118 protein-coding genes and 1 pseudogene are annotated in these 110,215 nt (G+C 71.7%); 66 read left to right on the top strand and 53 right to left on the bottom strand.

Annotation, left to right across the window (positions count from 1 at the left end):
* Nucleotides 1–67: 67 nt before the first annotated feature.
* From ASC99_RS13800 to ASC99_RS13740, 15 genes and pseudogenes are all read right to left on the bottom strand, one after another.
* Nucleotides 68–595 (bottom strand): amino-acid N-acetyltransferase, encoded by a 528-nt coding sequence (locus ASC99_RS13800; protein ID WP_057231722.1) that lies wholly within the window; start codon nt 593–595, stop codon nt 68–70.
* A gap of 18 nt (nt 596–613) precedes the next feature.
* On the bottom strand, nt 614–1,018 hold the full coding sequence (locus ASC99_RS13795) for a BlaI/MecI/CopY family transcriptional regulator (protein ID WP_057231720.1): 405 nt from the start codon (nt 1,016–1,018) through the stop codon (nt 614–616).
* 102 nt (nt 1,019–1,120) lie between these two features.
* On the bottom strand, nt 1,121–1,270 hold the full coding sequence (locus ASC99_RS39705; protein ID WP_184918162.1) for a hypothetical protein: 150 nt from the start codon (nt 1,268–1,270) through the stop codon (nt 1,121–1,123).
* A gap of 4 nt (nt 1,271–1,274) precedes the next feature.
* Nucleotides 1,275–2,834: a bifunctional lysylphosphatidylglycerol synthetase/lysine--tRNA ligase LysX gene (lysX, locus tag ASC99_RS13790; protein WP_082598298.1), complete on the bottom strand. Its 1,560-nt coding sequence runs from the start codon at nt 2,832–2,834 to the stop codon at nt 1,275–1,277.
* Between the two features lie 46 nt (nt 2,835–2,880).
* Entirely contained in the window at nt 2,881–4,608 is a 1,728-nt protein-coding gene (locus ASC99_RS13785) for a hypothetical protein (RefSeq protein ID WP_057231718.1), read from the bottom strand.
* 188 nt (nt 4,609–4,796) lie between these two features.
* Nucleotides 4,797–5,489 carry a hypothetical protein gene (locus ASC99_RS13780; RefSeq protein ID WP_082598297.1) on the bottom strand — a complete coding sequence of 231 codons (693 nt, stop codon included), beginning with the start codon at nt 5,487–5,489 and terminating at the stop codon, nt 4,797–4,799.
* 167 nt (nt 5,490–5,656) lie between these two features.
* Nucleotides 5,657–6,231: pseudogene (locus ASC99_RS13775) on the bottom strand (type III pantothenate kinase); the annotation flags it as partial.
* Between the two features lie 3 nt (nt 6,232–6,234).
* Nucleotides 6,235–6,468: type III pantothenate kinase (locus ASC99_RS40435; RefSeq protein ID WP_235583034.1), on the bottom strand; the 234-nt coding region annotated here is incomplete at its 3' end.
* 25 nt (nt 6,469–6,493) lie between these two features.
* Nucleotides 6,494–7,468: a carboxylating nicotinate-nucleotide diphosphorylase gene (gene nadC / locus ASC99_RS13770; protein WP_057231716.1), complete on the bottom strand. Its 975-nt coding sequence runs from the start codon at nt 7,466–7,468 to the stop codon at nt 6,494–6,496.
* Nucleotides 7,469–7,604: 136 nt separating this feature from the next.
* Nucleotides 7,605–9,266: an L-aspartate oxidase gene (locus ASC99_RS13765; protein WP_057231715.1), complete on the bottom strand. Its 1,662-nt coding sequence runs from the start codon at nt 9,264–9,266 to the stop codon at nt 7,605–7,607.
* A gap of 13 nt (nt 9,267–9,279) precedes the next feature.
* Complete coding sequence (gene panD, locus ASC99_RS13760) at nt 9,280–9,729, bottom strand: aspartate 1-decarboxylase (protein WP_057231713.1); 450 nt, start codon at nt 9,727–9,729, stop codon at nt 9,280–9,282.
* A gap of 42 nt (nt 9,730–9,771) precedes the next feature.
* Nucleotides 9,772–10,671, bottom strand: coding sequence for a pantoate--beta-alanine ligase (gene panC / locus ASC99_RS13755; protein ID WP_082598296.1), 900 nt, complete (start codon nt 10,669–10,671; stop codon nt 9,772–9,774).
* Nucleotides 10,671–11,618 carry a Rossmann-like and DUF2520 domain-containing protein gene (locus tag ASC99_RS13750; protein ID WP_369824188.1) on the bottom strand — a complete coding sequence of 316 codons (948 nt, stop codon included), beginning with the start codon at nt 11,616–11,618 and terminating at the stop codon, nt 10,671–10,673. The genes panC and ASC99_RS13750 overlap by 1 nt, the downstream gene beginning before the upstream one ends.
* An 84-nt stretch (nt 11,619–11,702) precedes the next feature.
* A complete protein-coding gene (locus tag ASC99_RS13745) occupies nt 11,703–12,392 on the bottom strand; it encodes a response regulator transcription factor (RefSeq protein WP_057231711.1) in 690 nt (229 codons plus the stop codon).
* A gap of 10 nt (nt 12,393–12,402) precedes the next feature.
* Nucleotides 12,403–13,602 carry a sensor histidine kinase gene (locus ASC99_RS13740; protein WP_200948328.1) on the bottom strand — a complete coding sequence of 400 codons (1,200 nt, stop codon included), beginning with the start codon at nt 13,600–13,602 and terminating at the stop codon, nt 12,403–12,405.
* A 105-nt stretch (nt 13,603–13,707) separates the two neighbouring features.
* Between ASC99_RS13740 and ASC99_RS13735 the strand changes: the two genes are divergently transcribed.
* The gene (locus ASC99_RS13735; RefSeq protein WP_057231709.1) at nt 13,708–14,709 is read left to right on the top strand and encodes an SAM-dependent methyltransferase; all 1,002 of its coding nucleotides are present in this window, start codon (nt 13,708–13,710) and stop codon (nt 14,707–14,709) included.
* Nucleotides 14,706–15,869, top strand: coding sequence for an NADH-quinone oxidoreductase subunit D (locus ASC99_RS13730; protein ID WP_057231707.1), 1,164 nt, complete (start codon nt 14,706–14,708; stop codon nt 15,867–15,869). The genes ASC99_RS13735 and ASC99_RS13730 overlap by 4 nt, the downstream gene beginning before the upstream one ends.
* A gap of 197 nt (nt 15,870–16,066) precedes the next feature.
* Here ASC99_RS13730 and ASC99_RS13725 read toward each other — a convergent pair whose 3' ends face one another.
* Nucleotides 16,067–16,849, bottom strand: coding sequence for a hypothetical protein (locus tag ASC99_RS13725; RefSeq protein ID WP_369824199.1), 783 nt, complete (start codon nt 16,847–16,849; stop codon nt 16,067–16,069).
* Nucleotides 16,850–17,079: 230 nt separating this feature from the next.
* On the opposite strand from ASC99_RS13725, the gene ASC99_RS13720 reads away from it, so the two are divergent.
* The 3 genes from ASC99_RS13720 (at nt 17,080) to ASC99_RS13710 (ending at nt 21,765) form a co-directional block, all read left to right on the top strand.
* Nucleotides 17,080–17,427 carry a hypothetical protein gene (locus tag ASC99_RS13720; protein ID WP_057231704.1) on the top strand — a complete coding sequence of 116 codons (348 nt, stop codon included), beginning with the start codon at nt 17,080–17,082 and terminating at the stop codon, nt 17,425–17,427.
* 91 nt (nt 17,428–17,518) lie between these two features.
* Nucleotides 17,519–20,488 carry a toxin glutamine deamidase domain-containing protein gene (locus tag ASC99_RS41915; RefSeq protein WP_157531512.1) on the top strand — a complete coding sequence of 990 codons (2,970 nt, stop codon included), beginning with the start codon at nt 17,519–17,521 and terminating at the stop codon, nt 20,486–20,488.
* Nucleotides 20,485–21,765 carry an SUKH-4 family immunity protein gene (locus ASC99_RS13710; RefSeq protein WP_057231700.1) on the top strand — a complete coding sequence of 427 codons (1,281 nt, stop codon included), beginning with the start codon at nt 20,485–20,487 and terminating at the stop codon, nt 21,763–21,765. The genes ASC99_RS41915 and ASC99_RS13710 overlap by 4 nt, the downstream gene beginning before the upstream one ends.
* A 97-nt stretch (nt 21,766–21,862) precedes the next feature.
* Here the strand turns inward: ASC99_RS13710 and ASC99_RS13705 are convergent, their stop codons facing one another.
* Nucleotides 21,863–22,615, bottom strand: coding sequence for an alpha/beta fold hydrolase (locus tag ASC99_RS13705; protein ID WP_057231698.1), 753 nt, complete (start codon nt 22,613–22,615; stop codon nt 21,863–21,865).
* Between the two features lie 129 nt (nt 22,616–22,744).
* On the opposite strand from ASC99_RS13705, the gene ASC99_RS13700 reads away from it, so the two are divergent.
* From ASC99_RS13700 to ASC99_RS13680, 5 genes are all read left to right on the top strand, one after another.
* Nucleotides 22,745–23,701, top strand: a complete 957-nt coding sequence (locus ASC99_RS13700; RefSeq protein WP_057231696.1) for a Ppx/GppA phosphatase family protein — start codon at nt 22,745–22,747, stop codon at nt 23,699–23,701.
* A gap of 497 nt (nt 23,702–24,198) precedes the next feature.
* Entirely contained in the window at nt 24,199–24,996 is a 798-nt protein-coding gene (locus ASC99_RS13695; protein ID WP_057232158.1) for a sugar phosphate isomerase/epimerase, read from the top strand.
* A gap of 20 nt (nt 24,997–25,016) precedes the next feature.
* Nucleotides 25,017–25,781, top strand: a complete 765-nt coding sequence (locus ASC99_RS13690) for a class I SAM-dependent methyltransferase (protein ID WP_057231694.1) — start codon at nt 25,017–25,019, stop codon at nt 25,779–25,781.
* A gap of 121 nt (nt 25,782–25,902) precedes the next feature.
* Nucleotides 25,903–27,747, top strand: coding sequence for a dihydroxy-acid dehydratase (gene ilvD, locus ASC99_RS13685; protein ID WP_057231692.1), 1,845 nt, complete (start codon nt 25,903–25,905; stop codon nt 27,745–27,747).
* 82 nt (nt 27,748–27,829) lie between these two features.
* Nucleotides 27,830–28,351 carry a hypothetical protein gene (locus tag ASC99_RS13680; protein WP_057231691.1) on the top strand — a complete coding sequence of 174 codons (522 nt, stop codon included), beginning with the start codon at nt 27,830–27,832 and terminating at the stop codon, nt 28,349–28,351.
* A 24-nt stretch (nt 28,352–28,375) separates the two neighbouring features.
* On the opposite strand, the gene ASC99_RS36685 is transcribed toward ASC99_RS13680, so the two are convergent.
* The 4 genes from ASC99_RS36685 to ASC99_RS41705 all read right to left on the bottom strand — a co-directional run bounded on the left by ASC99_RS36685 (nt 28,376) and on the right by ASC99_RS41705 (nt 32,282).
* Nucleotides 28,376–28,777, bottom strand: coding sequence for a hypothetical protein (locus tag ASC99_RS36685; RefSeq protein ID WP_063857068.1), 402 nt, complete (start codon nt 28,775–28,777; stop codon nt 28,376–28,378).
* Nucleotides 28,778–28,823: 46 nt separating this feature from the next.
* Nucleotides 28,824–30,029, bottom strand: coding sequence for a hypothetical protein (locus ASC99_RS13670; RefSeq protein WP_057231689.1), 1,206 nt, complete (start codon nt 30,027–30,029; stop codon nt 28,824–28,826).
* 113 nt (nt 30,030–30,142) lie between these two features.
* Nucleotides 30,143–30,577, bottom strand: a complete 435-nt coding sequence (locus tag ASC99_RS13665) for a hypothetical protein (protein ID WP_057231687.1) — start codon at nt 30,575–30,577, stop codon at nt 30,143–30,145.
* A gap of 136 nt (nt 30,578–30,713) precedes the next feature.
* Complete coding sequence (locus ASC99_RS41705; protein WP_057231686.1) at nt 30,714–32,282, bottom strand: PHB depolymerase family esterase; 1,569 nt, start codon at nt 32,280–32,282, stop codon at nt 30,714–30,716.
* Nucleotides 32,283–32,484: 202 nt separating this feature from the next.
* Between ASC99_RS41705 and proC the strand changes: the two genes are divergently transcribed.
* Nucleotides 32,485–33,297: a pyrroline-5-carboxylate reductase gene (gene proC, locus ASC99_RS13655; RefSeq protein ID WP_057231684.1), complete on the top strand. Its 813-nt coding sequence runs from the start codon at nt 32,485–32,487 to the stop codon at nt 33,295–33,297.
* A gap of 22 nt (nt 33,298–33,319) precedes the next feature.
* Complete coding sequence (locus tag ASC99_RS13650) at nt 33,320–33,979, top strand: HAD family phosphatase (RefSeq protein ID WP_057231682.1); 660 nt, start codon at nt 33,320–33,322, stop codon at nt 33,977–33,979.
* Nucleotides 33,980–33,982: 3 nt separating this feature from the next.
* Here ASC99_RS13650 and ASC99_RS13645 read toward each other — a convergent pair whose 3' ends face one another.
* Both ASC99_RS13645 and ASC99_RS13640 read right to left on the bottom strand, forming a co-directional pair.
* Entirely contained in the window at nt 33,983–34,537 is a 555-nt protein-coding gene (locus ASC99_RS13645) for a hypothetical protein (RefSeq protein ID WP_057231680.1), read from the bottom strand.
* A gap of 29 nt (nt 34,538–34,566) precedes the next feature.
* Nucleotides 34,567–35,061, bottom strand: a complete 495-nt coding sequence (locus ASC99_RS13640; protein WP_057231678.1) for a helix-turn-helix transcriptional regulator — start codon at nt 35,059–35,061, stop codon at nt 34,567–34,569.
* 220 nt (nt 35,062–35,281) lie between these two features.
* Here ASC99_RS13640 and ASC99_RS13635 point away from each other — a divergent pair, with 220 nt between their 5' ends.
* The 24 genes from ASC99_RS13635 (at nt 35,282) to ASC99_RS13525 (ending at nt 54,549) form a co-directional block, all read left to right on the top strand.
* Nucleotides 35,282–35,545, top strand: a complete 264-nt coding sequence (locus tag ASC99_RS13635; RefSeq protein WP_082598294.1) for a WhiB family transcriptional regulator — start codon at nt 35,282–35,284, stop codon at nt 35,543–35,545.
* A gap of 57 nt (nt 35,546–35,602) precedes the next feature.
* Entirely contained in the window at nt 35,603–36,409 is an 807-nt protein-coding gene (locus tag ASC99_RS13630) for a hypothetical protein (protein ID WP_057231677.1), read from the top strand.
* The gene (locus ASC99_RS13625; protein WP_235502490.1) at nt 36,406–36,612 is read left to right on the top strand and encodes a hypothetical protein; all 207 of its coding nucleotides are present in this window, start codon (nt 36,406–36,408) and stop codon (nt 36,610–36,612) included. The genes ASC99_RS13630 and ASC99_RS13625 overlap by 4 nt, the downstream gene beginning before the upstream one ends.
* A gap of 292 nt (nt 36,613–36,904) precedes the next feature.
* Nucleotides 36,905–37,312 (top strand): hypothetical protein, encoded by a 408-nt coding sequence (locus ASC99_RS13620; RefSeq protein WP_057231675.1) that lies wholly within the window; start codon nt 36,905–36,907, stop codon nt 37,310–37,312.
* 117 nt (nt 37,313–37,429) lie between these two features.
* Complete coding sequence (locus ASC99_RS13615) at nt 37,430–38,005, top strand: hypothetical protein (protein ID WP_057231673.1); 576 nt, start codon at nt 37,430–37,432, stop codon at nt 38,003–38,005.
* Between the two features lie 90 nt (nt 38,006–38,095).
* Nucleotides 38,096–38,386 carry a hypothetical protein gene (locus ASC99_RS13610; protein ID WP_057231671.1) on the top strand — a complete coding sequence of 97 codons (291 nt, stop codon included), beginning with the start codon at nt 38,096–38,098 and terminating at the stop codon, nt 38,384–38,386.
* 65 nt (nt 38,387–38,451) lie between these two features.
* Nucleotides 38,452–38,805 (top strand): hypothetical protein, encoded by a 354-nt coding sequence (locus ASC99_RS13605; protein ID WP_057231669.1) that lies wholly within the window; start codon nt 38,452–38,454, stop codon nt 38,803–38,805.
* A gap of 17 nt (nt 38,806–38,822) precedes the next feature.
* Nucleotides 38,823–39,560: a hypothetical protein gene (locus ASC99_RS13600; RefSeq protein WP_157531511.1), complete on the top strand. Its 738-nt coding sequence runs from the start codon at nt 38,823–38,825 to the stop codon at nt 39,558–39,560.
* Nucleotides 39,561–39,619: 59 nt separating this feature from the next.
* Nucleotides 39,620–40,750: a phage tail protein gene (locus ASC99_RS13595; protein WP_157531510.1), complete on the top strand. Its 1,131-nt coding sequence runs from the start codon at nt 39,620–39,622 to the stop codon at nt 40,748–40,750.
* A 46-nt stretch (nt 40,751–40,796) separates the two neighbouring features.
* Nucleotides 40,797–41,642 (top strand): hypothetical protein, encoded by an 846-nt coding sequence (locus tag ASC99_RS13590; RefSeq protein WP_057231663.1) that lies wholly within the window; start codon nt 40,797–40,799, stop codon nt 41,640–41,642.
* 47 nt (nt 41,643–41,689) lie between these two features.
* Nucleotides 41,690–42,514 (top strand): hypothetical protein, encoded by an 825-nt coding sequence (locus ASC99_RS13585; protein WP_057231661.1) that lies wholly within the window; start codon nt 41,690–41,692, stop codon nt 42,512–42,514.
* Entirely contained in the window at nt 42,501–44,894 is a 2,394-nt protein-coding gene (locus tag ASC99_RS38475) for a hypothetical protein (RefSeq protein ID WP_057231659.1), read from the top strand. The genes ASC99_RS13585 and ASC99_RS38475 overlap by 14 nt, the downstream gene beginning before the upstream one ends.
* A gap of 42 nt (nt 44,895–44,936) precedes the next feature.
* Nucleotides 44,937–45,203 carry a hypothetical protein gene (locus tag ASC99_RS13575; protein WP_057231657.1) on the top strand — a complete coding sequence of 89 codons (267 nt, stop codon included), beginning with the start codon at nt 44,937–44,939 and terminating at the stop codon, nt 45,201–45,203.
* On the top strand, nt 45,200–45,868 hold the full coding sequence (locus tag ASC99_RS13570; RefSeq protein WP_057231655.1) for a hypothetical protein: 669 nt from the start codon (nt 45,200–45,202) through the stop codon (nt 45,866–45,868). Before ASC99_RS13575 ends, ASC99_RS13570 begins: the two co-directional genes overlap by 4 nt.
* Before the next feature lie 90 nt (nt 45,869–45,958).
* Complete coding sequence (locus ASC99_RS13565; RefSeq protein ID WP_057231654.1) at nt 45,959–46,195, top strand: hypothetical protein; 237 nt, start codon at nt 45,959–45,961, stop codon at nt 46,193–46,195.
* The gene (locus ASC99_RS13560; protein WP_057231652.1) at nt 46,192–46,533 is read left to right on the top strand and encodes a hypothetical protein; all 342 of its coding nucleotides are present in this window, start codon (nt 46,192–46,194) and stop codon (nt 46,531–46,533) included. Before ASC99_RS13565 ends, ASC99_RS13560 begins: the two co-directional genes overlap by 4 nt.
* Nucleotides 46,534–46,569: 36 nt before the next feature.
* Nucleotides 46,570–48,462 (top strand): peptidoglycan-binding protein, encoded by a 1,893-nt coding sequence (locus ASC99_RS13555; protein ID WP_057231651.1) that lies wholly within the window; start codon nt 46,570–46,572, stop codon nt 48,460–48,462.
* A 148-nt stretch (nt 48,463–48,610) separates the two neighbouring features.
* Nucleotides 48,611–49,789 carry an MFS transporter gene (locus ASC99_RS13550; protein ID WP_200948327.1) on the top strand — a complete coding sequence of 393 codons (1,179 nt, stop codon included), beginning with the start codon at nt 48,611–48,613 and terminating at the stop codon, nt 49,787–49,789.
* A 10-nt stretch (nt 49,790–49,799) separates the two neighbouring features.
* Complete coding sequence (locus ASC99_RS13545; protein ID WP_057231649.1) at nt 49,800–50,993, top strand: acetoin utilization protein AcuC; 1,194 nt, start codon at nt 49,800–49,802, stop codon at nt 50,991–50,993.
* Complete coding sequence (locus ASC99_RS13540; RefSeq protein WP_057231647.1) at nt 50,990–51,817, top strand: phosphatase; 828 nt, start codon at nt 50,990–50,992, stop codon at nt 51,815–51,817. Before ASC99_RS13545 ends, ASC99_RS13540 begins: the two co-directional genes overlap by 4 nt.
* Before the next feature lie 117 nt (nt 51,818–51,934).
* The gene (locus ASC99_RS13535; protein ID WP_057231645.1) at nt 51,935–52,144 is read left to right on the top strand and encodes a helix-turn-helix domain-containing protein; all 210 of its coding nucleotides are present in this window, start codon (nt 51,935–51,937) and stop codon (nt 52,142–52,144) included.
* A 122-nt stretch (nt 52,145–52,266) separates the two neighbouring features.
* The gene (locus tag ASC99_RS37125; RefSeq protein ID WP_003948845.1) at nt 52,267–52,365 is read left to right on the top strand and encodes a 30S ribosomal protein bS22; all 99 of its coding nucleotides are present in this window, start codon (nt 52,267–52,269) and stop codon (nt 52,363–52,365) included.
* Nucleotides 52,366–52,505: 140 nt separating this feature from the next.
* Entirely contained in the window at nt 52,506–53,537 is a 1,032-nt protein-coding gene (locus ASC99_RS13530) for an NAD-dependent epimerase/dehydratase family protein (RefSeq protein ID WP_057231643.1), read from the top strand.
* 7 nt (nt 53,538–53,544) lie between these two features.
* Entirely contained in the window at nt 53,545–54,549 is a 1,005-nt protein-coding gene (locus ASC99_RS13525) for a lysophospholipid acyltransferase family protein (protein WP_057231642.1), read from the top strand.
* Between the two features lie 52 nt (nt 54,550–54,601).
* On the opposite strand, the gene ASC99_RS13520 is transcribed toward ASC99_RS13525, so the two are convergent.
* From ASC99_RS13520 to ASC99_RS13510, 3 genes are all read right to left on the bottom strand, one after another.
* Nucleotides 54,602–55,804, bottom strand: coding sequence for a DUF5667 domain-containing protein (locus ASC99_RS13520; RefSeq protein WP_057231640.1), 1,203 nt, complete (start codon nt 55,802–55,804; stop codon nt 54,602–54,604).
* Nucleotides 55,805–56,063: 259 nt separating this feature from the next.
* Nucleotides 56,064–56,891, bottom strand: a complete 828-nt coding sequence (locus ASC99_RS13515) for an ECF subfamily RNA polymerase sigma factor, BldN family (protein WP_235502489.1) — start codon at nt 56,889–56,891, stop codon at nt 56,064–56,066.
* 427 nt (nt 56,892–57,318) lie between these two features.
* Nucleotides 57,319–58,206 (bottom strand): HAD family phosphatase, encoded by an 888-nt coding sequence (locus ASC99_RS13510; protein WP_057232149.1) that lies wholly within the window; start codon nt 58,204–58,206, stop codon nt 57,319–57,321.
* A gap of 66 nt (nt 58,207–58,272) precedes the next feature.
* Between ASC99_RS13510 and ASC99_RS13505 the strand changes: the two genes are divergently transcribed.
* The 7 genes from ASC99_RS13505 (at nt 58,273) to hemB (ending at nt 65,758) form a co-directional block, all read left to right on the top strand.
* The gene (locus tag ASC99_RS13505; protein ID WP_057231638.1) at nt 58,273–58,551 is read left to right on the top strand and encodes a glutaredoxin family protein; all 279 of its coding nucleotides are present in this window, start codon (nt 58,273–58,275) and stop codon (nt 58,549–58,551) included.
* 147 nt (nt 58,552–58,698) lie between these two features.
* A complete protein-coding gene (locus ASC99_RS13500; protein WP_057231636.1) occupies nt 58,699–59,409 on the top strand; it encodes a 3'-5' exonuclease in 711 nt (236 codons plus the stop codon).
* A 305-nt stretch (nt 59,410–59,714) separates the two neighbouring features.
* A complete protein-coding gene (locus ASC99_RS13495; RefSeq protein ID WP_235502488.1) occupies nt 59,715–60,575 on the top strand; it encodes a redox-sensing transcriptional repressor Rex in 861 nt (286 codons plus the stop codon).
* 34 nt (nt 60,576–60,609) lie between these two features.
* Entirely contained in the window at nt 60,610–61,953 is a 1,344-nt protein-coding gene (locus ASC99_RS13490; RefSeq protein WP_057231634.1) for a glutamyl-tRNA reductase, read from the top strand.
* 41 nt (nt 61,954–61,994) lie between these two features.
* The gene (gene hemC, locus ASC99_RS13485) at nt 61,995–62,984 is read left to right on the top strand and encodes a hydroxymethylbilane synthase (RefSeq protein ID WP_057232140.1); all 990 of its coding nucleotides are present in this window, start codon (nt 61,995–61,997) and stop codon (nt 62,982–62,984) included.
* On the top strand, nt 62,981–64,618 hold the full coding sequence (locus ASC99_RS13480) for a bifunctional uroporphyrinogen-III C-methyltransferase/uroporphyrinogen-III synthase (protein ID WP_057231632.1): 1,638 nt from the start codon (nt 62,981–62,983) through the stop codon (nt 64,616–64,618). The genes hemC and ASC99_RS13480 overlap by 4 nt, the downstream gene beginning before the upstream one ends.
* Before the next feature lie 159 nt (nt 64,619–64,777).
* On the top strand, nt 64,778–65,758 hold the full coding sequence (gene hemB, locus ASC99_RS13475; protein WP_057231630.1) for a porphobilinogen synthase: 981 nt from the start codon (nt 64,778–64,780) through the stop codon (nt 65,756–65,758).
* Nucleotides 65,759–65,819: 61 nt separating this feature from the next.
* Here hemB and ASC99_RS13470 read toward each other — a convergent pair whose 3' ends face one another.
* The 3 genes from ASC99_RS13470 to ASC99_RS13460 all read right to left on the bottom strand — a co-directional run bounded on the left by ASC99_RS13470 (nt 65,820) and on the right by ASC99_RS13460 (nt 67,020).
* Nucleotides 65,820–66,077: a hypothetical protein gene (locus ASC99_RS13470; protein ID WP_057231628.1), complete on the bottom strand. Its 258-nt coding sequence runs from the start codon at nt 66,075–66,077 to the stop codon at nt 65,820–65,822.
* Between the two features lie 172 nt (nt 66,078–66,249).
* Nucleotides 66,250–66,594, bottom strand: coding sequence for a hypothetical protein (locus tag ASC99_RS13465; RefSeq protein ID WP_057231626.1), 345 nt, complete (start codon nt 66,592–66,594; stop codon nt 66,250–66,252).
* Nucleotides 66,595–66,675: 81 nt separating this feature from the next.
* On the bottom strand, nt 66,676–67,020 hold the full coding sequence (locus ASC99_RS13460) for a hypothetical protein (protein ID WP_057231624.1): 345 nt from the start codon (nt 67,018–67,020) through the stop codon (nt 66,676–66,678).
* 289 nt (nt 67,021–67,309) lie between these two features.
* On the opposite strand from ASC99_RS13460, the gene ASC99_RS13455 reads away from it, so the two are divergent.
* Nucleotides 67,310–67,984 (top strand): hypothetical protein, encoded by a 675-nt coding sequence (locus ASC99_RS13455; protein ID WP_057231622.1) that lies wholly within the window; start codon nt 67,310–67,312, stop codon nt 67,982–67,984.
* 70 nt (nt 67,985–68,054) lie between these two features.
* Here the strand turns inward: ASC99_RS13455 and ASC99_RS13450 are convergent, their stop codons facing one another.
* The 4 genes from ASC99_RS13450 to ASC99_RS13435 all read right to left on the bottom strand — a co-directional run bounded on the left by ASC99_RS13450 (nt 68,055) and on the right by ASC99_RS13435 (nt 69,638).
* Nucleotides 68,055–68,417: a hypothetical protein gene (locus ASC99_RS13450; protein WP_057231620.1), complete on the bottom strand. Its 363-nt coding sequence runs from the start codon at nt 68,415–68,417 to the stop codon at nt 68,055–68,057.
* Between the two features lie 96 nt (nt 68,418–68,513).
* Nucleotides 68,514–68,783 carry a chaplin gene (locus ASC99_RS13445; RefSeq protein ID WP_057231618.1) on the bottom strand — a complete coding sequence of 90 codons (270 nt, stop codon included), beginning with the start codon at nt 68,781–68,783 and terminating at the stop codon, nt 68,514–68,516.
* Nucleotides 68,784–68,875: 92 nt separating this feature from the next.
* A complete protein-coding gene (locus ASC99_RS13440; protein ID WP_057231616.1) occupies nt 68,876–69,118 on the bottom strand; it encodes a chaplin in 243 nt (80 codons plus the stop codon).
* Between the two features lie 250 nt (nt 69,119–69,368).
* On the bottom strand, nt 69,369–69,638 hold the full coding sequence (locus ASC99_RS13435) for a chaplin (protein ID WP_057231614.1): 270 nt from the start codon (nt 69,636–69,638) through the stop codon (nt 69,369–69,371).
* A gap of 260 nt (nt 69,639–69,898) precedes the next feature.
* Here ASC99_RS13435 and ASC99_RS13430 point away from each other — a divergent pair, with 260 nt between their 5' ends.
* Both ASC99_RS13430 and ASC99_RS13425 read left to right on the top strand, forming a co-directional pair.
* Nucleotides 69,899–70,138, top strand: coding sequence for a chaplin (locus ASC99_RS13430; protein ID WP_057231612.1), 240 nt, complete (start codon nt 69,899–69,901; stop codon nt 70,136–70,138).
* A gap of 282 nt (nt 70,139–70,420) precedes the next feature.
* Nucleotides 70,421–72,064, top strand: coding sequence for an RICIN domain-containing protein (locus ASC99_RS13425; RefSeq protein ID WP_235502487.1), 1,644 nt, complete (start codon nt 70,421–70,423; stop codon nt 72,062–72,064).
* Between the two features lie 67 nt (nt 72,065–72,131).
* On the opposite strand, the gene ASC99_RS13420 is transcribed toward ASC99_RS13425, so the two are convergent.
* Both ASC99_RS13420 and ASC99_RS13415 read right to left on the bottom strand, forming a co-directional pair.
* On the bottom strand, nt 72,132–73,829 hold the full coding sequence (locus tag ASC99_RS13420; protein WP_082598291.1) for a glycosyl hydrolase family 8: 1,698 nt from the start codon (nt 73,827–73,829) through the stop codon (nt 72,132–72,134).
* 119 nt (nt 73,830–73,948) lie between these two features.
* Nucleotides 73,949–74,815, bottom strand: a complete 867-nt coding sequence (locus ASC99_RS13415) for a reductase (protein WP_057231611.1) — start codon at nt 74,813–74,815, stop codon at nt 73,949–73,951.
* A gap of 172 nt (nt 74,816–74,987) precedes the next feature.
* Between ASC99_RS13415 and lysA the strand changes: the two genes are divergently transcribed.
* Together lysA and ASC99_RS38470 are read left to right on the top strand one after the other, a co-directional pair.
* Nucleotides 74,988–76,220 (top strand): diaminopimelate decarboxylase, encoded by a 1,233-nt coding sequence (lysA, locus tag ASC99_RS13410; RefSeq protein ID WP_057231610.1) that lies wholly within the window; start codon nt 74,988–74,990, stop codon nt 76,218–76,220.
* A gap of 25 nt (nt 76,221–76,245) precedes the next feature.
* Nucleotides 76,246–76,395, top strand: coding sequence for a hypothetical protein (locus tag ASC99_RS38470; protein WP_157531509.1), 150 nt, complete (start codon nt 76,246–76,248; stop codon nt 76,393–76,395).
* A gap of 9 nt (nt 76,396–76,404) precedes the next feature.
* On the opposite strand, the gene ASC99_RS13405 is transcribed toward ASC99_RS38470, so the two are convergent.
* Nucleotides 76,405–78,825, bottom strand: coding sequence for an FtsX-like permease family protein (locus ASC99_RS13405; protein WP_157531508.1), 2,421 nt, complete (start codon nt 78,823–78,825; stop codon nt 76,405–76,407).
* Nucleotides 78,822–79,508, bottom strand: a complete 687-nt coding sequence (locus tag ASC99_RS13400; protein WP_057231606.1) for an ABC transporter ATP-binding protein — start codon at nt 79,506–79,508, stop codon at nt 78,822–78,824. The genes ASC99_RS13405 and ASC99_RS13400 overlap by 4 nt, the downstream gene beginning before the upstream one ends.
* A 160-nt stretch (nt 79,509–79,668) precedes the next feature.
* Between ASC99_RS13400 and ASC99_RS13395 the strand changes: the two genes are divergently transcribed.
* Together ASC99_RS13395 and ASC99_RS13390 are read left to right on the top strand one after the other, a co-directional pair.
* Entirely contained in the window at nt 79,669–80,196 is a 528-nt protein-coding gene (locus tag ASC99_RS13395; protein WP_057231604.1) for a hypothetical protein, read from the top strand.
* Nucleotides 80,197–80,256: 60 nt separating this feature from the next.
* Complete coding sequence (locus ASC99_RS13390) at nt 80,257–80,637, top strand: hypothetical protein (RefSeq protein WP_057231602.1); 381 nt, start codon at nt 80,257–80,259, stop codon at nt 80,635–80,637.
* On the opposite strand, the gene ASC99_RS13385 is transcribed toward ASC99_RS13390, so the two are convergent.
* Nucleotides 80,627–80,971, bottom strand: coding sequence for a VOC family protein (locus tag ASC99_RS13385; protein ID WP_057231600.1), 345 nt, complete (start codon nt 80,969–80,971; stop codon nt 80,627–80,629). The two genes, ASC99_RS13390 and ASC99_RS13385, sit on opposite strands and share 11 nt — an antisense overlap.
* Before the next feature lie 99 nt (nt 80,972–81,070).
* Nucleotides 81,071–81,475 carry a hypothetical protein gene (locus tag ASC99_RS13380; protein WP_157531507.1) on the bottom strand — a complete coding sequence of 135 codons (405 nt, stop codon included), beginning with the start codon at nt 81,473–81,475 and terminating at the stop codon, nt 81,071–81,073.
* Between the two features lie 105 nt (nt 81,476–81,580).
* On the opposite strand from ASC99_RS13380, the gene ASC99_RS13375 reads away from it, so the two are divergent.
* From ASC99_RS13375 to ASC99_RS13360, 4 genes are all read left to right on the top strand, one after another.
* Nucleotides 81,581–83,605, top strand: coding sequence for a SpoIIE family protein phosphatase (locus tag ASC99_RS13375; protein WP_057231596.1), 2,025 nt, complete (start codon nt 81,581–81,583; stop codon nt 83,603–83,605).
* Between the two features lie 178 nt (nt 83,606–83,783).
* On the top strand, nt 83,784–84,071 hold the full coding sequence (locus ASC99_RS13370) for a hypothetical protein (RefSeq protein WP_057231595.1): 288 nt from the start codon (nt 83,784–83,786) through the stop codon (nt 84,069–84,071).
* Nucleotides 84,064–85,116 carry a polyprenyl synthetase family protein gene (locus tag ASC99_RS13365; RefSeq protein WP_057231592.1) on the top strand — a complete coding sequence of 351 codons (1,053 nt, stop codon included), beginning with the start codon at nt 84,064–84,066 and terminating at the stop codon, nt 85,114–85,116. The genes ASC99_RS13370 and ASC99_RS13365 overlap by 8 nt, the downstream gene beginning before the upstream one ends.
* Before the next feature lie 28 nt (nt 85,117–85,144).
* Complete coding sequence (locus ASC99_RS13360) at nt 85,145–86,314, top strand: oxygenase MpaB family protein (protein ID WP_057231590.1); 1,170 nt, start codon at nt 85,145–85,147, stop codon at nt 86,312–86,314.
* A 25-nt stretch (nt 86,315–86,339) separates the two neighbouring features.
* Here ASC99_RS13360 and ASC99_RS13355 read toward each other — a convergent pair whose 3' ends face one another.
* Nucleotides 86,340–86,930 (bottom strand): TetR/AcrR family transcriptional regulator, encoded by a 591-nt coding sequence (locus ASC99_RS13355; RefSeq protein WP_057231588.1) that lies wholly within the window; start codon nt 86,928–86,930, stop codon nt 86,340–86,342.
* 103 nt (nt 86,931–87,033) lie between these two features.
* Between ASC99_RS13355 and ASC99_RS13350 the strand changes: the two genes are divergently transcribed.
* Nucleotides 87,034–88,005 carry an NADP-dependent oxidoreductase gene (locus tag ASC99_RS13350; RefSeq protein ID WP_200948326.1) on the top strand — a complete coding sequence of 324 codons (972 nt, stop codon included), beginning with the start codon at nt 87,034–87,036 and terminating at the stop codon, nt 88,003–88,005.
* Here ASC99_RS13350 and ASC99_RS13345 read toward each other — a convergent pair whose 3' ends face one another.
* Both ASC99_RS13345 and ASC99_RS13340 read right to left on the bottom strand, forming a co-directional pair.
* Entirely contained in the window at nt 88,006–88,335 is a 330-nt protein-coding gene (locus ASC99_RS13345; protein ID WP_057231584.1) for a hypothetical protein, read from the bottom strand.
* On the bottom strand, nt 88,332–88,820 hold the full coding sequence (locus tag ASC99_RS13340) for a hypothetical protein (RefSeq protein ID WP_057231582.1): 489 nt from the start codon (nt 88,818–88,820) through the stop codon (nt 88,332–88,334). The genes ASC99_RS13345 and ASC99_RS13340 overlap by 4 nt, the downstream gene beginning before the upstream one ends.
* A 414-nt stretch (nt 88,821–89,234) precedes the next feature.
* Between ASC99_RS13340 and hemL the strand changes: the two genes are divergently transcribed.
* The 7 genes from hemL (at nt 89,235) to ASC99_RS41910 (ending at nt 96,072) form a co-directional block, all read left to right on the top strand.
* On the top strand, nt 89,235–90,569 hold the full coding sequence (gene hemL / locus ASC99_RS13335; RefSeq protein ID WP_057231580.1) for a glutamate-1-semialdehyde 2,1-aminomutase: 1,335 nt from the start codon (nt 89,235–89,237) through the stop codon (nt 90,567–90,569).
* Nucleotides 90,570–90,622: 53 nt separating this feature from the next.
* Nucleotides 90,623–91,273 carry a histidine phosphatase family protein gene (locus tag ASC99_RS13330; RefSeq protein WP_057232131.1) on the top strand — a complete coding sequence of 217 codons (651 nt, stop codon included), beginning with the start codon at nt 90,623–90,625 and terminating at the stop codon, nt 91,271–91,273.
* A 137-nt stretch (nt 91,274–91,410) separates the two neighbouring features.
* The gene (locus ASC99_RS13325) at nt 91,411–92,010 is read left to right on the top strand and encodes a TlpA disulfide reductase family protein (RefSeq protein ID WP_057231578.1); all 600 of its coding nucleotides are present in this window, start codon (nt 91,411–91,413) and stop codon (nt 92,008–92,010) included.
* Nucleotides 92,011–92,027: 17 nt separating this feature from the next.
* Complete coding sequence (locus tag ASC99_RS13320) at nt 92,028–92,798, top strand: cytochrome c biogenesis CcdA family protein (RefSeq protein WP_057232128.1); 771 nt, start codon at nt 92,028–92,030, stop codon at nt 92,796–92,798.
* Between the two features lie 3 nt (nt 92,799–92,801).
* Nucleotides 92,802–94,466, top strand: a complete 1,665-nt coding sequence (locus ASC99_RS13315; protein WP_057231577.1) for a cytochrome c biogenesis protein ResB — start codon at nt 92,802–92,804, stop codon at nt 94,464–94,466.
* 3 nt (nt 94,467–94,469) lie between these two features.
* Entirely contained in the window at nt 94,470–95,606 is a 1,137-nt protein-coding gene (gene ccsB / locus ASC99_RS13310; protein WP_057231574.1) for a c-type cytochrome biogenesis protein CcsB, read from the top strand.
* Nucleotides 95,607–95,667: 61 nt separating this feature from the next.
* Nucleotides 95,668–96,072, top strand: a complete 405-nt coding sequence (locus ASC99_RS41910) for a hypothetical protein (protein ID WP_057231572.1) — start codon at nt 95,668–95,670, stop codon at nt 96,070–96,072.
* Nucleotides 96,073–96,207: 135 nt separating this feature from the next.
* Here ASC99_RS41910 and ASC99_RS13300 read toward each other — a convergent pair whose 3' ends face one another.
* The 3 genes from ASC99_RS13300 to ASC99_RS13290 all read right to left on the bottom strand — a co-directional run bounded on the left by ASC99_RS13300 (nt 96,208) and on the right by ASC99_RS13290 (nt 98,780).
* Nucleotides 96,208–96,414: an acyl-CoA carboxylase subunit epsilon gene (locus tag ASC99_RS13300; RefSeq protein ID WP_057231570.1), complete on the bottom strand. Its 207-nt coding sequence runs from the start codon at nt 96,412–96,414 to the stop codon at nt 96,208–96,210.
* 57 nt (nt 96,415–96,471) lie between these two features.
* Entirely contained in the window at nt 96,472–98,073 is a 1,602-nt protein-coding gene (locus ASC99_RS13295) for an acyl-CoA carboxylase subunit beta (RefSeq protein WP_057232126.1), read from the bottom strand.
* A 326-nt stretch (nt 98,074–98,399) separates the two neighbouring features.
* Entirely contained in the window at nt 98,400–98,780 is a 381-nt protein-coding gene (locus ASC99_RS13290) for a PLD nuclease N-terminal domain-containing protein (protein WP_057231568.1), read from the bottom strand.
* Between the two features lie 78 nt (nt 98,781–98,858).
* On the opposite strand from ASC99_RS13290, the gene ASC99_RS13285 reads away from it, so the two are divergent.
* Both ASC99_RS13285 and mqnP read left to right on the top strand, forming a co-directional pair.
* Entirely contained in the window at nt 98,859–100,316 is a 1,458-nt protein-coding gene (locus tag ASC99_RS13285; protein WP_057231566.1) for a menaquinone biosynthesis decarboxylase, read from the top strand.
* A complete protein-coding gene (gene mqnP / locus ASC99_RS13280) occupies nt 100,313–101,209 on the top strand; it encodes a menaquinone biosynthesis prenyltransferase MqnP (RefSeq protein WP_235502486.1) in 897 nt (298 codons plus the stop codon). Before ASC99_RS13285 ends, mqnP begins: the two co-directional genes overlap by 4 nt.
* Nucleotides 101,210–101,454: 245 nt before the next feature.
* On the opposite strand, the gene ASC99_RS13275 is transcribed toward mqnP, so the two are convergent.
* From ASC99_RS13275 to ASC99_RS13240, 8 genes are all read right to left on the bottom strand, one after another.
* Entirely contained in the window at nt 101,455–101,901 is a 447-nt protein-coding gene (locus tag ASC99_RS13275; protein WP_057231564.1) for a PIN domain-containing protein, read from the bottom strand.
* On the bottom strand, nt 101,894–102,172 hold the full coding sequence (locus ASC99_RS13270; protein WP_057231562.1) for a type II toxin-antitoxin system Phd/YefM family antitoxin: 279 nt from the start codon (nt 102,170–102,172) through the stop codon (nt 101,894–101,896). The genes ASC99_RS13275 and ASC99_RS13270 overlap by 8 nt, the downstream gene beginning before the upstream one ends.
* Nucleotides 102,173–102,194: 22 nt before the next feature.
* Entirely contained in the window at nt 102,195–104,855 is a 2,661-nt protein-coding gene (locus ASC99_RS13265; RefSeq protein ID WP_057231560.1) for a fumarate reductase/succinate dehydrogenase flavoprotein subunit, read from the bottom strand.
* A gap of 74 nt (nt 104,856–104,929) precedes the next feature.
* A complete protein-coding gene (locus ASC99_RS13260) occupies nt 104,930–105,658 on the bottom strand; it encodes an ABC transporter ATP-binding protein (RefSeq protein WP_057231558.1) in 729 nt (242 codons plus the stop codon).
* Nucleotides 105,655–106,431: an ABC transporter permease gene (locus ASC99_RS13255; protein WP_057231556.1), complete on the bottom strand. Its 777-nt coding sequence runs from the start codon at nt 106,429–106,431 to the stop codon at nt 105,655–105,657. Before ASC99_RS13255 ends, ASC99_RS13260 begins: the two co-directional genes overlap by 4 nt.
* Nucleotides 106,428–107,813, bottom strand: coding sequence for an ABC transporter substrate-binding protein (locus ASC99_RS13250; protein ID WP_057231554.1), 1,386 nt, complete (start codon nt 107,811–107,813; stop codon nt 106,428–106,430). The genes ASC99_RS13255 and ASC99_RS13250 overlap by 4 nt, the downstream gene beginning before the upstream one ends.
* Before the next feature lie 17 nt (nt 107,814–107,830).
* Nucleotides 107,831–108,058 (bottom strand): ferredoxin family protein, encoded by a 228-nt coding sequence (locus tag ASC99_RS13245; RefSeq protein WP_057231552.1) that lies wholly within the window; start codon nt 108,056–108,058, stop codon nt 107,831–107,833.
* Nucleotides 108,059–108,077: 19 nt separating this feature from the next.
* Nucleotides 108,078–108,830 carry a GntR family transcriptional regulator gene (locus tag ASC99_RS13240; RefSeq protein WP_057231551.1) on the bottom strand — a complete coding sequence of 251 codons (753 nt, stop codon included), beginning with the start codon at nt 108,828–108,830 and terminating at the stop codon, nt 108,078–108,080.
* Between the two features lie 214 nt (nt 108,831–109,044).
* Here ASC99_RS13240 and ASC99_RS13235 point away from each other — a divergent pair, with 214 nt between their 5' ends.
* Nucleotides 109,045–109,416, top strand: a complete 372-nt coding sequence (locus tag ASC99_RS13235; protein WP_057231549.1) for a VOC family protein — start codon at nt 109,045–109,047, stop codon at nt 109,414–109,416.
* Between the two features lie 53 nt (nt 109,417–109,469).
* Nucleotides 109,470–109,616, top strand: a complete 147-nt coding sequence (locus ASC99_RS38465; protein WP_157531506.1) for a hypothetical protein — start codon at nt 109,470–109,472, stop codon at nt 109,614–109,616.
* Nucleotides 109,617–110,215: the final 599 nt, after the last annotated feature.

The following is a 110,215-nucleotide window of genomic DNA, read 5'->3' as shown; positions in this document are numbered from 1 at the left end:
GTCTTTTCCGTGAAAACACAAACCCCTGGCTCCTCCGAAGGCGTCGGCCGAGCTGTTCCGCCGGTCTTCAGAGCCGCAGCAGCATCCTTGAGTTGCCCAGCGTGTTGGGCTTCACCCGCTCCAGATCGAGGAACTCCGCGACTCCTTCGTCGTACGAACGTAGAAGCTCCTCATAGACATCCGTAGCGATCGCCGCCGGGTCTGACGTATCATCATCGGTTTCGCCGATCTCGACGAAACCGTGTTTCGAGAAGAAGGAGACCTCGAACGTCAGGCAGAAAATCCGACGGACACCCAGCCAGCGGGCGGTGTGCACCAGCTTCTCCAGCAGCAGATGGCCGACCCCCAGGCCCTTGCAGGACGGATCGACCGCCAGGGTGCGGACCTCGGCCAGGTCCTCCCACATCACGTGCAGTGCGCCGCAGGCGACCACCAGGCCGGTGTCGTCGCGTTCGGCGACCCAGAACTCCTGTACAGCCTCGAACAGCGTCACGGTCGGCTTGTCGAGCAGAATGCCGTCCCGTGAGTAGCCGTCGATGAGCCGCCGCACTGCTCGCACGTCGCTGGTCCGCGCCCGGCGGATGGTGACCTCCATGGCGGGACGCTATCGTGCTCAGGCGCTTCCGGTCTCCCCGGTATCGACTTCGCTATCGGCAGGTGCCGGCGCGGTGACCCGGAGTGCGTCCCGGAGTGCCTCGCGCTGCTCGGGCGACATCAGCCCGAAGAAGTGAACCAGTGCCGCGGCCGGATTGTCACTGGTGGCCCAGGCGTCGTTCATGAGTGCCGCGGTGTATGCCTCGCGGGACGAGACCGGCTCATATACATAGGCGCGACCGACCTGCTCGCGCCGGAGCCAGCCCTTTCTGAAGAGCTTGTCGAGCACCGTCATGACGGTGGTGTACGCGATTTCGCGTTCCGACCGCAGATCCTGTAGAACCTCGCGAACCGTGACCGGGCGGTTCCACTGCCAGACCCTGGTCATGATGTCGTTCTCGAGTTCTCCGAGTTGCCGCACCATAGTCCGGCCAGGATAGGGAGTGATCCGGACAAAATTTGCTGATTCGGCGCAAACCGGCGCGCCGTCACCCCCAAGGAGTGACGGCGCGTCAGCGATGTTGCGTTATTCGGCGTTCCGGGTCGCCAGCAGATCGGCGGCGGCGTCCTCCTTGGCTCGCTGGGCGCCGCCCTGCGAGCGGATGATCGCCCGCACCAGGAAGCCGAACCCGATCGCCATCACCAGCGGGGGCACGATCGCACTGATGTAGTCCACCAGGTCACTCCTCTTCAGAGTCGGAATCCGCCTCGGCCTTGGCGGCCTTGACGGTCGGCTTCACGATCGGGAAGAGCACCGTCTCGCGGATGTTCTTGCCGGTCAGCAGCATGATCAGGCGGTCCACCCCGAGGCCGAGACCACCGGTCGGCGGCATCGCGTACTCGAGCGCGCGCAGGAAGTCCTCGTCCACCTGCATCGCCTCGACGTCGCCGCCGGCCGCCAGCAGCGACTGGGCGGTGAGGCGGGCCCGCTGCTCGACCGGGTCGACCAGCTCGGAGTAGGCGGTGCCGATCTCGGTGCCGAAGATGACCAGGTCCCACTTCTCGGCCACACCCGGGATCGAGCGGTGCTGACGGGTCAGCGGCGAGACCTCGGTCGGGTAGTCCTTGATGAAGGTGGGCTTGATCGCGTGGTGCTCGAGCAGCCGCTCGACCATCTCCAGCACGATCTGGCCGTGGCCCCACTCCTTCTCGTACGGGATGCCGGCCTTGTCGGCCAGCTCGCGCAGCTCGGCGACGCCGGTCTCCGGGGTCACCTCGGTGCCCAGGTGCCCGGAGATGCCGGGGTAGACGCTGACCTCGGCCCACGGCTCGGCCAGGTCGATCTCGTGCTCCGCGCCGTCCGGGCCGATGCCGCGCACCACGGTGGTGCCGAGCGCGTCCCGGGCCGCGTTCACGATGGTGGCCCGGATCAGCTCGGCCTGGGTGTCGTAGTCGCCGTACGCCTCGTACGACTCCAGCGAGGTGAACTCGGGGTTGTGGGTCGAGTCCGCGCCCTCGTTGCGGAAGTTGCGGTTGATCTCGAAGACCTTCTCGGCGCCGCCGACCACCAGGCGCTTGAGGTACAGCTCCGGGGCGATCCGTAGGAAGAGGTCGATGTCGTACGCGTTGATGTGGGTGGTGAACGGCCGGGCGTTGGCGCCGCCGTGCACCGGCTGCAGCATCGGGGTCTCCACCTCGATGTAGCCGCGCTCCTCGTAGGTGCGGCGGATCGAGCGGACCACCTTGCTGCGCAGGTAGAGGATCTCCCGGGCCTCCGGGTTCACGATCAGGTCCACGTAGCGCTGGCGGACCCGGGCCTCCGGGTCGGTCAGGCCCTTGTGCTTGTCCGGCAGCGGCCGCAGGCACTTGGCGGTCAGCTCCCAGCGGTCCACCAGGACCGACAGCTCACCGCGCTTGGAGGTGATCACCTCGCCCTCGACACCCACCTGGTCGCCGAGGTCGATGTCGGCCTTCCAGGCCGCCAGCCGCTCCGGGCCCAGCTTGTCCAGGGAGAACATCACCTGGAGGTCGCCCGAGCCGTCCCGCAGGGTGGCGAAGCAGAGCTTGCCGCCGGTCCTGGCCAGCACCACGCGGCCGGTCACGCCGGCCCGCTCGCCGGTCGTGACGTCCGGCTCCAGGTCGGGGTGCTTGGCGCGCAGGTCGGCGATGGTGGTGGTGCGCGGGAAGCCGACCGGGTACGGGTCGACGCCGGCCGCCCGGAGCCGGTCCAGCTTCTCGCGCCGGACGCGCATCTGCTCGGGAAGGTCGTCGGTCGCGGGGATGCTGTTCTGATCGCTCACCCCACCAGGGTAGAACCTCTCCGGGGCCGGCGGGTGGAGCGGTTGCCTACTGGTGTGCGCCTGCCCGGCGGCGGCGCAGGGCCACCACGACCAGAGCGGCACCGAGGACGATCGCGGCGATGCCGGCACCGGCGATCGGGCCGGCGTTCGAGCCGCCGCCGGTGGAGGCGAGCGGTCCGGTGGAGGTGCTCGGCGCGGCGGAGGACTTCTGCCCGGCCGGGACGGCGGACGCGGACCGGGTGCCGGTCGGCTGAACGGCCGGCGGGGCCTTGGTGGGCGCCTTGGTCGGAGCCGTGGTGGCGGGCTTGGTGGGCGTGGTGGTCGGCAGGTTGCCGCTCGCCTGCTCACCCAGCTTGATCGAGCCGAGGTCGTTGGCCGGGTTCTTGTCCCAGGACATCACCGCGGAGGGGTGGCCCGGCTCGTAGGAGCTCTGGCTGTTCTGCAGGGAGAACGGGACGGTGGAGTTCACGGCCTCGGCGGTGAGCGCGAGGGCGAACTCGAAGGTGTACCGGGCGCCGTTGGGGATCCAGATGTCGGTGGAGCAGGTGTAGTAACCCTGGTCCTTGACCTGCTCGCCGTTGGCGTGGCCGCCCGCGCTGCACTTCTCGGGCACGGTGGTGGCCGTGACGCCCTTGGGCAGGACGACCTGGACGCTCGGCGCGGACTCGCCGCCGCTGCGGTCGTAGACACTGCCCGGTCCGCTGTTCAGCATCCCGACGGTGAGCTTGCCGGTCCGGCCGCCGGCCGCCGGGGTCCACTGGGCGATGGCCGAGAAGTCCGCGCTGCTGTCCGCATGGACCTCCAGCTCGGCGTAGTTGTGGGCGCTGCCGTTGTCCTCGTCGATGTTCGGGCCACCCACCGTGGCGACCGGCGCCTCGGGCTTGCCGACGAAGGTGAGCCGGGGGCCGGAGCCGGGCTTGAGGTTGTAGGACTCCCGCATCCAGTGCGTGCCGGTCTCCACGTTGGCGAGGATGTGGAAGTTCGCGAAGGTGTAGAGCGCCGTCGGGGTGACACCGAACTGCATCGGACTGAGCTTGACGGTCTCACCCGGTGCGACCTGGGTGTCGACGGTGCAGATCATTCCGGCGGAGGAGGTCCAGCTGCCGCCGCCCGATTCGGCGCCGTACTCGCAGTTGCCGAAGCGCTGCTTGAACTCCAGCCCGTCGGTGGCGTACATGGCGAGGATGACCCGGTTGGCCGGCAGCGAGCCCTTGTTGGTGATCTCGATCGGGGCGTCGAGCGTGCTGCCGATCTTGACCTTGTTCTGGGCGGGGATCTCCTTGAGCTCCAGCTTCGGGCCGCCGGTGAAGACCTCGACGTCCTGGACCGCCTCCTTGGCGTTGGAGCTGGTCGCCTTGATGTGGAGGACGCCCTTGGCGCCGATCTTGGCGTCCTTGGCCCCGGTCAGCGTCGCATTCTCCGTGAGGTTGATGCGGTCGTACTCCAGCGGGAACCACTGCTTGCAGGTGTGCACGGTGCCGGAGACGGTGCACTGGCCGCTCAGGGTGAGCTCGGCGACGCCGGTCAGGTCGCGGGTGTCGTAGCTGACCACGACGTCCTTCGCCGCTTCCTTGCCCACGCGCCCGATGTAGAGGGGGAGGTTCCCGGCCGAGTGCGGCTCCGGCTTGGCCGTCGGGTCGATCGAAATCGCCGCCGGACCCTCCAGCATCAGGCTGAGGTCCGAGGCCGCCGAGGCGGGGAGGGCGGTGCCGGTCACGGCGAGGGTGAGCGCGGCGGCGATGCCGAACGGGCGCGCCAGGCGTATGAGTACCACTGCTGTCCTTTGGTCACAGGATGTTCACCCCGCACCCTAGGTTCTCCAAATGTCCGGACAGCGACATGATTTGACGGACGATTCGACCAAGGAGCATCAAGGCGGGGCATCCTGGACGGGCGCTTTGTCAGATCGTTACGGGGCGGCACGCCTGAGGGGAGGCCGTGGCGGCCTCCCCTGAGCGTCCGTCAGCCGGTGGCGAGTTCCAGGTCCTCCTGGGACGGGGCCGGGCTGCCGGGCTCGGCGTGCGTACGGCGGCCGAAGAGTTCGGCGGGGGTGGGCATCCGGCGGGGCGTCGGGCGGGCGTCGGCGGGGTGCTTCGGGGCCACGGCGGGGTCTGTCATCGGGAACCGTCCTCCAGCTGGATCGAAGGGGCCGCCGCTGGGGGGAGCGGCGGGGCTTGGTACGGCCGTCAGGTGCCGTTGGCCGGTGCTGAGGGCGAGGCGTTCGCGGACGTCGGCCTCGGCGATGGCGTGACAGCGGCCCGCCAGCCGGGACCTGCGGGAGCGTTCGCCGCTCCCGCAGGGCAGCCGGGTCAGGGCGCGGAGGGCGGTGAGGTCCTCGGCGTTCGGGAGGTAGCCGTCGGTGATGGCCTCCTCCAGGCGTTCCAGATAACCGGAGACGCTGCCGGGCAGTGCGGCGCGGTAGCGGGAGAGGTCGGCGAGCAGGAACGAGCGCAGCCGCCCGCCCTCCTGGACGGCCTCGTCCACGGCTTCGGCGAGGCGCAGGGCCTCCTGGACGTCCTCGGCCCACAACTCGCCCGTAGGAGTCGGGTACGGCATGTGGACCGGGTACAGCGCTTGGGCGAGGGCACGGCGCAACACGCGGACTTCGTCGGCGCTGAAGGCCATGCCGCCGCGCGATCCGTGTGGCGTCGGCATGCCACGACAGTACGTGGCGTACGTCCGATTTATGGCGATTGGCGACGCACTTCTCCCGATTGGCGTATCTGCGGGTGAAATGACGACTCGTCGGCGGCCGCCGGGCCGCAGTGCCGCCGCCCCCGGCGCGGAACGATCAACTATGCTGCGCCGGAGGCGAGTTGGGGTCAGGCGGTGGCGGGCTTGTTGCGCTCGTAGACCAGCCGGAGGCCGATCAGGGTGAGCCACGGCTCGTGGACGTCGATGGTGGCGGCCTCGCCGAGGACCAGCGGGGCGAGGCCGCCGGTGGCGATCACCTGGACGTCGTCCGGGTCCTTGGCGAGCTCCTTGGCCATCCGCTCGACCAGCCCGTCGACCTGCCCGGCGAAGCCGTACAGGATGCCGGACTGCATGCCCTCGACGGTGTTCTTGCCGATCACGTTCCGGGGCCGGGCCAGTTCGATCTTGCGCAGCTGGGCCCCCCGGACGCCGAGCGCCTCGACCGAGATCTCGATCCCCGGGGCGATCGCGCCGCCCACGTAGTCGCCGCGCTCGTTGATCGCGTCGAAGGTGGTCGCGGTGCCGAAGTCGACCACGATGCACGGGCCGCCGTAGAGGTGGTTGGCGGCCAGCGCGTTGACGATCCGGTCGGCGCCGACCTCCTTGGGGTTGTCCATCAGGACGTGCACCCCGGTCTTCACCCCCGGCTCCACGATCACCGCGGGCACGTCGCCGTAGTACCGGCGGGTCACCTCGCGGAGCTNNNCACCTCGCGGAGCTCGTGGAGCACGGCGGGTACGGAGGAGCAGATGGCCAGGCCCTCGATCCGGTCCTCGGCCGAGACGATCGGGTGAGAGCCCATCAGGCCCTGCATCAGCACCGCCAGTTCGTCGGCGGTGCGGCGCGGGTCGGTGGAGATCCGCCAGTGCTCCACGATCTCCTCGCCGTCGAACAGGCCGAGCGTGGTCTGGGTGTTGCCGACGTCGATGGTGAGGAGCACGGGGAGGGCCTTCTGCTAGTGGGAATCAGGCGGAGCGGAGATCCAGGCCGATGTCCAGGATCGGCGAGGAGTGGGTCAGGGCGCCGACGGCCAGGTAGTCCACCCCAGTCTGGGCGACCTCGTGCGCGGTGGCCAGGGTCAGCCCGCCCGAAGCCTCCAGCTTGGCCCGGCCGTTGACCAGTTCGACGGCCTGCTTGAGCTCGGCGACGGTGAAGTTGTCGAGCAGGATCAGGTCGGCGCCCGCCTCCAGCACCGGCGGGATCTGGTCGAGGCGGTCCACCTCGATCTCCACCGGCAGCTCCGGGTACGCGGCCCGGACGGCGTTGAACGCCTCGGCGACACCGCCCGCCGCGATCACGTGGTTGTCCTTCACCAGCGCGGCGTCCGAGAGCGACATCCGGTGGTTGCTGCCGCCGCCCGCACGGACCGCGAACTTCTCCAGCGAGCGCAGGCCGGGCGTGGTCTTGCGGGTGTCCCTGACCTGCGCCTTGGTGCCCTCCAGGGCGTCCGCCCAGGCGCGGGTCGCGGTGGCGATGCCGGACAGCCGGCAGAGCAGGTTCAGCGCGCTGCGCTCGGCGGTGAGCAGGTCGCGGGTGCGGCTGCGGACCGAGAGCAGCACCTGGCCGGCCTCCACCCGGTCGCCGTCCTCGACGTGCCGCTCGACCTCGAACTCCTCCTCGCAGACCAGCGAGACCACGGCCTCGGCGATCCGCAGCCCGGCCACCACGCCGGCCTGACGGGCGGTGAAGTCCGCGGTGGCCACCGCGTCGGCGGGGACGGTCGCGACCGAGGTGACGTCCTCGCCGCCGGCCAGGTCCTCGGCCAGCGCGAGGGTCGCGATGTCCTCCACCTCGACCGGGTCCAGGCCGGCCGCCTCCAGCATCTCCGCGAGCGCCGGGTCCAGGCCGGTCTCGTACGCCTCGCCGTCGCCGCAACCGCAGCCGGCGCCGCAGCCGTCGACCTGGTCGGCGAGCGGGAGTTCCTCGTGGGTGTGGGACATCGGATGGCTCCTAGCTTGGGCGGAAAGTTTGGGCAGGTGATCGAGCATCTATGGTCAGGGGCTCGGGGAACTGCGAGGAGATCTGGCGCCGGGGTCACAATGCAAAGTGCCTGACCACCTACGTACGGATCACGTTTTACGAGGTCGGCGTCGCAGTTCCCCGAGCCCCTGGCTGCCGCAGCGTGTGCCCCGAACTGATGATGTGGCGCTGCCAGGCTGCGTCGTCGCGGTCCGGGAAGTCCTCGCGCCAGTGGCAGCCGCGGGTCTCCTCGCGCTGGGCGGCGGCGGCCACCAGCGCGGTGGCGACCAGGTGGAGGTTGGTGGCCTCCCAACTCTCGACGGCCGGGTCGGCGGACTTCTCGTCGGCGGCGAGCCGGGCCAGGCCGGTGGTGGTGGCGGCCATCGAGCCGGCCGAGCGGAGCACGCCCGCCCCGGTGGACATCAGGTGCTGGATGTCCGCGCGGGCCTCGGGGGCGAGCAGCGGGACGGGCCGGGCGGCCCGGGCGCCGGCCACGTCGACCGAGCGCTCGGGGAGGTCGCCCGCGGCGTGACGGGCAGTCAGGTCGGCGGCGATCCGCTCGGCGAATACCAGGCCCTCCAGCAGCGAGTTGGAGGCCAGCCGGTTGGCGCCGTGCACACCGGTGCAGGCCACCTCGCCGCAGGCGTACAGGCCGGGCACGGTGGTGCGGCCGAGCAGGTCGGTGCGGATGCCGCCGGAGGCGTAGTGCGCGGCGGGGGCGACCGGGATCAGCTCGGTGACCGGGTCGATGCCGTGCGAGCGGCAGGAGGCCAGGATGGTGGGGAAGCGTTCGGCCCACATCGCGGCGCCGAAGTGCCGTCCGTCCAGGTACATGTGCTCGGTGCCGAGCTCCTGCATCCGGCGGGTGATCGCCTTGGCGACGATGTCCCGGGGGGCCAGCTCGGCCAGCTCGTGCTGCCCGACCATGAAGCGCACCCCGTCGGCGTCCACCAGGTGGGCGCCCTCGCCGCGGACCGCCTCGGAGACCAGCGGCTGCTGGCCCTCGGCCTCGGCGCCGAGCCAGAGCACGGTCGGGTGGAACTGGACGAACTCCAGGTCGGTCACCTCGGCCCCGGCCCGCAGCGCGAGCGCGACGCCGTCGCCGGTGGAGACCGCCGGGTTGGTGGTGGCCGAGAAGATCTGGCCCATGCCGCCGGTGGCCAGCACCACGGCGCGGGCCCGGATCGCGCCGACGCCGTCCCGCTGGCCCTCGCCCATCACGTGCAGGGTGAGCCCGGCGGCGTGGCCGTCGGCGTCGGTGAGCAGGTCCAACACCAGGGCGTGCTCGATGAGTTCGAGCCCGGGGTCGGAGCGGACGGCGGAGACCAGGGCTCGCGATATCTCCGCCCCGGTGGCGTCGCCGCCGGCGTGCGCGATCCGGCGGCGGTGGTGGCCGCCCTCCCGGGTGAGCAGGATCTCGCCCTCGGCGTCCAGGTCGAAGGCGGCGCCGGTGGCGATCAAGTGCCGTACGGCGTCCGGCCCTTCGGTGACCAGGGTGCGGACGGCCTCTTCGTCGCAGAGCCCGGCCCCGGCCACCAGGGTGTCGGCCAGGTGCTGTTCAGGGGTGTCGCCTTCGCCCAGGGCGGCGGCGATGCCGCCCTGGGCCCAGCGGGTCGAACCGTCGTCGAGCATCGCCTTGGTGACCACCATGGCCCGCAGGCCGGCCTTGCGGACGTTGAGGGCGACGGTGAGTCCGGCCACCCCGGAGCCGACCACGACCACGTCCGTGGTGCTGGTCCAGCCCGGTGCCGGGGCGGTGAGGCGGTGCGAGACGGTCATGTCCTGTTGCTCCTTAGCGCGCGGCCGAGGGCGCCGCGTTGTGCCCGTCACCGTACGCCCGGTCCCCGCGCAGCAGCCCGCTGCCCTCGGGGGCGTCGGCGGCGTCGGTGCCGTAGCCGGTGATCCGGTTCTCGCCGTCCACGAAGACCACCCGGGGCACGTAGCCCTTGGCCTCGGCGGTCTCCATCTGCCCGTAGGCGATCAGGATGACCAGGTCGCCGGGATGGACCAGACGGGCGGCGGCGCCGTTGATGCCGATCACGCCGGAGCCGCGCGGGCCGGCGATCGTGTACGTCTCCAGCCGGGCGCCGTTGTTGATGTCGACTATGTGGACCAGCTCCCCGGGGAGCAGGTCGGCGGCGTCGAGCAGGTCCTCGTCCACCGTGACCGAGCCGACGTAGTGCAGGTCGGCCTGGGTCACGGTGGCCCGGTGGATCTTGGACTTGAGCATGGTGCGGAGCATTGGGTCACGCCTCCTGTGAGTGCATGCCTAGGGAACTGCTTCTTACCGGACGATGATGCGGACGTTGTCGATCAGGCGGGTCGAGCCCACCTTCGCGGCGACGGCCAGCACCGCCTCACCCTGGAAGTCCTCGGCGGCTTCGGTGAAGTCGTCCGGGTCGATCAGGGCGAGGTAGTCAAGGGTGACACCCTCGGCGCCGTCCAGGACGGCCGAGGCGGCCGCGAGGACGGCCTTCGGGCCCTGCGCGGCCACGTCGCGGCCGGCCAGCAGGGCCTTGGAGAGGGTGAGTGCCTGCTCCCGCTCGGTCTCCGAGAGGAAGCGGTTGCGGGAGGAGAGCGCCAGGCCGTCGGCCTCGCGGACGGTCGGGACGCCGATCACCTCGACGTCGAAGTCCAGGTCGGCGACCATCCGCTGGACGACCGCGAGCTGCTGGGCGTCCTTCTCGCCGAAGAACGCGAAGTCCGGGTCGGTGATGTGCAGCAGCTTGGCCACCACGGTCAGCACCCCGTCGAAGTGGCCGGGTCGGGAGGCGCCCTCGAACCGCTCGCCCATCGGGCCACCGGAGATCCGCACCTGCGGGGTCCCGTTCGGGTAGACCTCCTCGGGCAGCGGGGCGAACACCACGTCCGCGCCGTTCTCCTCGGCCAGCCGGACGTCGGCGGCGAGCGTGCGCGGGTAGCGGTCCAGGTCCTCGCCGGCGCCGAACTGAAGGGGGTTCACGAAGACGGTGACGGCCACCCGGCCGTCCTTGCCGACCTGCTTGCGCGCTGCCCGGATCAGTGCGGCGTGGCCCTCGTGCAGCGCGCCCATGGTCATCACCACCGCGTTGTCCACCGGCTGCTCGTCCGGCCAGAAGGCGGGCTCGAAGTCGGCGATCGTGTGGGTCAGCTCGGCCTTGTGCACCTTGGGTGCCTTGCTCGGCTGCTGCTTGCCACGGGCCATCAGATGTTCTCCTCGTTGAGTACGTCCAGCAGCGCAGCCGCCGACTCTTCGTCGAGCGATCCGGAGCGGACCGCCCGCTGCGCCGTGGCGCGGGCCATCGCGCGGTACGCCTGCCCGATGTCCGGGGCTACCGTACCGAGCTGGTGCAGGTGGCGCCGGAGCGTCCCGGCGTCGCCCCGGGCGACCGGTCCGGTGAGGGCCGCGTCGCCGGAGCGCAGGCTGTTGTCCAGGGCCGCGCCGAGCAGCGGGCCGAGCAGGCGGCCCGGCTCGGCCACACCCGCCGTCCGGAGCAGTTCGGTGGCCTGGGCGACCAGGGTGACCAGGTGGTTCGCGCCGTGCGCGAGGGCCGTGTGGTAGAGCGGCCTGACCTCCTCGGGCACCCATTCGGGCTCGCCGCCCATCTCCACCACCAGGGCCTCGGCGACCGGCCGCAGCTCCTGAGGGGCCGTCACCCCGAAGGGACAGCCCGCCAGTCGGGCCAGGTCGACGGAGGTACCGGTGAAGGTCATCGCCGGGTGCAGCGCCAGTGGCAGTGCCCCGGCCCTGGTCGCGGGCTCCAGCACCGCCACGCCGTGCGCCCCCGAGGTGTGCACGATGATCTGCCCCGGCCGGACCGCACCGGTGCTCGCAAGACCGGTCACCAGGTCGGCCAGCGCGTCGTCCGGGACGGTGAGCAGCACCAGGTCGGCCGCCGCCAGCACCTGCGGCGGGCTGACCAGCTTCACCCCGGGCAGCAGCGCCTCGGCCCGTCGCCGGGAGGTCGCCGACACCCCGGACGCGGCCACCACCCGGTGCCCGGCCAGCTGCAGCGCGGCCCCCAGCGCAGGGCCGACCCGGCCCGTGCCGACCACGCCGACCGCCAGCCGCGCGGGCCGGTTGCCGGGGTCGGCGGGATCACCGAACGGGTCGGCCAGTGCCCCGAACTCGGCCTCGTCGAAGGTGCTCACGGCTCGCCGTCGTCCTCACTTCCGTTCCAGTCCTCTGCAGGTACCGGACGTACCGCGCCATTCTACGGCCGGGCGCGCGGCGGGCTACTCCCCGGCGCCCGCGCGGACCAGGCCGGCCTCGTAGGCGAGGACCACGGCCTGGACCCGGTCGCGGAGGTTGAGCTTGGCGAGGATCCGGCCGACGTGGGTTTTGACGGTGGCTTCGGAGAGGGTGAGCTTGGTGGCGATCTCGCCGTTCGAGAGGCCCTGGGCGACCAGCAGGAAGACCTCGCGTTCGCGGTCGGTGAGCGGGGCCAGCACGGGGGAGCCGGGGGTGGAGCGGGGGACCGGGAGGACCTCGGCGAAGCGGTCGATCATCCGGCGGGTGGTGGTGGGGGCGACCACGGCGTCCCCGGCGTGCACGGAGCGGATCGCGGCGACCAGCTCGACCGGCGGGACGTCCTTGAGCAGGAAGCCGCTGGCGCCCGCCTTGAGTGCGGCGAAGGCGTACTCGTCCAGGTCGAAGGTGGTCAGGATGAGCACGTGCGGGGCGTCCGGGCGCGGGGCGCCGTCCTCGGTCAGGCAGATCCGGCGGGTGGCCTGGACGCCGTCGAGCCGGGGCATCCGGACGTCCATCAGGATCACGTCGACCTCGGTGTGCTCCAGAACTTGGAGGGCCTGCTGACCGTCCCCGGCCTCGGCGGCGATCTCGATGTCGCCCTGGGACTGGAGGATCATCCGGAAGCCGGTGCGCAGCAGTTCCTGGTCGTCGACGAGCATCACCCTGATGGTCACGGAGCAGTCCTTACTTGATGGTCTTGAGGGGAAGTACCGCGCGGATCCGGAAGCCCCCGCCGGGCCGGGGCCCGATGTCGAGGCTCCCGCTGACCATGCCGACCCGCTCCCGCATGCCGATCAGACCATGCCCGGGGCCGTCGTCACCACCGACCGTCAGCTGGTCGTCGGTGGAGCCCCGGCCGTCGTCCTCGATCAGCACCTCCAGCTCGCGGTCGCGGAAGTCCACCGCGACCCGGGCCCGGACGTCCGGGCCGCCGTGCTTGCGGACGTTGGTGAGCGCCTCCTGGACGATCCGGTACACCGTCAGTTCGACGCCGCGGGGCAGCTCCTGGGGCTCCCCTGCGCTGTCGAAGTCGACCGGCAGACCGGCCGTACGGACCTGGTCGAGCAGCTCGGGCAGCTCGGCCACACCGGGCTGCGGGACGTACTCCTCGGTGGTGTCGGTGGTGCGCAGCACGCCGAGCAGCCGGCGCATCTCGACCAGCGCCTGACGGCCCGTCGAGGCGATGGTGGAGAGCGCCTCCTTGGCCTGCTGAGGGGAGTTGTCCAGCACGTAGGCGGCGCCGTCGGCCTGAACGATCATCACCGAGACGTTGTGCGCCACCACGTCGTGCAGCTCGCGGGCGATCCGGGCCCGCTCCGCCGCGACCGCGATCTTGGCCTGGGCGCCGCGCTCGCGCTCCAGCCGGGCGGCCCGGTCCTCCAGCTCGGTCAGGTACGCCCGGCGGACCCGGGTGAGCCGGCCCCAGGCCCAGCAGAGCACGAAGGGGGTGGACATCAGCACGGCGAAGAAAACCGCCTGCGGGGCACCGGTGATCGAGCCGGAGCTCCGGTCGAGGAACCGCGCCACGGTCAGCGGCCCGGCCGCCAGGCCGGCCCCGAGGGCCAGCCGGGACGTCCACACCGACCCGTAGGCCGCGCCGGTGTACGCGAACACCAGATAGGCGATGCTCTCCGCGCCGGGCTCGACGCCGGCCGCCACCTGGCTCAGGCCGAGGACCACCGCGGCGACCGTGGTCGCGCTCGGGTGCTTCCGCCGGAACACCATCATCCCGGCGACCAGACCGCCCAGGACGTAGGCGGCGTCCTGCTGCCAGCCCGACTGGTTGTCGGCGGCGGAGATCAGGGCCATCAAGGCAAGCAGCAGCGCCCAGGCGGAGTCGACCACCATGGGGTGACGGCGGAACCAGGCGTTGAGTCGGTGCACAGCTCAAGCCTAGGCACCCCAGGGCAGTGGAAAGGTCCGCCGGGAGAGCGATCCGTCCTACTCCGCAGGGTGGAGAGCCGACGTGACGCCGGTAACGTCCGGGGCATGAGTTGGATGCGGTGGCGGACCGCCATGGAGCAGGCGTTGTACGGGGCGGACGGCGGGTTCTACCGCAGGCCGGAGGGCCCGGCGGGGCACTTCAGGACCTCGGTGCACGCCTCGCCGAGGTACGCCGGAGCGGTCACCCGCCTCCTGACGGAGGTGGATGCCGCGCTCGGCCACCCCGAGGAGCTGGCCCTGGTGGACGTCGGGGCCGGCCGGGGCGAGCTGCTGGCCGGCGTACTGGCGGCGGTCGGCCCGGAACTGGCCGGGCGGCTGCGCCCGTACGCGGTGGAGCTGGCCGACCGGCCGGCCGGGCTGCCGGAGTCGGTGGTGTGGACGGACCGGGTACCTGACGGGGTGTCGGGTCTGCTGTTCGCCAACGAGTGGCTGGACAACGTGCCGCTGGACAGCGCGGAGCGGGACGAACAGGGCTTGCGGTACGTGGAGGTGGCGCCGGACGGGACCGAACGGCTCGGCGACCCGGTCGACCGGGCGGACGCCGACTGGGCCGCGCGGTGGTGGCCTGAGGGGCCTCGGGTGGAGCTGGGCGGTCCCCGGGACGCGGCCTGGGCGGCGGCGGTCGGAGCACTGGAGCGCGGGCTCGCGGTGGCGGTGGACTACGCCCACACCCGCGCCGACCGGCCGCTGTTCGAGACCCTGACGGGGTTTCGGGAGGGAAGGGAGGTTCGTCCGGTTCCTGACGGTTCGTGTGATCTCACCGCGCACGTGGCGCTGGACGCGGTGGCCGTCCCCGGTGTCCACAGCCTGTGGACAACCCAGCGCGAGGCGCTCCGGGCGCTCGGGGTGGACGGCGCGCGGCCGCCGCTCGCGCTCGCCTCCAGCGACCCGGTGGCGTACCTGCGCGCGCTCGGCGGCGCAGGTGAAGGGGCGGAGCTGACCGACCCCGCCGGGCTCGGCGGTTTCGGCTGGCTGGCCCAGGCTGTCCGGATGCCGGTACCGGAGAGCCTGGCGGGGCTGCCGGGATGGCAGACTCTCACCCCATGAGGGAGACCACGGTCGGCGTCGGCGCGGGTGCGGAGAATCTTGTCGGGGAGCTGGGCACCAGTGACATGGTGCTCAACATCGGCCCGCAGCACCCTTCCACGCACGGTGTGCTGCGGCTGAAGCTGGTGCTGGACGGCGAGCGGATCGTGGCCGCCGAGCCGGTGATCGGCTACATGCACCGGGGGGCCGAGAAGCTCTTCGAGGCCCGCGACTACCGCCAGATCATCATGCTGGCCAACCGGCACGACTGGCTGTCCGCCTTCTCCAACGAGCTGGGTGTGGTGCTCGCGGTCGAGCGGATGCTCGGCATGGAGGTGCCCGAGCGGGCGGTCTGGATCCGCACCATGCTGGCCGAGCTGAACCGGGTGCTCAACCACCTGATGTTCCTCGGCTCGTACCCGCTGGAGCTCGGCGGGATCACCCCGGTCTTCCACGCCTTCCACAGCCGCGAGGAGCTCCAGCACGTGCTGGAGGAGGCCAGCGGCGGCCGGATGCACTACATGTTCAACCGGGTCGGCGGCCTGAAGGAGGACCTGCCGGCCGGCTGGCTGGGCCGGGTCAGAGCGGCGGTCGCCTCGGTCCGCTCGCAGCTGCCGGTCTTCGAGGACCTGGTGCTCGGCAACGAGATCTTCCGGGCCAGGACCGCCGACGTCGGGGTGCTCTCCGCCGAGCACGTGAAGGCGTACGGCGCGAGCGGCCCGATCGCCCGGGCCAGCGGCGTCGACTTCGACCTCCGCCGGGACGAGCCCTATCTGGCGTACGGCGAGCTGCAGGACGTGCTCCGGGTGGTCACCCGGCAGGAGGGCGACTGCCTGGCCCGGTTCGAGTGCCTGCTCGAACAGGCCGTCAACTCGCTCGACCTGGCCGACGCCTGCCTCGACCGACTGGCCGAGCTGCCGCCCGGCCCGGTCAACCTGCGGCTGCCCAAGGTGCTCAAGGCCCCCGAGGGCGCCACCTACGCCTGGACCGAGAACCCGCTCGGCATCAACGGCTACTACCTGGTCTCGCGCGGCGACAAGACCCCGTGGCGGCTCAAGCTGCGCTCGGCGTCCTACAACAACATCCAGGCACTGACCGAGCTGCTGCCCGGGACGCTGGTCGCGGACATGGTGGCGATCCTGGGCTCGATGTTCTTCGTGGTCGGCGACATCGACAAGTAACCCCTTTGCAGGAGTTCGGCCATGCACCACCAGGGGCTCGGGGCTCTGCTGACTTGCGGCTCCGCCGCGTGGGCGAGGAGATCTGGCGCGTGGGTCACTGCGAAAGTGCCTGACCAGCTACGCAGGGATCAACCTGTTTCGAGGTCGGCGTCGCAGTTCCCCGAGCCCCTGGATGGTGCACGCTTGGGCAGCGAGCCTCAGCTCGGGTCGGCCGGGTGCGGAGCGACGGTGATGCCGCCCTTGATCCGCTGCTCGCAGAGCTCGGCGAGCACCGCGTAGCCCTCGGGGCCCATCAGCTCGGTGAGTTCGGGGCGGTAGCTGACGTAGACCGGGTCGGGGCCCTCGTGGGCGTCCGGGCTGCCGGTGCACCACCAGTTCAGGTCGTGGCCGCCGGGGCCCCAGCCGCGGCGGTCGTACTCGCCGATGGTGACCTGCAGGTAGCGGGTGTCGTCGGGGCGGTCGATCCAGTCGTAGGTCCGGCGGACCGGGAGCTGCCAGCAGACGTCCGGCTTGGTCTCCAGCGGCTCCTTGCCCTCCTTGAGGGCCAGGGTGTGCAGCGAGCAGCCCGCGCCGCCGGGGAAGCCGGGGCTGTTCAGGAACAGGCAGGCGCCGTTCACCCGGCGGGTCTGGCGGTCGCCGTCCTCGTCGAGCATGGTGATGCCGCCGTCGACCTTGATCCGGCCCTTGGCGTCGGTGCCGTGCGCGTGGTTCTCCCAGATCTCCGGGGTCAGCCGGGCGGCGTGGCCGATCACCCGCTGCTCGTCGTCCTCGTCGGAGTAGTGCGCGCCGAGCGTGCAGCAGCCGTCCGACTCGCCCCGGCCAGGGCGGATGCCCTGGCAGCCGCGGCCGAAGATGCAGTTCCAGCGCGAGGTGAGCCAGGTCAGGTCGCAGCGGAAGACCTGCTCCTCGTCGCCGGGGTCGGCGAACTCGACCCAGGCCCGGGCGAAGTCGAGCGGGACCTCGGGCCGCATGGTCGGCATCGCGAGGTCGATCGTGCCGCTCTTCTTGTCCTTGGACTTCTTCGTACTGGTCTTCTTGCTGTCTGCTGCCACCGGTCAAGGGTATGGCCTGGCGCCGGTGTCCTCCGGTGACGGCCCCGGCGGCCGGTGAAGTTGCGGTGAGAAACCCGGACGGGCCCTGCGACGGTGGCGTGCGCTGCCTCTAGGATGGCGGCCAGGTATCTGCACGGGGGCTCTGGGGGAGTGGGCGGATGAGTAACGGTGGCGCGGGCGAGTTCCTGATCAAGCCATGGGAAGTACGCGGTGAGGGGCGGGAGTTCGAGAAGATCTCGAACGATTTCGCCCGGGCCGCGCAGGCCCTGGACCAGGGCCTGGCCGGACTCGGCACGCCGTGGGGCGGCGACCAGCCCGGCAGTGGGTTCGGCACGGCGTACACCGAGGCGCAGGGCATGTTGCTGGCCGGGCTGAACGGGCTGGCCGACCGCCTCGGCGGGATCGGCGCCGGGCTGCACACGATGGCAGAGTCGGTCGACCGGGCCGACGGCGAGGTGAGCGCCGATCTGGCGAAGGCGGACGCGGGCAGACCTCCGGTGATCTGACGCCCCGTCGGGAACCACGGCGGCCCGTCCGTACGTGTTGCTGTCCGTCGCCTTGCTGTCCGTCCCCGCAGAACCCGGAAGGAGGGGCCTGGTGTCCCGAAGCGTGCCCGAGGAACTCGTCCCCGTACTGGCCAGGTTGGGCCATGAGTGGCCGCAGGCCGACGAAGAGGGCCTGCGCCGTGCGGCGGGCGTTTGGCGGGAGTTCGGCGCCGAGGCGGAGCAGCTCAGCCGCCGGGGCGGGGACTCGGCGCAGCGCGTCACCGGCGAGAACTCCGGGAGTTCGGTGGAGGCGTTCGCCGCGCACTGGCGCGGCTTCGCGGGCGGTGGCCGGGGCAGCCTGGACGACGCGCAGACCGCCGCCGAGCTGGTCGGCGCCGCCTTCGAGCGGGCCGCCGGTGCGGTGGACTCGTGCAAGGCGGAGATCATCTCGGCGCTGACCGAGCTGGCCGAGGAGATCAAGCTCGCCCAGAAGGTGGAGGCGGTGGCGCACGCCGCGCTCGGCGTGCTCGGCGACGTGGTGGCCGACGTGGTGGTCGGGGCCGGCGAGCTGATCGCGGTGCAGCTGGCCAAGCACAAGGTCGGCCATCTGCTGGAGGAGCTCGGCCGGGAGATGCAGGAGGGCCTTCAGCAGGCGCTGAAGGAGCCCGCCGTCACCACGCTGGAGCGGATCGCGCAGGCCGACGGGTACGCACCCGCCCGAGCCGCCGGGGCGGCCGGTGCGGTCGCCGGTGCGCTGCTCGGCGGGCGTGCGGTGGCCAAGGTCCGGACGCTGTCGGCGGCCGTCGACCGGCACGGCCGCCTGATGACCGATGCCCAGGGCAAGCCGGTGCTGGTCGACGAGCAGGGCAAGCAGGTGCAGGGCGTCGAGGGCGTCACGGTCGCCAGGGACGAGCAGGGCAGGCCGGTGCTCGGCGCGGACGGCAACGCCCTGGTGGTCGGCCAGGACGGCAAGCCGGTGGTCGGCCTGGCGGTCGGCGCGGACGGCAAGCCGCTGCGGGACGGTCACGGCGGGCTGGCGCTGGTCGGAGCCGGCGGCCTGATAGCGGCCGCCGGGGTCTCGGTGGCGCTCGGCCACGACGGCAGGCCGCTGGTCGGCACCGACGGCGAGGTCGTGGTGCTGGACCAGAACGGTGCGCCGGTCCGCGGCACGGACGGCCACGTCGCCAAGGTGGACGCGAACGGTCAGCTGGTCACCGACTCCCACGGGCGGCCGGTGATGGTGGACGACCGCGGCGCCACGGTGCACGGTCCGGCCAAGCCGGACGCGGGCGTCGGGGTGCACCTCGGCGGGGTCGGGGTCGACCTGCAGGTCGGCCCGGGCGGCGTGGACGCGGACATCGAGCTGAAGGAACACAGCGCCAACGGCAAGGGCCCGCACGCCCAGGTCGAGGTGCAGGCCGGGCCGCTGGCGGCCTCGGTGCAGGCCGAGGCGCCGTTGAGCGGCCAGAGCGGTGGCTACGGCGGTGGCTACGGCGGTGGCGGTCACGGCGGTGGTGGCCACAGCAGCGGGTACGGCAGCAACGACGGCTGGGGTACCAGCAGCCCGTCGCACCGTTCGGAGGCCGCCCAGTCCGGCGGCTACGGCCCGCAGCGCCCGACCGTCTCGGTGGACTACGACTACGACTACGGCTATGAGTCGGCTCCGGCCGCCCCGGTGCACCACGGCCCGGCCTCGGTCCGGACCGACTCGGTGGCGGTCGCACCGTCGCCGGTGACGGTGGGTCCGGTCTTCGGTGACGGTTCGTCGGCTCCGGTGGGCGTCGGCCGTGGGCACGGCGCCGAGGCGCCGATGCCGGGCGGTGGCGGTCCCTCGTCCGGGCCCGGCCCGGTCGGTGGCGGCACTCCCGGCGTCCCGGCCGGTGCGCCGCCGATGGCGCCCCCGCCGGCGGGGGCCGCCCCGGCTGCTCCGGTGGCCGCAGCGCCGTCGGCTCCGGTGGCGTCCGGTACGCCCGGTGCGGTCGGTACGCCCGGCGCTGCCGGGGCCTCCGGCGCGGCAGGTGGTCAGGCGGGTGTGGTCGGAGCGGTCGGCGCCGTGGGTGGCCAGCCGGGCGCCGGTGCCCATGGCGCGGGCCCGGGCCGCCCGGCCGGTGCGCCGCCGGTGGTCGGCCTGGTGCCCAACCCGCTTCCCGCGCAGCCCGGTTCGGCCGGTGCCTACGCGGTCGGGCCGGTGCCGCTGCGCGCCTTCGAGGTGCCGCCCGAGGTCCGCCGCCGGGACGGCGAGAGCCTGGCCAGCCCGCTGCAGGCCGCCCCGGTGGCCGCGATGTTCCTGATCGCCCACTCCTACCGGCGCACCGCACCCGAGCAGCCGGGCGAGCGACCGCGCCCCCGGATCATCGCGGACGGCCGCCCGTACGAGACCGGTGGCGGCCTGGGTCCGGTCGACCCGGCGCACCAGGCCGAGGTCGAGCGGCGGGTGCCGCGCGACGCCGAGGGCCTGCCCTCGGTCCACCCGGACCCGCGCTTCGGCGACTGGCCGGAGGCGCTGAACGGCGGCGGCTTCGGCGAGCCGGGCCGGGCCAACAACGGGATCGACCTGGCGCTGTCCGCGCTGGACAGCTACCTCGGCAACACCACCTGCGGGGCGCCCCGGCTGCCCGACGGCCCGGCCGGCGAGTTCGGCGGGCGGGACCGTGCGGAGCGTGAACTCGGCACCCAGTTCAAGGACTTGGGCTACGGTTCGGATGCCCTCGGGCAGCTCGCCGAGGTGCTCAGGCGGTGCGGCTCCGGCACCCAGGCGGTGCTGCTCACGCTGGACGAGTACGGCCGTTCGCACACCTGGAACGCGTTCGTCTCCGGTGACACCCTGACCTACCTGGACCCGCAGACCGGCTACCGATCGGCGGCCCCGCTGCACCCGGCCGACCAGGGCCTGTGGGCGATCGCACTGGAGGCCTCCGGGCGTCCGCTCGACCTCTCGGCGCTGCAACCGTCCATCCCGGTGGTCGAGTTGACCCCGGCACCGGCGCCCGACCTGATGGCCAAGCCGGTCCCGGAGCCGCCTGCCCCGCCGCGTTCGCGGCTGACCATCCACCGCAACGCCGCCAGGAGCTCCCGTCGATGACCACCCTCGCGCAGGCCCTCGACACCGCCCACCGGTGGGTCAACGGCGAGTTGGCCCAGGAGAGCCAACGGGCCGTCAAGGCCCACGAGTTCGACCTCGGCTGGGTGGTCTGGCCGGAGCCCGCCCCGGTCCGGGTCGACCCGCTGACCGGTGACCGGCGTGCCCCGGACGAGCTCGGCGCGGCCTGCGCGGTGGTCGACCGGACCACCGGCGAGCTCACCGTCTGGCCCTCGGTGCCCGTCCCGCAGGTGGTCCAGCTCTACCGCGACCGGATCGGCGCGGGCGGCCACGACCCCGCCCTGCCGCCCGCCACCGGCCCCGGCTGCCGGGCCCAACTCGACTACCGGGACGCGCTCGGCGAGGAGCGCACCCTGGTGCTGCGCTCCGCCACCGGCCGTCCGCACCCCGCCCTGCGGGCCTGGCGGCAGCTCGCCGAGCAGGGCGTCCCGCCGGAGGACGTGCTCTCGGTGCACACCGACCTGCGGCCCGCCATGCTGCCCGGCGGCTACGTCGCCGCCGCGCTGCTCGCCGCCCTGCCGACGGCCCGGCACAGCCACGACCTGGCCTACGGCCCGCGCTACGACGGCCGGGCCCGCGCGGTCCGCTCGGCGGGCGCGGCCAACCCCCGGCCGAACCGGATGCCCTTCCCGGGCAACGTGCCGCCCGCCCAGCCGGAGGCCGAAGCAGCCCTGAACGCCCGGCTGGCCGCCCAGTTCGGCCCGCAGGGCGTACGCCGCTTCGACCCGGCCCACACGACGGCCGCCGACCTGCCCGAGGCGGTGGCCCGCCCGCTCCAGCAGACCGGCCTGCCGGTGGCGGTCGAGGGCTTCTTCACGCTGCACCACCCGGTCTCCGACGGGATCGCGGCCGGCACCCCGGACGCACCCGTCCTGCCGGACCTGGCCGGCTACCTCGCCGCCCACGGCCTGGGCGGCCGGGCCACCGAGCAGGCCCGCCGCGAGCTGCTCGGCCAGCTGCTGATCGGTACCGACGGGTGGGCCCTGCTCACCGTCGACACCGCCCAGGGCCGGATCCGCGCGGTCGACCCCGAGACGGCCGGCACCCGCTACGTGAACGCCGACCTGACCGCCTTCGTCCGCTCGCTGGCCCTGCTCGCCGACCGGCTGCCCAAACTCCGTGACCTGCACCCCCTGGCGGGCGGCCAGGCCGTGGCCGAGCTCCAGTGGTCCCTGGCCGGGCTGGACCGCACGGTCTTCAACGACCCCGAGAACTGGTGGGCCGTCATCGTCGAGCAGCTCTGGCACGGCACCCTCTGAGGCACACGGTGCACCACCAGGGGCTCGGGGCTCTGCTGATGTGCGGCTCCGCCGCGTGGGCGACGCCGACCTTCCCCGAGCCCCTGGACAGTGCAACTCACCCTCGGAGGAAGCTCTCCAGCGTGGTGGCCAGCGCGACCGGGATCTCGTACATCGGGTAGTGCCCCGAGTTGGGCAGCATCTCGAGGTCCCCGTTCGGGTAGTGGGTGAGCCAGGTCGCGGCGTACAGCTCCGGGTTCAGGGCCGGGTCGTACTCGCCGACGAAGACCCGGGCCGGGAGCGGAAGTCCGGTGACCTTGGGGGCGAGGTCGACGGTGGTCCAGTCGTTCAGGTAGGAGGCGAAGGCCTCCGGCCGGGAGCCGTTCACCGACTGGGCGGTCATCCGGTCCAGCCAGACCCCGGTGGCCCGGTTGCCGGTGACCAGGTCGAGGATGGCGCGGCGGTTCGCGGGGTGCGCGGCGGCGCCGTGGAACAGGTCGAAGGCGTCGTCCAGCGGGTACGCCCCGGCCGGTACGGGGGTGAGCCCGGCCAGCCGCTGCACCCGGTCGGGGGCCAGGGCCAGCACTTGCTGGGCCGCCTTGCCGCCCATCGAGTGGCCGACCAGCGAGAAGCGGTCCCAGCCCAGTTGGTCGGCCAGCGCGAGGGCGTCCCCGGCGATCTCGGCCAGGGTGTACTCGCCCGGGACGTCGGCCCGCTCGCCGTAGCCCCGGTAGTCCAGGAAGGCATAGCTGAAGGTCTCGCCGTCCAGGTAGTCGAGGAACGGCCCCCAGCCGGCACTGGTGCCGAACCAGTCGTGCAGCACGATGACCCGTTGTGCGCCTTCGCCGACCAGACGGTGAGTGATCGTCATATCTTGCTCCCTAAAACCGAGTTGGTGCTGTAGGGCTACCCAGGGCCCCCGGGCTGATGCCTCCACGGGCCGGGACGGAGTGGTGTTATCCGGCCACCTCCGGGGCCGGATCGCGTAGCGTGACCCGTTATGCGACTCGGTGTACTCGACGTAGGTTCCAACACCGTCCACTTCCTCGTGGTGGACGCGCACCCCGGTGCTGCCCCGCTGCCCGCGTACTCGCACAAGGCGGAGCTGCGGCTCGCCGAGCTGCTGGACGAGGACGGGGCGATCACCGAGGTCGGCGTCGACAAGCTGGTCGGCATGGTGGCGTCCTCGCTCCGGGTGGCCGAGGACAAGGGTGTGGTCGACCTGCTGCCGTTCGCCACCTCCGCCGTCCGGGAGGCGGCCAACGGCGAGGCGGTGATCCGCCGGGTGACCGAGGAGACCGGGGTCGAACTGCGGGTGCTGTCCGGGCAGGACGAGGCCCGGCTGACCTTCCTGGCGGTCCGCCGCTGGTACGGCTGGTCGGCGGGGCGCATCCTCGACCTGGACATCGGCGGCGGCTCGCTGGAGCTGGCGGCCGGCCTGGACGAGCAGCCCGACGTGGTCTGTTCGCTGCCGCTCGGCGCGGGCCGGCTGACCGCCCGGCTGCCCGGGGAGATGGCGGACCCGGACGACGTCCGGGAGCTGCGACGCTACATCAGAGCCGAAATCGCGCAGGTGGTCGGCGAGTTCGCCCGGCGCGGTGTGCCGGACCACGCGGTCGGTACCTCCAAGACCTTCAAGCAGCTGGCCCGGATGACCGGCGCCGCTCCCGCCGACGCGGGCCCGCTGGCGGTCCGCAAGCTCACCCGGGCCGGCCTGGCCGCCTGGGTGCCCCGGCTGACCGGTATGACGGTGGCCGAGCGGGCGCAGATCCCCGGCGTCTCCGAGGGCCGGGCCCGGCAGCTGCTGGCGGGCGCACTGGTGGCCGACGCGGCGATGGACCTGTTCGGCCTCGACGAGCTGGACATCGCGCCGTGGGCGCTCCGCGAGGGCATCATCCTGCGCCGGCTGGACACCATGGACAGCCCCGCCGACCGGCGGGCCGCGCTGACCGGGTGACCAGTGCCACGCCCGGCAAGGTCTGCCGCGGCACTGGCGCACACCAATACCGCGCGCGGCCGCATACGCTGTTCCCCGTGGCGGAACCAGCGGACGAGGACGGAACGCGGGCGGGCCGCGCGGCCGGTGACCCTGCCCGGCAGCCGCGGCCGGCTCGGCCGCGCCGCGCCAAGGCCGCGGCCGAGCGGATCCCGGACGGGGACGGCCGGCGGACCCTGGGGGAGCGGGCCGCCAAGGCGGCGAAGGCCGCGAAGCCGGCCAGAGCGGCCAAGAGTGGCAAGGCCACGGACCGCAAGACCGGCAGCAGCAAGTCCACCGGGAGCAAGCCCACCAGCGGCAAGGCCACCGCAGCCAAGCCCGCCGCCCCCGCCAAGCAGTCGCAGCTCGCGCTGGCCACCCAGGCGGTGAAGGCGGTCCGGGCCGCGAAGAAGCCGGCCCGCCGGGCCCCGCTGCTGCGCACCACCGACCGGCTGGTGCTGCCGCCGCACGGCGACGGTCTGCACGTACCGGACACCAAGGTGGTGCTCTCCACCGCCTCGGTCTACCCCGAGAACACCGTGACCGCCTTCGAGCTGGCCGCCAAGCTCGGCTACGACGGCGTCGAGGTGATGGTCTGGAACGACCCGGTCAGCCAGGACGTCGAGGCGCTCCGCCGGCTCTCGGACGCGCACCGGATGCCGATCCTGGCGGTGCACGCGCCCTGTCTGCTGATCACCCAGCGGGTCTGGACCACCGACCCGTGGACCAAGCTGGTCCGGGCCAGGGCCGCCGCCGAGAAGCTCGGCGCGGACACCGTGGTGGTGCACCCGCCGTTCCGCTGGCAGCGGCAGTACGCCCGGGAGTTCGTCGAGGGCATCAACCGGATGGCGGGCGAGACCCACGTCCGGTTCGCGGTGGAGAACATGTACCCGTGGCGCTACCGGGACCGCGAGATGCTGGCGTACGCACCCGGCTGGGACGTCACCGAGGAGGCGTACCGGCACTTCACCATCGACCTCTCGCACGTCTCCACCTCGCGGATCGACGCCTTCGAGATGGTGGACCGGATGGGCGACCGGCTGGCCCACGTCCACCTCGCCGACGGTGCGGGCTCGGGCAAGGACGAGCACCTGATCCCCGGCCGGGGCACCCAGCCCTGCGCCGCCCTGCTGGAGCGCCTGGCCAGGACCGGTTTCACCGGCCACGTGGTGCTGGAGGTCAACACCCGCCGCGCGCTCTCGCCCGCCGAACGCGAGGCCGATCTGGCCGAGGCATTGGCCTTCACCCGGCTGCACCTGGCCACCGTGGCCAGGTAAGGGCGGACTACGGTGGCGGTATGACGAGCTATCAGCGGCAGGACCACGCGAACTCCTTCGGCGCGGTGGCCGCCGAGTACGAGGCCGGACGCCCGTCCTACCCCGCCGAGCTCTTCGACGAGCTGGAGCGGCTGACCGGCCGTCCGCTCAAGGGCGCCGAGGTGCTGGACGTCGGCGCGGGCACCGGCATCGCCACCCGCCTGCTGGCCGCCCGGGGCGCCAGGGTCACCGCCGTCGAGCCCAGCGCCGGGATGGCCGCCCAGCTGCGCGCCGTCAGCCCGGAGCTGCCGCTGGTCAAGGGCACCGGCGACGAACTGCCGTTCCACGACGCCACCGCCGACCTGGTCACGTACGCCCAGGCGTTCCACTGGACCGACCCGGACCGCTCGATCCCGGAGGCCCTGCGGGTGCTCCGCCCCGGCGGCTCGCTGGCCACCTGGTGGAACGTCAAGGACCAGCAGGCTCCGTGGGTGAAGGCGATGGGTGAGCGGCTGGCCGCCGGCATCCCCGAGGGCTACCACGGGTACGGCGCGGTCAACGAGATCGCCGAGGTGTTCGCCCCGTACGGCGGCACCGTCGGCCGGGCGGTGCTGCTTTGGGAGCGGGTGATCACGGTGGACGCGGTGATCACCGACCTGCGCTCGCGCTCCTACGTCGCGGTGCTGCCGCCGGAGCGGCGGGAGCCGCTGCTCGAGGTGGAGCGGGCCGAGCTGCTGGCGGCATTCCCGGACGGGCTGGTCACCGAGCCGTACGTGCTGGACCTCACGGTGCTCACCAAGGGGTGACCGGATGGCGGACAACGTGTCCGTCCGCTGGTACCAGGGGCGTAGGCTCGAAAGCCACGGCGACCCTGCACCCTCCCACCTTCAGCAGGGCCGCGAACGCGCCTGAGAAGGAGTGGACACAGTGCCCGAGCTGAAGTCCCGTACGGTCACCCACGGTCGCAACATGGCAGGCGCCCGGGCGCTTCTCCGGGCCGCCGGCGTAGCCCGCGAGGACTTCGGCAAGCCGATCATCGCGGTGGCCAACTCCTTCACCGAGTTCGTGCCCGGGCACACCCACCTGCAGCCGGTCGGCCGGATCGTCTCCGAGGCGATCCAGGCAGCGGGCGGTATCCCGCGCGAGTTCAACACCATCGCGGTGGACGACGGCATCGCGATGGGCCACCACGGCATGCTCTACTCCCTGCCCTCGCGCGACCTGATCGCCGACTCGGTCGAGTACATGGTGAGTGCGCACTGCGCGGACGCGCTGATCTGCATCTCCAACTGCGACAAGATCACCCCCGGCATGCTGATGGCCGCACTGCGCCTCAACATCCCGACCGTCTTCGTCTCCGGCGGCCCGATGGAGGCCGGTCAGGCCGTCCTGGTGGACGGCACGGTCCGCAAGCTCGACCTGGTGAACGCGATCTCGGACGCCGTCAACGAGAACGTCTCGGACGCGGACATCGCGATCATCGAGGAGAACGCCTGCCCGACCTGCGGGTCCTGCTCGGGCATGTTCACCGCCAACTCGATGAACTGTCTGGCCGAGGCGATCGGCCTGGCCCTGCCGGGCAACGGCTCGGTGCTGGCCACCCACACCGCCCGCAAGGCGCTGTACGAGGACGCCGGCCGGACCATCGTCGACATCACCAAGCGCCACTACGAGCAGGACGACTACTCCGTCCTGCCGCGCTCGGTCGCCTCCCGCGCCGCGTTCGAGAACGCGATGGCGCTGGACATCGCGATGGGCGGCTCGACCAACACGATCCTGCACCTGCTGGCCGCCGCCCAGGAGGCGGAGATCGAGTTCGACATGCGGGACATCGACGCGATCTCGCGCAAGGTGCCCTGCCTGTCCAAGGTCGCGCCGAACGGCAAGTACTACATGGAGGACGTGCACCGGGCCGGCGGCATCCCCGCCATCCTGGGCGAGCTGTACCGGGGCGGCCTGCTCAACGAGGACGTCACCACCGTGCACTCCACCTCGATGGAGCAGTGGTTCAAGGACTGGGACATCCGGGGCGGCGCCGCCACCGAGACGGCCGTCGAGCTGTTCCACGCGGCCCCCGGCTGCGTCCGCTCCGCCACCGCCTTCTCGCAGTCGGAGCGCTGGGACACCCTGGACACCGACGCGGCGAACGGCTGCATCCGCAGCATCGAGCACGCGTACTCCACCGAGGGCGGGCTCGCCGTGCTGTACGGCAACCTGGCCGAGGACGGCTGCGTGGTGAAGACCGCCGGTGTCGACGAGTCGATCTGGACCTTCAGCGGCCCCGCGGTGGTGCTGGAGTCGCAGGAGGACGCGGTGGACGCGATCCTCACCAAGCGGATCAAGGAGGGCGACGTCGTCGTCATCCGCTACGAGGGCCCCAAGGGCGGCCCCGGTATGCAGGAGATGCTCTACCCGACCTCGTTCCTCAAGGGCCGGGGCCTGGGCAAGGCCTGCGCCCTGATCACCGACGGCCGGTTCTCCGGCGGCACCTCCGGCCTGTCGATCGGTCACGCCTCGCCCGAGGCGGCCTCCGGCGGCACCATCGCGCTGGTCGAGGACGGCGACGTCATCGCCATCGACATCCCGAACCGCTCGGTCGAGCTGAAGGTCTCCTTCGAGGAGCTGCACGAGCGCCGCCTCAAGCTGGAGGCCGGTACGGGCTACCGCCCGAAGGACCGGGTCCGCCCGGTCAGCGCGGCGCTGAAGGCGTACGCGGCGATGGCCACCTCCGCCGACAAGGGCGCGGTGCGCGACGTGAGCAAGCTGGGCTGACGCCTGGTCAGGCGGCCGTCTCCCTGCTGGGGAGGCGGCCGCCTTCGTCGTTCGAGGGGGTGGCCGGGCCATAATCGACCTCGTGGACGAGCAGCAGAACCCCCAGGCCAAGCCCGCCGGTGCCCCCGAGCCGGAGCCGATCCGCTGGTTCGGCACCAGCTGGGCGGAGCGCGGCAGCGGCTACTGGGCCCGCCGGGTCGTGGTGCCGCTCGGCGCGCTGGTGGCGGTGGCCGCCGGACTGCTGCTGCTGCGCTTCGCGGTCGAGGGCGTCCGGGACTCCGAGGCCGGCGGCTTCGTCTACGGGCTGCTGGTCGCCGCGATCGCTCTCTGCTCGCTGCTCTCCGGCCTGCGGATGTGGAAGCTGCTGAGCGAGGGCAAGCCCGCCCTGACCGGCTGGATGACCGAGGAGAAGTCGCTCGGTGCGGTCTGGCTGATCGGCTTCGCCGGCGCCCTGATCGCGTACTTCCTGCGCAGCCTCACCGAGGCTCCGGGCGAGGCGGTCAAGCGGGCCGGGTACGACCGGGCCGTGCTCGACTTCGAGCGCCGGCAGAACGGTCGCACGGCCCGCAGCGGAAATCCGAAGCGGGCCAAGAAGCGCCGCTGAGCCGTCTGATCGACCGAGCCGACGTCAGACCGGCCTGGGCACCTCGGTCGCCGCCCTGGGCGTGGCATCCGCGCTGGGCTGTACGGCCGGGCTGCTCGGCGCCGGGCGCGGCTGGTCGCCGACCGTGTCGGTGGCGACCTGGAGGCTGAACAGCACGATCGCGATCATCGCCAGCACGATCAGCCAGGTCTGCCACGCCTTGCTGCCGCCGCCACGGGTCCGGCTCCGCTTGGGCCCGTCGTTGACGGAGCGTCGGCCGCCCGGGTCGACCGGCGGCTGGTGCTTCCACCGCGCGGCGAGCATCCGGGTACGCCCGGACTGCTCCTTGACGGTGGCGGACCGGACGAACTCCTCGTCCAGCACCAGCCCCTCGAACGGGTCGGGCTGCTCGGCCGGACGCTGCTCCGGCTCCTCGGCTATCGGCACGTCGTCAGTATGCCTCGCGAGCCGCCCGGGGGCCGCTGGTTTCCGATCAACTCCGGCTGACCGTCCCGCAGCCGCCCGTCGTGCGGAGTGCCCCGCTGCGGTCGTACGGGTCGGTGGTCGGCCCGGTCTGCAACGGCTCGGGCGAGGAGCCGAACGCGAGCTGGTCGAACTGCGGGTGGTAGAAGCCGTCGTCGATGTTGCATGCACTGTTGCCCGCGGAGCTCTCGGTCTTCTCGAAGCTGATCTTCTTCGGGTCCACCTTGTAGGTCTTGGGGTTGTAGAACCGGAAGGTGATCACCCGCCGCACTACGGTGCGGGCGGTCCAGGTGGTGGGGGCCGCCGTGGCACCGGCTACCGGGGCAGCTCCGCTGCCCGGCCGCAGGGCGTAGACGAAGGTGTAGTCGGTGTGAACCAGCACACCCTTCTCGCCGTCGCCCTCGAAGCTCGTCCGGCCCTGCACCTTGACCGTGTCCGTGGCCGGGATCGCGTCCCTCAGGTTGAAGCGGCTGAACATCCAGGTCCCCTCCAGCTCGGCCGAAGGGTGGTCCAGCGCGGTCACCGCCTGCTCCCGCGCCTGACGGTCCAGCAGGGTGAGGGCCGCTTCGGGTCGGCCCGCCGCGATCACCGCCGGGTCGAGGTTGGCGGCCACCAGGAAGTCCTTGACCAGCTTGAGCTGGGCGGCCACCTGCTCCTCGTCGAAGACACCGACGGCGGTGGCCTGAGGCAGCACGATCGCGTCCGGCCCGGCGGGCCACCCCTCGGCGGGCGAACCGGCCCACGGGCGGGCCACCGTCGGCTGCTGGTCGTCCACCGGCGGCGGTGCGGCGGAGGGCTTGGCGGTCTCCGGGCCGACGGTCGGGACGGTACGGGGTGCGGCGTCGGCCGAGTCCGTACCGCGCCGGGCGGCGTTCCAGTTGCGCAGGTCCTCGATGTTCAGTGCGGCGAGCGCCACCCCGACCGCGAGCAGGACGAAGACCGGGGCCTGCCAGTTCCGCTTCGGCCGCCGGACGTTGCCCCAGGGGTCGACCGGCTTCGGCTTCCGGCCGAACCGCCGCTTCGGCTTCGGCCCGTCGTTGACGGAGCGTCGACCGCCCGGGTCGACCGGGGGCGTGTCCTTCCAGCGGGCGGCGAGCATCCGGGTCCGGCCGGACTGCTCCTTCGTCTCGGCGGCCCGGATGAAATCCTCGTCCAGGACGAGCCCCTCGAACGGGTCGTCGGTGGGGCGCTGTTGTGGGTCTTCGGCGGTCGGCACGTGGACAGTATGTAGATCAGCCCATCACAACACCCGCACCGGGTCGGGGGTTTGCCACCCTGGGTGGGTGTTCCGTACCGGTACGACGCGTTTCGTCCAGTGGTGACCCGGTGTCAGTCCTGCTTCCGGGCCTTCTTCACCGATCCGACCACACCCGCGATCAGCAGCAGCACCCCGGCGGGCACCAGCGAGCCGAACAGCGCGGCGAACAGCCCGGACCCGCCGAGCAGCATCATCGACAGGGCGTTCAGCCCCCAGAGCGCACCCGCCGCCGGCAGGGCCGAGCGCCACGGGTGCTCGCTCGCCCAGCGGTGCAGGCGCCGGTCGGCGGTGTCCCGGCGGAGCTTGCCGCCGACCGTGCCGACCAGGAAGAAGAAGAACAACCCGAGCCCGACCGGCCCGGCCAGGATGTCCAGGGACCAGTGCCCCGTCACCACATCCACCCCGAGGGCGGCCCCACCGACCAGCACCCCGACCCCGGCCGCCGTCCGCCACGGCCCCAGGCCCGCCGAGGCGACCGCCAGCTGCCGGTTCTCACTACGCGACAAATCTCCGTGTCCCATACCTCCACGGTGCTCCGCCCGGAGCCCGGAAGCCATAGGGGTAGCCCCGGACTTTCCCCCTACGGGGTGCCGCGGGCCTATCCGGCCCGGCCAGGTGAGCCCCGGGCCGGGCCGGACGGGGTCAGCGTCGGTACTCGAGGGTGAGAACGGCGTTCGCGCCGCGCTGGAGGAAGAGGTAGCCGGTCGAGGCCAGGGCGTGGTCGAAGCCGAGGCGGAGCTGGACGGTGCCGCCCGGGGTGATGGCGGCGAGGCCGGCGGCGGTGAAGTCGGTGGAGACCCGGGTGCCGCTGCTGAAGGCGGCCAGGGTGGCCACGGCAGGGGCGTCGGCGGGGGCCGTGTAGTCGTCGGTGCCGGTGGTGCAGGCTGCGCCGAAGCAGCCGCTTCGGGTGTCGACCGTCAACTGGCCCTCGCCCCAGGGGTTTCCGCTGCCGCTGCCGTACGAGACGGTGAGCCGGGCGGCGGTGACCACGGCGCCGGCGGGGAGGGCGGTGGTGTCGAAGGAGAGCAGCGAACGGTTCTGCTTGCCGTCGGTGCCCCGGCCGACGGCGAGACCGAGGGAGCCCGCGAGGGTGCCGACGGCGGGGGCGGAGCCGTCCGCGTTGGCCTTCACGTAGCCGTCCCGGGAGGTGTCGTCGGTCAGGGTCAGCGTGCCGGTGCCACCCGTGGGCGACGGGGAGGGCGTAGGCGTGGGCGAACTACCGTCCAGGCCCCAGAACTTGCCGATCCGGTAGGAGGCGCAGATGTTGACGTCCAGCAGGTACGCCCCGGCGACACCGCACTGTTCGGCGCCGCTGCCCGGGTCGACCGGCTGGCCGTGGCCCATGCCGGTGAGCGAGTAGGTCTCCACCCTGGCCTGCCCGTCGGCGTCCGCGTACACGGCGTGCGGGTAGCCGCCGACGGTGTCGCTCACCGTCGGGGTCTGGCCGATCCCGTTGGCGTCCGTCCACTGCTCCATCAGCTCGGTGAGGTTGGTGGACTTCACCACGTAGTCCGAACTGCCGTGCCAGATCGACACCTTGGGCCAGCGACCGGTCCAGGACGGGGCGGAGCCGCGGACCAGGTCGCCCCACTGCTGCGGGGTGAGGTTGCGGCCGGTGGTCATGCAGTCGACGCTGGCCTGGGTCTGGCTGGTGGCGCACCGCGCGGGCAGCCCGGCGACCACACCGCCGCCCGCGAACACGTCGGGGTAGTCGGCCAGCAGGGCGGCGGTCATCGCGCCGCCGGCCGAGAGCCCGGTGACGTACACCCGGGCGGCGTCGGTGTCGAGGTCGGCCCTGGTCCGGTCGATCATCTGACGGATCGACAGCGCCTCGCCCTGGTCCCGGGAGAAGTCCCCGGACTGGTACCAGTTGAAGCAGGACGAGGAGTTGTTGGCGGACTGCTGCTGCGGCAGCAGCAGCGCGAAGCCCCACTGCTCGGCCCACCTGGTCCAGCCGGTCTCCTCGTCGAAGGCGGCGGCGGACTGGGTGCAGCCGTGCAGCGCGACCACCAGCGGGCGGCCGCTCGCCAGCCCGGTCGGGACGTAGCGGTACATCAGCAGGTTGCCCGGGTTCGAGCCGAAGCCGGTGACCTGGGTGAGCGCGGCGGCGGCGGCGGTGGCCCGGCCGGGCTGGAGGCCGAGCAGCCCGGCCAGTACGGCGAGCAGGGTCAGCGCGGCCCAGCAGAACCGGGGGAAGGGACGTACATGCATGGTGTCGGCTCCTGGGTGGGGGTGAAGCCTTGGGTGGGGTGCCGCGACGGTACGGCGGAGCGGAACCGGCCGGGCACGGTCCGGACGAACACCGCCCCGCCTGCCGGGTATCGGTCACGCACATTGCCCACACCGTGGGACGTCGCCCCGGCGGCACCCGGTCGGGTGCGAGGATGGCCGCACACGTACGTAAGGAGCGGCCATGTCCGGACAGAAGATCGCCTTCCTCGGTACCGGCAAGATCGGGGAGGCGCTGCTCTCCGGCCTGCTGCGGGCGGGCACCGACCCGGCCGACGTGCTGGTCACCGCGCGCCGTCCGGAGCGGGCCGCCGAGTTGGCGGAGAAGTACGGCGTCACCGCAGTGACCAACGCGGAGGCGGCCAAGCTGGCCGACACCCTGATCCTGGCGGTCAAGCCGCAGGACATGGGCACCCTGCTGGAGGAGCTCTCCCCGCACGTCAGCCCGGACCGGCTGGTGATCTCGGCCGCCGCCGGTGTGCCGACCCGCTGGTTCGAGGCCCGGCTCGCCGCCGGTACGCCGGTGGTCCGGGTGATGCCCAACACCCCGGTGCTGGTGGACGAGGGGATGAGCGTGATCTCCGGCGGCTCGCACGCCGAGGAGCGGCACCTGGTGCGGGCCGAGGAGATCTTCCGCTCGGTCGGCAAGGCGCTGCGGCTACCGGAGTCCCAGCAGGACGCGGCCACCGCGCTGTCCGGTTCGGGCCCGGCGTACTTCTACTTCCTGGTCGAGGCGATGACCGACGCGGGCATCCTGCTCGGCCTGCCCCGGCAGGTGGCGCACGACCTGATCGTGCAGTCGGCGATCGGTGCCTCGGTGATGCTGCGCGACTCGGGCGAGCACCCGGTCAAGCTGCGCGAGGCGGTCACCTCCCCGGCCGGCACCACCATCGCGGCCATCCGCGAGCTGGAGGTCCACGGGGTGCGGGCCGCGCTGCTCGGCGCGCTGGAGGCGGCCCGGAACCGCTCGCAGGAGTTGGCCTCCGGCGGGAAGTGACGCCCGCAGTAGGCTCGCCCGGGTGAGCTACGACTTGGTGATCTTCGACAACGACGGCGTGCTGGTGGACAGCGAGCCGATCTCCAACCGGGTGCTGGCCGAGTACCTGACCGAGCTCGGGTACCCGACCACGGTCGAGGACTCCTACCGGGACTACATGGGCTGCGCCGCGCACACCGTGCACGACGTGATCGGCGAGCGGTACGGGGCCACCCTGCCGGAGGGGTTCGACGAGCTGTTCCACGCCCGGGTGTTCGCCGCCTTCGAGCGTGAACTCGTCGCCGTCCGGGGCGCGGAGCAGCTGCTGAAGACCCTTCAGCAGCACGGCGTCCGGTACTGCCTGGCCTCCTCCGCGCACCACGAGTGGATCAGGACCGCGCTGGACCTCACCGGCCTGCGCGGCCACCACCCCGAGCAGCGGATCTTCAGCGCCCAGGACGTCGGCATCGGCAAGCCCGCACCGGACCTGTTCCTGCACGCGGCCCGCACCATGGGTGTCGAGCCCGGTGCCTGCCTGGTGCTGGAGGACAGCCGCAACGGCGTGCTCGCGGCCAGGGCGGCCGGGATGGACGTGTACGGCTACGCCGCGCTGACCGACCCCGCCAAGCTCACCGGCGCGGGGGCCACCGGGCTGATCACGGCGCTCGCCGAGGTACCGGGCCTGCTGGGGCTGCCGGACTGACCGTCAGTCCTGCTGCTCCTCGCCGGTCCTGGGCTTCCGGGGCGTCCGGTCCCGGCGGGGCCGATGGGGCATCAGCTCGCGTCGGCCGGTCCCGTCGGAGGCCCGCACCAGCGGAATCCGGGGCGGGAACGGCAGCACGGCGGCCTCCGCAGGACTAGCCCCGGCCGGGCCGGAGAACGGGGCGGAGCCGGGATCGGAGCCGGTGGTGCCGTCCTGGCGCCGGGGCCGGCTCTGCTGAGCGGGCACGGTGGCCTCGACCGCGGCCTGGGCGAGCTGGCGCCGGGTGTGCTGGACGGCGTCCTGCCACCCCTGGGCGTAGGCCTGCTCCCTGCTCTGGTCGTACTCGGCGGGGGTGGTGACCAGGACGCCGTCCGGCAGGGTCGTCTGGACCAGGGCGGCGATCACCCGGGCGATCAGCACCGGGGAGAGCCGCTGGCCCGCTCCGATCGGCTGCCGCTCGGCGATCCCGGTGATCAGGGCGAGGAGGTCGAAATCCTCCTCGCCCGAGGGGTGTTCGGGGGTGTCGGGGCCGTCGTTGCGATTCTTCTGCCCGACCACGCGCTGAACGCCTCTCACCGATCCACGAGTCAGCCCGCTGCGAGCCGCCTCGTCACCTTGCGCCCGGTGCCTTCGCCCTGGCTCGGCCGGTCGGCCACCGCCGACTGGTCGGGGGTGAACTGCTGGGCCACCTTGATGAACATCTCGCGGCGGTCGTCGGGGATCCCGAGCGCCTCCGCGACCTGTTCGAGGGTCATCCGTGCCCCGCCGGTTCCGGCGGACGCGCTGTCCTCAGCAGGGTAACTGACGGCCTGTGGGAGATCCTCGGCCGTCAGCTTGCCCGAGCGGATGAGCACTTCCCGGATCGGCACCCGGAGCGCGTGCGCCAGACCCCGCATGGTGTCCAGGTCGGGCATGCTCTGACGTTGCAGCAGCCGGGTCACGGCCGCTCGATGAACACCTGCGTCCTCGGCGAGCTTGGACTTCCCGCCGCCGCGTGGACTGTCGATATCGTACCCGCGGTCGCGCATCAGGTCCTCGACCCAGGATGCGAACCGATCGATGTCCGTGCTGCTCGGCACCATATGGCGCTCCCTCCGCGCTTTTATTCCCGCGGGACAAGGCTACCGCTCGCGCGCACGCGCAATAAGAGCTTACGCACGCGCAATCATGTCGGATTGGTCACGAATGCGCCCGAAGCATGGCCGGAATCGAAAGCACTTGCGTGCGTACGCGCAACGACAGATGATGTGTGCGAGCGCGCAACATGCCTCGTCCCTTCCAGCTCCGTGGAGCAGCCCCGCCATGACCGCCTTGGAGCAACCGACCGGCTTCGCCTTCGAGCGCGACCACGCCGCCGACTGGCGGGAGTTCGCCGCCTGCGCCGGACTGCCGTCGCGCACCGTCTTCGCGACCCGGCGGACCGAGGCCGCGCCGGCGCTGGCCCGCTGCGGGCACTGCCCGGTGCGCAGCCAGTGCCTGGCCGCCGTCCAGCCCGACCAGTCCTGGTTCGACGGGGTCTGCGGCGGACGGCTCTGGCGCAACGGCCGGACCGTGACGACCGGCTGAGCGCCCGTCATTCGCAGTACCCCTTCCTGTCCCCGTTCCCGCCAGGAGAGTCGTCGTATGAATGCCCAGACCGACCACGCGTCCACCGTCTCGGGCCGCCAGGTCGCCCGAGCCGCCCTCTGGCTCGATCTCCTGCACCGCCAGTTCCCTGAGCTCATCGAGGAGTTGGCGCCAGGACGGACCGGTGCTCCGGGCCGATCCGCCCCGCCGCCGGATGCTGCCGCGTCGGCCCGTCGGAGCGCCGCCGACCGGGCCGACCGGGATGCCGCGCTCTGGAACGAGCAGCACGGCCTGCGGGGTGCCGGCGGCGGCAGTGCTCCGCTCCGGCTGCACGTCTCGGACGCGCTGCGCGACATCACCGACGGCGTGGTCGAGCTGGAGGAGGCGATCCGCGACCGGCTCGGACTCGGCCGCCCGCCCCGGGCCGACGTACCCGCCCGACTGCGCCGGATCGCGGGCCTGCTGGCCTCGGTGGCCGACCACCCGGTGCTGGCCGAGCACGTCCTGGCGGAGTGCCGCCGGATGTCGCGCCGCTGCTCGGCCGCGCTGGGGGAGGCCGAGCAGCTGGTCCGGGTCCGGGGGCGCTGCCCCTGGTGCGACTCGGTCTCGCTGCGGGCCTTCCCGGCCTGGCGGGCCGTGCTCTGCGTCAACCCCGGCTGCCGGTGCACCGAGGCGGACTGCGAGTGCCGGACCAGCCCGGGGCACCGGCACACCTGGGCGGAGACCTCGTGGTCCCAACTCGCCCTGGACGCAGGGGTGGACGAGAGCGAGCTGGCGGTCCTGGTCGAAGCGGCGGAGCCCGCCGACGGATCGGGGTCGGTCAGTGGGTCGGAGTCGGTCGGCGGATCGGGGTCGGCCGCGTGAACCCGATCTCGCTGCCCGGGGTCGCCACCCTGGTCACCGCCCCGATCGCGGCGGTCGAGGTGGCGGTCGCCCCCGCCACCATCCGCAAGTGGGTGCAGCTCGGCCACCTGGCCGCCGCAGGCCGGCAGGGCCGGTCCCTGCTCTACCGACTGGAGGACGTCTTCGCCGCCGAGCGCCGTACCCGGCGGGGCCGCCAGTCCTGACCCTCCCTCAACTCGCCCCCGTCGCAGCCGAACAGCTGCGGCGGGGGCGTTCTGATGCCCGGGAAAGTCGTCTCCGCCGCAAGTTGCGATCGCGCGCGCAATGCGTCACAGTTGGAACAGCGGCGGAGCTGTGCCCCGAAAAACGGGGCGCGGCCCGCCGCTTCGCGTAGGGCGGCCGTACCCGTCGGGTGCAAGCCCTCCCTCCCTCCTCCCGCACCGAGGCCGCCGACACCTCGGCAGGTCCGGCTGCCCTGCGCACCACCCCTGGCCCCCGTCAGAAAGGAGCAGCACCATGCCCGATCCGCTGCTGGCGCTCCCCGACGTCGAACGACTGATCGTCGACGTCCTGCGCAACCGCACCGAGCTGGCGACCGCCACCGTCGACAACAAGCCGCCCGCCGGCTTCGACGGCACCCAGGCCGTCGTCCTGGTCTCCCGGACCGGCGGGGTCTGGATCGACGACCAGCACCTCGATCTCCCGCTGGTCGACCTGGAGGTCTACGGACCGACCAAGACCGCTGCCCACGCACTGATGCAGCTGGCCCGCGCGGCCGTCTTCCAGCTGCGCGGCACGGTCTACGGCGGTGCGGTGGTCACCGACTTCCAGGAGACGGACGGCCCGCGCTGGCTGCCCGACTACAACCGGCCGACCGGCAACCGGTACCGCAACACGGTCCGGCTGACGCTCCGTCCGATCTGAGCAGCCCCGCACCGCTCACCCCCCTGATCGGGCCCTTCGCCTTCTGCGATGGGCCTTCGTCGTATCCGCGACCGCAGATACGACAACCCGTCACCACATCCTCCCTAGGAGAGCACCATGGCAGGCACCAACGCCTCCGAGATCCGCGTCGCAGGCACCGGCCGCATCCTGGTCGCCCCGACCGGCACGCTCGCGCCGGTCGACACCACCGTGGCCTGGGCCGCCGGCTGGAAGGACCTGGGCTACACCACCACCGACGGCATCAAGTTCGCCAAGAAGGACAAGATCGACCCGGTCAAGACCTGGCAGTCCTCCAGCACCGCCCGGCTGATCTACGGCGACCGCGACCTCACCCTCAAGTTCCAGCTGCTGCAGATGAACGAGGACACCCTGCCGTTCTTCCTCGGCGGCGATGCCACCACCGAGACCGCCGTGGGCTCCGGCATCTACAAGTACGACCTGGCGTCGGCCCCCAAGGCCAACGAGAAGGCCCTCGGCATCGAGTTCACCGACGGCTCGGCGATCACCTACCGCTTCGTCATCCCGCGCGGCCAGGTGACCGACACCGAGGAGCTGGGCCTGACCCGGACCGCCGCCATCAAGCTCGGCGTCACCTTCACCGCCCTGTCGGCGGACGACACCAAGCCGCTGGCGACCATCCTGATGAAGGACCCGGCGTACTCGCTGGTCTGACCCTGAGTCAGTAACCCTCCCTGGGCCCGGCGGAGAGCCTCCTCTCCGCCGGGCCCGCTCCTTTTCCATCCCCCTGATTGGAGTCCCCTGATGGCTACCTTCTCCGTGAACGCGGCCCGGGCCCAGCGCCTCGAAGCCCTCGGCAAGGCATGGACCTTCGAGCTCGACGACGACCTGTTCGAGCTCCCCACCGAACTCGCCCGCAGCACCGCCCGCAAGCTCGCCAGGCTCGACGACAACGACGTCGACGGCCTGCTCCGACTCCTGCTCGGTGAGGCGCAGTTCGAGCGCTTCGACCGCCACGAGATCACCATGCAGGACGTCGCCGCGATCCTCGAGGCGTACGGCAAGGAGACGGGTCTCGGCCTGGGGGAAGCCTGAGCCTCGGCGAGTTCGTCGACGAACACGCCGAGGCCCTCGAAGCCGACCTGCTCCGGCACTACGGCGTGGACCTCCTCGACTGGCACCGCGAGCGGCTCTCCTCCCGCCGGCTCGCGGTGCTGATCAAGCACCTCCCACGCGACAGTGCCCTCACCCGCGAACTCCACGACGACGCCGTCGACTGGTCCACCACGGACTACCTGCTGGCCAACGTGGTCGACCACCTGGCCGTCGCCAACTGGATGTTCGCCACCATCAACCGCGACGAAGAGGCAGAGCCCCTCGACCCCCCGGAGCCGACGGCCCGCCCGGGCGGCGCGACCGGCGAGGAGTCGGGCGAGGTCGCGATCCACCAGGAGGCCGTGCCCGAGGTCTCGGCCTCGACGCTCGCGCTGTTCTTCGGCGCGGGGGTCCAGTAACTGCGATTGGAGCAACGATGGCTGGTACTGGTGGTCCCGAGCCGGTATTGAGGTACTGGACCAGGGACGATGCCGACATCTACAAGAAGAAGCTCAATGCGATCAGCACGACGGTCAATGGGCTGAGCGGATCGGTCGATTTCCTGAAGGTAGCCCTGGGAGGGCTCAGTGTGGCCGTCACGGCTGCATCCTTCGGTGTCACCGTAGCCAAATTCGACTACACCTTCTGGAAATTCGACGAGAAGGGTGTCACGTATCGCGGAAAGCCCGTGCACACGTGGAGTTGGGTCGATGCGGCGAAATGGGAGAAAGAACGACGTGAGTGGCTGAACTGGCGGGCGACCAAGGCGGAGCCGGAGATCAAGGAATTGAACTCCAAGCTCCGTTCCCTGGTTGCGGAGGCCAAGCGCCAAGAGGCGCATATCGGCAGGGCAAATGAGGCAAAGGCTCGCAAGTCAGACCCGGCAGATATTCAGCGCATCGAGAACAGGGTCAAGGAACACGCCGCGAATCTGAAGGCCACCATGGCGGAGGCCGACAAGGTCCAGGCGAAGCTCGATCGGAAGCTCAAGACTGCCAAGCACGAGCGCCTCGATACCAAGGTCGTCAAGAAGAAGGACGACGCAAAGGACAAGGCCGTCAAAGCCCAGGCCAAGAACGTCGAGGAGATTCGAACCGGCCTGAAGAACCTCGACGGCGACATGAAGCGGCTGAATGAGACCTCGAAGAAGCTCCAGAGTGCCCTGGGAGGGTGACGTGTGCCTTCAGGGGTCAGTTCTTCCACGGATCCGGATAGAAAGGGGTCAGGTATCTCATGAGTCTCAAGAGCGCAATTGATGGAGTCGGTGCCAGTGCCAGGCGTTTCGGCGCCGACATGCGGCAGGCCAACTCGGCCATGGGGCAGCTCAAGTCGGGCGCCTCCCAGGCGGAGGGTTCGATCGCCGGCACCGGAAAGGCAATGGCGGCCACCGGCAAAGCCGGGTCCACCACCGGTGGGCTGATGGGGAAGTTCAAGTCCGGGCTGGATCTCGCCACCGGCGGGATGAAGGGCCTGAACACCGCGATGAAGGGCAACCTGATCGGCCTGCTGCTGATGCTGCTGGCCCCGCTCATCGCGAAGATCGTCGACATGGCGATGCAGTCCAAGACCATGCAGAAGATCATGGACACCGCCTTCAAGGTGATCGGCCAGGTCATCGACACGGTGATGAAGGCGATCGGTCCGATCATGAAGCAGACCGGCGACATCATCGCCAAGGTCTGGGGCAGCGTCCAGACGGCCATCGCCACGGTGGTGGACTGGATCTGGACCGCGATCAAGTGGTACTTCAACGCCTACAAGACCGTGATCACCACCGTGCTGGACATCGTCCTCGGTGTGGTCATCGGGGCGTGGAACGGGATCCGGGGCGCGATCTCCGGGGTGCTGGACTGGATCAAGAGCGCCACCACCGGGGCGTTCAACACCGTCAAGGACGCGCTGAGCAGCGCCTGGGGCGCGCTCTCGGGGATCGCGGAGAGCGCGTTCAACGCCGTGTTGTCAGCGGTGAGGACGCCGCTGAACGCGGTGATCGGCCTGGTGAACAGGGCGATCAGCTCGATCAACGGGATCCGGATCGACATCCCGGACTGGGTGCCGGGGATCGGCGGCAAGGGGTTCGGGGTCAACATCCCGACCATCCCGATGCTGGCCAACGGCGGCGTCATCGCGCCGTCCGCCGGCGGCACCCTCGCGCTGATCGGTGAGGGCGGGCAGCACGAGGCGGTCATCCCGCTGGACCGGCTGGACCGGATGCTCAGCTCGGGCGGCTCCTCTCCGGCGGCGGTCAACCGCCTTGCGGCGGCCGTCGAGTCGCTCGCACTGCGGCCGGTGCTGATCCAGGTGGACTCCCAGACCATCGCCCGGGCGGCGATGGACGGGCAGCGCCAGCTCGTCCGCCGCTGACCGACGGCCACCAGAACTCACCACCTACTGAGAGGAGTTGTGCCTCATGCCGCACAACCTGTGGATCGGCCGCCCCGGTTCGCTCCGGGAGATCGACCAGGCCGCGAAGAGCTGGGACCGCAGTGCCGACCTCGGGGTGACCGAGTTCCGGTCGCTGAGCGGGCGGGCGACGGTGGTGTACGCGCCGAGCTCCGTCCGCCGGCTGAAGCTGAGCTGGGAGTCGTTGGACCAGGCGACGGCCGCCTATCTGGACCGGCTGGTCCGCCGGGTGGACGGCAACGGACCGCTGGCGGTGCTGGATCCGGTGGTGGTGAATCTGCTGACGGCGGATCAGTCGGCGGGCCGGGCGCTGTCCCCGGTCGCGGCCGGGGCGGATCCGGCCAGGCCGGGGCAGTGGTACCCGGTCAACGGGCTGCTGGTGGAGTCGGTCAACGTCCCCGGGGCGTACGCGTTCCAGGCCGCGGTGGCCACCGCGACGGTGAGTTGGAAGCACCCCAACTGGGCGGGGCTGCCGGTGGTGCCGGGGATGGCGGTGACGTTCGCGTTGCCGACTGCGTTCCCGGCGGCCACCTCGGTGGCGCAGGTGAAGTTCCTCAACTCGGCCGGGAACGACCTCGGTTCAGGGGCGCTGAGCCAGCCGGGCCGGACCGTGAACGGCGCGGTGCCGGCCGGCGCGGTGTACGCGGTGCCGTTCGGGACGCCGGGTGCAGTCGGCAACCATGCGCTGGCCGGGGCCTGCTTCACGGTTGGCGGTGACTGGGCGTCGGAGGAGCAGCCGGGTGAGGGATACCCGGCGATGGCGGTGATCGGCTACTCGGACACCCCGGCGGCCAAGCTGCCGTACCGCAACATCTCGATTGATCTGCTGGAAGCGGCGAGCACTGCGGGCTGACCCCGAACGAAGCAGAACTCGCCATCTACTGAGAGGAGTTGTGCCGTATGCCGCACAACCTGTGGATCGGTCGGCCCGGCTCGCTCCGGGAGATCGACCAGGCCGCGAAGAGCTGGGACCGCAGCGCCGACCTCGGTGCGACCGAGTCCCGGGCGGCGAGCGGACGGGCCACCGTGGTCTACAAGCCGAGGCCGGTCCGCCGGCTGAAGCTGAGCTGGGAGTCGTTGGACCAGCGCACCGCTGTGTACCTGGACCGGTTGGCCCGCCGGGTGGACGGTGCCGGTCCGTTCGTGGTGATCGACCCGGCGGCGGTGAACCTGCTGGAGGCCGCCCAGGCGGCGGGCCGGGACTGGCCCGGCAGCGGGGGGAAGGTCAACTGGTTCGGCCACGGGCCGGCCAGCACGGTGGTGGAGTCCGGTACGGCGCCGGGCGCGTTCGCCCTCCAGGCCGGTGCGGTGGACAGCGGCATCGGCTGGCGGCACCCGTACTGGGCGAAGATCCCGGTGGCTCCCGGCATGACGGTGTCGTTCCGCAGCCCGACCGCCTTCCCGCTCACCGGGGTCACCCAACTCGACTTCAAGGACGCCACCGGGGCCTACCTCAGCACGGCCACCGGCACCGCGGGCCAGGTCACGGCCGTCACGCCGACGGGCACCGCCTACGTCACCCCGGTGGCCAAGCCGGGCGCGGTCGGCAGCTACTCGCTGGCCGGCGCCTGCTTCACCATCGGCGGCGACTGGCCGGACCCGACGCTGCCCGGTGACGGCTGCCCGGCGATGGCGGTGACCGGCTACTCGGACACCCCGGCGGCCAAGCTGCCGTACCGCAACATCTCGATCGACTTCCTGGAGGTGGCAAGTGCAGCAGGATGACGCGGTCCTCGGGGCCGCCCTCGCGGTGGGCGAACGTTCCTACCGGAACACCACCCGGCTCGGTGGTGTCGATCTGTCCTCCCAGATACAGGCATGGAAGGTGGACAGGGCCTACACCACCGACCTCCCGCAAGCGATGCGGGCCTTCTCGGGCAGTTCCTCGGCCCAGCTGGACCTGGAGCTGGCCGGAACCGGCGGGGTGTCCGCGCCCGCGCTCTATTCGCCGTGGTCCGGCCGGATCACGGGCGACGTGGTCCGGCCGGGCCAGTCGGTGGTCCAGCTGAGCGGCCTCGGTGCCGGCGTCCAACTTCCGGTCTTCCGGGGCACGGTGCGCAACCGCAGTGCCGACTCCGGAACCGACACGGTGCGGATCAGCGCGCTGGACGGTGCGGAGCGGCTGCGCGGCCCTGCCCTGTTGCCGAAGCCCTACCTCGGTTTCAGCGCCAACTCCCGCCAGCCGGTGGCCAGCGCCACCTGGTGCGTCGACGAGCTGCTGCGGCAGGCCGGCATCCTGACCTGTCCGCCCGCCCGTGCTCCCGACTACCAGACGGGCAAGCCCTACACGCTGCTGCACGCCTCACTGCACGGCGGCGTGACGCCCGGCATCGGCACCCTGGAGCTGGTCCCGGACGCCAGGCACTACCGCTGGAGCCGGTCGGCGGCGCCGTACGAGATGGCCCTGGTGCCGACCCAGCCGGGGGTGCAGATGGGCTGGATGCCGCGCTCCAGGGTGCTGTTCCCCGGTCCGGGGACACTCCTGGAGGCCACCTTCAACTCCCTTGCCGGAGCCGGGAACAAGGCGGTCTTCAAGCTGTACCTGGACCGGTTGGGGAAGGACTTCGGGCTGCTGAAGTTCTCGGTCGACTTCGCCGCCGGAACGCTGGAGTTCTGGTCCGGCACCATGAAGGAGTCGGGTGTCGAGGAAGGCGTGGCCCAGAGCTGGTCCTTCCCCGCTCTGGCACAGCGGCGCGGGGTCTGGCAGCTCGGTCTCCTGATCGACAGCGCCTGGTCGCTCATGAGCGAGTACGACGCCAGCGGGGACTGGATCAGCAACGAGATCATGGCCATTCCGTTCCTGCGGGGCGAGGACGGCACCGTTCTGCAGGGGAACTTCGCCGAACTCGGCGGCCTCGGCAAGCAGTTGGCATCTGAGCTGTATCGGGTCGATCTGGTGACGGATGTCGCCACCGAGGGCGTCCAGCTGACCAAGGGCTACAACCTGCAGTCGCCGATCGCGGCAGACTTCAAGCAGAGCTGGACCAAGGGCGCCACGCTGGACGAGGTCACCCTCCCGCTCTACAACATCCCGGCGGTCTCCGGCAGCCAGTGGGAGACGATCTCGCAGATCGCCAAGGCGGCCATCGGCACCGCCGAGTTCGACGAGAGCGGCATCTTCAGGTGGCGCAACCACACCCGGTTCAGCAGCCGCCCGACCACCGCCCAGCGGACCGTGACGACACTGCGGGAGATCGCCTCGCTGACCGTGTCGGAGGAGATCGACGCCTGCCGCAACTACTGCGTCCAGCCCTACCAGGACTGGTCCAAGGTGGACGTGGTGGTCGGCGAGACCTATGCCGACGCCGAGGTGCGCAGCATTCCTCCGCAGGGCCGGGTGGAGATCGCCTACTCGGTGGGGGAGGGCGACTTCGACATCTTCGCCCCGCTGGTCGACGACGACGTCCTGGCCGCGGGCGGGTCGGCGCTGCGGTTCGCGCCGACCTCGCCCCCCTATGTGATGGCACCGGCGGTCAAGGGCCGGGTGGAGACCCGGATCCAGCGGGACGGCGGCACGGTCTACCTCACTCTGGAGAGCTGGTCCCCGAACACGGTCTACACCGTGAACCGCGACGGCTCGCCCTCGGTGCGGCTGGTCACCTACAAACCCTCGGCCGATCCGGTGGTGCGCACGGTGGTGGCCCAGAGCGTGGCCAGCCAGGCCAAGTACGGCCGGCAGCAGTACAGCGCGGAGGGCTCGGACTGGGTGCAGGACCAGCGCACCGCATCCGATCTCGCCAAGGCCCTTCTGAACGCCGGTATCTACCCGGTGCCGGTGTTCGGCGGAGTCGACGTCCTCTACGACCCGACGCTTCAACTGGGCGACGTGGTCCGGGTGGTGGATACCGCCGGAGCCGCGCTCGACACCATGGCCTGGGTGGTCGGCATGAGCGTGGAGGCCGGCCGCGACGGTGCGGTCCGGCAGACCTTGACGCTGCGCGGCACCGACTACAACTCGGTGCCGCTGGACGCTCCGGGCGCGGACCAGCCGGTGGACCCGGCGGCTTGGAACACCCGTACATACGCCCAGGTGGCCGGAAGCTATCCGACCCTCGCGGCCCTCACCGCCTCCGGGCGCAGCTACAAGGGCCTGCATTCGAACTGACGTCCCGACCGGGACCGACCCTTCGTCAGATTGGAGCACACCATGAGCGAACCCACCACGGTGGAACTCAGCGCCGTCCAACTCCAGCAGCTCGCCGACTCGGTGGCCGAGCAGCTGGCCGGCCTGCTGATCCGCCGCGATCCGGCCCAGCTGCCGGTCGGCGGCCTGGTCAGCACGCTCGGCCAGTGGGTCACCCCGCCGCAGGGCGCCGTGGCGGTCGCGACCGCACCGGACTTCCCGGAGCTTCCTCCGGTGGAGCCGGGTTCGGTCCCGGCAGAGGCCGTGCAGGACGGCGGTGCGGCGGCATGAGCAAGCTGACCCCGATGAGCCGGCTGCCCTATCCGGAGGCAACCGACCCGGCCGACCTTCCCAAGCACCTGCAGAGTCTCGCCACCGAGCTGGACTCCCGAACCGTGCTCCGGTTCGACGACAGCGCCTCGCGAGACCAGGCGATCACGCAGCCGGTGACCGGCATGGTGGCCCACGTCAAGAACCGCGGCCACACCACCTACGACGGAATCGCCTGGGTGCCGTTGTTCGACCAGCCGCTCGCCATCTACCTGCAGACCACCGCGCAGAGCATCCCCAGCGGTGGGACCTCGCAGCTCACCTGGCCTGCCCCGCAGTTCGACACCCACGGCGGGTACAAGTCGGCCACTCCGACCCGCTACACGCCGGTGATGTCCGGGCACTACCTGGTGACCGCCCAGATCTCGTTCAGCGTGAACCCCAACGGCGGCCGGGTGGTGAACCTGCTGAAGAACGGCACGGCCGGCTTCGGTCAGGCCGCGCACGCGGCCATCCCGGGCACCGCGTACAACACCACGGTGGTCGCCACCGGGGTGATCTACCTGAACGGCGTCGGCGACTTCATCGAGATCCAGGTGGCGCAGAACTCCGGCAGCACCATCGCCACGGTGGCCCCCGGCGCGGACTCCTCCACCAAGCTCACCGTGCTGCGGGTTCACAGCTGACCCTCGCGCCGTCCGTCCCACTGAAGCCCTGCTCCGGCCCAACGGCCAGGAGCAGGGCTTCAGTTCGTTTCCCTTCCGCAAGGAGCACCCATGTCCGACTCCACCCGCCGTACCCTGCGCACCACGGTGCAGACCCTGCTCGGCCTGCTCGCCGCCGTCCCCCTGCTGGTGGACAGCGGCAGCCTGCCCGCCACCCTGCCCGGCCTCGCGCTGGCCGTCACCGTCTCCACCACCGTCACCCGGCTGATGGCGCTGCCCGGCGTCGAGCAGTTCCTGCCGTCCTGGCTGCGCCGGGAGACCGCCGACGCGCCGTCGGGCGAGCGGTGACCGCTGGCGTCCTGGGGACGGCCACCCTCGAGACCGTCGTGGTCTGGTGTGGCGCACTCACCGCCGTCACCGCGGCGACCGGCATGCTCTGGCGGCTCGGCCGGGTGGTCCGTCAGATCGCCCACCGGGTAGAGGAGTTCAGTGAGGACTGGCAGGGCACCGAATCCCGCCCCGGTGTCCCCGGAAGGGAGGGGGTGATGACCCGGCTGGACGGCATCGAGCGCCGGCTCACCGCTGTCGAGCACGAACTCCGCCCGAACAGCGGCTCCTCGATGCGCGACGCGATCGACCGTGTGGACCGCCGCACGCTCCGGATCTCCCCCGACGCGGAGGCGTGAACTCCCTTACCCATCCATCGAATTCAGGAGGCATTCATGCAGTTCGTCCCGCGCGCCCAGTGGGGCGCCGCCCCGCCCAGGGGTGACTGGCGATACGTCGACGGCACCCGAGGCGTCAAGATCCACTACGAGGGCACCGCCGTCCCGTCCGACCTCACCCAGCACCACGACCGCTGCGCCGGCCGGGTCCGCGCCATCCAGGCCGCTCACCTGGCCGACCGGAACGAGGGCTGGATCGACATCGCGTACTGCGTCGATGACCAGACCCAGGCGCTCACTCCGTCCGGCTGGAAGAGCTACCAGGAGCTCAACGCCGGAGACGTTCTGCTCACGCTGAACCACGCCACAGGGGAGGCCGAGTGGCAACCCGCACAGGGCATCCACGTCTTTCCCGCCAAGCCTCGCGAACTCATCTCGATGGAGGGGCGTTCGCACTCCTCGTTGACCACACCCGAGCACAGGTGGCCGGTGGAGTACTACTACCGCCGGACCGGGACCACCAGGGTGAAGAACCCGGACGGGACCTGGGCCGACATCGGAGGTCGTTCGCCGAGGAAGGTGCGCGGGTACGAGCGGGTGTTCGCTACCTCCGGGACCCTGACGGACAAGCACCGGATCACGGTCGCCGCACCGGTTGCCAACCTTCCTGTCGAGGCGGTCCACAGCGATGAGTTCGTCGAACTGGTCGCTTGGTTCTGGACGGAGGGCAACATTGCGAGGAGCCGCGGCAAGCTGACCACCGGCGTGACGATCTATCAGTCCCATGTTGCGAACCCTCGGCTGGTCGCAAGGATCGAGCAGACGCTACGGAAGCTCTACGGTGCTCCGGTGACCCAGCTGGACCGGCGTGGTGACACGCTGCCGCGCTGGCGGATGTACGAGAACGGCCACAAGACCGAATTCCGGCTGAACCACGTCGCGGGCCGGTCGCTGTTGGAGGTGGCAACGGCTCCGGACAAGGTCGTCCGCGCCGACTTCGTCACCCAGTTGACCCGGGAGCAGCTGGAGCTCTTCGTGGAGGTGTCCGTCCTTGCGGACGGCTTGGTCGGGGGACGGGGCGGAACGGTCACCCAGAAGGTGCGGGGCAGGCTGGAAGCTCTGCAAATCGCCTGTGCACTGCTCGGCTGGCCTGCCGGCATCCATCCGGCGCACTACCGGGGCCAGGAGCGATGGTCTCTGCACTTCAGCCGGTCCGAGCGGGCGACACGGTTCTTCCCCGTTGCGGCACACAATCGCGGGCATCGGTTCGCCATCAGCAGGGTCAGCCACGATGGTCCGGTCTGGTGCCCGACGACCCCCAACAGTACGTGGCTGGCCCGCCGGAACGGGACGGTCTACTACACCGGGAACACGGCGGTGGTCTGCCCGCACGGCCACGTCTTCGAGGGGCGGGGTGCCCACCACCAGACCGGCGCCAACGGCGGGGCCTCGCTCAACCGGGACCACTACGCGGTCTGCGCGATGGTCGGCGACTCCGGGCTGACCGAGCCCACCGAGGCGATGCTGAACGGCCTGCGGGACGCGGTCGAGTGGCTCCAGCGTGACGGCGGCGCGGGCCCGGAGATCAAGGGCCACCGGGACGGCTACGCCACCAGCTGCCCGGGCGGCCCGCTCTACCGCTGGGTCCAGGCCGGTGCGCCCCGCCCCGGCGGGCAGCCCGCCGTACCGCCGCCCGCCCCCCAGCAGCCCACCGGCCCCGCTTGGCCCGGCGAGTACCTCAGGCTCCAGTCCCCGATGCTGCACGGCGAGAACGTCCGCCGCTGGCAGCAGCGGATGCGCGAACGCGGCTGGCCGATCGACGTGGACGGCTGGTTCGGCCCGGCCTCGGCCGAGGTGGCCCGGCGCTTCCAGGCCGAGAAGGGACTCGGCAGTGACGGTGTGGTCGGCCCCGCCACCTGGGCCGCGAGTTGGAACAGCCCGGTGACCTGAACCGGGGTCAGCCGGGGACCGGTCCGCCCGGGCCGGTCCCCGGCAACGATTCGGTCCGCCCCCTCCCGCAAACACGATCGAACGCCTACGCTCACGGCTCAACATCTCCGTACCGGCCGGTAGCGCCGACAGTGAGCGAGGCCGAGCCATGCCCGAGCAGCAGGTGGACGCGCGGTTGCGCCGGTCGCGGGCGGCGGTGGCGGTGAGCTTCGTGCTCCAGGGCGTCACCTTCGCGCTGCTGGTGACCTGCATACCCGAGATCCAGCGCCGGTACGGGCTGAGCGACGGGCTGCTGCCGGTCTTCCTGGCGGCGGTGCCGATCCTGGCGGGCGTCGGTTCGGTCGCCTCCGAGTCGGTGGCCGGGCGGGTCGGGGCCAAGGTGGTGCTGCGGGTGGTGCAGCCCGCCGTGTGCGTCAGCCTGGCGCTGGTCGGGCTGGGCGGCGAACTGTGGGAACTCGCCATCGCCCTGGGCCTGTTCGGCCTGCTGGTCGGTGCGCTCGACGCGAGTATGAACATGCTCGGGGTCGGCCTCCAGCGCCGGTACGGCCGGAGCATCATGCTCGGCTTCCACGCCGCCTTCAGCCTCGGCGGCATCCTCGGCGCCGCGCTCGCCGGGCTCGGCTCGCACTACGACCTCGGCCTGCCGGTGCTGTTCGGCGGCGCGGCCGCTCTGCTGATCCCACTCGCGCTGGTGGCCGGCACCCGCTTCCCAGGACCGGCCGAACTCGGCGACGCCGTACGGGAGGCGGCCGCCGCCGCAGCCGTCCGGATTCCCTGGCGTCCGCTGCTGCCGCTGTGCGCGGCGATGGCCTTCGCGTACATCGCCGACGCCTCGGTCTCCAACTACAGCGTCAAGTACCTGACCGACGTGCTGGGCAGCCCGGAGGACCTGGCCAAGCTCTCCTACCTCGGCTACATGGTGGCGATGCTGCTCGGCCGGGTGGTCGGCGACCGGGCGGTGGAGCGTTGGGGCGCGGTCCGGGTGGTGCGCAGCGGTGCGCAGCTGGCCGCGCTCGGCTTCGCGCTGGCCGCCGCCGCGCCGGGCGAGTGGGCCGGGGTGGCCGCGTTCACCGTGCTGGGCTTCGGCATCTGCGCGATCATCCCGCAGGTCTTCGCCGCCGGCGGCCGGCTCTACCCGGAGGCGTCGGACGCGGCGGTGGCCCGGCTCAACCTGTTCAACTACGTCGGTTTCCTGCTCGGCTCGCCGCTGGTCGGCGCACTCGCCGAGGCGAGCTCGTTCCGGCTGGCGCTGCTGGCCCCGATGGTGCTGATCCTGGCGATCCTCCCGTTGGCCCGCCACTTCGGGGCGGAGCCCGCCGCCCGATAACGTGTGACCCATGCCCGAGAACTGCAGCGGCCTGCACCTGTACTGGGACGAGGCCGTCACCTCGTACGACTTCGGGGCGGGGCATCCGATGGACCCGACCAGGCTGGCGCTGACCATGCGGCTGGTGGAGGCGTTCGGCCTGACCACCGCACCGGGGGTGACCGTCCGGTCTGCGCCGCCGGCCGGGGAGTCGACGCTGCGGCTGGTGCACACCGCCGGGTACCTGGACGCGGTCCGCCGGATCGCCGCCGACCCGGAGCGCAGCGACCTGGCGCACGGCCTGGGCACCGCCGACACCTGGGCGTTCGCCGCCCAGCACACCGCCTCCGCACTGATCGCCGGTCAGTCGGTGGCCGGGGCGGAGGCGGTCTGGCGCGGCGGGGAGGTCCGACACGCCGTCAACTTCGCCGGCGGGCTGCACCACGCGATGCCGGACCGGGCGGCGGGCTTCTGCGTCTACAACGACCCCGCGCTGGCGATCGCCCGGCTGCTGGAGCTCGGCGCCGAGCGGGTCGCGTACGTGGACGTGGACGTGCACCACGGGGACGGCGTGCAGGCGGCGTTCTGGAACGATCCCCGGGTGCTCACCGTCTCGCTGCACGAGAGCCCGGCCACCCTGTTCCCCAACGAGACCGGCTGGGCCACCGAGACCGGCGGCCCGGACGCGCCGGGCACCGCCGCCAACCTGCCGCTGCCCGCCGGCACGGGCGACGCGGGCTGGCTGCGTGCCTTCCACGCCCTGGTGCCCGAGCTGCTCTCCGCGTTCCGCCCGCAGGTGATCGTCAGTCAGCACGGCGCCGACACCCACCTGGCCGACCCGTTGGCCCACCTGGCGGTCAGTCTGGACGCCCAGCGGCTGGTCGCCGAGGCGATCCACGAGTTGGCCCACCACTACGCGGACGGCCGCTGGCTGGCGCTCGGCGGCGGCGGGTACGCGGTGGTGGACGTGGTCCCGGCCGCCTGGACCCACCTGGTGGCCATCGCCGCCGGGCACCCGATCGACCCGGCCACCGAGCTCCCCGCCGAGTGGCGGGCCGAGGCCGAGCGGCTGACCGGCCGGCCAGGCCCGGCCCGGATGACCGACGGTGCCAAGCCGTACTGGCGGGACTTCCACGACCACGGTTACGACCCCGGCGACCGGCTTGACCAGGCGATCCTGGCCGCCCGCCGCGCCGTCCTCCCGCACCACGGACTGCTGCCGTGAGCCGGGCCGGGCTCACCCGGGCCGAACTGATCGCGCACCTGCTCAGGCACCGGCTGGCAGGACCGGCCGTCCCGACGCTCCGGCAGAACAACCTGCGGCACTACCGCCTGTTCGGCCAGGCCGACCCGGCGGCCCTGATGGGCCTGGACCCGGAGCGCCGCTGGGGCCCCGGCGCGGTGCTCGACCTGATGGCCGAACGGGTCGGCGTACACCCCGACTTCAGCTACGCCCAGGGCCCCGACACCATCGACCCCGAGCGCACCGTGGACGCCCTGGAGCGCCTCGCCGGGCTGCTGGCGGCCACCGCCCGCCGCCGGGGCACCGTGCTGGCCGGCACGGGGCACCCCAACAAGCTGGCGGGCTTCCACGGCGCACTGGCCCGGGCCCTGGAGCGCTCGGGCTGCGCCCTGCGTACGCCCGCGCGCGGCACCCGGTTCCGCGAGCCCACCCCGGCCGGGCAGCGGAGCTGCGTGCTGGACGCCGTCGGCCCGGTCCTGGTGGTCCGCTCCGCCGACGCCGCGGGCGAGCTGCTGCACACCCACTCGCCGCAGCCCGTCCGGCTGGCGCTGGCCGCGCTCACCGAGGCCGGGCAACCACTGCCCGACCTGGTGCTGGGCGACCACGGCTGGCTCTGCGGGGCGGGTCGGCTGGGCGTCCCGGCCGGTGGCCTGGCCGACTCCAACGACGTGGCGCCGTTCGTCGCCGAGGCCGAGGGCACCGTGAAGGTGGCCGTCCCGGTGGACGACGGTGCGCACCCGGACTGCTACAGAGCGCTGAGCGACTACGTACTGCAACGGGCGGATCTCGCACCGTACAAGGACTGAGCTTCTCCCTCTTCCCACTGGTACCACCCTTAACTACTCTGGGGATACACGTGTGCCGGTGGAGTCACCGAAGGGGAAGTCGGTGCCTTGCACACGGGTAAGGGTCGGGTGAGGGTCATGAGTTCCGGCGAACGCCCATTGCAGGAGGTCGTCTTCCTGACCGTGGCAGAGGTTGCCTCGGTCATGCGGGTGTCCAAGATGACGGTGTACCGCCTGGTACACAGTGGAGAGCTGCCCGCGATCAGGGTCGGCCGCTCCTTCCGAGTCCCCGAACAGGCCGTCCACGAGTACCTCAGGGAGTCCTACGTGCGCCTTGAGAGCGCGTAGGGCTGGGGCCTCTTCGGAGCACGATTACGGCTTAACCGCAGCGACGGGTAGGCTAGGCCCTCCGTCAGTCGTATGGACTCCGTCTCTCACGGACGTGAGTCTCAGTGAGCGAGGGTAGTTCCGTGGGCTCTGTCATCAAGAAGCGTCGCAAGCGTATGGCCAAGAAGAAGCACCGCAAGCTTCTGAAGCGCACTCGCGTTCAGCGTCGTAACAAGAAGTAGGCACCCACGGCCGCGCCCTGCGCGCCAGGTGTGCAGACAGCGCCCGTTCCGGTTCAGGCCGGGGCGGGCGCTGTCGTTTGCCCGCATCCAGGCCCGGCGCGATACGGTGCGTGCAGGGCTTTCGAGAGGGGTGCGGCGCAGTGGGCAAGGTCGTGCTCGTCACCGGCGTGGCCCGGCACCTCGGGGCCAGGTTCGCGGCCCGGCTGGCCGGCCGCCCCGGCATCGACCGGGTGGTCGGCGTGGACAGCCGGGAGCCGTGGGGCGGGATGACCGCCGACGGCGTCGAGTACGTCCGGGTCGACCTGCGCCGCCCCGCCGTCGCCCGGGTGATCGCCGAGTACGACGTGGACACCGTGGTGCACCTGGACGTCAGTGCCGGGATACAGGGTGGCCGGGCCACCGCCAAGGAGACCAACGTCATCGGCACCATGCAGCTGCTCGGGGCCTGCCAGAAGGCACCAGGCTTGCGCCGACTGGTCGTCAAGTCCACCACTGCCGTGTACGGCTCCGCCCCGCGTGACCCGGCGGTGTTCGGCGAGCGGATGCCGCCCAAGGCCCTGCCGCGCAGCGGCTTCGGCAAGGACGCCACCGAGGTCGAGGGGTACGTCCGCGGCTTCGCCAGGCGCCGGCCCGACGTGGCGGTCACCGTGCTGCGGTTCGCCAACATCGTCGGCCCGGCCGGGGACACCCCGCTCTGCGACTACTTCGCGCTGCCGGTGCTGCCCACCGTGCTCGGCCGCGATCCCCGGCTGCAGTTCGTGCACGAGGACGACGCCGTCGCGCTGCTGCACCTGGCGGCCACCGAGCCGAGGCCCGGCACCTACAACGTGGCCGGGGACGGCGTGCTGCTGCTCTCCCAGTGCGCCCGCAGGCTCGGCCGTCCCACCGTCCCGCTGCTCGGGCCCGCACTCGGCCTGGCCGCCGGTCTGGCCCGGCGGACCGGCCTCGCCGACATATCGCCCGAGCAGCTCCAACTGCTCAGCCACGGACGGGTGGTGGACACCACCGAGCTGCGCGAGGGCTTCGGCTGGACGCCGACCATGACCACCCCCGAGGCGTTCGCCGACTTCGCCGCCGCCCAGTCCGGTGGGCTGCTGCCGCCCGAGCGGCTGGCCGCGGCCGCCGACCGGCTGGCGGGTCTGCTGACCCGTCAGAACTCTCCGAGGAGCTGAGGCCGAGATGACCGCTGCGCGGGACGCCGAGCCGGCGAAGGTGATCCCGATCGAGTCCGCACCGAGCTGGCAGCCGGAGCCCACCGGGCCCGGTCTGTCGGACCGGATCGCCGACGCGGTCGGCGGCGCGCTGGCCGGGCCGCTGGGCTCGGCCGCCACCCGGGCGCTCGGCAAGGGCTGGGAGGGCCGGGCCGCCAACGGCCTGTCCTTCCTGCGGCGGCGGATCACCGGCGACTACGAGGTGGACGAGTTCGGCTTCGACCGCGAGCTCACCGAGGAGGTGCTGCTCTCGATGCTCCGCCCGCTGGCGGAGAAGTACTTCCGGGTCGAGGTCCGGGGGATCGAGAACATCCCGGCCGAGGGCGGGGTGCTGATCGTCGCCAACCACTCCGGCACCATCCCGCTGGACGCGCTGATGACCCAGATCGCCATCCACGACCACCATCCCCGGCGGCGGCACCTGCGGATGCTCGCGGCCGACCTGGTCTTCGTGCTGCCGGTGGTCGGCGAGCTGGCCCGGAAGGCCGGGCACACGCTGGCCTGCGGCGAGGACGCCGCGGCGCTGCTGGAGCGCGGCGAGGTGGTCGGGGTCTGGCCGGAGGGCTTCAAGGGCATCGGCAAGCCGTTCGCCGAGCGGTACAAGCTCCAGCGCTTCGGCCGGGGTGGCTTCGTGGCCTCCGCGCTGCGGGCCGGGGTGCCGATCGTGCCGTGCTCGATCGTCGGCGCCGAGGAGACCTACCCGATGATCGGCAACGCCCGGACGCTGGCCCGCGCGCTCGGGCTGCCGTACCTGCCGATCACGCCGACCTTCCCCTGGCTCGGACCGCTCGGCGCGATCCCGCTGCCGACCAAGTGGACCATCCAGTTCGGCGAGCCGATCCCGACCGACAGCTACCCGCCGGAGGCGGCGGACGACCCGATGCTGGTCTTCGACCTCACCGACCAGGTCAGGGAGACCATCCAGCACACGCTGTACAAGCTGCTGGTGCAGCGGCGGTCGGTCTTCTTCTAGACATGCCTCAGTGGGGCCAGGGGCGGCTGCCCCTGGCCCCACTGACGTGCACTCAGCCCAGCGAGATCTCCGGCAGCAGGCCCGGGATCAGCGCCGGAATGCGCAGCTCCTGGGTCGGCGGCTGGTCCTGCGGGGCGTCTTCGGCGGCCGGCGCGGGTGCGTCGGCCGCCCGCTCGGGCGAACCGGCGGCCGGGGAGGCCGCACCGCCACCGGTGACGCCCGGCAGCAGCTTGTCGAGCAGACCGGGGCTGGCCTTGCTGCTCGGCGTGGTCGCGCCCGGTCCGGTACCGGCGTTGGGCCGGCCCGGGTCGGTACGCGGCTGGGTCGCGCTGCCGGCACCGGTGGCCGGGGAGGCCGCGGTACCGCCGGGGGACTGCGGAGCGCCGCCGGGTGCGGCCGGGGCGTTGCCCTTCGCTGCCGACGGGGTCAGCTGGAGCGGGGCGACGTCCTCGGTCATCTCGTCGAAGAGCTCGTTCACCTTGCTGGCCTGGCCGGTGAGTTGGGTCGGCAGCTGGCCCTTGACGGCCGCCCAGCGGTCGTCCTCGCCGTCGGCGAAGCCGGCCAGCCGGCGCATCGGGTCGAGCGACCCGTTGCTCCGGTAGACCGAGCGGAGCAGCTCCCGGCCCTTGACCGCCTCGGCGTGCATGTCGTCCAGTGCGCGGCGGACCTGCTCCACCGTGGCCGGGCTCAACGTCGCGCCGGTGTCCGCCCGGCCGAGCAGGCCCTGGGCCTCCTCCAGCCGGGTGGAGGCCTGGTCCAGCAGCAGGGCGCCGACCTCGGAGTCGGAGCCGGCCCAGCTCAGCCGGAGGTCCTCGAGCCCGCGCTTCATGCCGTAGAGGGTGTCCCCCGGAAGGGCGTTGGAGCTGGCGGCAGCCGCACCGGCGAAGCTGCCGACCGCGACGCCGGCCACCAGGCCGCCGATCGCCAGCCGTCGGCCCCAGCGCAGTCGCGCCCCGGACCGGAGCGCCCGGTGCCTGCGCTGCTGCGGCACCTTCGCGGCTGGGCTGCCCGTCCAGTCGCGCTCGAACGCGGCCATCAGCTGGGCGCGTTGGAGCGTCCTGGCCTCGGTGCTGAGCTCGGGCTCGGGCAGTGCGCCGAGAGCGTCCGCCATGGTCAGCAGCTCCGCCATCGCGGTGGAGCCCCCGGGCCGACTGCTGCCGGGTCTCCGGTCCCCTTGGTGGGGCTCTACGTGGTGGGCCTCCAGCGCCTCGGCGAAGGCCCTCGCCCGCCGGTGCTCCAGCATGTTTGCCGTCACGGGCCACACCTCCCTTCGTCGTTGTGGACTCCCCGGCCTGCCGGACGGTTGCCTCGGCGGGCCAAAACCACTCCATCGGGTGAGCGTGGTCGATCCTGCTTGACCGACGGCCCGGCGGGGGCTTGCAGGTTGGCCAACGAGCAGGGCCGGGCGTCGGTTACGCACGGCCCCTCTTCCGCATTAAGCAGAGCATGTGACCGCTCGTTCACCCGCCCGGGGAAGCCAGGTAGTTGATATGACGCATCATCAGCTATTGAGCTCACCGGGCGTCGGGTGGCAGCAGTCGGGCCAGGGTGCGGACCGCGCGGTACTGGAGAGTCTTGATCGCACCCTCGTTCTTGCCCATGATCCTGGCCGTCTCGGCCACCGAAAGCCCCTGCAGGAAGCGGAGCGTGACGCACTCCTGCTGCTGCGGATTGAGCCGTCGCACCGCGTCCAGCAGGGCGGCGTTGGAGAGTGACTCCAGCACCGAGTCCTCGGGGCTGCGCTCGCACTCGTTGGAGTCGAGCATCTCGCCGGTGGTGACCTCCAGGCGGAACCGGCTGGACTTGAAGTGGTCCGCCACCAGGTTGCGCGCGATGGTCACCAGCCAGGCGCCGAAGTCCCGGCCCTGCCAGGTGAAGGTGCCGATCCGGCGCAGCGCGCGCAGGAAGGTCTCGCTGGTCAGGTCCTCGGCGGTGGCCCGCCCGCCGACCCGGTAGTAGATGTACCGGTAGACGGTGTCCGAGTAGTGGTCGTAGAGCCGGCCGAAGGCCTCGCTCTCGCCGGCCTGGGCCCGCTCGACCAACTCCATGATCGGGTTGTGCTCGGACTCGAGCCCCGGCGTGGGTGTGGTTCTGGCCCTGCTCCGGGAGCCGGGCCCGGTGCCCGCGCCGACCCGGCTGCGGGTACCGGTGCCGCCGGCGGTGGTCGAGGAGCGCAGTGCTACCCCGCCCGCCAACGGGACACCGGCCAGCGCCGGTTGGGGCACGTACAGCTCGAACTCGCGGATCGCGGACCGGAGTCGGTCGAGGTGTGTACCGCGGCGCAGGTTGGTGGGCGACGGGCGGGAGGAGGCAGGCGCGTCGTTCCGGACGGGTGGGTACACGGGACTCCCAGAGGCAGAACTGTGGACGGATCACCTCCGCCTGCGCGGAGAGCACACTCCGACTGACCCCTCGTCAACGGGGACGTGTGGGTGGCGTGCATCCAGGAGAGAATAACGCTTTGTGCAATGACAGCTACACCCTGTGGCCGAAGTGGTCGTTTGAGATCCGCTTGGCGTGCATATGCGGCTGGAACTGACCGAACATGGCATCAGCCGCTCGGCTCAATGTGATCGCCCGTGTGCGCCGGGTGACAGTTTCCGGAGGTGAGGGGCCCGATTCCCGGGTTCCGGCCCCGGCAACCCCCGACTTTCCCAACTCTCCGAACGATCGGTTCCGGTCACGGTCGAACACGATCGGAGCACCCGGATCAGGCAGCGGAGTTCGCCCTTAAGAGTGAGCCGCTTTCGGTGCCGTGCTGACCGGCCGTCAGGCCGCCCGCTGCCGACGCCTGATCGCCACCGCGGCAGCGGTCGCACCGGCGAGGACTCCCAGGCCGGCCGCGGTGGGCAGGCCGATCCTGGCCGCCTTGCGGCCGGTCCTGAAGTCGCGCACCCGCCAGCCGTTGGCCCGGGCGTGCCGCCGCAGCGTCGAGTCCGGGTTCACCACGTACGGGTGGCCGACCAGCGCCAGCATCGGGATGTCGTTGGCCGAGTCGCTGAACGCGGCGCACCGGCTCAACTCCAGCCGCTCCCGCCGGGCCAGTGCGGTGACCGCCGCCGCCTTCGCCTCGCCGTGCAGCAGCCCGCCGACCAGCCGGCCGGTGTAGACCCCGTCCACCGCCTCGGCCACCGTGCCGAGCGCCCCGGTCATGCCGAGCTGCCGGGCGATGATCCTGGCCACCTCCTGCGGGGCCGCGGTGACCAGCCAGACCCGCTGCCCGGCGTCCAGGTGCAGCTGCACCAGCGCCTGGGTGCCGGGCCAGATCTTCCGGGTGATCACGTCCGCGAAGATCTCCTCGCAGATCTCCTCCAGCTCGGTGGTCCGCTTGCCCGCCACCAGGCCGAGCGCCTTGTCCTTGGCGTCCGCCATGTGCGCCGGGTCCTCGGCGCCGTGCACCCGGAACCACGCCTGCTGCCAGGCGAACCTGACCATGTCGCGGCGGGAGAAGAACCTCCGCCGGTACAGGCCGATGCCCAGGTAGAAGATCGCCGCACCGCGCAGGATGGTGTTGTCGCAGTCGAAGAACGCGGCGGCCTGCGGGTCGTCCGGGGTCGGCGTGTGGTCCTCCGCCGCAGCGGCGGCGGCCTCGCCCGCCAGGGCCGACTGCTCGTTCGGGGAGCGCCGTACGTGGGAGAGCCTTCTGAGGGCGACCATGGCCCCGAGCATAGCCAGCCCGCGTGACCGGTACTTGAACGCAGGCGCAAGGTTGAGAATGGTGCGGTGACCCCACTGTTGCGACGTGACACCAGCAAGAAGCCCGCCGAGCGGACGGTGACCCTGATCGGGAAGCCCGGCTGCCATCTGTGCGACGATGCCCGGGCGGTGATCGTGCGGGTGACCGGGGAGCTGGGAAGTGCCTTCGAGGAGCGGGACATCACCCAGGACGAGGAGCTGTACCGGAAGTACTGGGAGCAGATTCCGGTGACGCTGATCGACGGGAAGCAGCACGATTTCTGGCGGGTCGACGAACGGCGCCTGCGCGCTGCGCTCGGCGCCTGACGACACGGCAGCCCCTCCGTTCGGCGGGGGTGCTTCGCCAAATCGTTGCCTGCAAAAATGAAGATCGGCTTAGGAAACGCCAGTTGGTCGGCTTACGATCTAAAACGTTTCTGTCCGTCGGGGGCTGGATGACGGAGGAGAGCATTCATGCTTCCCGGCCGACAACTGCCGCCCGCCTCGGGCGGCTTCGCCGTCGTGGACGTCGAGGCCACCGGCCGTAGCCCGTGGCGGCACCGGGTGGTGGAGATCGCCGTGCTGCTGCTGGACGGCCAACTCCGCGCCGAGGGCGAGTTCTCCACCCTGATCGACCCGGTCGGGCCGGTCGGGCCGACCCATGTGCACCGGATCAGCCAGGCCGACGTGGTCGGTGCGCCGAGGTTCCGCGAGGTCGCCCCGACGCTGCTGGAGCTGCTGGCGGGGCGGGTGCTGGTCGGTCACCACGTCAGCTGCGACCAGGCGTTCCTGGAGCGCGAGTTCGCCCGGATCGGGGTGCCGCTGCCGCCGATACCGACGCTCTGCACCCTGCGCCTGGCCCGGGCCCACCTGGCCGAGGCCGGCGGGTACGGCCTGGCGGCCTGCGTCGAGGCGGCCGGGCTCGGCTGGTACCCGGCGCACACCGCGCTCGGCGACGCCCGGGCCACCGCCGACCTGCTCCGGTACGTCACCGGGGCGCGCCCGGACTGGTCCCCGCCGTTGTACGAGGCGGCCGGGCTGCCCTGGCCCCGGCTGAGCCGGGCGCTGTCCCAGCGGGAGGCCGCCGGAGTGCCGCTGATCCGCCGGGAGGCCCCGTTCGGGCCGTGGCCGCAGGGAGTCGAGCCGCCAGGCCTGGTGCTCACGGCTATGGGCGCCGAGCGGTGAGTGGCGCACACTGTCGCAAGAGCGACCACAGACCCTCCGTCGACTGGGGGGCGGCGTCGCGTCGCCGGGGCACGCACCTCGACGGCTTCTCGTCAGTCGCCGATGCTCCGCATGGACTCCCTCCTCGGCACCGCCGAGCCACGCACCCCAACGCCGCTCCTTCACCCGCCCCCCAGTCGACGGAGGGTCTGACCATCAGCGTGATGCGCGTCACTGTGCCCGGACAAATCGGACACCATCTTTGTGCACACGTTCACAAACGCATAGCCTGGCTGCCAAAGCCCAGCTTCACCCACAGGAGCACCGTGGCAATCGGCCGATCCACCCAGAGCACTTCGCAGACGCCCGAGCCGGGCGCCGCGCGCCGACCCTCGCGTGCCCGGGGCATCCCGGAGGCGACTGTCGCCCGCCTTCCCCTCTACCTGAGGGCACTCACCGCACTCTCCGAGCGCTCGGTGCCCACCGTCTCATCCGAGGAACTGGCCACCGCCGCCGGGGTCAACTCGGCGAAGCTCCGCAAGGACTTCTCCTACCTCGGCTCCTACGGGACCCGTGGCGTCGGCTACGACGTGGAGTACCTGGTCTACCAGATCTCCCGCGAGCTGGGCCTGACCCAGGACTGGCCCGTGGTCATCGTCGGAATCGGTAACCTCGGCCACGCGCTCGCCAACTACGGCGGCTTCGCCTCCCGCGGTTTCCGGGTCGCCGCCCTGCTGGACGCCGACCCGACCGTGGTCGGCAACAGCGCCGCCGGTCTCCCGGTGCGGCACATGGACGAGTTGGAGGCGATCGTGGAGAGCCAGCACGTCTCCATCGGCGTCATCACCACCCCGCCCGGCGCCGCCCAGCAGGTCTGCGACCGCCTGGTCGACGCCGGTGTGACCAGCATCCTGAACTTCGCCCCGACCGTGCTGACCGTCCCGGACGGCGTGGACGTGCGCAAGGTGGACCTCTCGATAGAGCTCCAGATCCTCGCCTTCCACGAGCAGCGCAAGGCCGGCGAGGAGTCCGGCCACAACGACTCGGTGCTCGACCGTGCCCCCGGCCCGGTCCGGGCCGCCGCCGCCAAGCTCCGCCGGGCGGCCGGTGCCGCCAAGGCCGAGCCGGTCAAGGGCAAGCCCGCCAAGGGCACCGAGGGCGAGCTCTCCGCGGTGATGCCCGCGTGAGCCGCCAGCAGATCCCGAACCCCAGGGGGCGGGCATGAGTCTTCTCGTCGTCGGTCTGAGTCACCGCAGCGCACCCGTCGGCCTGTTGGAACGCGCCGCGCTCACCGGCCAGGTGCCCACCCGGCTGCTGCACGACACCGCCGCCTCGCCGGCCGTCGGCGAGGCCGCCCTGGTCAACACCTGCAACCGGATCGAGCTGTACGCCGACGTGGACAAGTTCCACGCCGGGGTGGCCGAGCTCTCCCTGCTGCTCGCCCACCACAGCGGCGTGGACCTGGAGGAGCTCACCTCGCACCTCTACGTGCACTACGAGGACCGGGCCGTGCACCACCTCTTCTCGGTGGCCTGCGGGCTGGACTCGATGGTGGTCGGCGAGGGCCAGATCCTCGGCCAGCTGCGCGACGCGCTGGCCCGCGCCCAGGAGGAGCACACCGCCGGGCGCGGCCTGAACGAGCTGTTCCAGCAGGCCCTGCGGGTCGGCAAGCGGGCGCACAGCGAGACCGGCATCGACAAGGCCGGGCAGTCCCTGGTCACCTTCGGCCTGGAGCAGGTCGCGGCCGGGGCCGGCGAGATCGCGGGCAAGCGCGCCCTGGTGGTCGGGGCGGGCTCGATGAGCTCGCTGGCCGCCGCCACCCTGGTCCGCGCCGGGGTCGCCGACCTCCTGATCGCCAACCGGACCGCCGAGCGGGCCGAGCGGCTGGCGGCCAACCTGGGCGCCCGTACGGTCGACTTCGGCAAGGTCCGCGAGACGCTCGCCGACGTGGACCTGGTGATCTCCTGCACCGGCGCGGCCGGTGTGGTGATCAGCGCCGAGGACGTCGCCGCCGCGGTGGCGGTACGGACTGCGGCGAACCCGCTGGCCTTCCTCGACCTGGCCATGCCGCGCGACGTGGACCACGCGGTCCACGACCTCGCCGGTGCGCTGCTGGTCGACCTGGAGAGCCTCTCCCAGGCCCACGCCGCCACCCCCGGCGCCGGGGACGTGGACGCCGTCGTCGGCATCGTCGCGGACGAGGTGGAGGCCTTCGGCGCGGCCCAGCGCGCGGCCCGGATCGCGCCCACCGTGGTGGCGCTCCGCCAGATGGCCTCCGAGGTGGTGCTGAGCGAGCTCGGCCGCCTGAACACCCGGCTGCCCGACCTGGACGAGCGCACCAGGGCCGAGGTCTCACAGACCGTCAAGCGTGTGGTGGACAAGCTGCTGCACGCCCCGACCGTCCGGGTGAAGCAGCTCGCGGCCGAGCCCGGCGGGGCCGGATACGCTGACGCGCTCCGCGAGCTGTTCGACCTGGACCCGGCGGCAGTGCAGGCTGTCTCCCGCACACCGATCGGTGCGCAGGCCAAGGCCGACACCACCCACGCGGGGGGAAGCCCCCGATGAACCACCAGCCAGCCCACGAGCATGACCGGGACGATCACCTCATGAATGGTCAACTGAGCAGCAGCGACGGCCAGTCGCAGCCGCTGCGCCTCGGCACCCGCCGGAGCGCCCTTGCGATGGCCCAGTCGGGCATGGTCGCCCGTACGGTCGAGCGGGTCACCGGGCGCCCCGTCGAGCTGGTGGAGATCACCACCTACGGCGACACCTCCCGGGAGGCGCTGGCACAGATCGGCGGCACCGGGGTCTTCGTCTCCGCGCTGCGCGACGCGCTGCTGGAGGGCCGGATCGACCTGGCCGTGCACTCGCTCAAGGACCTGCCCACCGCGGCCCCCGAGGGCCTGCTGCTGGCGGTCGTCCCCGAGCGCGAGGACAGCAGGGACGCCCTGATCGCCCGGGACGGCCTGAGCCTGACCGAGCTGGTCGAGAAGCTGGCCGGGCACACCGCCCGGATCGGCACCGGATCGCCGCGCCGGATGGCCCAGTTGAACGCCTGGGCGAGCGCCCGGGGCGTCGAGCTGGAGACCGTCCCGATCCGCGGCAACGTGGACACCCGGATCGGCTACGTCACCTCGGGCGAGCTGGACGCCGTGGTGCTGGCCGCCGCCGGTCTGAACCGGCTCGGCCGGAGCGCCGAGATCACCGAGCACCTGGAGCCGGAGCTGATGCTCCCCGCGCCCGGCCAGGGCGCCCTGGCCGTCGAGTGCGTGAGTCCCGAACTTGCCGTCGCACTGGGCGAGTTGGATCACCTGCCGACCCGGGTGGCGGTGGCCGCCGAGCGCGCCCTGCTGGCCCGGCTCGAGGCCGGCTGCTCCGCACCGGTAGCCGCCCTTGCCACCTGGCAGGGCACCGAACTGCGGCTGGAGGGCGTGGTCGGCACCGTCGACGGCGCCACCCTGCTGAAGAAGACCGCCAACGGTCCGCTCGTCCTCGACGAGACCGCCGAGCGGCAGGCGGTGGCCCTCGGCCACGCGCTCGCCGAGCGGCTGCTCGACGCGGGAGCGGCCAACCTGATGGGGGAGCGAGCCCGATGAGCGCCGCCGCCAACCTCGCGCACACCCCGGCCGTCCAGGCCGGCCGCTGCACCTTCCTGGGTGCGGGCCCCGGTGACCCGGGCCTGCTCACCCTGCGGGCGGTGGACGTGCTGGCCTCCGCCGACGTGCTGATCGCCGACCCGCTCACCGCAGCCGCCGTGCGCACCCACTGCCCGGAGCGGGTCGTGGTGCACAGCACCGTCGGCGAGGACTGCCCGGACGTGGCAGCCGTGGTCGCCGAGGCCGTCAGGACCGGCAAGCACGTGGTCCGCACCGTGGACGGCGACCCGGGCCTGGACGGCTGCGCCGCCGAGGAGATGCTCGGCTGCGCCCAGGCCGCGATCCCGTTCGAGGTGATCCCCGGGGTCGCCCAGTCGGTCGGCGTGCCGGCCTACGCCGGGGTGCCGCTGCGCGGCAGCCGCGGGGCGGACGTCCGGTTCGTGGACGGTGCCGGTCTGCTGGCCGGTCAGACGATCGACCTCGGCGCACCGGAGACCACCCTGGTGGTCCGCACCACGCTGGGCCAGCTGCCCGCCACCGCCGCCGCGCTGGTGGCCAACGGCCGCAAGCCGGAGTCGCCGCTGTCGGCCACGCTGTCCGGCACCACCACCCGGCAGCGCACCTTCACCGCCACCCTGACCACCATCGCCGCCGACCTGAAGGCGGCCAGGGTGCTGCCCTCGCCGGTCTCGGCACCGGTCGACCCGGCCACCTCGGTGATAGCCGTGGTGGGCGAGCAGGTCGCCCACCGCTCCTCGCACTCGTGGTTCGAGACCAAGCCGCTGTTCGGCTGGAACGTCCTCGTCCCGCGGACCAAGGAGCAGGCGCACGGCCTCTCCGACCAGCTGCGCTCGTACGGCGCGGTGCCGCAGGAGGTGCCGACCATCGCGGTCGAGCCGCCGCGCACCCCGCAGCAGATGGAGCGGGCGATCAAGGGCCTGGTGACGGGCCGTTACGAGTGGATCGCCTTCACCTCGGTGAACGCGGTCCGCGCGGTCCGGGAGAAGTTCGAGGAGTACGGCCTGGACGCCCGGGCGTTCGCCGGGATCAAGGTCGCGGCGGTCGGCGAGACGACGGCCCAGGCGCTGGTCGACTTCGGCGTGAAGCCGGATCTGGTGCCCAGCGGTGAGCAGTCCGCCGCCGGTCTGCTGGAGGACTGGCCGCCGTACGACCCGGTCTTCGACCCGATCGACCGGGTGCTGCTGCCGCGCGCCGACATCGCCACCGAGACCCTGGTGGCCGGTCTGGTCGAACTCGGCTGGGAGGTGGACGACGTGACGGCCTATCGGACCGTACGCGCCTCGCCGCCGCCGGCCGAGACCCGGGAGGCGATCAAGGGTGGCGGCTTCGACGCGGTGCTCTTCACCTCCTCCTCGACCGTCCGCAACCTGGTCGGCATCGCGGGCAAGCCGCACAACGTCACGATCATCGCCTGCATCGGCCCGGCCACCGCGAAGACCGCGGAGGAGCACGGCCTGCGGGTGGACGTGATGGCCCCGGCCCCGTCGGCCGCCGCACTGGCCCAGGCCCTGGCCGACTTCGGCGCGGGCCGCCGGGACACCGCCACCGCAGCCGGCGAGCCGGTCTACCGCCCCAGCGAGCGCCGTCCCGGCTCCCGCCGGAAGGCCCGCTGACGCACAAGTTCAGCCACCAGGGGCTCGGGGAACGGCGACGAGATCTGGCGCCGGGGTCACGTACGAAAGTGCCTGACCACCTGTGCACGGATCACCTTTGCAGAGGTCGGCGTCGCAGTTCCCCGAGCCCCTGGTGGTTCCCAGAGGAGAGAGAAGCTCGTGTCCGCTGAGTTCCCGTACGTTCGTCCGCGTCGGCTGCGCTCCACCCCGGCGATGCGGCGGCTGGTCGCCGAGACCAGGTTGCATCCGGCCGAGCTGATCCTGCCCGCGTTCGTGCGGGAGGGGATCACCGAGCCGCGTCCGATCGGGTCCATGCCGGGGGTGGTCCAGCACACCAGGGACACCCTGCGCCGGGCTGCCGTGGAGGCGGCCGAGGCGGGGCTGGGCGGGATCATGCTGTTCGGGGTCCCCGAGGTGCAGGACGCGATCGGCAGCGAGGGCACCAACCCGGACGGGATCCTGCAGCAGGCGATCCGGGACGTGGTCTCCGAGGTCGGTGACCAGCTGGTGGTGATGTCCGACCTGTGTCTGGACGAGTACACCGACCACGGGCACTGCGGTGTGCTGGCCGAGGACGGCAGCGTGGACAACGACGCCACCCTGGAGCGGTACAAGGAGATGGCCCTGGTGCAGGCCGCGGCCGGGGTCCACCTGGTCGGCCCGTCCGGGATGATGGACGGTCAGGTCGGGGTGGTCCGGCGGGCGCTGGACGAGGCCGGGTACCAGGACACCGGCATCCTGGCCTACACCGCCAAGTACGCCTCCGCCTTCTACGGCCCGTTCCGGGAGGCCGTCGGCTCCTCGCTCAAGGGCGACCGGAAGACCTATCAGCAGGACCCGGCGAACGCCCGCGAGTCGCTGCGCGAGCTGGCGCAGGACGTCGCCGAGGGCGCCGACCTGGTGATGGTCAAGCCGGCCATGGCCTACCTGGACGTGCTGCGGCAGATCGCCGACGCCTCCCCGGTGCCGGTGGCGGCCTACCAGGTGTCGGGCGAGTACTCGATGATCGAGGCCGCCGCCGCGAACGGCTGGGTGGACCGGGAGCGGCTGATCCTGGAGACGCTCACCTCGATCCGCCGGGCCGGCGCCGAGCAGATCCTCACCTACTGGGCGACCGAGGCGGCTCTGCTGCTGCGCTGAGCGGACGTCAGGAAGGGGTGTGGGGACCAAGTTCCCCACACCCCTTCCTGCTGACCGGACGTCAGTCGATCGTGGCGCCGCCGCCGACGCCGCCGGCCGCCCAGTCGTCGCCCGCCACGAACCACTCGTGGAAGCCGGCCTTGATGTGGCTGGTCTCGGCGTGACCCCAGGCCTCGCTGGCCAGGAAGGGCTCGTCGGCGGTGGCGGCGAACTGGGCGCCACCGCCCGCGCTGACGTGGGCGTAGGCGGGGGCCGAGACGCCGGCCAGGGCCAGGGTGGCAACCGCGGTGATCGCGGCCTTGCCCAGGATGCTCTTCATCAGATGGTTCCTCTCTGCGTGACAGCAGTGTGACTACAAGTGACCACAGATCGGGCCGCCCGCCGCGCAGCACGCGCCGCATGATCGACAGGCCACCCGAAAGCAGCAGAAAACCGCCGGGCCCGAGGGGAGTTGCTCCCCCTCGGGCCCGGCGGCCGGTGTACGAGCTGGATCAGCCGATCAGGTGGGAGACGCCACCGTCGCCGCTGCCCAGGGTGTTCTGGCCGACGTTGCAGATCTGCTTCGGCTCGTTGTTGAGAACGTCCGCCTCGATCGGCACCGCGACACCGATGACGGCGACCGCGATGTTGTGCACCTCGGGCAGGCACACGTTCGGGTTGTCCAGGGTGTGGAAGTTGTTGCTGTGGTCACCGTGGGTGCCGGTGGCGTTGGTGCCGCCGTTGCCCGAGATGGAGGTGGCAGCACCGTCGGAGTCACCGATCGCCATGGCGGGAGCGGCGGTCATGGCCAGACCAGCGGTGGCAACGCCCACGGCGGCGAGAGCCTTCTTGATCATTGTTCTGTTCCTTTTCGGATCTGATGGGAGAGATGGAGCAGGGTGGATCAGTCGGCCCTTGCGGGCCAAGCCGGCGAGAGGTCAGCCGACCAGGTGGGAGACGCCGCCGTCACCGCTGCCGAGCGTGCCCTCGCCGACCACACAGGTCTGCTTGGGCTGGTTGCTCAGCGCCGCGACCTCGACCGGCACCGCGACACCGAGAACGCCGACGCCGATGTTGTGCACCTCGGGCAGGCAGATGTTGGGGTTGTCGAGCACGTGGTAGTTCGGGCTGTGGTTGCCCCAGGTACCCGTGGCATTGGTCCCGCCGTTGCCCTGGATGGAGCCTGCCGCGCCGTCCGCGTTGCCGATCGCGGAGGCCGGAGCGGCGGTGGCGGCCAGGGCGGCCGCGGCCAGTCCGACAGCCGCGAAAGTCTTCTGGAGCATGGTGGAGATACCTCTCTGGATGAATCACATCGGTTGCCGGCCTGTCCGGGGGGATTACCTCCGACACCGTCCTGGCTGCGACATTTAGATCAAAGAATGACGGGCGCGAAGGTTACGCGGAATCTTGGAAAATCGGTGACGGATCGCCAAAGTCCGGGCCCTGCAGTCGGATTATTAGGCCGTACCGGTTAACTCGTGCTATCCCGAGCCCCGCTTACTCGTTTAGGCAGATTGCTTTCGGCCGCGCAGCGGCTGCTACCGAAGCTCCACAGACAGAACGGTGATCAGCATGAAGCTCTCCAAGCGGGCGACCGGCGCACTACTGCTGGCGGTCGGGTCCGGCGTACTCGCGGGCCAGTCGGCCGCGATGGCCGCACCCGGCAGTGCACCGGTGACGGCCGGTCAGGTCGCGTCGATCGAGGATGAGTGGGGCACCGAGGAGGTCCCGTTCACCATCCCGCTGGAGACCGTCAGCGAGCACCTGCCGCTGCTGCCGAAGGGCGGCCAGGTGTCGGGCGGGGTGCCGACCTCGCTGCTGATGCCGCCGGTGCCGGACTCCAAGCCGGGCGCGCAGCTGATCCCGGACCGGGTCGTCCCCGGCGTCGAGGTCGGCAAGGTCGGCCCCCGGCTGCAGGCCGCGCTGCCGCTGCCCACGGCCGACCACAGCACCGAGCTGGGCGACCTGGCCCTGGACGCCCCGGCCGCCCCGCTGAACGCGCAGGGGCCGGGTCTGACCCTCGGTCAGCCGTTCTCCTGGGTCGAGGGCAACAGCGGCTCGGCCGCCGACGACGTGCTGACCGCCGGCGAGCTGGACCCGCAGCTGATCACCGCACCGGTGCAGGCGATTCCGGGTGCCAAGGCGAGCCTGGGCAAGGGCGACGAGAAGATCGCGGTGACCGACTCGCTGACCGACCTCACCTCGACCACCACCGGCACCATGCGTGAGGTGCTCGACCAGGCCTGACGCACCGTACGGAAGAGCCCGGCACCCGTGGTCCAGGTGGTGCCGGGCTCCGCTGTGGGCGGGCGTGGATTCAGCCGGGCAGCAGGTCGGTGACCTCGCCGACCAGCAGCAGGTCCTCCGGGCCGCCACCACCGCTCAACGGGGCGGTCAGCGGGGCGGTGGAGACCGGCTGGAGGCCGTTGTCGGGTTCGAGCGCGAGGCCGTTGTTCAGCACGTCGGCCGAGGACTGGGCGAACGGGTCGAGCCGGAGCGTCTTGGCCGGCTTGACGCCGTGGCCGAGCGCGCCGGTCACCGCGCCGAGACCCGCGCCCGCGTCCACCGGCTGCAACGTGCCGCCCGGAGCGGGCAGGTCGACCGCCTGGGCGGCGGTGGGGGCGCCGAGCAGGGCGGCGGCGGTGAGCAGGCCGAGGGACAGGTTCTTCCTGAGCGTCATGGGTGCAACTCCTGGGTGGTGCCTGGGCGGACGCCGAAGCCCCTCGGTCGGCGGACCAAGGGGCTTCGTACGGATGTACTACCGATCAGCGGGTGATCAGCAGTCCTCCTCGGCCACCGGGGGCGCCTCGACGTTGGCGCAGGAGTTGCCGAACGCCGGGTTCAGCAGGCCGACCAGGTTGGCGCTGTTGCCGCACAGGTTGACCGGGATGTGCACCGGCACCTGGATCGAGTTGCCGGAGCCGACGCCGGGGGAACCGGCGGTGACGCCCTCGGCGGAGGAGCTCGCCAGTGCGGTGCCCGCGCCGGCCGCGACGATGCCGACAACGGCGGCGCCGACGGCGGCGGCCTTCTTCACGTTCTGCATGGGGGTTGATCTCCTAGATCACACAGGGAGGGTGGGTGGTGCCCCCGTACGAGGGCACCACCCGGGTGAGGCGTGGCTCAGCCGGGGCTGAGTCAGCCGACGTTGGCGCAGGAGTTGCCGAACGCCGGGTTGAGCAGCGCGATGACGTTGACGGTGTTGCCGCAGACGTTCACCGGGATGTGGATCGGCACCTGGACGTTGTTGCCCGAGAGCACGCCCGGGGAGCCCGCCACGACGGCCTCGGCCTCGGAGCTGGCGGTGGCGGCACCGGCCGAGCCGAGCAGCAGGCCGGCGGCGGCGAGGGAGAGGACAGCAGCCTTCTTCATGTTGCGCATGGGGATTCCTCCGTTTGGGCGGGCGACTCGAAATGTCGCCCGAGTTCTGGGGGTACCGTGTGTGGTGTTTCAATCGAGCGGCCCAAGTGCCTTGTTGCGCCCGTGGCTTGGACGGTCTCGCTCGGCCGCTTCGTTCACGCGCCCCGTCGTTCAGTTCTCGCACGGTCGAGATCTGTCCGCAATCGCGGCGCGCCCAGGCGGGTGTCGAAATACTCCACCTGGAAGTCTTTGGTCTGACGTTCCGTCAGAGTCAGGCGTTGACGCAGGAGTTGCCGAACGCCGGGTTCAGCAGACCGATCACGTCGACGGTGTTGCCGCAGAGGTTGATCGGCACGTGCACCGGGACCTGCACGGAGTTGCCGGAGAGCACACCGGGCGAGCCGGCCGTGACGGCCTCGGCGGAGGCGCCACTGCTGTGGTGGCCGTGGCCGTGGCCGTGAGCGGCGGCAGCAGCGGCGCCGCTCAGCAGCAGTGCCGCGGTGGCGGCGGTACCGAGGGTGCCGTAGGCGAGCTTGCGCATGGTGCGAACCCATTTCTTGCGTGTGGATCAGTGGACTGGGTGGAGCTGGTTTCGCCAGTAAGAACGACGCAGTGCGCACGGGGAAACGGGCGGCCTTCGCGATCACCCAAATGCCCGGGTTGCTGCATTCGGGTGATAGTCGAAGTCCCGGCGCAACCGCGCCGGTCGGCCCTCGTTGGACTCGACGCACGCCTGTGCGCTTCCTTGCTCGTCCGCTGTTGGTACGGCAACTGGAAGAACTGATCTACGAGGAGACTCAAATGAGCGTCAAGAAGGCCGCCGCTGTCGGCGCCGCTGTTGTCGGCATCGTTGCCGCCGGTGCGGGCACCGCGATGGCGAGTGCCGGGGCCGAGGGCGTCACCGCTGGCTCCCCGGGTGTCATCTCCGGCAACTCCGTGCAGGTTCCGGTGCACGTTCCGGTCAACCTCTGCGGCAACAGCGTCAACGTGATCGGCGCGCTGAACCCGGCGTTCGGCAACTCCTGCGCGAACGTCGGCTGAATTCAGCCGCGTAACACCTGAGTTGTACCCGAACAGCGTCTGACGCCCCGCCGTCGGACAGCCTCTCGGTCGATTCCGCCGTACCCGAGCCGCCGCTCCCCGCCTCCCCTCCTGAGGCGCGGGGCGGCGGTTCCGTGCTGTCCGGCGCGCGTCAACTCCCTTGTCCTGAACGCGTCCTGACTCTTGTTGCGTTACTTGTCAGTACCTAGCATGTGAGCCGGGCTCATCTTCTGCGCCCACCGTTCCACGCCCGATACTCCGCCCCCACCCAAGGAGTCACGCGTGATCAGGACAGCACTGCCCGGTGCGCGGCGACAACGCCGTGGCGCCCTGACGGCCGCCGTCGGCCTGCTCGCCGCCCTCACCCTGGCGGGCACCCCCACCGCCTCGGCCGCCCCCACGGCCACCGTGAAGCCCGCCGCCATCGTCGCGCTCGGCGACAGCGCCATCTCCGGCGAGGGCGCAGGCACCGACACCAATGACGCGTACGTGCCCGGCACCGACACCCCCACCAACTACTGTCACCGGCACGCGAAGTCGGAGATCTTCGTCACCGACCTGCCCGGCGTCACGCCGATCGACCTGGCCTGCTCCGGCGCCCAGACCGGCGACCTGGTCAGCGACCCGGAGCTGGCGAAGATCACCGGCTCCGGCAGCGGTGACTTCGGCGAGGTCAAGCAGGACGTCCAACTCGCCCGCACGGCAGCCGAGTACGACGTCAAGATGGTGGTCGTCACGATCGGCGCCAACGACGACTTCGACTTCAGCGGCATCATGATGAGCTGTCTGACCCAGTACTTCCCGATCCCCAAGGACCAGGGCTGCCGGGACACCATCGGCAGTGCCGCGATCACCCAGCGGGCCGAGCGGGTGATCCCCAAGGTGGTCGCGGCCCTCACCAACGTCCGCAACACCATGCGGACCGCCGGGTACGCCGACTCCTCGTACCAGCTGGTCTACCAGTCCTACTTCACCCCGATCACCCCGGACATCCGGCGCAACGACTACGTCGGCAAGGTCGCGGACGGCTGCCCGGCCTTCCCGGAGGACCTGGCCTGGGGGCACAACTGGGTGGTCCCGGTGCTCAGCGACGCGCTCCGGACGGCGGCGGCGCAGGTGCCCGGGGTCAGGTACCTGGACCAGCGGCGGGTCTCCTACGGTCACGAGGTCTGCGCGGGCTGGAGCAGCTCGCCGTACGAGTACACCAACGGTGACGTGATCGACCTGTCCGAGAAGACCAGGAACGGCTGCGACCACGAGATCGGCATCCCGGGCGTCTGCATGAACATGGTGCGGCAGTCCTACCACCTGCGGGTGGCCGGCTACCGGGGCGAGGGGGTCTGCCTCAACCAGTTCTACCGCCAGCCCGAGCTCAAGGAGGCGTTCTGCACGCTCAACCCGCAGAACACCACCTCGATCCAGCCGCTGACGCCCGGTCAGCCGTTCCCGGACAGGCCGGAGGCGGGCGCCTGGTACCAGCTCACCAACCTCGCCACCGGCCAGGTGCTGGACTTCGCGGGCGGCGGTACGTACGGCGACAGCACCAACGGCCGGGCCGCGATCGGCTACCGGGCGACCGGCGGGCTGAACCAGTCCTTCGTGCTCAACTCCCGCGCCGGGGGTGGCTTCTCGCTCAACTTCAGCGGCAACAGGTCGATGTGCCTGGACGCCACCGGGGCGGTCACCGCACCGGGCACCCGGTTGGTCCAGTGGGCCTGCCACAACGGTGACAACCAGCGCTGGATCTTCAAGCCCGCCGCGGCCGGCGGATTCCAACTGGCCGCCGCGATGGACCAGTCCAAGGTGATGGGCCTCTCGGCCCAGCAGGACGGCCAGGGCAACCGGGTGGCCGAACTGGCCGCCGACACCGGTGCGGCGGACCAGCGGTGGCAGATCACCAAGCTCGGTATCGCGTACCTGCCGTGACGGCCTGTCCGTCGTGAGCGCGGACGGGTCCGGGGGCTGCCTGACCCGGACCCGTCCGCTCCACCCGCTACGGCAGCCAGTGGTTCCCGGTGATCGCGATCATCACCTGGAGCTGGATGCTGGCGCCGTAGTAGCCACTCGGGTCCAGCGGCGTGGCGTTCATCTTGTTCCAGAGCGCGTCCAGCCAGGCCTGGCTGGACGCGTCGGTGGCGGCGGCCACCGCGAACGGTGCGATGAAGGCGACCGAGGAACCGGCCTCCGCCACCGAGCCGTTCAGCTTGTAGCCCTGGGCGATCTTGCTCGGGTCGCCGCCGGTGGCCGACTTGATCCAGGTGTTCATCTTCCGCACCGCCGCCAGCGACTTGGCGTCGCCGGTGGTGAGCGCGTCCACGCCGAGCCGCCACGGGTCACGGCAGGCGTTCCACGAGTAGGCGCCGTCCAGCGTGGACTCCAGCACCTTGCCGGGAGCCGGCTTGAGGTCGCTGGTGTTGGTGTTGACCACGAAGTCGGGCAGCAGCCCGGTGCTGGGGGAGTAGGAGCTCTGCAGGTGGCTGACGGCGTTCTGGTGGGCGGTCAGGATGCCGTCCCAAGCGGTGTCGCCGGTGGCCTTCCTGAAGGCCTTGAAGTGGCCGGGCAGCCAGTCCGACGTACGGCTCATGGTGTTGTAGTTGCCGTCGGACCAGTCGCCGAAGTTGGTCAGCTTGGTGCCGGCCACCACCTCGCTGGCCTTGATCGCGTTGATCCGCTTCACCGCGAGCGCCTTGTAGTTGTACGTCCCGGCGCTGCCCCACTGCCGGTCGGCGAGCAGCAGCGCGTACGCGATCTCCAGGTCGCCGTCGGTGGCGGAGTCGCTGCCGTCGACGCTCTTGCAGCTCGCGTCCTGCTCGGCGGCGTGCAGGTCGGCGTTGTTGACCGAGGGGTGGTCGAGGACGAACCGGAGCACCCGGTCGAAGGAGGTCTTGGCACCGGAGTCGGCTCCGGCCATGGTGGCCAGGACGGTGAGGCCGTAGCCCTGGCCCTCCGCGACGTAGGGGTGGTCCGCGTCGGTGGAGGCGATCGCCGACCAGGCGCTGTTCGAGCACTTGGAGGTGACGAAGGCGGCCTTCCACTTCTGGTAGTAGGCCACCACCTTGGCGTCGTTGGCGGCCTGGTCACCGGAGACCTTGATGGTGCCGGCGGCGTAGGGGAAGGAGTGGCTGCCGAACGGCACGTTGACGCCGCCGGGCGTCGGGGTCGGGGTGGGCGTCGGCGTCGGGGTCGGCGTGGGGGTGCCGCCGCTGCCGTACGCCTCCACCTCGAAGAGCGAGTAGCCGTATGCCGTACCACGGGCGGTGCCGTAGACCCGCAGGTAGCGGCCGGTGCCGCTGACCGTCAGGTCGTCGATGCTGCCGTCGCCGGTGCTGGTGGAGTACACCTGACGCCAGCTGCTGCCGTCGTCGGAGAGCTCCACCCGGTACGCCTTGGCGTACGCGGCCTCCCAGTTGAGGACGACCCGGTTGACCGAGGTGCCGGCGCCGAGGTCGATCCGGATCCACTGGTTGTCCACGCCCTCCGTGCTGGCCCAGCGGGTGGTGCCGCTGCCGTCGACGGCCTTGGCGGCGGAGTAGGTGCTGCTCTCGGTGGAGGAGACGGTGACCGGCCGGTTGAGTGCGAGGTTGCCCGGGGCGGCGTTGGCGGGGCTCAGGGCGAGCAGGCTGGTGAGCAGCGCTCCGGCTGCCGTGGCCGCGCAGAGCGCGACCGAAGTCTTGCTTCTGGTAAGGGACATGGCGGGAGCATCCCGGCATGGGACGTCGGCGGTCAACAGGTAGGTTAGTAAAGTTTCCTAATGGAGATCAGTGTTCAGCAGGCTGTAATGCTCCGTGCCCGGACCGGCCAGACGGTTCGTCAAGCCCGTACCTGCTCCTCGATGACCTTGGGCAGCCAGTCGGCCAGCCGGGAGAAGCGGTAACCGAGCTGCTCGGCCCGCGCGTTGTCCACCCCGTAGTAGTGCCCGAAGGAGAACGGCGACGGCTCCCCGGCCTCGGTGAACCGGGCCTCGGGCACGCCCTGCGCGGCGATCAGTGCGCACAGCTCCCGGACGTCCAGCTCCCCGTGCGAAGCGGCGTTCACCGGCCCGGTGACATCCGAACCCGCCGCCCAGACCAGGAAGTCGGCGATCTCGCCGTACTCGACGAAGGTGGCCGGGCGGCTCGGCCGGTGCGCGACGATCTCCGCCCCGCTGCGCATCCGCCCCACGTAGTGCGCCAGCCTTCCGGTGAAGTCGGCGTCGCCGCCGCCCAGGACGTGCGCGGTGCGCACCGCCGCGTACGGCAGCGCGGACTGCCGGGCCAGCACCGCCTCGGCGCCCCGCTTGCCCTCGGCGTACTCGTCGGACGGCGCCCCGGCCCAGGCGGCGGCGTCGAACTCCGCCTCGCCGAGCGGCCGTCCGGGCACCCCGTGCACCTGGTCGTAGACCTCCACCGTCGAGGTCATCAGGTACCGGCCGGCCCGGCCGCCGAACACCCGCAGCGCGATCTCGGCCTGCTCCGGGCGGTACAGCACCTGGTCCAGCACCACGTCGAAGCTCCGACCGCCCAGCGCGGCGAGCAGACCGGCCTCGTCGTCCCGGTCGGCCACCACGTGCGCGACCCCGGGCGGCGGGGTCGCGGACCCCCGGTTCAGCACGGTGACCTTCGCCCCGCCGTCCCGCAGCAGCTCGACCACCCGCCGCCCGAAGTACCGGTTGCCGCCGATCACACAGACCTCGTCCATCGCCCTGCTCCGCTCTCTCGTACGTTGCTCGTACGTATTCTCGTCCCCGGTGCCGCGCGGCCGGCCGTTGCCCTCGGGTGTCCAGCGGACCGCCCACCAGGCGGACAGCTCTGCGGATTCCGGGCCCGATCCAGCAGGATCGAAGGACCACCTGCCTGCCCTGGAGCCCGTGATGACCACCGCAATACCCGGCCCTCGGATCGCCGCCGTCGCCGAGGAGTTCGGCACTCCGGTCTGGATCTACGACGCGGAGATCATCCGGGCTCAGATCGCGAAGCTCCGGCAGTTCGACACCGTCCGGTTCGCCCAGAAGGCCTGCTCCAACACCCACCTGCTCCGGCTGATGCGCGAGCAGGGTGTCGCGGTGGACTCGGTCTCGCTCGGCGAGATCGAGCGCGCGCTCAGGGCCGGATACCGGCCGGACGGCGCCGACGAGCCGATCGTCTTCACCGCCGACCTGCTCGACCGGGCCACCCTGGCCCGGGTGGTCGAGCTCGGCATCCCGGTCAACGCGGGCTCGCCGCAGATGCTCGAACAGCTCGGCGAGGCGGCCCCCGGCCACCCGGTCTGGATCCGGATCAACCCCGGCTTCGGCCACGGCCACAGCCGCAAGACCAACACCGGCGGCGAGCAGAGCAAGCACGGCATCTGGCACGAGCACCTGGCCTCGGCCCTCGACCTGGTCGACCGGTACCGCCTCGACCTGACCGGCTTTCACATGCACATCGGCTCCGGGGTGGACTACGGCCACCTGGAGGCGGTCTGCGAGACCATGCTCAAGCAGGTCAGGATCTCCGGGCATGACATCCGCGCCATCTCGGCGGGCGGCGGCCTCTCCGTCCCGTACGCCGCCGGGCAGCCCGAGGTGGACACCGACCGCTACTTCCGGATCTGGGACGCCGCCCGCCGCGAGCTGGCCGGTGAACTCGGCCACCCCGTCCGACTGGAGATCGAGCCGGGCCGCTTCCTGGTCGCCAACTCGGGCGTGCTGGCCTCCGAGGTCCGGGCCCAGAAGCCGGTCGGCAGCAACCACTTCGTGCTGGTCGACGCGGGATTCAACGACCTGATGCGCCCCGCCATGTACGGCAGCGCGCACCGGGTCACCGTGCTCCGCGACGGCACCGAGGTCGCCGCCCCCCTGATCGACACCGTGCTGGCAGGGCCGCTCTGCGAGTCCGGCGACGTCTTCACCCAGGCGCCGGGCGGCGACGTGCTCCCCGTCCCGCTGCCCCGGGTGGAGATCGGCGACCTCGCGGTCTTCCACGACACCGGCGCCTACGGAGCGAGCATGTCCTCCACCTACAACACCCGCCCGCTGATCCCCGAGGTGCTGGTCGACGGCCCCGAGACCCGCCTGATCCGCCGCCGCCAGACCGTCGAGGACCTGCTGGCGCTGGAGGACTGACGGGCCGTCGGCTACGGTCCCTGCCATGGAACTGGTGGGGACCGGCCGGACAGCCGATGTGTACGCGCTGGACGGCGGCCGGGCGATGACCGCACTGATTCTCGTTCAGGTCGCGTTGGCGGTCCCGGAGTTGACCGTCGCGATCCCGGTCGCGGTCGAGCTGCTGGCGTGCTGAGGCCGCCGGCTAGTCGTGCCGCAGCGCGCTGGGGCGCATCAGGCGGAACAGCAGCGGCAGCCCGGCCGTGGTGACCAGTAGGACCGAGCCGGCCGCCACTCCCGAGAGAGTCAGCATCGCGCCCCAGTCGAAGGCGAAGTCCATCCCGGCCGCGTACTGCAGCACCGTGCCCATCAGCAGTCCGCCGCCCGCCGCCAGCGCCAGGCCGAGCGCCATCGGGATCGCCGTCTGCCACAGCACGGACAGCGCCAGCACCCGGCGCCGGGTGCCGAAGGCGTACAGCACGCCCAGGATCCGGCGCTGCTCCCGCAGTCGCTCCAACTGGCCCACCAGCAGGCTCAGCGAGACCAGCAGCAGGGTGACCCCGGCCCCGGCGGTCAGCACCCGCTTGACGGCGAGATAGGTGTGGTCGGGCTCCCAGGTGAGCGGGAAGCTGGTCCGGGCCTGCGGGGAGATCACCATGGCGTCCGTGATCAGCCGCTCGGCCTGATCGGGCACCCCGGCGGACATCGTCACCAGGACGGTCGCGGGCTGCCCGCGCAGCACGGCGGGCGGGACCGTGCCCGGGGTCAGCAGCAGCTGACCACCCGCCCTCGGCCCGTCGTACGGCGAGACCCCGAGCCGGGACGCCACGGTGGCCGTGATCGTGGGCACCGTCCAGGCCGGGGGCTCACCCTCGCCCCGGAAGTACTGGGCCCGGACCTGACTGCCCGCCACCATCGGCGCGGTCACGCCGGTCTCCCCGGTCGGACCGGTCAGGTAGGCGTCACCGTCCCGGCAGTCCGACAGGGTCGCCAGCTCGGCCAGTGCCGTGCAGTCGGCGATCCGCACCACGGCGCCGTCCCACTCCCGCCCCGCCGGACCGGCCAGGTAGAACTCGGTGTAGCCGAGCGTCCCGGCCACCCCGGGCGACTGGCCGAGCCGGGCGGCCAGCACGGCTGCGTCGGCTCCGGCACCGGGGAAGCCCACGCTCTGCTGGTAGCGGTAGGCGTCAGGGGGAGTCCGGTGCGCGGTGTACTGGTAGCTGACGCTCATGAACAGCGTCTGCAGGGCGATCGCCCCGGCCACCGTGACCACCACTCCGCTCACGGCGGTGGCCGCCGGACCGGTGCCGAGCTGCAGCCGGCGGATCGCCAGCTGCCAGGACAGCGAACCGCCCCTTGCCTGCCGGATCACCGCCTCGACCAGCCAGGGCAGCAAGGTGCAGAGCGCCGTCAGTATCAGCAGCACGCCGAACGAGACCACCAGCGAACCCAGTGTGTCCGGCCCCGAGTCGATCAGGTCGTCAGGCGGGCCACCGACCGGGGTGTAGGCGCTGGGCAGCGCCTTCCCCGCGCCGGCCACCAGCAGCCCGGCCACCAGCAGCATCACCCGCCACCACGGCCGACGCCGCTCCGGACCTGTGCGCCGCACCACCCCGAGCGGGTCCACCGTGACCAGGCGCATCGCCAGCACCGTGACCAGGACGGCCAGCACCGGCACCACCAGCACCACCGCGAGCGCGATCAGCGGATGGGGCGAGATGTCGGAGGCGTAGAAGCTGAACCCCGCCACGGTCAGCCGCTCGATCAGCTGACGCCCGATCAGGAACAGCACCACCCCGGCCGCCAGCCCGAGCACCGAGCCGACCAGCGACTCGCCCGCGGCCAGCCGGGCGGTCATCCGCCGGTCCGCCCCGGCCAGCCGCAGTGCGGCCAGCCGCTGGTCCCGGCGCTCGCCGCCGAACCGGGCGGCCGCCGCCAGGAACACCCCGACCGGCGCCAGCATCACCATCAGCCCGACCACGTTGAGCAGCACCAGGCGCGGGTCCATCGGCTTGGGCGGCGCGAAGTGGCCGTACTCGGTGACCCGGTGCGCCCCGCCGTCCACCGACAGGTCCGTGGCGCCGAGCACGAAGGCGTACTGCCCGGGGCCGAGCAGCCCGTCCGGGCCGATCGTGCCGGTCACCGGGTACGGCAGCCGCTCCCTGAGCAGGCGGTTGGCGGGTTCGTCCAGCAGGTCCGCGAGGGCGGGCGAGACGGCCATCCGTCCCGGCCCGGGGAAGGCGGCCAGGCCCGGTGGGAGGGTGGCCTGCGCTCCCTCGGGCTGCACCACCCGTCCCCGGATCGGCGTCTCCCGGTACCTGGTGTCCGCGTCGGCGACCAGCACGCTGTGCTCGCCCGGGCCGGCCGGGCCTTCGTCGAAGGTGTCGTTCTGCAGGTAGAGCCGCTGGTTGCGGTGTTCGACGATGCCGGGAAAGGAGGCGGTGAACAGCAGCAGCGCCACCCCGAGGCCGACCCCGGCGGCGGTCAGCAGCAGCCGGCCCCAGCCCTCGCGGCCGCTGCCCAGCGCGAGCCGGGCGCCGAGCGCGAAGTGCGCCAGCAGCCGGGAGCGCACCTGCTGCCCGGGCCTCGCTGTCCCGTTGGTCGGGGCGCTCACGCGGTCGCTCACGCTGCTGCCGCCAGATCCCGGGTGCGGCCGTCCCTGACCACGACCTCGCGGTCCGCGTACGCGGCCACCCTCGGCTCGTGGGTGACCAGCACGACCGCCGCGCCGGTCTCCTTCGCGGCGCTCGCCAGCAGCGCCATCACCCGCTCACCGTTCAGCGAGTCCAGCGCGCCGGTCGGCTCGTCGGCGAACACCACCGACGGTTCGGTGATCAACGCCCGTGCCACGCCCACCCGTTGCCCCTGCCCGCCGGACACCTCGCCCGGCCGGTGCGCCGCCACCTCCCCGACCTCCAGCCGCTCCAGCCACTCCAGCGCCCTGGCCTCGGCGGCCGCCCGCCGCATCCCGTTCAGCCGCAGCGGCAGCGCCACGTTCTCCAGGCAGCTCAACTCCGGCACCAACTGCCCGAACTGGAACAGGAAGCCGAACTCGGTCCGCCGCAGCGCACTCAGCTCCGCATCCGTACACCCGGCCAACTCCCGACCCCGGTACGCCACACTGCCGTCGTCCGGCCGGCTGATCCCCGCCAGGCAGTGCAGCAGCGTGGACTTCCCCGACCCTGAAGGCCCCATCACGGCGACGAGTTCGCCCGCCGCCACCGAGATCGAGGCGTCGTCCAGCGCGGGCGTCAGCCCGAAGTTCTTGCGCAGCCCTCGGGCCGAGAGCAGCGTGGCAGGTGCGGTCATCGCACGGCTCCGTGTCGTTTCGGTCGTTCACAGTACGGCCACCACACCCCCGGCGGTCCGTCGGGGCTCGACTATACACACGAGGTATACATCAGGTTTATAGAGCCTGGTCCCGTAAAACCGGATGACCGCCCGCTGTGGGTGGGGCTTGGATACGAGCATGCAGAACGACATCTGGGCGGCCCTGTCCGAGCAGACCCGAGCCGAAGTGGACGAGTTGGTCGGGCTGGGGCGCAACGTGTGGGCGATCAAGGTGATCAGGGATGCGTTCGAACCGCCGAAGCCGGGCATTCACGCCGCCGTTGACGTGCTGAACGACCGCTACCTCGCCCTGGGATCGACGCCCTTCACCCCGTCCCCGCCGCTCGACCTCGACCGGCTCTACGGGACGGTCCGGACGCTGCCCACCCGCCCGGACGCCATCGAGGCGGTCTGGGACGGCGACACCACCGGCTGGTTCGTCGTCCTGCTCGCGGTCACCGCTGACCCGCGCGCCGAGCACGAACTCGGGATGATCCGCCGAGGCACCGACCTACGCCTCTTCGACGGCCCTCCCCCCACCTGGCCCGAGGCCACCGAGGCCGACACCTTCGGCCGGGCCCTCGCCGAACGCCTGGGCCTCCCCTTCCACTTCACCAGCCCCGACCACCCGGACGACACCGCCCCCCGCTGGTGGGACACCCGGTGACGGGGTGACCGGATGTCACATCAGCTGGTCGCCTGAGCCGGTTCAGAAGGAGTTGTGTCCGTGAAGCTGGAGTCCGATCCCGCCTGTGGTGAGGTCCTGATCAGCGGGTCGGCGGCCGAACTGTCCGCCTTGGCACGCGCGGTGGCTGCCGGTGAGGGCTTCGTCGGCGCCGATGCAGGCAGTACCCCGAGCGGTATCGAGGCCCGGCGGACATCCGGCCCCGGGGTGCTAGTGCACCTCGACCTGGAGCAGCGGGTCCTGCTGATCAGCGGCGACGCCGCCGCCCGGGCGGTGCTCGCGGAGAACCTGCAGGCCATGGCCGAGGAGGAGGACGGCGGCCACCTGCACGTCGACTGGTACCCGGGCCACTACTACCTCGCCGAGGGGTCGATCCCGCTGGTAGTCGACAGCCCGCACGGCGGCATGCCGGTCAGGCGCTGACGAAGCAGAATTCGTTGCCCTCCGGGTCGCGCATGGTCTGGAACGCCCCCTGGTCGTCGCGGACGAGCTCCCCGGCCCGGGTGGCCCCCAGGCCGACCGCCACCCGGGCGGCTGCCTCGACGTCGTCCACCGCGAGGTCGAGGTGCAGCCGGTTCTTCCCGGCCTTGTCCTCCGGTACGGGCTGGAACGCGAGCCGGCCGAACCCGGGCGCCTCGACGTGCGCCCAGCCCCGCTCCCGGTCCACCGGCTCGCCGCCGAGCACCCCGGCCCAGAACCGCACCAGCGCGCTCGGCTCCCGACAGTCCACCACGATCTGACGCAGGCTCACTCGCATGCCCGGCAGCCTACGGCGTCTCGCGCTGGAGCCGGACGGCCCGGTGCAGCGTCGGCACGAGCGGCTCCTCGGCGAGCTCGCCACGCGTTCGCGGATGCTTCAGCTCGCTGTGGCAGCCGGCTCGTGGCCCAGGTATCGGGGCATCGCCGTCCTGGCGGCCCGCATGGCGTCCCGGGCCCGGGCGGCACCGGTGTGGGCCACCGCCGCACCACCGCCGACCGCCGCCTGGCGGGTGCCGAGCCCCGCGCACGGTCGGCAGATGCCGGGTCTGGGTACCGGGTCGTGGCACTTGCCGCACTCGGCGTACCGAGCGGTTGACGGCACGTCAGGGGCCTGGACGGATGGCATCCTGCGCTCCAGGCGATAGCGGATCACCGCTGCCGGGGAGTGCATCGTGGCGGGCAGACCGGGCAACAGGGCCCGCGCCAACTCGACGGCGGTGCTGCCGCGTTCCAGCCACCGGGAGACCAGGGGCGCCAGCTCCAGGGCCTCGGCTCGCGACACGTACCGACGGCGGGACTCCGGCTTCGAGGTCGGGCCGGTGTCCACAGGTAGCGTTCAACGGGTCCGCCGGGGATCACCGGGCGTACGCGGAGAGGGAGCGCCAGGGTGGCCGAACCGCAGTTGGCGCCGGAGGTCTTCGACCGGGCGATCGTCGCGATCGCCCTGACCGCAGGGCCGGAGCACCGTCTCGTGTACCGGAACGAGGCCTTCCAGGAGTTGTTCGGGCCCCGGTCGTTGAACGTGCCGGTCGGGGAGCTGTTCGCCGGGCCCGAGCAGGAGGGCTTCGTCCGCACCCTCGACCTGGTGCTCGCCGACGGCACGGCCCGGCAGGTCACCACGCCCCACACCCTGGGCGGCGCGGGCGAACCGGACCACCGGCACTTCGTCTACAGCTGCTCGCCGGTCTCCTCCCGCCACGGCCCCGGCGTACTGATCGCCGCCATCGACACCACCGCGCAGGTGCACTCCGTCCAGGACGCCGAGCGGCTCTCCGACGAACGGCTGCACGCCCTCGAGCGGTACGAGGCCCTGGTCACGGCCGTCTCCCAGCTGGTCTGGGTGGCCAGCCCCGACGGGTCGATGACCGAGCTGGTGCCCGGCTGGGAGCGGCTGACCGGACACCCCTGGCGGGACACCATGGACGAGGCGTGGCTCGAATTCGTCCACCCCCGGGACCGGGAGAGCCTGTTGGAGCGGTGGAGGCACGCCTTGGCGGGCGAGCCTTCGAAGTTCGAGTACACCTACCGGCTGCGGTTCGCCTCCGGGACGTACCGGCACATCTCGGTCCGCGCGGTGCCGGTGGTGCGCGAGGGCGAGTTGGTGGAGTGGATCGGCGCGACCGCCGACGTCGAGGACCGCTGGCGTACCCGGCAGCGCGAGCGGCTGCTGGCCGGCAGCTTGACGGTGACCGCGAGCGCCCGGCCCGAGGACGCCTTCGCCGCCGTCGCCGAACTGGTGGTGCCCGATCTCACCGATGCCTGCACGGTGTTCCTGCTCTCCACCCGGCAGAGCACCGGCCGGCCCGACCAGACCATCGGCACCCGGATTGCCTCCGTCGCCCGGCCCGGACTGCCACCCCTACCCGCGCTGCGTGAACAGACCTTCCGGCTCGGCCCTGCCGCGCTCCGGGCGGTCGCCGAACGGACCCCGGTGCTGCTGACCTTCCCACCAGGGGAGGTGCCGCCCGGGGTGGTGCCCGAGGAGTCCGCCCGCTGGCTGGCCGAGGCGCACGCCACCAGCCTGACCCTGCTGCCGCTGGTCATCGACGGCACCACCGCCGTCCTCGCGGCCGCCGCCACCTGTCAGGACGGGCCGCCGCCCGGTGCCGGCGACATCGAACTCCTCCGCGACGTCCTGCAACGCACCCAGAGCACCCTGAGTCAGACCCTGGAACTCCAGCGGACCCGCCAGGTCGCCCTGGTCCTGCAACGGGCCCTGCTCACCGACCCGCCCACCGTCCCCGGCGCCGGGATCACCGCCCGCTACCAGCCCGGCAACCGGGCCGCCGAGGTCGGCGGCGACTGGTACGACGCCTTCCTGCTGTCCGAAGGCCCGCTCGTGCTGACCATCGGCGACGTGTCGGGGCACGACCTCACTGCGGCCACCACCATGGGCCAACTCCGCGCCATGCTCCGCTCGTTGGCCTACAACCGGACCCGGACCCAGACCCCTGCCGACGTCCTCACCGCACTCGACCGGGCCGCCGACGGGCTCGGCGTCGGCACCTTCGCCACCGCCGTCCACCTCCACCTCACCCGCACCGGGCCCGGCCCTGGCCCCGCCTGGCAGGCCGCCTGGTCGAACGCCGGACACCCGCCACCCCTGCTGCTCCCTGCCACCGGCGAGCCCCGCTTCCTCACCTCAGCCGAGGCGGACGTTCCGCTGTGCGTGGCTCCGGCCGAACCGCGCCACACCCACCACGCCGACCTCGCCACCGGCGACACCCTCCTGCTCTACACCGACGGCCTGGTCGAAGTCCCCGGCGAAGACCTCACCACCGGCCTCGACCGCCTGCTGGCCGCCGCCCACCATGCCCGGCACCAACCCCTGGACGACCTCTGCGACCACCTCCTGGCCCAGGTCCCCGACGCCCGCGACGACATCGCCCTGCTCGCCTTCCGGGCCCTGTAGCCGCGCAGTACCACAGGTGGCCGGCACGCTGGTGATGCATCGTCAACTTTCCATTGGTTCGGCTGAACTGCGGACTGGGCCGAGTCGGGCAGGGAAGGATCACCGTCGCTCGTGCGTGCCGCGCCGCCGCCCGGCGGACGCCGGTCACTGCCGAGCCACCGGGAAGGGTGGGGATGCCGTGTCGGCACGGGACAGCGCGGAGCAGCACGCCGATCGGGGGGCCGAGGCGGTCCAACTCCTGGCCGGGGTCGTCGATCTCGGGCTTGAGCAGGCGGAGGGGCTGCTGCGGCGCGTGCGCGGCGTGCTCGGTCGGTCCGATCTGCAGGAGGTGGTGGCGGACGGGCAGCAGGAGTTGAGGATCCGCGGCGAACTCCTGCTGGGCCGCCTCGCGCCCGCGTCCGAGTCCCACCTGGAGGCGGTGGCCCGCCGGGCGGCGGCTTCCCGGCGGCCGTCGCCCGATGGCTGAGCCGGTGCGGGATCCGACGCTCAAGTCGCGGATCGACGAGGTGTTGCGCGCCTTCGTCGAGGAGGAGGCCGGACTGCTGGTCGCCATCGACGTTCAACTCAAGCCGGTGGCCGATCAGTTACAGGTCGCGGTGGCGGACGGCAAGCGGCTGCGGGCGGCGTTCGCCTACTGGGGCTGGCGGGCGGCGGGGCAGCCGGACAGCGAGGCGATGGTGCGGGCCGCAGCGGCGATGGAGCTGGTGCACGCGGCGGCCGTGGTGCACGACGACCTGATCGACGAGAGCCCGATCCGCCGGGGTGCGCCCACCGCGCACCTGGCCCTGCGGCACGCCGTCGCGGAGGGGCCGGGACGCGACGCCTCGGGCCGGGCACTGGCGATGCTGGTCGGCGATCTGCTGATGTCCTGGGCTGGGCAGCTGTTCGCCGGCTGCGGGCTCCCCGCCGCCTACCTGGCGCGGGCCCGCCCGCTCTGGGCGACGCTCGCCCGCGAGCTGGTCGCGGGGGAGTGCCTGGAGATCCTGCGCACCCGGGCGGCGCCGTCGGCGGCGAGCTCGCTGGAGATCGTCCGCTACAAGACCGCGAAGTACACCGTCGAACACCCGCTGCACCTCGGTGGACGGCTCGCCGGGGCGCCACCTGCGCTGCTGGACGCCTTCACCGCCTACGGGGTGCCGCTGGGCGAGGCGTTCCAGCTCCGCGACGATCTGCTCGGAGTCTTCGGCGACCCGCGGCGGACCGGCAAGTCCAACCTGGACGACCTGGCGGGCGCCAAGCCCACGGCGCTGCTCGCCCTCACCCTGACCGGGGCGGCCGAAGCGGACCGTGCGCGGCTGCGGGCCCTGCTGGGCCGCGCCGACCTCGGTCCGGCCGAGCTGGACGAGCTGCGCGACATCATGATCCGCTCCGGCGCCCGCACCCGGGTCGAGGAGCTGATCACCCAGCGGGCCGCCGCCGCCCGTACCGCACTTGGACGGGCCGCGCTCCCGCCCCAAGCGGCCACCGCCCTGGCCGAGTTGATCGCGGCGGCCACCACCCGCACATCCTGACCAACCCGACACCGAACGAGGGCGCCCGATGACCGTGACACCCGAAGCGATGGACGCCCTGCGTCTGCAGGGTGACCCGACGGCCGATGCCGTGGTCACCGCACTGTTCGAGCGCGGTGAGATCGGCAGGTTCAACACCCTGATGCGCTGGTTCGCGCAGACCGGCCAGCCGCTGCCCGCCGACGTCCCGGCCGAGGCACGCGCCTACCTGGAGGCCACCGCCACGCCGCCCGACTGGGTGGACTGGGACCAGATGGAGAAGGCCCGGCTGTTCTTCATCGACAACAACGTCCACATCTCCACCGCCCTGTCCTTCGCCTCGATGCCCGCCTGCTACGTCGTCCCGCACATCGCCAGGCTGCTCAGCGCGACGCACTCGCTCGAGTACCCCTCCAAACGGATGGCGGAGACCGGCCAGTTCACCCTCTATCTGATGCAGCCCGACGCCTTCGAGGCCGGCGGCCGGTTCATCCCCGCCGCCCAGAAGGTCCGCCTGCTGCACGCCTCGATCCGCCACCACCTGCGCCGCGAGAACCGCTGGGACGAAGCCGCGCTCGGCGTGCCGATCTGTCAGGAGGACATGATCGGCGGTCAGATGATGTTCTCCATCCAGGTGCTGGACGCCCTGCACCGGATGGGCATCCACATCTCCAACGAAGGCGCCGAGGCGTACTTCTACGCCTGGCGGGTGGTCGGCGCGATCCTCGGCATCGACACCGCCGCAGCCCCCGCCGACCTGGAGCAGGCCCGCGACTTCTCCGACCTCTACATGGCCCGCCACATGGGCCCCTCCGAGGAGGGCGTCGCGCTCACCCGCCAGCTCATCGCCCTCTACGAGGAGGTGGTGCCCGGCACGCTGCTCGACCCGGTGGTGGCCGCCCTGATCCGATACCTGATCGGCGACACCTGCGCCGACTGGCTCCAAGTACCGCGCTCCGCCTGGGACAAGGCCATCGGCCTCACCCCGTCCCTGCTCGGCGTCCTCGAAAGCATCGAGGACATCTCCCCGCTCGGGGCCTGGGCGCTGGACCGCCTCGGCGACCTGACCGCCCGCTTCGAGCTCAGCTCCCTCACCCGCGGCCGGGTCATGCAGTACGCCATCCCCGAACACCTCAAGAGCGAGTACGGCGTCCGCTCCGCCAAGCCCCGCACCGACCCCTGGAGCCCGCCGCCGCTCTCCAGCCGGTTGTCTGTCTGACTAGCCGTCAATTGCGTTCGGGGTTTCAGTTCCTTGGGCCCGGGTGCGCGAGGCCGTCCATGACCAGCGTGAGCAGGTGCTCGCGGCGGGCGGCGATCGAGGGAGCCTGGTCGGCGATCCAGCTGAGGGCGTTCACCAGAGCGAAGAGGTCGATGGGGTCCACGTCGGGGCGGATCCGGCCCGCCTCCTGGGCCGCGCGCAGCAGTCGGCCGCCGGCCTCGCGCATGGTCACGCAGGAGGCGTGCAGGGCCGATTCCGGGTCGTCGAGGGTGGCCATCAGCGAGGCGGGCAGCCCACGGAAGGCGCCGGCCCGGAGGGTGAACTCGCCCAGCCAGTCCGCGAGTACGCGTTCCGGCGGCAGCTCGGCGGCGGGTGGGGCGGCGGCCAGCTCGGTGAGGTGGTCGAAGCCGGTCCGCAGCAGGGTTTCCAGCAGTGCGTCGCGGGTCGGGAAGTGCCGGTAGAGCGTGCCAAGGCCGACCCCGGCCCGACGGGCGACGTCCCGGAGCGACGCCTGGGTGCCCTCCTCGCCGACGACCTCGCGGGCGGCGCCGAGGATGCGCTCGCGATTGCGCTGGGCGTCGGCCCGCTGCCCTGAAGGTGTGGGTTCATCTGCCATGGGAATTCCTGACGTTGGCAATCGGAGCACTGCTCCGCTTATGATTCGGAGCAGTGCTCCGGATTCTATCGGCCGGGGCGTACCGGATCCCTGGGGGGACGTCATGGGGACAGTACTGATGTGGGCCGCGCGGGTGCACGCCTTCGGCGGGCCGGAGCAGTTGACGTACGAGCAGGTGCCGAGGCCCGTACCGGGGCCGGGGGAAGTACTGGTCAGGGTGCACGCGGCCGGGGTCAACCCGCCCGACTGGTACGCGCGTCGGGGCTTCGACAACATCCCGGAGGCGATCCGCCCGGTGTGGCCGCTGCCGTTCACGCCGGGCTCCGACATCTCCGGCGTGGTCGCGGAGCTCGGCCCCGGAGACAGCGGATGGCAGGTCGGTGGCGAGGTGTTCGGGCTGGTGAACTTCCCCGGCCGGGCCGCCGGTTACGCCGAGTACGCCATTTCGCCCGCCGCGCACCTGGCCCGCAAACCGGCTGCCCTCGGGCATCTCGAGGCGGCGGCGGTGCCGATGGCGGGCCTCACCGCGTACCAGTTCGTCGTCGATCACCTGCGGCTCGGAGTGGGCGGCACGGTGCTGGTGAACGGTGCGGCCGGCGGAGTCGGTCACTTCGCCGTACAGCTGGCCAGGATCGCGGGCGCCGCGCAGGTCATCGCGGTGGCCTCGGGACGGCACGAGGACTTCCTGACGGATCTGGGCGTCGACCGGTTCGTGGACTACACCAGGGCCGCCGTCGAGGAGGTCGTACGGGACGAGGTGGATGTCCTGATCGATACCGTCGGCGGCCCGGACGGCCACCGTCTGCTGCCGGCGCTGCGTCGTGGTGGCCGGATCGCCCCGGTGTTCCTCGGTGACTACCACCCCGAACGCGCGGCGGCCGCGGGTGTCACGGTGGGCGGCTGGCAGGTGCGCTCCGACGGGAATCAACTGGCCGAGCTGGCGGACCTGCTGGACACCGGCCGGCTCCAGGTCGGCATCGACAGCGTCTTCCCGCTGAGCGAGGCCGCCCGGGCGCACGCCCGCGCCGAACGGGGCCACCTCCAGGGCAAGATCGTCCTCCAAGTGGCCGGGTAGCTACTCGACCGACCCACCGTCAGCGGTGCCGTCGGCCTCCGGCCGGACGGTGCCGTGCCACCAGCCGGGCTTGTCGCCGGGGGACCAGGTGACGGTGGCCCCGGGCGGGATGAAGTCGCGGAGCTGCCGTCGGAGGGCGAGCCCGGCGGTCTCCACCGGATCGTCGGGGGCGGCTGCCTCGACCCAGCCGCAGGCGATGCCGCCCTCGGGGAGGAGGCAGGCACTGAACCGCCAGCTCTCCGGGGTGGCGTAGAGCAGCAGCCAGTCGACCGTCCGGCGGCCCCGGCCCGCGCGCTGCAGCCGGAGCCGGAGGCGCAGCAGGCGGCTCAAGGCCAGACCAGGCAGTACAGCTGGTGCCCCGCGTCGTGCAGCCGGTTCGCGAAGTCCTGCCACTCGTGCAGCATCGTGTAGATCACGAAGGCGTCCCGGGGCCCCCGGCGGTCGGGGACGGTGGACCAGATGAAGGCGGCGGCGCCGAGTTCGGTCTCGTCGGCCTTGCGGAGGGGTTCGACGACGGTGTGGGGGAGCTGGACCACGGCGTAGTCGGGGTGCAGGACGACCAGCTCCAGGGGTGGGACCTGGTGCAGGGGGACGCCCTGAATGCCCGTCAGGACCATCGCGGACATGGTCTCGGGCTTGATCTTGGTGGAGAGGTGGCCGTTCGGGGAGCCACTGGTCTCCATCAGGTCGCCGAGGCGGCCGAGGGAGCCGAGCTCGCCGGCGTCCAGGCCGAGGCCGCCGGGGCCGAGGGCGGTGGGGACTCTGGCGGCGGTGGCGCGGTCGGGTGCGCCGAAGTACTTGTAGGTGACCCCCACTCTGCCTTCGCCCCGCCTTCCCCTGCCGCCCGCACCGGTACCCCCGCCGGCCGCTCCGGCACGCCGACGTGAGCCACCCACGGCCTCGTCGGGGCCGTCCTGCGCCTCGGACACTCGGACCATCCTCACCGGAATTCGCCGCAATCGACAGACCCCCGCACGCTCGGTGTCCCTCCGAACGTGCCCACTACCCGCTCCGCGCTGTCGTACACGGACCGGCCGGTCACAGTCTGACCCATCATCGGAGTGGGCCGCCGATCGCGGTGGTACGGATAACCGTACCCACGACGCTACAGACCGTACAGTCCGTTCGGGTCACATCAAGGCAGTACCCCGCCCGGTACCAGGATCATCGTTCCAGATGATCGGGTCCGACATGCGGAGGTGCAGGACACGATTTGAGACCATGTCCGGGTGACCAACCCGAAGAGCTATCCCTATGAGGCCCCGCAGAGCCAGTCGCTGTTCGACCGCGCGTCGGTCGTGACCCCCGGCGGCGTCAACTCCCCGGTGCGCGCCTTCCGCGCGGTCGGCGGCACCCCGCGCTTCATGGTGTCCGGCACCGGCCCCTATCTCACCGACGCCGACGGCCGTGAGTACGTCGACCTGGTCTGCTCCTGGGGTCCGATGATCCTGGGCCACGCGCACCCCGCGGTGATCGAGGCGGTGCAGCAGGCGGTGAGCCGCGGCACCTCCTTCGGTACGCCCGGCGAGGGCGAGGTGCTGCTCGGCGAGGAGATCGTCTCCCGGGTCGCACCGGTGGAGCAGGTCCGGCTGGTGTCCAGCGGGACCGAGGCGACCATGTCGGCGATCCGGCTGGCCCGTGGTTTCACCGGCCGGGCGAAGATCATCAAGTTCGCGGGCTGCTACCACGGCCACGTGGACGCCCTGCTGGTGGCGGCCGGCTCCGGCGTCGCCACCTTCGGCCTGCCGGACACCCCCGGGGTGACGGGGGCTCAGGCGGGCGACACCATCGTGCTGCCCTACAACGACCTGGACGCGGTCGAGGCGGCCTTCGCGGCCAACCCGGGCCAGATCGCCTGCGTGATCACCGAGGCCTCGCCCGGCAACATGGGCGTGGTCCCGCCGCTGCCCGGCTTCAACAAGGGGCTCTCGGAGCTCTGCCGGAGCAACGGCGCGCTGTTCATCTCGGACGAGGTGATGACCGGCTTCCGTACTTCCAAGGCCGGCTGGTACGGCGTCGAGGCGGCCGTCGAGGGCTGGGCGCCCGACCTGCTGACCTTCGGCAAGGTGATGGGCGGTGGCTTCCCGGCCGCCGCGTTCGGTGGCCGGGCCGACGTGATGGCGTACCTGGCCCCGGCCGGTCCGGTCTACCAGGCGGGCACGCTCTCCGGTAACCCGATCGCCACCGCCGCCGGTCTGGCGCAGCTGCAGCACTGCACCGACGCGGTGTACGAGAAGGTGGACCTGGTCGCCGCCGAGATCTCCGCGCTGGTGAGCCAGGCGCTGACCAAGGAGGGGGTGGCGCACCGGCTGCAGAACGCGAGCAACATGTTCTCGGTGTTCTTCACCGACCGGCCCGTCACCAACTACGACGAGGCGAAGCAGCAGGAGTCGTTCCGCTTCACCGCGTTCTTCCAGAGCATGCTGGCCCAGGGCGTCTACCTGCCGCCCTCGGCCTTCGAGTCCTGGTTCGTCTCGGCCGCGCACGACGAGCGCGCGATCGAGTGGATCGCCGCCGCCCTGCCCGCTGCCGCCCGCGCGGCGGCGGAAGCCCGGCCCGCGTAAGTCATCGAGGAGCGAGCACAGTGAGTGCGAAAGAGATCACCGTCGTCCACCTGATGCGGCACGGTGAGGTGCACAACCCGGAGGGCGTGCTCTACGGCCGGCTGCCGGACTATCACCTGTCCGACCTGGGGCGGCAGATGGCGGACCGGGTGGCCGAGCACCTCGCGGACCGGGACATCACGTACGTGGTGGCCTCCCCGCTGGAGCGGGCGCAGGAGACCGCCGAGCCGATCGGGAAGACGCATGGCCTTGAGATCGCGGTCGACGACCGGCTGATCGAGGCGGACAACATCTTCCAGGGCAAGACCTTCGGCGTCGGTGACGGCTCGCTGAAGAACCCGGCGTACTGGCGGTACCTCACCAACCCGCTGCGCCCCTCCTGGGGCGAGCCGTACATCGAGCAGGCGGTTCGGATGATGGGTGCCCTCGCGGCGGCCCGGGACGCGGCACGCGGGCACGAGGCGGTCTGCGTCAGCCACCAGCTGCCGATCTGGATCGCCCGGAGCTTCGCCGAGCGGCGCCGGCTCTGGCACGACCCGCGCAAGCGGCAGTGCTCGCTGGCCTCGCTGACCAGCTTCACCTACGAGGGCGACCGGATCGTCTCGATCGGCTACCGCGAGCCGGCCCGCGACCTGCTGCCGGCCCACCTGGTGGGCAAGGGGAAGAAGGGCGACGCTCCGGTCGGCAAGAGCTTCGGCGCCTGACCGGACTGACGGCATGTCAACGCCGGTTTGTCCGAATTAAGTGGATCGTAAGCGTAAGAACCGCAGGTCAAGGGGGGTCCGTCGGCTAACGTCGGACCCCCCTAAATCTGCCCAAAGTCTCATGCGAAACTTTTCACATGTCTGGGACGACCCGCCGTTACCTCCGCCCGGCCGCCGCACTCGCGGCCGCCGCCGCGCTGACCCTCACCGGTTGCACTGCGGACTCCAGTAGTTCCGACGGCCGGACCGGATTCATCTCCGATCCGAACGGCGGTCTCGACACCGCTCCGCTCGCCTCCAGGCAGACCGCCCCCGCGATCTCGGGCATCACCCTGCGCGGTGACAAGGCGGCCCTCGCCGACTACCGCGGCAAGGTCGTGGTGCTCAACGTCTGGGGCTCCTGGTGCAACCCCTGCCGGGCCGAGGCGAAGGGGCTCCAGGAGGTCTGGTCGAAGTACCAGGCCCAGGACGTCCAGTTCCTCGGGATCAACACCCGGGACTCCGACGTGAACAGCGCCATCCGGTTCGAGGACAGCTTCGGGATCACCTACCCGAGCCTGTACGACCCGGACGCCACCGAGATCCTCAAGTTCCCCAAGGGCAGCCTCAACCCGCAGTCGATCCCGACCACGATCGTGGTGGACCGTCAGGGCAGGCTCGCCGCCCGCTCCATGCGGCCGATCTCGGCGGAGGACCTGGAGAAGCTGATCCAGCCCGTCCTGGCCGAGCCGAAGTGAGCGCCGCCCTCCTCGCGCTGAGCCAGGGTCTCGCGGCGGGTCAGAACGAGACCGTGGCCAGCGGCGCGATCCTGCTGGCCGTGCCGATCGCGCTGGCGGCCGGACTGGTCTCGTTCTTCTCCCCGTGCGTGCTGCCGCTGGTGCCGGGCTACCTGAGCTACGTCACCGGCTTCTCGGCCGCCGACCTCGCTGATGCCACCGGCGCCAAGCGCGGGCGGATGCTGCTGGGCTCGGTGCTGTTCATCCTCGGCTTCACCGCCGTCTTCGTCTCCGGCGGCGCGCTGTTCGGCTACTTCGGTCAGACCCTGCAGGCGAACCAACGGACCATCAGCATCGTGATGGGTTGCCTCACCATCGTGATGGGGCTCGCCTTCATGGGACTGCTGCCGGGCCTGTCGATGCGTGAGGTGCGCTCGCACCGCCGCCCGGTGATCGGCCTGGCCGGAGCGCCGCTGCTCGGTGTCGTCTTCGGCGTCGGCTGGACCCCGTGCGTGGGACCGACCCTGGCGAGCATCCAGGGGCTGGCCTGGAACCAGGCCTCACCCTGGCGCGGCGCGCTCCTGATGGCCGTCTACTGCATCGGCCTCGGCGTACCGTTCGTGGTGGCCGCGCTGGCCTTCCGCCGGGCGCTCGGCGCCTTCGGCTGGGTCAAGCAGCACTACCAGTGGGTGATGCGGATCGGCGGCGGGATGCTGGTCGTGGTCGGCCTGCTGCTCGTCACCGGCGCCTGGGACTCGATGGTCCGTGAGATGCAGTCCTTCGCCGCCGACTTCTCGATCGGAATCTGACCCGTGAGCACCCAGACAGATCTCGAGACGGACGCGGAGCGCCTCAGCAGCGCGCCGACCGAGCAGGACGGCCCGTCCGGCATAGGAGCGCTCGGCTGGCTGCGCTGGACGTGGCGTCAGCTCACCTCGATGCGGGTCGCGCTGATCCTGCTGTTCCTGCTCTCGCTGGCCGCCATCCCCGGCTCGCTGATCCCGCAGAACAGCCAGAACGCCTTCAAGGTGCAGACCTGGAAGGCGGCGCACCCCGGCGTCAGCCCGGTGTACGAGAAGCTCCAGCTGTTCGACGTGTACAGCTCGGCCTGGTTCTCGGCGATCTACATCCTGCTGTTCGTCTCGCTGGCGGGCTGCATCATCCCGCGGACCTGGCAGTTCGTCGGCGTGCTGCGGGCCAAGCCGCCGGCCGCGCCGAAGAACCTGACCCGGATGCCGGTCTACGCGGCCTGGCACACCGAGGCCGGGCACAAGGCGGTGAACGCCGCCGCGTACGCACAGTTGAAGCGCCGCGGCTTCCGTGCCCACCTCTCCGGCGGCGCGGTGGCGGCCGAGAAGGGGTACCTGCGCGAGGTCGGCAACCTGGCCTTCCACCTCTCGCTGTTCGCCCTGCTGGCCGGCTTCGCCTGGGCCAGCCTGGCCAGCGGCGAGGGCGGCAAGCTGGTGATCGAGAAGCAGGGTTACTCCAACACCGCGACCCAGCTGGACGACTTCACCGGCTCCCAGTTCTACGGCCTGGAGGACCTGGACCCGTTCGGCTTCAAGCTGGACGGCTTCACCGCCAGGTACGCCACCAGCGGCCCGCAGGCGGGCAGCGCCCGGCAGTTCACCGCGCACATCCGGTACTGGACCGGCAGCGACACCGGGAAGCTGACCAAGGGCGACATCGAGGTCAACCACCCGCTGGAGATCGGCGGCAACAAGGTCTTCCTGATCGGCCACGGCTACGCGCCCGTGGTGACCGTGAAGAACGCCAAGGGCGAGAAGGTCTACTCGGGCCCGACCGCCTTCCTGCCGCAGGACGGCAACCTCACCTCGACCGGGGTGCTCAAGGTCAACGACTACGGCGAGAAGGACGGCAAGAAGACCCAACTGGGCTTCAACGGCTACTTCCTGCCGACCGCCCCGGAGAGCTTCGAGAAGACCGGCCCGGTCTCGCTGTTCCCGGACGCGGCCGACCCGATGCTGGTGCTGACCGCTTACGCGGGCGACCTCGGCACCGACTCCGGCTTGCCGCAGAACGTCTACCAGCTCGACACCAAGCACCTCACCCAGCTCACCCAGGACGGCAACCCGGCCCGCGCCAGGCTCAAGCCCGGCCAGGCCTGGACCCTGCCGGACGGCTACGGGACCCTCACCTTCGAGGGCTACCAGCAGTGGGCGAGCTTCACCGTCTCGCACCGGCCGGGCAACTCGATCGCGCTGATCGGCGCGGTCGCCGCGATCCTCGGCCTGATCGGCTCGCTGTTCGTCCAGCGCCGCCGGGTCTGGGTGCGGGCCACCGCGGGCCCCGACGGCCGCACCCTGGTCGAGGTCGCCGGACTGGCCCGGAGCGAGTCCGCGAGGATCGCCGAGGAACTGGCCGAGATCGCCGTCGACCTCCAGGACGACGCCCCGGCCGTCGATGACGAACCATCAGATGAACCAGCCCGCACCGCACAGGACTCCAAGGAGTAGACGGTGAACCTCGCCTCGTCGGTCGACCCGCAACTGGCCGACCTGTCCAACAAGCTGATCTACTCGGCGATGGCCGTGTACGTCATCGCCATGTTCGCCCACATCTTCGAGTGGACGTTCGGCAGCAAGGGCGCCGTCGCGGTCCGCTCGGTCGAGCAGGCCGGTCTGGCCGCCGCCGTCGCGGCCGCGCAGGGCCCGGCCAAGGGCGCCAAGAAGGTCACCGTCACGGTCGCCTCGGCCGACGGCGGCACCACCACGCTGACCCGTACCGCCCTCGCCGACGCGGGCGCCACCGTGGTCACCAGCGGCCGCGACACGGTCGCCGACCTGGACGGCCCGGGCGCGGCGGGCAGCAGCGAGAAGGGCGACCTGGCGGGCCGGATCGCGGTCTCACTGGCCGCGCTCGGCGCGGTGCTGCACGCCGGCGCGGTGCTCACCCGGGGCCTCTCGGTGGTGCGTTGGCCGTGGGGCAACATGTACGAGTTCTCCTGCGCCTTCGCGCTCGCCATGGTGGTCGCCTACCTCGGCCTGCTGGCCGCCAAGAAGCCGGTCCGCTGGCTCGGCCTGCCGGTGCTGGTCGCCGTGATCCTCACCCTCGGCCTCGCGGTCACCGTGCTCTACACCGAGTCCGAGCAGCTCGTCCCGGCCCTGCACTCGTACTGGCTGGCGATCCACGTCTCCACCGCGATCTTCTGCGGCGGCGCCTTCTACGCGGCGTTCATCGCCACCGTGCTCTACCTCGGCAAGGACACCTACGACCGCCGGATCGCCGCCGGTCGGACCAGCGGCCCGCTCGGCACCCCCGCCTCGATCTGGCAGCGGCTGCCCGCCGCCGCCACCTTCGACAAGCTCTCGTACCGGATCAACGCGATCGTCTTCCCGCTCTGGACCTTCACCATCGTGGCGGGCGCGATCTGGGCCGAGGCGGCCTGGGGCAAGTACTGGGAGTGGGACCCGAAGGAGACCTGGTCCTTCATCACCTGGGTGTTCTACGCCTGCTACCTGCACGCCCGGGCCACGGCCGGCTGGAAGGGCCGCAAGGCCGCCTACCTGGCGCTGCTGGCCTTCGCCTGCTGGTTGTTCAACTACTACGGCGTCAACATCTTCGTCACGGGTAAGCACTCCTACGCCGGAGTCTGACGACTCGTCCGTTCGGCCTGTTCCGTACCGCCCGTTCGAAATCCGCGAGGAGGGCCGCACCGTGCTGGAGTGCGACGAGGTCATGCTGACCGTCCGAATCACCGCTGCGGAGCGAGTGCTGCTCCGTCGGCTGGCCCAGAGCCATCGGAGCGACGTGTCGGAGGTGGTGGCGGACGGGCTGCTCGACGTCCTGCCGATGCTGCACCGGCAGGCAGAGGCGTACCGGCTGCTGGCGGCGCTCGCGCCGCCGGCGCCGTGTGCGCAGACGGTCTGGCTGCCGGCCGCACTGGCCGACCTGCTGGTGCTGGCCGCCGCCCGGGTGGCGCAGCTGACGGGGGTTCGGCTCGGCTCGGCCAGCGCGATCCTCGGCGCGGCCGTCCGGCTGTGGCTCTGCCAGGACCCCGTCCGCCTGGAGGCCAACCTCAGCGTGATGCACGCCGGGCGCAAGGCCCTGGCCGTGGCCTGAGCTGTTGGCAGGGCACCCAGTTGGCACACACCAGGGGCTCGGGGAACTGCGACGCCGGCCTCGTACAAGGTGATCCGTACGTAGGTGGTCAGGCACTTTCGCAGTTCCCCGAGCCCCTGGGTAGTGCAACTTCCGTCAGGCCGCCTGCTGCCAGCTGACGGGGGAGTAGTAGGCCGGGCGACGCTCCACCCGGGACCAGGTGGCGATGGGCTCGGCGGGGGCTGCGGCGGCGTGCTGCGAGGCGGCTGCACGGGCCATCAGGACTGCGGTCAGGGCGGCGAGTTCCTCGTCCGACAGGGTGCCACGGACGATGCGGAGCAGCGGTTCGGCATTGGCGGTCATGAGGTCATTTCTCCCGCGTCTTGAAGTCTGGTGGGTTCCGGGCGGCGCAACGCCGCGTTACATCGGCGGGTTGCCGTGCTTACGGCTCGGCAGGTCGGCGTGCTTGGTGCGGAGCATGGCGAGCGAGGAGGCCAGTACCGCGCGGGTCTCGGCCGGGTCGATGACGTCGTCCACCAGGCCGCGTTCGGCGGCGTAGTAGGGGTGCATCAGCTCGGTCTTGTACTCCTTGATCTTCTGCGCCCGCATCGCCTCCGGGTCCTCGGCCCCGTTGATGTCCCGGCGGAAGATCACGTTGGCCGCGCCCTCGGCGCCCATCACGGCGATCTCGTTGGTGGGCCAGGCGTAGGACAGGTCGGCGCCGATCGAGCGGGAGTCCATCACGATGTACGCGCCGCCGTACGCCTTGCGCAGGATCAGCTGGATCCGCGGCACGGTGGCGTTGCAGTAGGCGTAGAGCAGCTTGGCGCCGTGTCGGATGATGCCGTCGTGCTCCTGGTCGACGCCGGGCAGGAAGCCGGGGACGTCGAGCATGGTGACCAGCGGGATGTTGAAGGCGTCGCACATCTGGACGAAGCGTGCGGCCTTCTCCGAGGCGTTGATGTCCAGCACACCGGCCAGCGACTGCGGCTGGTTGGCGATGATGCCGGTGACGTGGCCGTCGATCCGGGCCAGCACGCAGAGCACGTTGGTGGCCCAGCGCTCGTGGATCTCCAGGAACTCGCCGTGGTCGACGATCTCCTCGATCACCTTGCGCATGTCGTACGGGCGGTTGCCGTCGGCCGGGACCAGGTCGAGCAGGACGTCGTTGCGGCGGTCGACCGGGTCGTCGTTCGGTGTGGCCGGCGGCATCTCGCGGTTGTTCTGCGGGAGCAGCGAGAGGAGGTAGCGGACCTCCTCGATGCAGCTCTGCTCGTCGTCGTAGGCGAAGTGCGAGACGCCGGAGACGCCGGAGTGCACGTCGGCGCCGCCGAGGCCGTTCTGGCTGATCTTCTCGCCGGTGACGGCCTGGACCACGTCAGGGCCGGTGATGAACATCTGCGAGGTCTCGCGGACCATGAAGATGAAGTCGGTCAGCGCGGGGGAGTACGCGGCGCCACCGGCGCACGGGCCGAGCATCACCGAGATCTGCGGGATGACACCGGAGGCGCGGGTGTTGCGCTGGAAGATGCCGCCGTAGCCGGCCAGGGCGGTGACGCCCTCCTGGATCCGGGCGCCGGCGCCGTCGTTGAGCGAGACCAGCGGGGCACCGGCCGCGATGGCCATGTCCATGATCTTGTGGATCTTCTGCGCGTGGGCCTCGCCCAGTGCGCCGCCGAAGATCCGGAAGTCGTGGGCGTAGGTGAAGACCGTCCGGCCGTGCACGGTGCCCCAGCCGACGATCACGCCGTCGGTGTGCGGCTTCTTGGCCTCCAGGCCGAAGCCGGTGGCCCGGTGCCGGCGGAGCGGCTCGACCTCGCGGAAGGAGCCCTCGTCCAGCAGCAGGTCGATCCGCTCACGGGCCGTCAGCTTGCCCTTGGCGTGCTGGGCCTCGGTGGCCTTCTCGCTGGGGCCGCGCAGCACCTGGCTGCGGAGTTCGTGCAGTTCGGCCACGCGCCCCCGGGCGTCGGCCGGGGTCTCGGGGATCTCGCCACCGGCGGGCGCCTCGTGCAGAACCGTCATCTCGAACCACTCCAAGTCTGAGGGAACTGTCCTGCGGCGGGCCGCTGTGGCGGGCCGGTCGCTGCGAACACTTCTTCACCTACGACAGTACGAGGGATCATGGCTCCGGCTCGGCGTCGATTCCGTACAAGGTCGGGCGCCAGAAGCTGTCAGGGCTGTACAGAAAACGGCCCGGCCGAAAGCTCGGCCGGGCCGCTGTACGGACTGCACGGGGTGCCTGCCGCGAGGGGAGATCCGCAGGTCAGGCGGGAAATTCAGGGGTTTCGGGGCGGGTCTGCACCGACTGCCGAGGGGTGTCCCGGCTCGTAGGGATGCGCCAAAGCAGGTCAGCGCTTGTCGGGGTTCCCCTCTTCGCCCTTGTCGCGCAGCTCCTCCTCGCGGCGGCGCAGGTCGAGCTCCCACTGCTTGAGCAGCTCGGCGTCCCGGTCGCTCTGGTCCTTCTTGAGCGAGGCGAGGAACTCGGGGTTGTCGTCCGGCGCCACCTGGCGGCCGCCCGAGCGGCCCGCGCCGCGGGCGGTGGTCAGGCCGTCGCGCTGCTTGCCGATGGCCAGCCAGGCGATCGAGCCGATCAGCGGGAAGAGCAGCACGATGATCACCCAGATCACCTTGGGCATGTGCTTGACCTCCTGCTCCGGAGTGGTCAGGCAGTCGATGAACGCCCAGATCCAGAGGGCGAGCAGGAGCAGTGGCGGCAGAATCCTCAACACGGTGTGATCTCCCCCGGGGAACGACAGGTGGGGCCCTCTTGGCGTGGCCAGAGTAGTCCGTATCGGATACTGGCCTGCATGGCATACGACGATCTCCGTTCGTTTCTCCGGGCCCTGGAGCGAGAGGGCGACCTCAAGAGGATCAAGACCGAGGTCGATCCCCATCTGGAGATCGGCGAGATCGTCGACCGGGTGCAGAAGGCCAAGGGTCCGGCGCTGCTCTTCGAGAACGTCAAGGGCTGCTCGATGCCGCTGGCGATGAACGTCTTCGGCACCGAGCGCAGGCTCGCCAAGTCGCTCGGCCTGAAGGGCCCGGAGGAGATCTCGGAGAAGATCGCCGGGCTGCTCAAGCCCGAACTGCCGCACGGCTTCACCGGTTTCCGGGACGCGTTCGGCAAGCTGGCCTCGATGGCGCACGTGCCGCCGAAGAACGTGAAGTCCTCGGACGCGCCGGTCCAGGAGGTGGTGCTGACGGGTGATCAGGTCGACCTCGACCAGCTGCCCGCGCTGTTCACCTGGCCGCTGGACGGCGGTTCGTTCTTCAACCTGGGCCTGACCCACACCAAGGACCCGGACTCCGGCATCCGCAACCTCGGTCTGTACCGCCTGCAGCGGCACGACAAGCGGACCATCGGGATGCACTGGCAGATCCACAAGGACAGCCGCAACCACTACGCGGTGGCCGCCAAGCGCGGCGAGCGGCTGCCGGTCGCGATCGCCTTCGGCTGCCCGCCCGCCGTGACGTACGCGGCCACCGCGCCGCTGCCCGGCGACATCGACGAGTACCTGTTCGCGGGCTTCGTGGCCGGTGAGCGGGTGCGGATGGTGGACTGCAAGACCGTCCCGCTCCAGGTCCCGGCCGACGCCGAGGTGGTGCTGGAGGGGTGGCTCGAGCCCGGCGAGATGCTGCCCGAGGGCCCGTTCGGCGACCACACCGGCTTCTACACCCCGCAGGAGCCGTTCCCGGCGCTGACCATCGACTGCGTGACGATGCGCAAGCGGCCGATCCTGCAGTCGATCGTGGTCGGCCGGCCGCCGACCGAGGACGGGCCGCTGGGGAAGTTCACCGAGCGGTTCTTCCTCCCACTGCTGAAGATCATCATCCCGGACATCGTGGACTACGACCTGCCCGAGGCGGGCGGCTTCCACAACTGCGTGATCGTCTCGATCGACAAGAAGTACCCCAAGCACGCGCAGAAGACCATGCACGCGATCTGGGGCGCGCACATGATGTCGCTGACCAAACTGATCATCGTGGTGGACTCCGACTGCGACGTGCACGACTACCAGGAGGTCGCCTGGCGGGCCCTGGGCAACACCGACTACAGCCGCGACCTGACCGTCGTGGAGGGCCCGGTGGACCACCTGGACCACGCCTCCTACCAGCAGTTCTGGGGCGGCAAGGCGGGCATCGACGCCACCCGCAAGCTGCCCGAGGAGGGCTACACCCGGGACGGCGGCTGGCCCGAGATGGTCAGCTCCGACCCGGAGACCGCCGCACTGGTGACCGCACGCTGGAAGGAGTACGGACTGTGAGCGCGATCGCCGCCGTCCCGCCGAACAAGGTCCGGGCCTTTCTCAACCTGGTGCTGATCGAGCACTCGATCTTCGCCCTGCCGTTCGCCTTCACCGCCGCCTTCACCGCGATGTACCTGACGGACGGTCGGATGCACTGGGGCACGCTGGCCCTGGTCACCGTCTGCATGGTCGGCCTGCGCACCTTCGCGATGGCCGCCAACCGCATCATCGACCGCGAGATCGACGCCCGGAACCCGCGCACCGCCAACCGCGAACTGGTCACCGGCGCGGTCTCGCTGCGTACCGCGTACGTCGGCTCGGCCGTCGCACTGCTGGTCTTCCTCGGCTCGGCCGCGCTGCTCAACCCGCTCTGCCTGGTGCTCGCCCCGGTCGCCGTCGTCCCGATGGTGGTCTACCCGTACGGCAAGCGGTTCACCGACTTCCCGCACGCGATCCTCGGCCTGGCCCAGGCGATGGGCCCGATCGGCGCCTGGCTCGCCGTCACCGGCAGCTGGTCCTGGGATGCGGTCGTACTCGGCCTCGCGGTCGGCATCTGGATCGGCGGCTTCGACCTGATCTTCGCCACCCAGGACGTCACCGCCGACCGCGCCGAGGGCGTCCGCTCCGTCCCCGCCCGCTTCGGCGTGCCGGCCGCGCTGTACGGTGCCCGCGCCTGCCACGCCGTGACGCTGGCGCTGCTGGTCTGGTACGCGCTGCTCAGCGACGCGGGCCCGGCCTTCTGGGTCGGCCTGGTGGTGGTCGCGGCAGCCTTCGTCTACGAGCACACCATCGTCAAGCCGCACGACCTCTCGAAGCTGAACCGGGCCTTCTTCACCACCAACGGCTTCGTCGGCATGTCCCTCTTCGCCTTCGCCCTGCTGGACCTGGTGTTGCGCGGCCTGCGCCTGTGAAACGAAGCCTCTGGAAGGTGGGCGGCTGATCAGCGCCGTTGGCGGAAGCCGAGCCCCCAGAGGGTGACGGCCGCCGCCGTCGCCGCCAGGGCGGCCGCGATCAGTGCGGCCGGAGCTCGAGGGGTCGTCAGGACCGGGCCACCAGCACCAGACCCAGGCCGCCCCGGCCAACCCCACCACGTCCCAGCGCGGCTGCACCCCGTTCCGCCCCCAGAGCACCACGAACGCGGCCGTCCGGCGGGGCGTCAGAGGTCGAGCGGCAGCAGTCGGAACGCCGGGTGCACGGTGAGCGGTCGGACCATCCGGAAGTGCTTGACGTCGAGGGTCAGCACGCAGGAGGTACGGAACTCCCGTGCCAGCACGACGTTCATGGCGTCGGTGAGTCCGATGTCGGGATAGGTCTGCATGACCGCTCGCGCGGCCGGGAGATGAGCGCCGACCTCGGGCACCTCGAAGCGCGAGCGGAGCACTCCCTGCGAGATGTAGCCAAGGGCGCTCAGTGCGGCCGTGCCACCGGCCCGTGCGGTCAGCAGGTAGTCCAACTCGGCCAGCACGAACGGTGGAACGACCAGGTGGCCGAGTCTGCGGAGCGCCAGCCGGCACTGGTCGTGGTGCGGGTCGCGCGGGTTGAAGAACGCCAGTAGGCCGGAGGTGTCGGCGACGGCAACGGCGAGTTCCGAGCGATCAGTCAAGGCCGAACCCCTGTCGCATCAGCTCGTCCTGCTCGTCCACGTCCATCGGGTCGAACTCGATGGACGGCGGCTCCTGGAAATACGGGTCCTCACCCATCGGGTCGGTGCGGAAGCCGTAGGCCGGCGGGTCCTCCGTGCCGTACGGGCGCAGTATGGCCACCGGCCGGCCGTTCTTCGTGACGGTCACCGTCTCGCCGGCCTCGACCCGGGCCAGGATCTGGGCGGTCTGCTGGTTGAGCTCACGCGCCGGTACTTCGCTTGAGATCTCCATGGGAACCAGAGTACTACGCGTACTACGCCTTCTTCAGGGCCAACCGGGCGTAGGCGCGGACGTCGGCGTCGGGGTCGGCGAGGCGGTCGCGGAGGGCGGCGGTCAGGGCGGGGTCGGCGGTGTGCGGGGCGGCGGCGCGGACGGCGGATTTGCGGACGTCCATGTGAGGGTCCGTCAGCAGGGGGAGCAGGGCGTCGAGTGCGGCGGCCGAACCGAGTGCCGTGGCGGCGGTCTTGCGGACCTGCCAGTCCGGGTCGGGTTCGGCGGCCAGGGTGAGCAGGGGTTCGGGGCAGTGCAGTCCGGCTGCGCCCTGGAAGGCGGCGGCGCGGACCAGGGGGTCGGGGTCGGTGGCGAGGGTGGTCAGGGTGGGGACGGCGACCGGGTCGCCGATGGTGCCGAGGGCCTCGGCGGTGGCGACCCGGATCTCCCGGGCCGGGTCGGCGGCGAACGGGAGCAGGGCTGACGCCGCGTCGAGGGAGACCAGTCCGTGCACGGCCTGCAGCCGGACCGGGACGGCGGTGTCGGTGAGCGCGGAGGCGTAGAGGGGGAGCTCGCCGGTGTGCAGGGCGCGGGAGAGTTCGAGTACACCCGCACGAACCACCGGGTCGGGGGAGGCCGCGTGCGGCAGCAGCCCCGGGCCGAGCACGGGGGTGAGGGTCGGGAGGAGTTCACGCAGCCCGGCCACCGCGGCGGCGCGGACTTCGGCGGCAGCGTCGGCCAGCGCGTGGGCGAGCTCGGGGCCGGTGCCCGCAGGGGCCTGTTCGGTGAGCAGCGCGACGGCGGTGCGCCGGACGTCGGCGGCCGGGTCGCGCAGGTAGGGGAGCAGCTCGGCCAGGGCGGGTTCGTCGAGCAGCAGCAGATCGCGCAGCCGGGGCGAGGAGGGGGCGGCAACGGCCTCGGCGGTGGGGGAACTGACGGTGCCTCCGGTCCGGCCGACCAGCAGGGCGTGCACCTCGCCGAGCACGGTGACCGGCAGCGCGGGCGGCTCGAAGCCGTCCACCGGCACCAGGTAGGGCGCGACCGGGCGGATCAGGAACTCCATCGCGCCGTCCGCCCGGCGGCGCAGGTTGAGGTGGCTGAACCAGCGTTCGTCGTCGCGCCCTGGGTGGTCGATCCGCTCGTGGTAGAGGCCCCAGCGGCTCTCGGTGCGGGCCAGCGAGGAGCGGGCGGCCATCTCGGCGCAGTCCCGGATGAAGTCCACCTCGACCGCCCGCATCAGCTCGTGCGGGGTGCGGGCGCCGATGCCGGCGATCTCGCCGCGCATCCGCTCGAAGTGCTCCAGCGCGACCGAGAGCCGGGCGCCGGTCTTCGGCGGCGCCACGTAGTCGTTGACGAAGCGGCGGAGCTTGTACTCGACCTGCGGCTGCGGCGGCCCGTCCGGGTTGCGCAGCGGACGGTAGATCAGCTCGTGCGCGGCGGCCAGCTGGTCAGCCGGCAACTCGGCGCGCTCGGAAGGGAGGTGGGCGGCGGCGTGCGTACCGGCCAGGTCGCCGAAGACGAAGGCGCCGATCATGTAGTTGTGCGGCACGCAGGCCAGGTCCCCGGCCGCGTACAGGCCTGGCACGGTGGTGGCGGCGTTCTCGTCCACCTGGACGCCGCTGGCCGAGTGCCCGCCGCAGAGGCCGATCTCGGAGATGTGCATCTCGATGTCGTGGGTGCGGTAGTCGTGGCCGCGCCCCGCGTGGAACGTCCCCCGGCTGGGGCGCTCGGTGGTGTGCAGGATGGATTCGAGGGCCTGCACGGTCTCCTCGGGCAGGTGGGTGGTCCTCAGGTACACCGGGCCCCGGTCGGAGGCCAGCTCGGTGGCGAACTCGGCCATCATCTGCCCGGACCAGTAGTCGGAGTCGACGAACCGCTCGCCGTGCCGGTTCACCTGGTAGCCGCCGAACGGGTTGGCCACGTACGCGCAGGCGGGGCCGTTGTAGTCCTTGATCAGCGGGTTGATCTGGAAGCACTCGATCCCGCTCAGCTCGGCGCCCGCGTGGTACGCCATCGCATAGCCGTCCCCGGCGTTGGTCGGGTTCTCGTACGTGCCGTACAGGTAGCCGCTGCTGGGCAGGCCGAGCCGGCCGCACGGGCCGGTGGCCAGCACCACCGCGCCGGCCCGGACGGTGACGAACTCCCCGCTGCGGGTGTCGAAGGCGGCGGCGCCGACCGCCCGGCCGCCGGAGGTGAGCACCCGGACCGGCATCACCCGGTTCTCGATGGTGATCTTCTCCCGCATGTGGCGCTGCCTGAGCACCCGGTAGAGCACCTTCTTGACGTCCTTGCCCTCCGGCATCGGCAGCACGTAGCTGCCGGACCGGTGCACCTGGCGGACCTGGTACTCGCCGTACTCGTCCTTCTCGAACTTGACCCCGTAGCCCTCCAGCCGGCGGACCATGTCGAAGCCCCGGGTGGCGGTCTGACGCACCGTCCGCTGGTCCACGATCCCGTCGTTGGCCCGGGTGATCTCGGCGACGTAGTCGTCCGGCTCGGCCCGGCCGGGGATGACGGCGTTGTTGACCCCGTCCATGCCCATCGCCAGCGCGCCGGAGTGCCGGACGTGCGCCTTCTCCAGCAGCAGCACGCTCGCACCGGCCTCGGCGGCGCTGATCGCTGCCATCGTGCCTGCGGTGCCACCGCCGATCACCAGCACGTCGCAGCTCAGTCGGCGGGCCTCGGACGGGTGGGGGATCTGCATGGGGTCAACGGCCTTTCGGGACAGCTGGGTTGAGGACGGCTCGGTTCGGGCAGCCGGGTTCGGGGCGGCCGGGTTCAGGACAGCTCGGACAGCAGCCGGGCGCGGAGCGCGAGCACCGTCGGGTCGGTCCGGGCCGCGCTCTCGCGGGCCCGGGGCACCTCGTGCAGGGCGGTCAGCCGTCCGCCGCCGAGGACCGCCACCCGGTCGCCGAGCAGCAGTGCCTCGTCCACGTCATGGGTGACGAAGACCACCGTGCAGCGCTCCTTCTCCCAGACGGTGAGCAGCAGTTGCTGCATGGCGTGCCGGTTCTGCGGATCCAGCGCGCCGAACGGTTCGTCCATCAGGACGGCTTTCGGGGAGTTCGCCAGGGCCCGGGCCAGCTGCACCCGTTGGCGCTGGCCGCCGGACAACTGCCGTGGCAGCCGGTCGTGATGGCCCTCCAGGCCGACCCGGTCGAGCCAGTCCGCGGCCGGGGCGCGGCGTTGGCGCCGGGGCACCCCGGTGATGGCCAGCGGGAGTTCGACGTTGCGGCGGGCGGTGCGCCAGGGCAGCAGGCCGTCCTCCTGGAAGACCAGGGCGCGTTCGGCGGACGGCCCGCGGACCGGTACGCCGTCGGCCAGCAGCTCGCCGCCGGTCGGCGGCAGCAGCCCGGCCAGGGCGCGGAGCAGGGTGGACTTGCCGCCGCCGGAGGCACCGACCACGGTCAGCACCTCGCCGGGCGCCACCTCCAGGTCGAGGTCCGCCAGCACCGGGTGGCCGGTGTGCCCGAGGGAGAGCCCACGGGCGGTCAGTCGCAGGCTCATCGCGCACTCCCCAGCTGTGGCGGCAGCCAGCCGGTCAGCCGGCGGCCGAGGAGCTCGACGGCCCCGGAGGTCAGCCGGCCGAGGAGGCCGATGGTGGCCATCCCGACGAAGACGCCGGGGTAGTCCAGCACGGTGTACGCCTGCCAGGTCCGGTAGCCGACCCCGAACTGGCCGGAGACCATCTCGGCGGAGATCACGCAGATCCAGGAGACCCCGATCCCCACCGAGAGGCCGCCGACCACCCCGGGCAGCGCGGCCGGCAGCACCACCCCGGACAGCACCCGCAGGCGGCTGCCACCCATGGTCCGGACGGCCTCCTCCCAGAGCGGCGGTACCGCCCGGACGGCGTGCCGGGTGGCCACCGCCACCGGGAAGAACGCGGCGGCGAAGGTGATGAAGACGATGCCCTGCTCGTTCTCCGGGAACAGCATGATCGCCACCGGCACCAGGGCGATCGCCGGGATCGGCCGGATCACCTCCAGCACGGGGCCGATCAGGTCGGCGGCCCAGCGTGAGCGGGCGGTGAGCACCCCGGTGGCCACCCCGAGCAGGGCGGCCAGCAGGAAGCCGGTGCCGATCCGCAGCAGACTGTCCGTCAGGTCCTGCCAGTACTCGGCGGTGCCGAGTCTGAGCCCGAAGGCCTGCCAGACCTGGACGGCGGTCGGCAGGTGGTCGAACCGCACCCAGAGCCGGACGTGCTGCGCGGTGAGCAGCTGCCAGAGGGCGACGAAGCCCAGCAGCGAGAGCAGCCGGATCAGCCGACGGCGGGTCATGCGGCGGCCAGGGCTTCCTGGTAGGAGAGCAGGGCCGCGCCGGGGTGCCCGGCCAGGTAGGCCCGGGCGCCGTCCTCGGTGGTGAACGGCAGCAGTGCGGCGCCGTCTCTGACCCAGAGGTCCTTGTCGGCGAACCAGCGGGTGCCGGTCAGGGTGTCCGGCACGTACGCGGCGCGGAGCTTGGCCCCGGAGGCGGAGGCGGCCTTGACGGCCTTCAGCAGGCAGCCCGGGTCGGCGGCCGGCTGGGTGGCGGTGGCGCCCTCGAACCAGAGCTCGCCCGCCAGCTTCGGATCGGTGACCGGCCTGCCGCAGACCGGGTCGGTGCCGGTGATCCGGGCCGGTTCCACCGGCGGCAGGGCGGCCCGCTCCAGGTAGGAGCGGTCGATGAACCTCTCCACGTCCAGCGCCTTGAGCACGCCGACCGACTTGAGGAACGGCACGTCCTCACGGAGCGCGTCCAGCAGTTCGGGGCGGAGCGCGGTGGCGAAGGTGGCGATGCCGTTCGGCCCGTTGTAGAGGTGCACCACCTCGGCGGGCAGTCCGGTCGCCTCGGCCACCTTCGAACTGGCGGCCAGCGGCTGCTCGTTGAGGTACTTCGTGGCGTCGCCCTGGGCGGCCAGGAAGGCCCCCACCACGGTGGGGCGCTCGGTGCCGAACTTCTGCCGGATCACCACCCCGTGCAGGGTCGGCCTGGCCAGCGCGGCGCCGTCGTAGAGCAGCCGGGCGTCCCCGGCGAAGACCACCGCGCCCGGCCAGGCGACGAACTGGGCCAGCGCGTCCACGCTGCCCGCCTTGAGGGCGGAGGCGCCGACGGCGGGCTGCTGGTTCTGCTTCTGGATCTCGGTGTCCGCCACCCCGGCCTTGCGCAGCGCCTGTACCAGGGTGCCGTCGGCGGCCGAGCCGACCGAGGTGGAGACCTTCTTCCCCTTCAGGTCGGCCAGCGTGCGGGCGGTCGAATCCACCGGCACCACCACGCTGTTGAGCGCGCCGAGCAGGTTGTACCCGGTGACCGAGACCAGCCGGGTGCCCGGGCCGCCGGCCTCCTGGGCCCGGGAGCCGTTGATCAGCAGCGGGTAGTCGCCCATCGAGCCGATGTCGATCTTCTCGGCCAGCATCTGGGCGGTGATCGGGGCACCGGAGTCGTAGTCCTGCCAGCTGACCTTGTAGCGGTTGCCGTCGGCCCTGCCCAGCTCGGCCAGCCGCTGTTCGAAGTACCCCTGGGCCCGCAGCAGGGTGCCCGCCGTCACGGTGTTGATGGTCTTGGACTGGTAGCCGACCACCACCTCGACGGTGTGCTCGCCACCGTCGCCACCGGGGGCGGAGCAGGCGGTGGCGGCGGTCAGGACTGCTGCGGCCAGTACGGCTCCGGTGCGCACTCTCATGTCTGACTGTTCCTCAACTATCGCAGCAGGTAGGGCATGTTGACGCTGACCGCGCCGGTGGGGCAGCGGGCGGCGCACGGGCCGCAGTACCAGCACTCGTCCACGTGCATGAACGCCTTCCCGCTGTCGGGGTTGATCGCCAGTGAGTCCAGCGGGCACATCTCCACGCAGAGCGTGCAGCCCTCGATACAGAGCGAGGCGTCGATGGTCACGGGCACGTCGGAGCGGTGGTCGGCGAGTGCCATGGTGGGTCCGTCCTTCGGGTCAGGGGAGGTCGCGGAGCAGGTGGCCCTGCATGGTGAGCCGGTCGCCGCGGAACCGGACGTACTCCAGGTCGACCGGGCGGCCGTCGGCCAGCGAGGTCAGTCGCTCCAGCATCAACAGGGCGGCTCCGCGCGGCACTTCGAGCACGGTGGCGGAGTGCGGGTCGGCGTTCACCGCCTCCAGGGTGATCTCGGCCCGGCCGAGCGGCTGCCCGGCGATCTCCTCGATCAGCCGGAACAGGTCCTGGCCCGCCAGGTCGGCGGCGTCCAGTCCGGCGCCGATGTCCGGCGCCAGGTAGGTCAGGTCGAGCGAGAGCGGCAGCCCGTTCAGCCGCCGCAGCCGCTCCACGTAGACGACGTCGGCGCCGTCCGGCAGGCCGAACCGGCGGGCCACCGGGCCCGGTGCGCGGACCGGGCCGAAGGCCCGTACCTCGTTGACCACCTCGCCGTGCTCGTGCAGGGTCTCGGCCAGCCCTTCGAGCCGGTTCAGGCCGTGCGGCACCTTGGCCGCGACCACCACCGTCCCCGAGCCGGGCACCCGGCGCACCAGCCCCTCGGCGCGGAGCAGGTCCAGCGCCTCCCGGACGGTGTTCCGCGACTCGCCGAACTCCTCGGCCAGCTGCTCCTCGTGCGGCAGCGGGTGCTCCCGCCCCTGCTCCGCCAGCACCTGACGGCGCAGCACGTCCGCCACCTGCCTGGCCCGGTCGGCCCGCAGCCGCCTGGGGCCCGGGCGGCCGGCGTTCTCGCTGGTCATGGTGGTTGCTCCGGGATCGGCGGCTTGGGGTCGCCAGAACCATAGGGCCGTACCGGCCGGTTTTTCGTTGCAGCGGCATTACGCCACCTGGGGGTCCCGGAGCACCGCTCTGACCTGCGACGATTCGTCCGCCATGGGTCGAACTGCCACCTGGTCCCGGCCGGGCGGGATGCTGGGGGGGTACAGGTCCCCGTCTGCTCCAGGAGTGGTCCCGATGATCGGCAAGCTGCAGTGCGTGGTGCTCGACTGTCACTACCCCGCCGGGCTGGCGCACTTCTACGCGGCCCTGCTCGGGGGCGAGGTGGACCGCCCGGACCCGCGCTGGTCGCTGGACGAGTACTGGTCGACGGTGCACGTCCCCGGCGGCATGGTGCTCGGCTTCCAGCGGGTCGAGGACTACCGCCCGCCGATGTGGCCGGACCCGGCCCACCCGCAGCAGCTCCACCTGGACGTCGACGTCGAGGATCTGGACGTGGCGGAGGCCGGGGCGCTGGAACTCGGTGCGGTCCGCAAGGCTGTGGAGACCGGCTGGCGGGTCTATCTGGATCCGGCGGGCCACCCGTTCTGCCTGGTGCAGGGCAGCTGACCCGGCACACGGCACCGGCCCGCCCCTTGTGGTGGGCGGGCCGGTGGGTGGTGGTGCGGGGGTCAGTGGCCGGTGGCGAGGATCTGATCTGGGTGGAGTTGTTGGGCAGGCCGGTGATGGCGATGGTGTTGGCGGCGAAGGTGTTGGCGCCGGCGGCGCCGGGGACGAGTTGGAAGTTGCTCCAGGTGCCGTTGGCGTAGCGGGCCTTGTGGTAGATGAGGTTGTTGTCGGGGGCGATGGCGAGGATCTGGGCGGCGCCGTCGGGGGTGGCGGCGATGGCGATCTGGGTGGCCTTCATGGTGGGGGCGTTGACGCCGGTGATGGGCTGGAAGCCGCTCCACTCACCGCTGGCGTAGCGGGCCTCGTGGTAGACGTTGCCGTCCGCGCCGATCGCCAGCACCTGCGCTGTACCGTCCGCTGCGCCGCTGACAACCACCTTCTGGGCTTTCATGGTGGGCCAGCCGACACCGGCCAGGAGTTGGAACTCACTCCAAGTGCCGTTGGCATAGCGGGCCTTGTGGTAGACAAGGTCGTTCGATCCGATGGCCAGGACCTGCGTCGCACCGTCGGGCGTGCCGGCGATCGCGATCTCCTTCGCCTGCATCGTGTCGGAGTCGACGCCCCGGATCAGCTGGAAGCCGCTCCAGTTGCCGTCCGCGTAGCGGGTCTGGTGGTACACCAGACCGTTGCTTGCTATAGCCAGGATCTGCGCGCTGCCGTCGGGCATGGCGGTGATCGCGACCTTGTGGGCCTGCATGGTCGGTGCGCTCACGCCCGGCAGGGCCTGGAAGCCGCTCCA

Origin of the sequence: Kitasatospora sp. Root107 (assembly GCF_001424875.1) — a bacterium.
Classification (GTDB): domain Bacteria; phylum Actinomycetota; class Actinomycetes; order Streptomycetales; family Streptomycetaceae; genus Kitasatospora.
The sequence above is the reverse complement of the archived record's forward strand: the minus strand, read 5'-3'. Positions and strand labels throughout refer to the sequence as shown.

Bases quoted from the DNA above. Each gene is read 5' to 3' on its own strand.
- ASC99_RS13470 (WP_057231628.1), bottom strand. From the start codon at position 66,077: ATGAAGAGCATCCTGGGCAAGGCCGCGATCACCGCGGTTGCCACCCTG.
- ASC99_RS13615 (WP_057231673.1), top strand. From the start codon at position 37,430: ATGGCAGGCACCAACGCCTCCGAGATCCGCGTCGCAGGCACCGGCCGC.
- ASC99_RS13255 (WP_057231556.1), bottom strand. From the start codon at position 106,431: ATGACCCGCCGTCGGCTGATCCGGCTGCTCTCGCTGCTGGGCTTCGTC.
- ASC99_RS13360 (WP_057231590.1), top strand. From the start codon at position 85,145: ATGACCGTGACACCCGAAGCGATGGACGCCCTGCGTCTGCAGGGTGAC.
- ASC99_RS13330 (WP_057232131.1), top strand. From the start codon at position 90,623: ATGCGGCACGGTGAGGTGCACAACCCGGAGGGCGTGCTCTACGGCCGG.
- ASC99_RS13445 (WP_057231618.1), bottom strand. From the start codon at position 68,783: ATGCAGAACGTGAAGAAGGCCGCCGCCGTCGGCGCCGCCGTTGTCGGC.
- nadC (WP_057231716.1), bottom strand. From the start codon at position 7,468: ATGTCCCACACCCACGAGGAACTCCCGCTCGCCGACCAGGTCGACGGC.
- ASC99_RS13355 (WP_057231588.1), bottom strand. From the start codon at position 86,930: ATGGCAGATGAACCCACACCTTCAGGGCAGCGGGCCGACGCCCAGCGC.
- ASC99_RS13465 (WP_057231626.1), bottom strand. From the start codon at position 66,594: ATGATCAAGAAGGCTCTCGCCGCCGTGGGCGTTGCCACCGCTGGTCTG.
- ASC99_RS13570 (WP_057231655.1), top strand. From the start codon at position 45,200: ATGAGCAAGCTGACCCCGATGAGCCGGCTGCCCTATCCGGAGGCAACC.
- ASC99_RS13250 (WP_057231554.1), bottom strand. From the start codon at position 107,813: ATGAGAGTGCGCACCGGAGCCGTACTGGCCGCAGCAGTCCTGACCGCC.
- ASC99_RS13510 (WP_057232149.1), bottom strand. From the start codon at position 58,206: ATGGTCGCCCTCAGAAGGCTCTCCCACGTACGGCGCTCCCCGAACGAG.
- ASC99_RS13285 (WP_057231566.1), top strand. From the start codon at position 98,859: ATGGCATACGACGATCTCCGTTCGTTTCTCCGGGCCCTGGAGCGAGAG.
- ASC99_RS13765 (WP_057231715.1), bottom strand. From the start codon at position 9,266: ATGACCGTCTCGCACCGCCTCACCGCCCCGGCACCGGGCTGGACCAGC.
- ASC99_RS41705 (WP_057231686.1), bottom strand. From the start codon at position 32,282: ATGCATGTACGTCCCTTCCCCCGGTTCTGCTGGGCCGCGCTGACCCTG.
- ASC99_RS13325 (WP_057231578.1), top strand. From the start codon at position 91,411: ATGTCTGGGACGACCCGCCGTTACCTCCGCCCGGCCGCCGCACTCGCG.
- ASC99_RS13730 (WP_057231707.1), top strand. From the start codon at position 14,706: ATGAGGGAGACCACGGTCGGCGTCGGCGCGGGTGCGGAGAATCTTGTC.
- ASC99_RS13735 (WP_057231709.1), top strand. From the start codon at position 13,708: ATGAGTTGGATGCGGTGGCGGACCGCCATGGAGCAGGCGTTGTACGGG.
- ASC99_RS13420 (WP_082598291.1), bottom strand. From the start codon at position 73,829: ATGTCCCTTACCAGAAGCAAGACTTCGGTCGCGCTCTGCGCGGCCACG.
- ASC99_RS13795 (WP_057231720.1), bottom strand. From the start codon at position 1,018: ATGGTGCGGCAACTCGGAGAACTCGAGAACGACATCATGACCAGGGTC.
- ASC99_RS13800 (WP_057231722.1), bottom strand. From the start codon at position 595: ATGGAGGTCACCATCCGCCGGGCGCGGACCAGCGACGTGCGAGCAGTG.
- ASC99_RS13555 (WP_057231651.1), top strand. From the start codon at position 46,570: ATGCAGTTCGTCCCGCGCGCCCAGTGGGGCGCCGCCCCGCCCAGGGGT.
- proC (WP_057231684.1), top strand. From the start codon at position 32,485: ATGTCCGGACAGAAGATCGCCTTCCTCGGTACCGGCAAGATCGGGGAG.
- panC (WP_082598296.1), bottom strand. From the start codon at position 10,671: ATGGCCCGTGGCAAGCAGCAGCCGAGCAAGGCACCCAAGGTGCACAAG.
- ASC99_RS13450 (WP_057231620.1), bottom strand. From the start codon at position 68,417: ATGACGCTCAGGAAGAACCTGTCCCTCGGCCTGCTCACCGCCGCCGCC.
- ASC99_RS13725 (WP_369824199.1), bottom strand. From the start codon at position 16,849: ATGCCGACCATGCGGCCCGAGGTCCCGCTCGACTTCGCCCGGGCCTGG.
- ASC99_RS13610 (WP_057231671.1), top strand. From the start codon at position 38,096: ATGGCTACCTTCTCCGTGAACGCGGCCCGGGCCCAGCGCCTCGAAGCC.
- ASC99_RS13620 (WP_057231675.1), top strand. From the start codon at position 36,905: ATGCCCGATCCGCTGCTGGCGCTCCCCGACGTCGAACGACTGATCGTC.
- ASC99_RS13385 (WP_057231600.1), bottom strand. From the start codon at position 80,971: ATGCGAGTGAGCCTGCGTCAGATCGTGGTGGACTGTCGGGAGCCGAGC.
- ASC99_RS13535 (WP_057231645.1), top strand. From the start codon at position 51,935: ATGAGTTCCGGCGAACGCCCATTGCAGGAGGTCGTCTTCCTGACCGTG.
- ASC99_RS13630 (WP_057231677.1), top strand. From the start codon at position 35,603: ATGAATGCCCAGACCGACCACGCGTCCACCGTCTCGGGCCGCCAGGTC.
- ASC99_RS13700 (WP_057231696.1), top strand. From the start codon at position 22,745: ATGCGACTCGGTGTACTCGACGTAGGTTCCAACACCGTCCACTTCCTC.
- ASC99_RS13265 (WP_057231560.1), bottom strand. From the start codon at position 104,855: ATGCAGATCCCCCACCCGTCCGAGGCCCGCCGACTGAGCTGCGACGTG.
- ASC99_RS13235 (WP_057231549.1), top strand. From the start codon at position 109,045: ATGATCGGCAAGCTGCAGTGCGTGGTGCTCGACTGTCACTACCCCGCC.
- ASC99_RS13640 (WP_057231678.1), bottom strand. From the start codon at position 35,061: ATGGTGCCGAGCAGCACGGACATCGATCGGTTCGCATCCTGGGTCGAG.
- ASC99_RS13435 (WP_057231614.1), bottom strand. From the start codon at position 69,638: ATGCGCAAGCTCGCCTACGGCACCCTCGGTACCGCCGCCACCGCGGCA.
- ASC99_RS13365 (WP_057231592.1), top strand. From the start codon at position 84,064: ATGGCTGAGCCGGTGCGGGATCCGACGCTCAAGTCGCGGATCGACGAG.
- ASC99_RS13490 (WP_057231634.1), top strand. From the start codon at position 60,610: ATGAGTCTTCTCGTCGTCGGTCTGAGTCACCGCAGCGCACCCGTCGGC.
- ASC99_RS13545 (WP_057231649.1), top strand. From the start codon at position 49,800: ATGCCCGAGAACTGCAGCGGCCTGCACCTGTACTGGGACGAGGCCGTC.
- ASC99_RS13295 (WP_057232126.1), bottom strand. From the start codon at position 98,073: ATGACGGTTCTGCACGAGGCGCCCGCCGGTGGCGAGATCCCCGAGACC.
- ASC99_RS13430 (WP_057231612.1), top strand. From the start codon at position 69,899: ATGAGCGTCAAGAAGGCCGCCGCTGTCGGCGCCGCTGTTGTCGGCATC.
- ASC99_RS13460 (WP_057231624.1), bottom strand. From the start codon at position 67,020: ATGCTCCAGAAGACTTTCGCGGCTGTCGGACTGGCCGCGGCCGCCCTG.
- ASC99_RS13705 (WP_057231698.1), bottom strand. From the start codon at position 22,615: ATGACGATCACTCACCGTCTGGTCGGCGAAGGCGCACAACGGGTCATC.
- ASC99_RS13350 (WP_200948326.1), top strand. From the start codon at position 87,034: ATGGGGACAGTACTGATGTGGGCCGCGCGGGTGCACGCCTTCGGCGGG.
- ASC99_RS13440 (WP_057231616.1), bottom strand. From the start codon at position 69,118: ATGCGCAACATGAAGAAGGCTGCTGTCCTCTCCCTCGCCGCCGCCGGC.
- ASC99_RS13270 (WP_057231562.1), bottom strand. From the start codon at position 102,172: ATGGAGATCTCAAGCGAAGTACCGGCGCGTGAGCTCAACCAGCAGACC.
- ASC99_RS13575 (WP_057231657.1), top strand. From the start codon at position 44,937: ATGAGCGAACCCACCACGGTGGAACTCAGCGCCGTCCAACTCCAGCAG.
- ASC99_RS13690 (WP_057231694.1), top strand. From the start codon at position 25,017: ATGACGAGCTATCAGCGGCAGGACCACGCGAACTCCTTCGGCGCGGTG.
- hemC (WP_057232140.1), top strand. From the start codon at position 61,995: ATGAATGGTCAACTGAGCAGCAGCGACGGCCAGTCGCAGCCGCTGCGC.
- ASC99_RS13415 (WP_057231611.1), bottom strand. From the start codon at position 74,815: ATGGACGAGGTCTGTGTGATCGGCGGCAACCGGTACTTCGGGCGGCGG.
- ASC99_RS13240 (WP_057231551.1), bottom strand. From the start codon at position 108,830: ATGACCAGCGAGAACGCCGGCCGCCCGGGCCCCAGGCGGCTGCGGGCC.
- ASC99_RS13710 (WP_057231700.1), top strand. From the start codon at position 20,485: ATGACCACCCTCGCGCAGGCCCTCGACACCGCCCACCGGTGGGTCAAC.
- ASC99_RS13635 (WP_082598294.1), top strand. From the start codon at position 35,282: ATGACCGCCTTGGAGCAACCGACCGGCTTCGCCTTCGAGCGCGACCAC.
- ASC99_RS13600 (WP_157531511.1), top strand. From the start codon at position 38,823: ATGGCTGGTACTGGTGGTCCCGAGCCGGTATTGAGGTACTGGACCAGG.
- lysA (WP_057231610.1), top strand. From the start codon at position 74,988: ATGACCACCGCAATACCCGGCCCTCGGATCGCCGCCGTCGCCGAGGAG.
- ASC99_RS13455 (WP_057231622.1), top strand. From the start codon at position 67,310: ATGAAGCTCTCCAAGCGGGCGACCGGCGCACTACTGCTGGCGGTCGGG.
- ASC99_RS13565 (WP_057231654.1), top strand. From the start codon at position 45,959: ATGTCCGACTCCACCCGCCGTACCCTGCGCACCACGGTGCAGACCCTG.
- ASC99_RS13245 (WP_057231552.1), bottom strand. From the start codon at position 108,058: ATGGCACTCGCCGACCACCGCTCCGACGTGCCCGTGACCATCGACGCC.
- ASC99_RS13500 (WP_057231636.1), top strand. From the start codon at position 58,699: ATGCTTCCCGGCCGACAACTGCCGCCCGCCTCGGGCGGCTTCGCCGTC.
- ASC99_RS13395 (WP_057231604.1), top strand. From the start codon at position 79,669: ATGCAGAACGACATCTGGGCGGCCCTGTCCGAGCAGACCCGAGCCGAA.
- ASC99_RS13720 (WP_057231704.1), top strand. From the start codon at position 17,080: ATGAGTAACGGTGGCGCGGGCGAGTTCCTGATCAAGCCATGGGAAGTA.
- ASC99_RS13595 (WP_157531510.1), top strand. From the start codon at position 39,620: ATGAGTCTCAAGAGCGCAATTGATGGAGTCGGTGCCAGTGCCAGGCGT.
- ASC99_RS13550 (WP_200948327.1), top strand. From the start codon at position 48,611: ATGCCCGAGCAGCAGGTGGACGCGCGGTTGCGCCGGTCGCGGGCGGCG.
- ASC99_RS13400 (WP_057231606.1), bottom strand. From the start codon at position 79,508: ATGACCGCACCTGCCACGCTGCTCTCGGCCCGAGGGCTGCGCAAGAAC.
- ASC99_RS13260 (WP_057231558.1), bottom strand. From the start codon at position 105,658: ATGAGCCTGCGACTGACCGCCCGTGGGCTCTCCCTCGGGCACACCGGC.
- ASC99_RS38470 (WP_157531509.1), top strand. From the start codon at position 76,246: ATGGAACTGGTGGGGACCGGCCGGACAGCCGATGTGTACGCGCTGGAC.
- ASC99_RS13300 (WP_057231570.1), bottom strand. From the start codon at position 96,414: ATGACCGCCAATGCCGAACCGCTGCTCCGCATCGTCCGTGGCACCCTG.
- ASC99_RS13525 (WP_057231642.1), top strand. From the start codon at position 53,545: ATGACCGCTGCGCGGGACGCCGAGCCGGCGAAGGTGATCCCGATCGAG.
- ASC99_RS13780 (WP_082598297.1), bottom strand. From the start codon at position 5,489: ATGCCGACGCCACACGGATCGCGCGGCGGCATGGCCTTCAGCGCCGAC.
- ASC99_RS13590 (WP_057231663.1), top strand. From the start codon at position 40,797: ATGCCGCACAACCTGTGGATCGGCCGCCCCGGTTCGCTCCGGGAGATC.
- panD (WP_057231713.1), bottom strand. From the start codon at position 9,729: ATGCTCCGCACCATGCTCAAGTCCAAGATCCACCGGGCCACCGTGACC.
- ASC99_RS13585 (WP_057231661.1), top strand. From the start codon at position 41,690: ATGCCGCACAACCTGTGGATCGGTCGGCCCGGCTCGCTCCGGGAGATC.
- ASC99_RS13480 (WP_057231632.1), top strand. From the start codon at position 62,981: ATGAGCGCCGCCGCCAACCTCGCGCACACCCCGGCCGTCCAGGCCGGC.